107 protein-coding genes, 1 tRNA gene and 3 pseudogenes (2 of these 111 running past the window's edge) are annotated in these 113,831 nt (G+C 58.0%); 37 read left to right on the forward strand and 74 right to left on the reverse strand.

Annotated features, from left to right (window positions below; translation table 11 throughout):
• Window positions 1-935: the start of a PIN domain-containing protein gene (locus tag RYB09_RS11255; protein WP_316888413.1), read on the reverse strand. Its footprint begins 2,542 nt before the window's first position; only the first 935 of its 3,477 coding nucleotides appear in the window; it begins with the start codon at window positions 933-935; its stop codon lies off the left edge, out of view.
• Window positions 936-1,124 carry a hypothetical protein gene (locus tag RYB09_RS11260; protein WP_074556946.1) on the reverse strand — a complete coding sequence of 63 codons (189 nt, stop codon included), beginning with the start codon at window positions 1,122-1,124 and terminating at the stop codon, window positions 936-938.
• 313 nt (window positions 1,125-1,437) lie between these two features.
• On the opposite strand from RYB09_RS11260, the gene RYB09_RS11265 reads away from it, so the two are divergent.
• On the forward strand, window positions 1,438-1,923 hold the full coding sequence (locus tag RYB09_RS11265; protein ID WP_316888417.1) for a GNAT family N-acetyltransferase: 486 nt from the start codon (window positions 1,438-1,440) through the stop codon (window positions 1,921-1,923).
• Window positions 1,920-2,876, forward strand: a complete 957-nt coding sequence (locus tag RYB09_RS11270; RefSeq protein WP_316888419.1) for a tyrosine-type recombinase/integrase — start codon at window positions 1,920-1,922, stop codon at window positions 2,874-2,876. Before RYB09_RS11265 ends, RYB09_RS11270 begins: the two co-directional genes overlap by 4 nt.
• Window positions 2,877-3,432: 556 nt before the next feature.
• On the opposite strand, the gene pilM is transcribed toward RYB09_RS11270, so the two are convergent.
• From pilM to RYB09_RS11420, 30 genes are all read right to left on the reverse strand, one after another.
• Window positions 3,433-3,873, reverse strand: coding sequence for a type IV pilus biogenesis protein PilM (gene pilM / locus RYB09_RS11275; RefSeq protein ID WP_016981096.1), 441 nt, complete (start codon window positions 3,871-3,873; stop codon window positions 3,433-3,435).
• Between the two features lie 31 nt (window positions 3,874-3,904).
• Complete coding sequence (gene pilV, locus RYB09_RS11280; RefSeq protein WP_316888421.1) at window positions 3,905-5,311, reverse strand: shufflon system plasmid conjugative transfer pilus tip adhesin PilV; 1,407 nt, start codon at window positions 5,309-5,311, stop codon at window positions 3,905-3,907.
• Entirely contained in the window at window positions 5,308-6,240 is a 933-nt protein-coding gene (locus RYB09_RS11285; protein WP_316888423.1) for an ATPase, T2SS/T4P/T4SS family, read from the reverse strand. Before RYB09_RS11285 ends, pilV begins: the two co-directional genes overlap by 4 nt.
• 2 nt (window positions 6,241-6,242) lie before the next feature.
• Window positions 6,243-6,767, reverse strand: coding sequence for a type 4 pilus major pilin (locus tag RYB09_RS11290; protein ID WP_005734830.1), 525 nt, complete (start codon window positions 6,765-6,767; stop codon window positions 6,243-6,245).
• Between the two features lie 38 nt (window positions 6,768-6,805).
• Window positions 6,806-7,897, reverse strand: coding sequence for a type II secretion system F family protein (locus RYB09_RS11295; protein ID WP_005783238.1), 1,092 nt, complete (start codon window positions 7,895-7,897; stop codon window positions 6,806-6,808).
• Window positions 7,887-9,518 (reverse strand): GspE/PulE family protein, encoded by a 1,632-nt coding sequence (locus RYB09_RS11300; RefSeq protein WP_316888427.1) that lies wholly within the window; start codon window positions 9,516-9,518, stop codon window positions 7,887-7,889. Before RYB09_RS11300 ends, RYB09_RS11295 begins: the two co-directional genes overlap by 11 nt.
• A complete protein-coding gene (gene pilP / locus RYB09_RS11305; protein ID WP_316888429.1) occupies window positions 9,515-10,117 on the reverse strand; it encodes a type IV pilus biogenesis protein PilP in 603 nt (200 codons plus the stop codon). Before pilP ends, RYB09_RS11300 begins: the two co-directional genes overlap by 4 nt.
• Window positions 10,107-11,465, reverse strand: a complete 1,359-nt coding sequence (gene pilO2, locus RYB09_RS11310; RefSeq protein ID WP_316888431.1) for a type 4b pilus protein PilO2 — start codon at window positions 11,463-11,465, stop codon at window positions 10,107-10,109. Before pilO2 ends, pilP begins: the two co-directional genes overlap by 11 nt.
• Before the next feature lies 1 nt (window position 11,466).
• Complete coding sequence (locus RYB09_RS11315; protein WP_316888432.1) at window positions 11,467-13,203, reverse strand: PilN family type IVB pilus formation outer membrane protein; 1,737 nt, start codon at window positions 13,201-13,203, stop codon at window positions 11,467-11,469.
• Complete coding sequence (locus RYB09_RS11320) at window positions 13,200-14,333, reverse strand: TcpQ domain-containing protein (protein ID WP_316888433.1); 1,134 nt, start codon at window positions 14,331-14,333, stop codon at window positions 13,200-13,202. Before RYB09_RS11320 ends, RYB09_RS11315 begins: the two co-directional genes overlap by 4 nt.
• Window positions 14,334-14,535: 202 nt before the next feature.
• Entirely contained in the window at window positions 14,536-14,784 is a 249-nt protein-coding gene (locus tag RYB09_RS11325; RefSeq protein ID WP_016981103.1) for a hypothetical protein, read from the reverse strand.
• 199 nt (window positions 14,785-14,983) lie between these two features.
• Window positions 14,984-15,274 (reverse strand): hypothetical protein, encoded by a 291-nt coding sequence (locus tag RYB09_RS11330; RefSeq protein ID WP_316888437.1) that lies wholly within the window; start codon window positions 15,272-15,274, stop codon window positions 14,984-14,986.
• Between the two features lie 82 nt (window positions 15,275-15,356).
• Entirely contained in the window at window positions 15,357-17,309 is a 1,953-nt protein-coding gene (locus RYB09_RS11335; RefSeq protein WP_316888438.1) for a DEAD/DEAH box helicase, read from the reverse strand.
• Between the two features lie 2 nt (window positions 17,310-17,311).
• A complete protein-coding gene (locus RYB09_RS11340; protein WP_316888440.1) occupies window positions 17,312-19,201 on the reverse strand; it encodes a hypothetical protein in 1,890 nt (629 codons plus the stop codon).
• Window positions 19,202-19,304: 103 nt separating this feature from the next.
• Window positions 19,305-19,505, reverse strand: coding sequence for a CrpP family ICE-associated protein (locus tag RYB09_RS11345; RefSeq protein WP_074321440.1), 201 nt, complete (start codon window positions 19,503-19,505; stop codon window positions 19,305-19,307).
• A gap of 62 nt (window positions 19,506-19,567) precedes the next feature.
• Window positions 19,568-19,810, reverse strand: coding sequence for a hypothetical protein (locus RYB09_RS11350; RefSeq protein ID WP_316888446.1), 243 nt, complete (start codon window positions 19,808-19,810; stop codon window positions 19,568-19,570).
• A 203-nt stretch (window positions 19,811-20,013) separates the two neighbouring features.
• The gene (locus RYB09_RS11355; protein WP_316888447.1) at window positions 20,014-20,481 is read right to left on the reverse strand and encodes a single-stranded DNA-binding protein; all 468 of its coding nucleotides are present in this window, start codon (window positions 20,479-20,481) and stop codon (window positions 20,014-20,016) included.
• Between the two features lies 1 nt (window position 20,482).
• The gene (locus tag RYB09_RS11360) at window positions 20,483-21,067 is read right to left on the reverse strand and encodes a DUF3158 family protein (RefSeq protein ID WP_316888449.1); all 585 of its coding nucleotides are present in this window, start codon (window positions 21,065-21,067) and stop codon (window positions 20,483-20,485) included.
• Complete coding sequence (locus tag RYB09_RS11365; protein WP_004396423.1) at window positions 21,064-21,843, reverse strand: PFL_4669 family integrating conjugative element protein; 780 nt, start codon at window positions 21,841-21,843, stop codon at window positions 21,064-21,066. Before RYB09_RS11365 ends, RYB09_RS11360 begins: the two co-directional genes overlap by 4 nt.
• 471 nt (window positions 21,844-22,314) lie before the next feature.
• The gene (locus tag RYB09_RS11370; RefSeq protein ID WP_316888453.1) at window positions 22,315-23,679 is read right to left on the reverse strand and encodes an STY4528 family pathogenicity island replication protein; all 1,365 of its coding nucleotides are present in this window, start codon (window positions 23,677-23,679) and stop codon (window positions 22,315-22,317) included.
• 5 nt (window positions 23,680-23,684) lie between these two features.
• Complete coding sequence (locus RYB09_RS11375) at window positions 23,685-24,422, reverse strand: DUF2857 domain-containing protein (RefSeq protein WP_004396419.1); 738 nt, start codon at window positions 24,420-24,422, stop codon at window positions 23,685-23,687.
• A 36-nt stretch (window positions 24,423-24,458) separates the two neighbouring features.
• Complete coding sequence (locus tag RYB09_RS11380; RefSeq protein ID WP_316888456.1) at window positions 24,459-26,213, reverse strand: ParB family protein; 1,755 nt, start codon at window positions 26,211-26,213, stop codon at window positions 24,459-24,461.
• 2 nt (window positions 26,214-26,215) lie between these two features.
• On the reverse strand, window positions 26,216-26,533 hold the full coding sequence (locus RYB09_RS11385) for an Arc family DNA-binding protein (RefSeq protein ID WP_316888457.1): 318 nt from the start codon (window positions 26,531-26,533) through the stop codon (window positions 26,216-26,218).
• Window positions 26,469-26,714 (reverse strand): hypothetical protein, encoded by a 246-nt coding sequence (locus RYB09_RS11390; RefSeq protein WP_316888459.1) that lies wholly within the window; start codon window positions 26,712-26,714, stop codon window positions 26,469-26,471. Before RYB09_RS11390 ends, RYB09_RS11385 begins: the two co-directional genes overlap by 65 nt.
• The gene (locus RYB09_RS11395) at window positions 26,711-27,118 is read right to left on the reverse strand and encodes a hypothetical protein (RefSeq protein WP_316888461.1); all 408 of its coding nucleotides are present in this window, start codon (window positions 27,116-27,118) and stop codon (window positions 26,711-26,713) included. Before RYB09_RS11395 ends, RYB09_RS11390 begins: the two co-directional genes overlap by 4 nt.
• Before the next feature lies 1 nt (window position 27,119).
• Window positions 27,120-27,461, reverse strand: a complete 342-nt coding sequence (locus RYB09_RS11400) for a hypothetical protein (RefSeq protein WP_019335176.1) — start codon at window positions 27,459-27,461, stop codon at window positions 27,120-27,122.
• The gene (gene dnaB / locus RYB09_RS11405) at window positions 27,458-28,804 is read right to left on the reverse strand and encodes a replicative DNA helicase (RefSeq protein WP_316888464.1); all 1,347 of its coding nucleotides are present in this window, start codon (window positions 28,802-28,804) and stop codon (window positions 27,458-27,460) included. The genes RYB09_RS11400 and dnaB overlap by 4 nt, the downstream gene beginning before the upstream one ends.
• The gene (locus RYB09_RS11410; protein ID WP_316888466.1) at window positions 28,804-29,505 is read right to left on the reverse strand and encodes a DUF2786 domain-containing protein; all 702 of its coding nucleotides are present in this window, start codon (window positions 29,503-29,505) and stop codon (window positions 28,804-28,806) included. The genes dnaB and RYB09_RS11410 overlap by 1 nt, the downstream gene beginning before the upstream one ends.
• Window positions 29,502-30,257 (reverse strand): hypothetical protein, encoded by a 756-nt coding sequence (locus RYB09_RS11415; protein ID WP_316888467.1) that lies wholly within the window; start codon window positions 30,255-30,257, stop codon window positions 29,502-29,504. The genes RYB09_RS11410 and RYB09_RS11415 overlap by 4 nt, the downstream gene beginning before the upstream one ends.
• Window position 30,258: 1 nt before the next feature.
• Window positions 30,259-31,119: a ParA family protein gene (locus RYB09_RS11420; RefSeq protein ID WP_316888469.1), complete on the reverse strand. Its 861-nt coding sequence runs from the start codon at window positions 31,117-31,119 to the stop codon at window positions 30,259-30,261.
• A 239-nt stretch (window positions 31,120-31,358) separates the two neighbouring features.
• On the opposite strand from RYB09_RS11420, the gene RYB09_RS11425 reads away from it, so the two are divergent.
• Window positions 31,359-31,435: transfer RNA gene (locus RYB09_RS11425), tRNA-Pro, on the forward strand.
• 243 nt (window positions 31,436-31,678) lie between these two features.
• Here RYB09_RS11425 and RYB09_RS11430 read toward each other — a convergent pair.
• Window positions 31,679-33,763, reverse strand: a complete 2,085-nt coding sequence (locus RYB09_RS11430) for a calcium-binding protein (RefSeq protein WP_316888471.1) — start codon at window positions 33,761-33,763, stop codon at window positions 31,679-31,681.
• A 343-nt stretch (window positions 33,764-34,106) separates the two neighbouring features.
• On the opposite strand from RYB09_RS11430, the gene RYB09_RS11435 reads away from it, so the two are divergent.
• Complete coding sequence (locus RYB09_RS11435; protein ID WP_005732296.1) at window positions 34,107-34,265, forward strand: hypothetical protein; 159 nt, start codon at window positions 34,107-34,109, stop codon at window positions 34,263-34,265.
• A gap of 83 nt (window positions 34,266-34,348) precedes the next feature.
• On the opposite strand, the pseudogene RYB09_RS27195 reads toward RYB09_RS11435, so the two are convergent.
• Together RYB09_RS27195 and RYB09_RS11440 are read right to left on the reverse strand one after the other, a co-directional pair.
• Window positions 34,349-34,488 (reverse strand): annotated as a pseudogene (locus tag RYB09_RS27195) (conjugal transfer nickase/helicase domain-containing protein); the annotation flags it as partial.
• A gap of 24 nt (window positions 34,489-34,512) precedes the next feature.
• A complete protein-coding gene (locus RYB09_RS11440; RefSeq protein ID WP_058408729.1) occupies window positions 34,513-35,574 on the reverse strand; it encodes a LacI family DNA-binding transcriptional regulator in 1,062 nt (353 codons plus the stop codon).
• Window positions 35,575-35,882: 308 nt separating this feature from the next.
• On the opposite strand from RYB09_RS11440, the gene RYB09_RS11445 reads away from it, so the two are divergent.
• From RYB09_RS11445 to RYB09_RS11465, 5 genes are all read left to right on the forward strand, one after another.
• Window positions 35,883-36,974 (forward strand): sugar ABC transporter substrate-binding protein, encoded by a 1,092-nt coding sequence (locus RYB09_RS11445; RefSeq protein WP_058400324.1) that lies wholly within the window; start codon window positions 35,883-35,885, stop codon window positions 36,972-36,974.
• Window positions 36,975-37,086: 112 nt separating this feature from the next.
• The gene (locus RYB09_RS11450; RefSeq protein ID WP_230017467.1) at window positions 37,087-37,908 is read left to right on the forward strand and encodes an ATP-binding cassette domain-containing protein; all 822 of its coding nucleotides are present in this window, start codon (window positions 37,087-37,089) and stop codon (window positions 37,906-37,908) included.
• Entirely contained in the window at window positions 37,905-39,152 is a 1,248-nt protein-coding gene (locus tag RYB09_RS11455) for an ABC transporter permease subunit (protein ID WP_316888475.1), read from the forward strand. The genes RYB09_RS11450 and RYB09_RS11455 overlap by 4 nt, the downstream gene beginning before the upstream one ends.
• Before the next feature lie 44 nt (window positions 39,153-39,196).
• Complete coding sequence (locus tag RYB09_RS11460) at window positions 39,197-39,925, forward strand: SDR family oxidoreductase (protein WP_058400326.1); 729 nt, start codon at window positions 39,197-39,199, stop codon at window positions 39,923-39,925.
• Between the two features lie 4 nt (window positions 39,926-39,929).
• On the forward strand, window positions 39,930-41,552 hold the full coding sequence (locus RYB09_RS11465) for an FGGY-family carbohydrate kinase (RefSeq protein ID WP_316888477.1): 1,623 nt from the start codon (window positions 39,930-39,932) through the stop codon (window positions 41,550-41,552).
• Between the two features lie 160 nt (window positions 41,553-41,712).
• On the opposite strand, the gene RYB09_RS11470 is transcribed toward RYB09_RS11465, so the two are convergent.
• Window positions 41,713-44,706 (reverse strand): autotransporter domain-containing protein, encoded by a 2,994-nt coding sequence (locus RYB09_RS11470; protein WP_122259811.1) that lies wholly within the window; start codon window positions 44,704-44,706, stop codon window positions 41,713-41,715.
• A gap of 335 nt (window positions 44,707-45,041) precedes the next feature.
• Here RYB09_RS11470 and RYB09_RS11475 point away from each other — a divergent pair, with 335 nt between their 5' ends.
• On the forward strand, window positions 45,042-45,542 hold the full coding sequence (locus tag RYB09_RS11475; RefSeq protein ID WP_004663667.1) for a hypothetical protein: 501 nt from the start codon (window positions 45,042-45,044) through the stop codon (window positions 45,540-45,542).
• Between the two features lie 62 nt (window positions 45,543-45,604).
• Here the strand turns inward: RYB09_RS11475 and RYB09_RS11480 are convergent, their stop codons facing one another.
• The gene (locus RYB09_RS11480) at window positions 45,605-45,829 is read right to left on the reverse strand and encodes a hypothetical protein (protein ID WP_004658688.1); all 225 of its coding nucleotides are present in this window, start codon (window positions 45,827-45,829) and stop codon (window positions 45,605-45,607) included.
• 249 nt (window positions 45,830-46,078) lie between these two features.
• Between RYB09_RS11480 and RYB09_RS11485 the strand changes: the two genes are divergently transcribed.
• The 4 genes from RYB09_RS11485 to RYB09_RS11500 all read left to right on the forward strand — a co-directional run bounded on the left by RYB09_RS11485 (window position 46,079) and on the right by RYB09_RS11500 (window position 52,539).
• Complete coding sequence (locus RYB09_RS11485; protein WP_058400329.1) at window positions 46,079-47,335, forward strand: HlyD family secretion protein; 1,257 nt, start codon at window positions 46,079-46,081, stop codon at window positions 47,333-47,335.
• On the forward strand, window positions 47,332-49,470 hold the full coding sequence (locus RYB09_RS11490; protein WP_058400330.1) for a peptidase domain-containing ABC transporter: 2,139 nt from the start codon (window positions 47,332-47,334) through the stop codon (window positions 49,468-49,470). The genes RYB09_RS11485 and RYB09_RS11490 overlap by 4 nt, the downstream gene beginning before the upstream one ends.
• A gap of 11 nt (window positions 49,471-49,481) precedes the next feature.
• Entirely contained in the window at window positions 49,482-50,846 is a 1,365-nt protein-coding gene (locus tag RYB09_RS11495; protein WP_316888482.1) for a TolC family protein, read from the forward strand.
• A 76-nt stretch (window positions 50,847-50,922) separates the two neighbouring features.
• A complete protein-coding gene (locus tag RYB09_RS11500) occupies window positions 50,923-52,539 on the forward strand; it encodes a hybrid sensor histidine kinase/response regulator (protein ID WP_316888484.1) in 1,617 nt (538 codons plus the stop codon).
• A 34-nt stretch (window positions 52,540-52,573) separates the two neighbouring features.
• Here the strand turns inward: RYB09_RS11500 and RYB09_RS11505 are convergent, their stop codons facing one another.
• From RYB09_RS11505 to RYB09_RS11585, 17 genes and pseudogenes are all read right to left on the reverse strand, one after another.
• On the reverse strand, window positions 52,574-52,798 hold the full coding sequence (locus RYB09_RS11505) for a hypothetical protein (protein ID WP_057420527.1): 225 nt from the start codon (window positions 52,796-52,798) through the stop codon (window positions 52,574-52,576).
• A 174-nt stretch (window positions 52,799-52,972) separates the two neighbouring features.
• On the reverse strand, window positions 52,973-53,149 hold the full coding sequence (locus RYB09_RS11510; RefSeq protein ID WP_193601051.1) for a hypothetical protein: 177 nt from the start codon (window positions 53,147-53,149) through the stop codon (window positions 52,973-52,975).
• 64 nt (window positions 53,150-53,213) lie between these two features.
• On the reverse strand, window positions 53,214-53,411 hold the full coding sequence (locus tag RYB09_RS11515; protein ID WP_058400333.1) for a hypothetical protein: 198 nt from the start codon (window positions 53,409-53,411) through the stop codon (window positions 53,214-53,216).
• A gap of 195 nt (window positions 53,412-53,606) precedes the next feature.
• Window positions 53,607-53,759: pseudogene (locus RYB09_RS11520) on the reverse strand (M20 family peptidase); the annotation flags it as partial.
• Window positions 53,760-53,825: 66 nt separating this feature from the next.
• Window positions 53,826-54,902, reverse strand: a complete 1,077-nt coding sequence (locus RYB09_RS11525) for a chemotaxis response regulator protein-glutamate methylesterase (RefSeq protein ID WP_004663674.1) — start codon at window positions 54,900-54,902, stop codon at window positions 53,826-53,828.
• Window positions 54,865-55,398, reverse strand: coding sequence for a chemoreceptor glutamine deamidase CheD (gene cheD / locus RYB09_RS11530; RefSeq protein ID WP_003371235.1), 534 nt, complete (start codon window positions 55,396-55,398; stop codon window positions 54,865-54,867). The genes RYB09_RS11525 and cheD overlap by 38 nt, the downstream gene beginning before the upstream one ends.
• Window positions 55,395-56,204, reverse strand: coding sequence for a CheR family methyltransferase (locus RYB09_RS11535; protein WP_058400336.1), 810 nt, complete (start codon window positions 56,202-56,204; stop codon window positions 55,395-55,397). The genes cheD and RYB09_RS11535 overlap by 4 nt, the downstream gene beginning before the upstream one ends.
• Window positions 56,205-56,213: 9 nt before the next feature.
• Window positions 56,214-56,753 (reverse strand): chemotaxis protein CheW, encoded by a 540-nt coding sequence (locus RYB09_RS11540; protein ID WP_002553202.1) that lies wholly within the window; start codon window positions 56,751-56,753, stop codon window positions 56,214-56,216.
• 50 nt (window positions 56,754-56,803) lie between these two features.
• Complete coding sequence (locus tag RYB09_RS11545) at window positions 56,804-58,459, reverse strand: methyl-accepting chemotaxis protein (protein WP_316888488.1); 1,656 nt, start codon at window positions 58,457-58,459, stop codon at window positions 56,804-56,806.
• A gap of 30 nt (window positions 58,460-58,489) precedes the next feature.
• Window positions 58,490-60,592 (reverse strand): chemotaxis protein CheA, encoded by a 2,103-nt coding sequence (locus tag RYB09_RS11550; protein WP_316888491.1) that lies wholly within the window; start codon window positions 60,590-60,592, stop codon window positions 58,490-58,492.
• A gap of 46 nt (window positions 60,593-60,638) precedes the next feature.
• Window positions 60,639-60,929, reverse strand: a complete 291-nt coding sequence (locus RYB09_RS11555; protein ID WP_316888493.1) for an STAS domain-containing protein — start codon at window positions 60,927-60,929, stop codon at window positions 60,639-60,641.
• Window positions 60,930-60,952: 23 nt separating this feature from the next.
• Complete coding sequence (locus tag RYB09_RS11560; protein WP_002553206.1) at window positions 60,953-61,321, reverse strand: response regulator; 369 nt, start codon at window positions 61,319-61,321, stop codon at window positions 60,953-60,955.
• Window positions 61,322-61,330: 9 nt separating this feature from the next.
• Window positions 61,331-62,548 carry a methyl-accepting chemotaxis protein gene (locus RYB09_RS11565; protein ID WP_081004087.1) on the reverse strand — a complete coding sequence of 406 codons (1,218 nt, stop codon included), beginning with the start codon at window positions 62,546-62,548 and terminating at the stop codon, window positions 61,331-61,333.
• Window positions 62,549-63,309: 761 nt separating this feature from the next.
• Window positions 63,310-64,608, reverse strand: coding sequence for an NAD(P)/FAD-dependent oxidoreductase (locus RYB09_RS11570; protein WP_122259819.1), 1,299 nt, complete (start codon window positions 64,606-64,608; stop codon window positions 63,310-63,312).
• A gap of 96 nt (window positions 64,609-64,704) precedes the next feature.
• Window positions 64,705-64,941, reverse strand: a complete 237-nt coding sequence (locus tag RYB09_RS11575; RefSeq protein WP_316888495.1) for a DUF3094 family protein — start codon at window positions 64,939-64,941, stop codon at window positions 64,705-64,707.
• A complete protein-coding gene (locus RYB09_RS11580; protein ID WP_122259820.1) occupies window positions 64,826-65,359 on the reverse strand; it encodes an MOSC domain-containing protein in 534 nt (177 codons plus the stop codon). Before RYB09_RS11580 ends, RYB09_RS11575 begins: the two co-directional genes overlap by 116 nt.
• Entirely contained in the window at window positions 65,356-65,985 is a 630-nt protein-coding gene (locus RYB09_RS11585) for a DUF1780 domain-containing protein (protein WP_003430735.1), read from the reverse strand. Before RYB09_RS11585 ends, RYB09_RS11580 begins: the two co-directional genes overlap by 4 nt.
• Window positions 65,986-66,069: 84 nt before the next feature.
• Between RYB09_RS11585 and RYB09_RS11590 the strand changes: the two are divergent.
• Window positions 66,070-66,342: pseudogene (locus RYB09_RS11590) on the forward strand (hypothetical protein); the annotation flags it as partial.
• 197 nt (window positions 66,343-66,539) lie between these two features.
• Here the strand turns inward: RYB09_RS11590 and yacG are convergent.
• Genes yacG through pilB form a run of 5 tightly spaced genes read right to left on the reverse strand, consistent with a single transcriptional unit; the run spans window position 66,540 to window position 71,154 of the window.
• Window positions 66,540-66,749 (reverse strand): DNA gyrase inhibitor YacG, encoded by a 210-nt coding sequence (gene yacG / locus RYB09_RS11595; protein ID WP_058400342.1) that lies wholly within the window; start codon window positions 66,747-66,749, stop codon window positions 66,540-66,542.
• Window positions 66,746-67,369 (reverse strand): dephospho-CoA kinase, encoded by a 624-nt coding sequence (gene coaE, locus RYB09_RS11600; RefSeq protein WP_019742205.1) that lies wholly within the window; start codon window positions 67,367-67,369, stop codon window positions 66,746-66,748. The genes yacG and coaE overlap by 4 nt, the downstream gene beginning before the upstream one ends.
• Window positions 67,366-68,238, reverse strand: a complete 873-nt coding sequence (locus RYB09_RS11605; protein WP_316888502.1) for an A24 family peptidase — start codon at window positions 68,236-68,238, stop codon at window positions 67,366-67,368. Before RYB09_RS11605 ends, coaE begins: the two co-directional genes overlap by 4 nt.
• Window position 68,239: 1 nt before the next feature.
• Window positions 68,240-69,457: a type II secretion system F family protein gene (locus tag RYB09_RS11610; protein WP_016981137.1), complete on the reverse strand. Its 1,218-nt coding sequence runs from the start codon at window positions 69,455-69,457 to the stop codon at window positions 68,240-68,242.
• 2 nt (window positions 69,458-69,459) lie between these two features.
• A complete protein-coding gene (pilB, locus tag RYB09_RS11615) occupies window positions 69,460-71,154 on the reverse strand; it encodes a type IV-A pilus assembly ATPase PilB (RefSeq protein ID WP_316888505.1) in 1,695 nt (564 codons plus the stop codon).
• A gap of 225 nt (window positions 71,155-71,379) precedes the next feature.
• On the opposite strand from pilB, the gene RYB09_RS11620 reads away from it, so the two are divergent.
• The 3 genes from RYB09_RS11620 to RYB09_RS11630 all read left to right on the forward strand — a co-directional run bounded on the left by RYB09_RS11620 (window position 71,380) and on the right by RYB09_RS11630 (window position 74,690).
• The gene (locus tag RYB09_RS11620) at window positions 71,380-71,772 is read left to right on the forward strand and encodes a prepilin-type N-terminal cleavage/methylation domain-containing protein (RefSeq protein WP_003381200.1); all 393 of its coding nucleotides are present in this window, start codon (window positions 71,380-71,382) and stop codon (window positions 71,770-71,772) included.
• 54 nt (window positions 71,773-71,826) lie between these two features.
• A complete protein-coding gene (locus tag RYB09_RS11625; protein WP_316888571.1) occupies window positions 71,827-73,245 on the forward strand; it encodes an O-antigen ligase family protein in 1,419 nt (472 codons plus the stop codon).
• Between the two features lie 158 nt (window positions 73,246-73,403).
• A complete protein-coding gene (locus RYB09_RS11630; RefSeq protein ID WP_316888509.1) occupies window positions 73,404-74,690 on the forward strand; it encodes a polysaccharide biosynthesis C-terminal domain-containing protein in 1,287 nt (428 codons plus the stop codon).
• 49 nt (window positions 74,691-74,739) lie between these two features.
• On the opposite strand, the gene RYB09_RS11635 is transcribed toward RYB09_RS11630, so the two are convergent.
• Window positions 74,740-75,285, reverse strand: a complete 546-nt coding sequence (locus RYB09_RS11635) for a DUF1523 family protein (RefSeq protein WP_005782702.1) — start codon at window positions 75,283-75,285, stop codon at window positions 74,740-74,742.
• A 119-nt stretch (window positions 75,286-75,404) separates the two neighbouring features.
• On the opposite strand from RYB09_RS11635, the gene RYB09_RS11640 reads away from it, so the two are divergent.
• The 13 genes from RYB09_RS11640 (at window position 75,405) to RYB09_RS11700 (ending at window position 86,938) form a co-directional block, all read left to right on the forward strand.
• Complete coding sequence (locus RYB09_RS11640) at window positions 75,405-76,403, forward strand: ATP-grasp domain-containing protein (protein ID WP_058400345.1); 999 nt, start codon at window positions 75,405-75,407, stop codon at window positions 76,401-76,403.
• 54 nt (window positions 76,404-76,457) lie between these two features.
• A complete protein-coding gene (locus tag RYB09_RS11645) occupies window positions 76,458-77,597 on the forward strand; it encodes a trypsin-like peptidase domain-containing protein (protein ID WP_316888512.1) in 1,140 nt (379 codons plus the stop codon).
• A gap of 66 nt (window positions 77,598-77,663) precedes the next feature.
• Window positions 77,664-78,797 carry a phosphoribosyltransferase domain-containing protein gene (locus RYB09_RS11650; RefSeq protein WP_122259826.1) on the forward strand — a complete coding sequence of 378 codons (1,134 nt, stop codon included), beginning with the start codon at window positions 77,664-77,666 and terminating at the stop codon, window positions 78,795-78,797.
• Window positions 78,790-79,548, forward strand: coding sequence for a trehalose phosphatase (locus RYB09_RS11655; RefSeq protein ID WP_316888515.1), 759 nt, complete (start codon window positions 78,790-78,792; stop codon window positions 79,546-79,548). Before RYB09_RS11650 ends, RYB09_RS11655 begins: the two co-directional genes overlap by 8 nt.
• Window positions 79,541-80,635 carry a cysteine protease StiP family protein gene (locus RYB09_RS11660; RefSeq protein ID WP_316888518.1) on the forward strand — a complete coding sequence of 365 codons (1,095 nt, stop codon included), beginning with the start codon at window positions 79,541-79,543 and terminating at the stop codon, window positions 80,633-80,635. Before RYB09_RS11655 ends, RYB09_RS11660 begins: the two co-directional genes overlap by 8 nt.
• Window positions 80,635-81,585, forward strand: coding sequence for an HpcH/HpaI aldolase/citrate lyase family protein (locus RYB09_RS11665; protein WP_005782711.1), 951 nt, complete (start codon window positions 80,635-80,637; stop codon window positions 81,583-81,585). The genes RYB09_RS11660 and RYB09_RS11665 overlap by 1 nt, the downstream gene beginning before the upstream one ends.
• Window positions 81,586-82,332, forward strand: coding sequence for an HAD-IB family hydrolase (locus tag RYB09_RS11670; protein ID WP_122259829.1), 747 nt, complete (start codon window positions 81,586-81,588; stop codon window positions 82,330-82,332).
• 47 nt (window positions 82,333-82,379) lie between these two features.
• The gene (locus RYB09_RS11675; protein ID WP_002552034.1) at window positions 82,380-82,973 is read left to right on the forward strand and encodes a TerD family protein; all 594 of its coding nucleotides are present in this window, start codon (window positions 82,380-82,382) and stop codon (window positions 82,971-82,973) included.
• The gene (locus RYB09_RS11680) at window positions 82,970-84,157 is read left to right on the forward strand and encodes a TerD family protein (RefSeq protein WP_316888524.1); all 1,188 of its coding nucleotides are present in this window, start codon (window positions 82,970-82,972) and stop codon (window positions 84,155-84,157) included. Before RYB09_RS11675 ends, RYB09_RS11680 begins: the two co-directional genes overlap by 4 nt.
• A 51-nt stretch (window positions 84,158-84,208) precedes the next feature.
• Window positions 84,209-84,658 (forward strand): tellurite resistance TerB family protein, encoded by a 450-nt coding sequence (locus RYB09_RS11685; protein WP_002552036.1) that lies wholly within the window; start codon window positions 84,209-84,211, stop codon window positions 84,656-84,658.
• 26 nt (window positions 84,659-84,684) lie between these two features.
• Window positions 84,685-85,719 (forward strand): TerC/Alx family metal homeostasis membrane protein, encoded by a 1,035-nt coding sequence (locus RYB09_RS11690; protein WP_004663703.1) that lies wholly within the window; start codon window positions 84,685-84,687, stop codon window positions 85,717-85,719.
• Between the two features lie 27 nt (window positions 85,720-85,746).
• The gene (locus tag RYB09_RS11695) at window positions 85,747-86,322 is read left to right on the forward strand and encodes a TerD family protein (RefSeq protein WP_058400353.1); all 576 of its coding nucleotides are present in this window, start codon (window positions 85,747-85,749) and stop codon (window positions 86,320-86,322) included.
• A 37-nt stretch (window positions 86,323-86,359) separates the two neighbouring features.
• On the forward strand, window positions 86,360-86,938 hold the full coding sequence (locus tag RYB09_RS11700) for a TerD family protein (RefSeq protein WP_058400354.1): 579 nt from the start codon (window positions 86,360-86,362) through the stop codon (window positions 86,936-86,938).
• Between the two features lie 287 nt (window positions 86,939-87,225).
• Here the strand turns inward: RYB09_RS11700 and RYB09_RS11705 are convergent, their stop codons facing one another.
• The 3 genes from RYB09_RS11705 to nadC are packed head-to-tail and all read right to left on the reverse strand — an operon-like array spanning window position 87,226 to window position 90,510.
• Window positions 87,226-88,467 carry a VWA domain-containing protein gene (locus tag RYB09_RS11705; RefSeq protein ID WP_316888529.1) on the reverse strand — a complete coding sequence of 414 codons (1,242 nt, stop codon included), beginning with the start codon at window positions 88,465-88,467 and terminating at the stop codon, window positions 87,226-87,228.
• A 60-nt stretch (window positions 88,468-88,527) separates the two neighbouring features.
• Window positions 88,528-89,604: a TIGR00266 family protein gene (locus RYB09_RS11710; protein WP_058400356.1), complete on the reverse strand. Its 1,077-nt coding sequence runs from the start codon at window positions 89,602-89,604 to the stop codon at window positions 88,528-88,530.
• A gap of 57 nt (window positions 89,605-89,661) precedes the next feature.
• On the reverse strand, window positions 89,662-90,510 hold the full coding sequence (gene nadC / locus RYB09_RS11715) for a carboxylating nicotinate-nucleotide diphosphorylase (protein WP_058400357.1): 849 nt from the start codon (window positions 90,508-90,510) through the stop codon (window positions 89,662-89,664).
• A 351-nt stretch (window positions 90,511-90,861) separates the two neighbouring features.
• On the opposite strand from nadC, the gene RYB09_RS11720 reads away from it, so the two are divergent.
• From RYB09_RS11720 to ampE, 3 genes are all read left to right on the forward strand, one after another.
• A complete protein-coding gene (locus RYB09_RS11720) occupies window positions 90,862-93,114 on the forward strand; it encodes a DUF1631 domain-containing protein (RefSeq protein ID WP_316888533.1) in 2,253 nt (750 codons plus the stop codon).
• A gap of 181 nt (window positions 93,115-93,295) precedes the next feature.
• Window positions 93,296-93,844 carry a 1,6-anhydro-N-acetylmuramyl-L-alanine amidase AmpD gene (gene ampD, locus RYB09_RS11725; RefSeq protein WP_004658638.1) on the forward strand — a complete coding sequence of 183 codons (549 nt, stop codon included), beginning with the start codon at window positions 93,296-93,298 and terminating at the stop codon, window positions 93,842-93,844.
• Between the two features lie 15 nt (window positions 93,845-93,859).
• On the forward strand, window positions 93,860-94,696 hold the full coding sequence (gene ampE, locus RYB09_RS11730; RefSeq protein ID WP_010196296.1) for a regulatory signaling modulator protein AmpE: 837 nt from the start codon (window positions 93,860-93,862) through the stop codon (window positions 94,694-94,696).
• Between the two features lie 34 nt (window positions 94,697-94,730).
• Here ampE and RYB09_RS11735 read toward each other — a convergent pair whose 3' ends face one another.
• Window positions 94,731-95,531, reverse strand: coding sequence for a TatD family hydrolase (locus RYB09_RS11735; protein WP_316888536.1), 801 nt, complete (start codon window positions 95,529-95,531; stop codon window positions 94,731-94,733).
• Window positions 95,528-96,523, reverse strand: coding sequence for a catabolite repressor/activator (gene cra / locus RYB09_RS11740; RefSeq protein ID WP_005732355.1), 996 nt, complete (start codon window positions 96,521-96,523; stop codon window positions 95,528-95,530). Before cra ends, RYB09_RS11735 begins: the two co-directional genes overlap by 4 nt.
• A 354-nt stretch (window positions 96,524-96,877) precedes the next feature.
• Between cra and ptsP the strand changes: the two genes are divergently transcribed.
• From ptsP to RYB09_RS11755, 3 genes are read left to right on the forward strand one after another with little or no spacing between them, the layout of a single operon-like run.
• A complete protein-coding gene (ptsP, locus tag RYB09_RS11745) occupies window positions 96,878-99,745 on the forward strand; it encodes a phosphoenolpyruvate--protein phosphotransferase (RefSeq protein ID WP_316888539.1) in 2,868 nt (955 codons plus the stop codon).
• Entirely contained in the window at window positions 99,745-100,686 is a 942-nt protein-coding gene (pfkB, locus tag RYB09_RS11750) for a 1-phosphofructokinase (RefSeq protein ID WP_316888541.1), read from the forward strand. Before ptsP ends, pfkB begins: the two co-directional genes overlap by 1 nt.
• A 12-nt stretch (window positions 100,687-100,698) precedes the next feature.
• The gene (locus RYB09_RS11755; RefSeq protein ID WP_316888543.1) at window positions 100,699-102,441 is read left to right on the forward strand and encodes a PTS fructose-like transporter subunit IIB; all 1,743 of its coding nucleotides are present in this window, start codon (window positions 100,699-100,701) and stop codon (window positions 102,439-102,441) included.
• 18 nt (window positions 102,442-102,459) lie between these two features.
• Here the strand turns inward: RYB09_RS11755 and RYB09_RS11760 are convergent, their stop codons facing one another.
• The 9 genes from RYB09_RS11760 to RYB09_RS11800 all read right to left on the reverse strand — a co-directional run.
• Window positions 102,460-103,638 carry an acetyl-CoA C-acetyltransferase gene (locus RYB09_RS11760; protein WP_316888545.1) on the reverse strand — a complete coding sequence of 393 codons (1,179 nt, stop codon included), beginning with the start codon at window positions 103,636-103,638 and terminating at the stop codon, window positions 102,460-102,462.
• A 96-nt stretch (window positions 103,639-103,734) separates the two neighbouring features.
• Window positions 103,735-104,604 carry an oxygenase MpaB family protein gene (locus tag RYB09_RS11765; protein ID WP_230017493.1) on the reverse strand — a complete coding sequence of 290 codons (870 nt, stop codon included), beginning with the start codon at window positions 104,602-104,604 and terminating at the stop codon, window positions 103,735-103,737.
• A gap of 211 nt (window positions 104,605-104,815) precedes the next feature.
• Window positions 104,816-106,480, reverse strand: coding sequence for a glucose-6-phosphate isomerase (gene pgi, locus RYB09_RS11770; protein ID WP_316888546.1), 1,665 nt, complete (start codon window positions 106,478-106,480; stop codon window positions 104,816-104,818).
• A gap of 253 nt (window positions 106,481-106,733) precedes the next feature.
• A complete protein-coding gene (gene panC / locus RYB09_RS11775; RefSeq protein WP_058400365.1) occupies window positions 106,734-107,585 on the reverse strand; it encodes a pantoate--beta-alanine ligase in 852 nt (283 codons plus the stop codon).
• The gene (gene panB / locus RYB09_RS11780) at window positions 107,582-108,382 is read right to left on the reverse strand and encodes a 3-methyl-2-oxobutanoate hydroxymethyltransferase (protein WP_316888549.1); all 801 of its coding nucleotides are present in this window, start codon (window positions 108,380-108,382) and stop codon (window positions 107,582-107,584) included. Before panB ends, panC begins: the two co-directional genes overlap by 4 nt.
• Window positions 108,383-108,609: 227 nt before the next feature.
• Window positions 108,610-109,116, reverse strand: a complete 507-nt coding sequence (gene folK / locus RYB09_RS11785; RefSeq protein ID WP_058400367.1) for a 2-amino-4-hydroxy-6-hydroxymethyldihydropteridine diphosphokinase — start codon at window positions 109,114-109,116, stop codon at window positions 108,610-108,612.
• Complete coding sequence (locus tag RYB09_RS11790) at window positions 109,109-110,512, reverse strand: polynucleotide adenylyltransferase PcnB (RefSeq protein ID WP_002552057.1); 1,404 nt, start codon at window positions 110,510-110,512, stop codon at window positions 109,109-109,111. Before RYB09_RS11790 ends, folK begins: the two co-directional genes overlap by 8 nt.
• A 699-nt stretch (window positions 110,513-111,211) precedes the next feature.
• Window positions 111,212-112,645, reverse strand: a complete 1,434-nt coding sequence (locus RYB09_RS11795) for a sigma-54-dependent transcriptional regulator (protein ID WP_058400368.1) — start codon at window positions 112,643-112,645, stop codon at window positions 111,212-111,214.
• 22 nt (window positions 112,646-112,667) lie between these two features.
• Window positions 112,668-113,831, reverse strand: partial view of a sensor histidine kinase gene (locus RYB09_RS11800; RefSeq protein WP_122259841.1) — the final stretch only. 1,791 nt of this gene lie beyond the right edge of the window; only the last 1,164 of its 2,955 coding nucleotides appear in the window; its start codon lies off the right edge, out of view; the stop codon is at window positions 112,668-112,670.

Genomic DNA, 113,831 nt, shown 5'->3' on the forward strand with positions numbered 1-113,831 from the left:
CACTGTATGGACTGCAAGTCCCAGCTGTTTGCTAATCGGTCGCTACTCTGGAACTCGAGCCAATAATCTCGAAGATGGTCGGACGCGGTTTTTAATTGCGATATGTCAGCTGCTGAAAATTTGAAACCGTTTGGGCTCTGACGACTGCTAACAAAGTGCTGGATTATACCAAGCGCGACAAGGCTTTTAGCCGATAAGTCATCTGGATCTTCGCACAGGTACTCATTCGCTAGCTCTCGCCAACCTTCGGTTTCTCGTGATGCGAGGAGGTGTATGTGAGCTAGCTTTACTAGTTTGGAGTTCTTTAGGTGATCCGGAAATTGCGAAAAAGGGTTTTCAAATGTCTCCGAATGTTGGTAGTTAATTCTTACTGCCTGGATGATGTAGCTTGCAAGAGTTTCATTGTCTGGGTGATTCTTCAGTGCTGCTAAGCCATATTCAATAGCAGTATTCGGCCTATCATCAATGATGAGCGCGAAAGCTTTGAGTGCAACTGCACGTTCATCTTCTGGAGCATAAGTGCAAGCTTCAAGAAGTAGGCGTGCGGCTATATCATCTTTGCCTAGTAGGTGCTCGCAAATCGCAATGTTTGCCTTTATTCGGAATATGAATACTGGTTGCAAATTTTTCGCTTGGTGTGTCAAAAGCTCCGAGTATAGCCCAAGCGCTTCTTTAACGCGGCCACTGTTCATTATATCCCGATAATGGTCTATTTGCCGCCCAATTTCGGTTTGCAGTTCCCCTGAGAGGCCCTTGTTAAGAATACCTGTCTGTGCGATTAACGCTTCAGATACTGCAGATTTTATCGTGTGCGTATCGTTGATAACGATAGTCCCATTGTTGTCCCCGTTTAAGGCTACCGCTCCATTTTTCGCCTTTACCGCAGTGGCGTCATTTGCTTTATTGAATTTAAAATAACTCCAAAGGCTCCGCATTTATTTTCCTTTGCGATATGAAGCATTGATAGTTCCTTTGTTGGGGCCGTTGACTGCGACAGCACCGTTCTTAGCTTTAACACTTACCTTGCGCTTCCACACGAATCGCACTGTCACGCTTACGATGAGGACGAGTGCAACTACCAAAACGATTGCCAATTGAGGATTATCTATTAATGAGAAATTCATGCTGAGCCTCCAGAGCCTTAATCTGTTACGGGAATCGTGGTGTCCATGAGCCACTCTTGGCTCCAAGGATCAATAGTAGCCTTTTTTTCACAAAACCTGATTGCTTCGTGCTGACGGTTTCTAACTATGGGGAGCGGTCGGAGGTTCAACGCCCGCCGACGTTCAGTCCAGCCACGTATCTGAATGGCGGCACATGCTATGTAAAAATGGGTGATAAAATAGGTTATCGGCTCTTTCGATCTCAGGCGGGCATATGACGTTTTTCAGCAGGATTCGTGGTTTTTTCAGTAGACGGCACGTCGCGAGTGTGGTTGTGCGACCGATTACCCTGGTGAACGAGCGCACCGAATCGCAGCCTGGTCATTTCGTGTTTCCCGGTACTGACTTCATCGATCACATTGAGGTCGACGGCCAGCGTGTGGGTCAGATCGACTACAGCATCAACCCGCTGCGCGACCGGCTGTACATCAACATGATTGAGCTCAGGCCCGGTAGTCAGCGACAGGGCATCGGCTCTGCCGTCCTCTGGCACCTTTGGCAACTGCACGGGCTGCCCATCGTGCCGCTGTACGAATACACCACGTCGGAAGGTCTCTGGTGCCATGCACGAGCGCGCCTCGGCGCAGCGGGTGTGAAGATTGAGGCTCAGTTACGCGGTGTCAGGCAAATGGAGCTGGAGCAGGAGCGTTGGCAGCACCTGGTGCCAGAGCCGGAACATAAACGCCTGATCCGCGAGCTGATGGCTTCCCCTGAGTGGCCGGCCATCAAAGCGCGGCACGATGCGGAGCGAAATGCATGAGCGAGCTGGTGATGGCCAACACCGGGGAGCGGCGACTGACAGCACTGGAATTTCAGGAGCTGGCCTCAGTGCCGGCAGCCGTCGAGTGGTTCGCCAATATCCGCAACCCGCGCACGCGCCGTGCGTACCAGGCCGATCTGCGCGACTTCTGCAGCTTTGTCGGCCTGGCCGGTGCCGAAGAGTTTCGCGTCGTGAACCGGGCACACGTTTTAGCCTGGCGCGCCCAGCTCGAGCGACGCGCTCTTTCTGGAGCCACGATCCGGCGCAAACTAGCGGCGCTGGCCAGCCTCTTCGATTACCTCCTGGACAACAATGCACTGGCCGGGGGCAACCCGGTGCATGGAGTGGCCAGGCCCCCAGTTGAAAGCAATGAGGGCAAGACTCCCGCCCTGGGCGACGACCAGGCCAAGCGGCTGCTCGATGCGCCGGACGATGAATCGCTCCAGGGTGCGCGCGACCGGGCGATACTCGCGGTGCTGTTGTACCAAGGACTGCGCCGTGAAGAGTTGAGCCTGCTGCAGACCGGCGACCTGCAGGAGCGCCGTGGTGTGAAGCACCTGCGGATCCACGGCAAGGGCGGCAAGATCCGCTACCTGCCACTGCACCCGGTCGCGGCTGAACGGATCTACGTGTACCTGGTGCGTGATGGTGATCGAGCGCAGACGCCTGGTGCGCTTTTCCGCTCGCTGCGCGGCAAGACGTCCGGTACCGGGATTACCGGCAAGGGGGTTTATGGCGTTGTCAGTAAGTGGGCAAGCGCTGCGCAGATCCACGTGGACGGATTAGGCGTGCACGGCCTGCGGGCCACGGCGGCTACCAACGCGCTTGAACATGATGCCGACATTGCCAAGGTGCAGATCTGGCTGGGGCACGCAAACATCAGCACGACGCGTTTGTATGATCGGCGCGGTCAGCGACCGGAAGACTCTCCGACGTTTAAGGTCAAATACTGAGAGCCGCGGATTGTAGGCCCCTTCAATCACTACCACTCGTCGGAGAGTTAGGGTTGGTAGCTACTGCTTATTCCAAATCTCGAAATTTGACGGAAAGGCTCGTAGAGGTCTCCCGGATGCTTCCAGATACCTCAAAACACCATTTCTACGAAAATCGCGTAGTCATAAAAACCCCCGCGCGAGGCGGGGGCTGGGGGCGTCACTATCGATATCAGGTGGCAATGCAATTTTCTTGCGATTAACATCGATGCAACACATGACGCATACAACGGGACCTCGGAAATCTCAGAGTATTGCTGGTAACCCCCTTCGTCAACTCCTCTAGGGGGTTTACTCGCTGTCGTGTGGATATGTCAGGAGCCTAACCCTGATCCCATTCACTCTGAGAGGACATCGCCATGCTGCGATTCATACCTGAAGAGTTGATCAGAGCGCTGCAGACCGCGTACTGGTCTATTCGTCTGATTCGGCTAATCCAACAATTCTAAGTAACAGCGGCAGGGGCATGCGCCCCTGCTACCTTTCTGTTTGCATCTGTGACGATCCGTAAATCGACTCATTGGTAAGCCACGGCTGCGCCGTTGGGTACTGTTGCCGGTAATGCGACCCCTACGCTACCTGATGACGGTGTGACAAGATTGCCAGACGCCGCCGTGCCGATGGCCAGCGATCCATCAGTCAAATTGATCATCTCTGAAACAAGACCGGGAGGAGGGGATCCGAAGAACGCGTAACTTCGTCCAGCATCGATCACTCCATCCACTCCAGGGTAACGAGCGTACCAAGTGGGCAGAACCAACTGGTTATCTGCCACCCTGCCTGACGCAGCTTTGTGAGTGTATGCATACTCGGCCAAGGCATTTCTGTAGACGAGGACGTTATGAGCAATCAGGGAGATCTCCACGGTCTGGGAGCTCTGTTCTGCCTGGTGTGACTTCTCGTAAACCATTCCGAGCACTGCTGTAATCACCACCATTGCAAGCCAGTAAATGTTCACTCTACGTCCTCGATGACTGCTATGAGCCTGCTCAAAACTGGCAACAGAAAATGGTGGCGAAGTCGTTCTGGCCGATCACAATTCCCGGAGTGCTGCTGTTTCGTTGGCCGGAGCCAGTGGTGTCCCACCCGACTTTGGTGTATCCGACTGGGCAGGAATAGGTAGTCGCGTCATTTGCGTCGTAACCATTGATTGTCTGTGCCGTACAGGTAGGGGCACTTGAACCGTTCACTACCCAGACCTGGTTATCACAGGAAAGCGATCGACCCGTACTGGTGCGACCAACCATACCGTTTGCAGCACAGGCTGTGCCGGCAGTGGCTACGCCATTGAGTTGCAGGTATTCACCGACGGTCGCGCGACCTTCAGAAGTCACTGTCCCACCCCGGATGTTCCCGCCTGTGTAGAGGTTCTTGTCGCCGTAGACCCGTACCCAGTCCGAGTCACTCATGTACCAGCCACCGCCCCATTTTTCGCTGTACCAGCCGGTGTCGCCCTGAGTGCGAAACCAACCGCCTGTGACAGTCTCGCCTGATATGCGGGCAGCCGCGCCCGTGAGGTTGGCCGAGGCGTTCACCGACTGTGCGTATACATCACCTGCAGCGATGACGTTGCTCTGGGCTGTGACGGATCCTGATGCACTTACATTTCCCTGGGCTGTGACTGATCCCGACGCACTCACATTACCAGTGGCGTTGACTGATCCAGCAGTGTCGACATTCCCTCCAACCGTCACTGTTCCAGAGGCGTTCAATGCAGCTACATCGTTGACATTGTTTCCTCCCATACTGAGCGCCGTGTTCATGCGATTGAGTTCAGGCTTTCCTGGGATGGCGTTGCGGTACAGGTAGTCGTTGGAGAGCGTACCATCCTGGAGAAACAAGGCACTCGCAGTGTGGCCAACGCCTGGGTTGATCCCGTAGTTGCTCAGCGCAAGTTGCCAGCCGCCTCGTACTCCCTGAATAACGCCGGTGTTGTTGAACGGGATGAAGCCACCCGGCGCGCCCATATTTTCCGCAATCGTCCGTGTACCGATCTCATCGATAGCCTGTCCGCCGGTAGTGATCACGATGGATTCTAGCTGGTTGACGTTTACCCTTCGGGCAAGCACCACGAAGCGCTGACCGAATGCATTTGTGTCACTGAAGCTGGCTGGCAGATAGTTGGTGTTCCGTAGCATCTGTGGAGTAATCGTTGCGGGTGTGGTTGTACCCGCGGATCCATAGACCGTTGAGAAATTGTCCTTTAGGTATTTAGAAGCGGCCTCTGCGATCTGCTGCTGTTGCTGAGCTGCGATCTGATAGTTCTGCGCATCCATTCTGTCTGCGACCAGCGAAACGCCAATGGCCGACGCAATGGCAAAAATGATCAAGCCGAAGAGCAGCTCGACTATCACGAAACCGTTTGTTCTGGTCCGGCCGGGCTTGAAAAGATTCATCCCCAGATGCTCCTGTTCGATTGCTGATCCACATCCTGGCTAAGCATTGCGATTTGATTCGATCGGATCTTCTCGCGAATACCAGGGCCGTCAGGTCCAGTGAGTGAAAGGCTTTGGATCTTCAGATGCCTCATTGCACCTTCACCTTCAAGGGCAAGCGCGACTACCGCCACCAAACCCTGCGACAGGATTGATCGGACGTTGCTGATTGCCGGCTCCGCAAGAGTTGCTACTCGCTCAATCGCCTGCGGTACGGTTCCCGCGTGGACTGTGGTGATGATAAACAGGCCGTTGATCGCCGCTCGTACCGCCTGAACTGCTGTCGGGGTGTCTCTGATCTCCCCGATAAGCATCATGTCCGCGCCAGAGCGAAGGCCCCTCATCAGAGCCTCCTCATAACCCCCATTGCGTCTTGAAACTTGCATCTGGATGCAGCGACCAGGTCCGTGACGACCGTTCAAATCTGTCTCGGCAGGATCCTCTGCAGCCAACGCTATCCCACCACACGCAATTAGCCTGGCGATGATTAGCGAAGCCGCGCTTGAGGTCTTTCCAGTGCCCATCTCTCCACAGAAAATCACCAGCCCGCGCACATGCTTTGTAAGCAACGATTCGACCAGGTCTTCTGGAAAACCCAACTGGTCGAACTGCCGCACCTGCGCATTTGATTTGCGCAGTACGAAGACAGCCTGGCCGAAGGCATCGGGTATCTGAGTGACGCGAAGCACCGTCCCGTCTTTGATCAACGAGAACTCAGGATCCTGATGCACTTCGAAATGCTTGGAGCATTCCTCTCGTAAAAGCTGGGCGCTTTCTTTCCAGTTCTCCGGAGCCTCGACACGTCCGCTCTGGCCATCCAGGCCTTTTACGTCCGTGAAATCCGGCCCCAGATAGAGGTCTACAAAGGGCGTGTCGATGATCGGGCTCATGCTCAGTAGGCCGTCCAAGCGAGGGTGTTGCTGTCTGTAGTGCAGCCACTAGTAGCATTAGCAGAACTCACCTCGCCGCTCACAGCCGTGCCGCCATTGATAGCGGTGGTGACCTTATGCCCGCGTCCAATCGTCGTGGCCAGCGTTACGCAGGCATCTTGGGGCAAGCCCGATTCGGTGACTGTGAAGGTCATGCCATTGGCAACCACAGTGACCTGCCCACTCCAGGCGTTGTAAATCTTGCCGCCGGAGAAGGACATATTAGGAAGGCCCTTAATAGAGCTAAGCTGGGCGATCAGATCGGTCCCTGACGCTCCGTAACCGGCACTGCCTTTGAGCTTGCGAGTGTTGGCGATCAGTTGACCGACGTTACCTTGCTCGTTGTTGACGTCCGAACTGCCCATCGCGCTCCAACCGTTGTAAAGGGCGTAGCCCATCCCCATCAGGATAACGATGAGAACGAATAGCAATTCAACCGATATGTAGCCGATCTGGTTCGCCCGAGCGGATTGAGTGATGTTTTGCATGTGTGTGGTCCTGGGTATGTGGGTAACGGGTGTAGTGCTCAGTGCGTCATGCCCTGTGTGGCATTGCCGGTCATGCTGTAGGCTCCGACCATGACCAGCATCATCAACAGGCCGATCAGAACCATGGATACGAGGGACAGTGTCTTTGCGTAACGCTCGACCTGCTTCAGTGATATCTCCAACCAGCGAAGGCTGTAGCGGTGCACTGCAGCCGAGAAGCTCTGCGTGGTGGAGAGAACAATCAGAAATTGAATCGCTTCGTGGCCTGGAAATTCATGCCCGGAAAGATCCAAAGCCTCGCCGAAGTTTTTACCCATCCGAACCCCATAGTGAGCGGCTTCCAGGCGTTCACGCAGCCACGGATTTGCCCCGCGCTTTAACGTGTCCAACGCTCCGAGCGGATCGATATTTGCTCGCAGCATGACCGCGATATTGAGGAGGAAAGTTGAGCCGTGGAGCGCTTTGTAGATTGACCAGGGAGGCAATATCTCCAGCCGTGTCCGCCAAGGCCCACGGAAATAAGGCAGAGTGACGACGCTGGTGACAACCAGGACCACTACAAGGCACAAAGTCAGCAGCCCCCAGTTAGTCACAAAGGTGGCGATCATGTTCAGAACCATTGGTGCGCCGGACCAGGCTTCTGGGTTGGATGAGCGGCTCATGGCAGGGACCACCCGAGTGGCGACTACGTTCAGCAAGTAGGCCATCAAGCTCCAGACAAATATCGGGTACAAGGCCGTTGAGAGCACCAGGCTCATCACTTTTTGCCGAGCCTCGATGATGCGCACGCAGTCGCTGAATGCCTGGATCAAGTTCCCTGACTTCTCACCGGCGCTGATGACGGCGTGCTCCTGATAAGGCACCCAGTTAAGGCATGCCTGGGCCAGCGTCTTGCCGCCGTCCACAGCTTTGCCTATGCCATAGCTGGCAAGGGCGATCGGATGTCGAGCACGGCGGCCACCATCACTGTAGATTGATCCAATACGATCAAGGGCCAGGTCGAGTGGCACCCCATTCTCCAGCAAAGCGGTCATGCTGTCGTACAGCCGGATACGCTCATTGCCTCCGAACTGGTTTCTGTAAAAGCTATCTACAAGCCCAGTCCAAGCGTCCATCACCTTACTGAGCATAGGCTTCTGCCTCAGTTGACTCGGCATCCAGCATGTAGCTGTCAAAATCCAGTGGACCTACTACGGCCTCTGCCATACGCGGGTCAATCAGCCCCGCATTAATCTTGATGAGCGTGTGGGCAACCTTCGTGATACCACCCATGTGCTTGACCCAATACTGACGCGCAGCGCTTGGGCCATTCTTTCGGATCTCCTCCATGAACCGGTGGGTCGGGAGAATAATTTCTGCGACAGCGGCCCTGCCGTCCACCCCGTCACGGCATAGAGAGCAACCACGCCCGGTCAGATAGACCTGATCCAGCACGGTCATCTTTTCAAGCCGCTCGACCAGCTGCGGATCCAAGGTACTGATCTGGCTGTGCGCAGGCACGCGACACTTCCTGCACAGCGTTGGCAGCAAAGACTGGTTGATAAGGCCGACGATGAGTGTTGGGTCGGTGACCAGGCTTGTATCAGCCCCCATGTCGATCAGCCGAGGGATTGCTGCTACAGCGTTGTTGGTGTGTAAAGTTGTTAAAACGAGGTGGCCAGTCATACCACCGCGCAATGCTCCCTGAGCAGATTCTAGATCGCGAATCTCCCCGTACATAAGTATGTCGGGGTCGAGTCGCACGGAGTTTGTAATCGATTCTCCCCATGTCTCATTGCTGGCAAGAGGGGACTGATTTGCACGCATCGGATATTCGGGCGGGTCCTCAACGGTAAGGATATGTTTCGTGCCCTTGCATTCTTCAGCCAGAAGGTTGATCTGCACCTGGAGCGACTTCGATTTCCCCGATCCAGTCGGACCGGTCAATATGATCACGCCGTAAGGGAGGCTTCGAAGCCTCTTGAACAGCAAATTCTGTTGTGGCAGAAACCCCAGATCGTCTACGGACTGTTTCTCCTGATCGTCATAGATCAGACGCAGCACCATCAGGGGCCCGTCGACCAAAGGGCGTGTGGCTACACGGGCTCCGGACAGTCCCAATTGATCGAGGAAGGTGCGAGCTATGCGCGCGTCCTGTTTCAACTCCGGTTGATAGTAGCCCTCGGATTTGACGTCACACATTGAGTTGAAGAGTGAAGAACAGAGCTCATTTCCTACGGCGCTCTGGATCTGCCCGTACTCCCGCAAGAGACCGTCCTCACGGAACTTGATGTAGGTGATTTCGTGGCCAACGATGAAATGCACGTCGGAAGCGCGTCGTGCATGGGCCGCGCCAATGATACGAATCACCTCTTGCTGGCGCTGGGTACTGTCTACAGATCCGGCGAAAGCTTTGCCGACGTTTTGGTACAGCGACTTGATCTCGCTGAGCGTGCTGCTGATGATCTGAAACGGCACTCCGGCTCGGTCAAGGCGGTCCATAAATGCCATCACATAAGGGTCGTGCATGTGCTGAGACGACACGAGCAGTTCTGCTTCCTCGGCCATAGTGGCAGGTGCTAACAGGGCGACCAGCTGACGCAACTCGCTGGTGATATCCCCCAACCGCTGTCCCTCCGCAGTCAGGACCGTTCCGACCACGTCAGACTGCATGGCGATGGTTATCGGTTGCACAAGCGCGGTCGGTCGGGTGACCTGATGTGCCAACGGATCAGCCTCAATTTCTGGCTCAATTCGTACCGCGCCGCTCATCGCTGTAACTCCTGCGACATGCTGGACAGCGGACTCATAGCCGAGGGCTGGCCGGGAGTTATAGGCTTGAGTGTCTGCAGTGACATTTGGGGCGCGTCAACCGAACCAATGGGTGCCCTGGTCGAGAACCCTAGGGGATATCGGCGTCCGTCATGGCCCAGTACAACGCTGTCAAGGGACACGCTGATTACCTTGAATCCGCCTGGCAGCTCAGCATTGCCAACTGATGCATCGACCTCGAAACCACTTCCATACAGCAACGTGGCATACAGGGCGTTATTCGTCCTGAACACGGTCTTGACCACCGGCAACTGCGGTGCGGTATTGCTGACCGGGGCGGGCATCGTGTAAGCGGTCTGCGATACTTGAACCGGCGCAGACGTAGATGTCTTGCCCCCGTTTACGATGTCTTCCTTGGCACGAGCTCGCGCCGCCTGTGCTTTGAAGAGAAGGGTTTCACTCTGCACCTGGGACAGCTCGCCAATGTTGATCCGACTGATGTCGGTGGGAGATGGATCGGCCGCGACGGCCATGTTGCCGGCGGCTACGCAGGACAACAGAAAGGTCAGCAGAATTGAAGCGCGAGTGTTAATGCACATAGAGGTCACCTATGACGTTCCAGGTTAATTTGCCGTCTTGAAAGTCGGTTTTGATTTCACGCAGGCGCATTCCAGTGCTTTGCACGCCTTGGAGAACAATCGCTGGCGGCAACAGGCTCGTGTAGCGGATTTCGAAGTGTCGATAATCCGGGGGCGGTGGTGGTGGAGGCGCTGGTTGGCCAGGCAACGCTGGTGGCTGGACAACCGTCACAGGTACTTCCGTGATCTTGGGCTGCAGGTCTTGGGCTTGCAGCCATGAAGTGATGCTGTCCAAGGCCTGCGTGGCAGGATTCAGAACGTCATCACCCGCAAGCGGCAGCTCGAAGGTGAGCTTCACAGCGGCCTTGTTGCCCTCGTCGTAGAACGCGGGCGTATCAGCAAAGTAGCCCGCAGTAGCAGCGGTGAAAGCCATCGTGGTGCTGTTGCCAGTGCGGTTGTAGTTGGCCGACATCAGCGTCCCGTCGCATTTAGCGGAGACGAATAGCCACCCTTCGATTGCCGGTAGTAACTGGTCGATTGCGCCGTTACAACCTTCAAGAAAAACTGGGACAGAAGGCTGTTTTACCCACGGATGCACAAGCGCCTCGATCACAACTGGTGAGTTTGTTCGCTGGTTCAGGGCATCCAGTTCAGCTTGCCTTGCCGCCTCTGCCGCTTCCTGCGCCTGGCGAGCAAGTTGCAGCTTATGTTCGTTCCATTGCTGCCACCCAATCAGGCCGGCCACGACCAACGAACCAATCACCGCGGCTTTCAGCAGTTCCTGTCTGGACAGGCCGAATGCCAGCGGTGTCAGCTTGTATTCGCGCTTGAGATTTGAAGGCTGCAACAATGTATCTGGGTCGAATCGTTCGCCACCGCGAGCAAACTCCGGCGGGAGAAAGATCTTGTCGAAGCTCATCGAGCGGCTCAGCTGCTGAGCCACCTTCTTTTTTATTTCCTCACTGCTGCCTACCAGGTCTGCTCCCGGGATGACCGCGCCTCGGTACACTGCGACCAAGGCGTATCTGTCATCGGCGTCCTCGATCCTCCAGGCAGCCAGCCACGATGCGCCCAGTTGCCCAGCGAGTGATGCTGCAAGGGAATACATGCCTTTGACTGCGCCGTCATTCTGCGAAACGAACCCGGCCTGAATCACCGACTCGGTATGCCTGATGGCGACAATGTCCATTTCTTGGGCGCGACCGAACTGTCGTGCTTCTTTCATGTAGCCAGTAAGGCTACCCAACGGGTGCCACAGTAGGCCTGTCACGAAAGATCTACCGTGATAAGTCAGAATCTGAACTTTGCCGTCGCTGGGCAATTGAGCGTGCGGGGCGCGCTTTCGGAACAGAGAGAACGGGTTCGCCATGTCAGTTGGTCACAATCGGGGTGATCAGCACCACCAGAATGCTTTTTGACGAGGTGCGCTTACGACCACCGCCAAGACCGAAGAATCCAGGTGAACCTGTGCCGATCTTGTCCGTGTTGTCGCTGAGCTCCTCAAAGCCCGACAGGATCAATGTCTGACCGCTGCGGAGCTTCACTTTTGGCGACAGACTTTTCGCATCGTAGTTGGGGATCTGAACGCTGGAGCCGTTGCTGGTGAATGGCTCGAAGGTAGGTTTGGAGCTCATGTTGATCGAAACCATGAGCAGCATCTCATCGTCGTCCATCAAGCGTGGTTGCAGCGTCATGTTGAAGCCGGAGGTGATCGTGCCTGGAGTAATTGCCGTACTGGAGCCCACTGACGCAGTGGTGTTGGTTTGAACCGATGGGATGTAGCCTTGAACGTTGCCGATCTGCAGTGGAGCAGGCTGCAGGTTCAATGTGGTCACAGACGGCGAGCGAACATTCGAGATCCGGGCCTGTTCTGCGATTGCCTGGATGATCGCGTTGGAACCTGCCCAGGCGGAGTTGGCTGTATCGACAATGCCTACCGAGCCCGAGATAGCGCTGGAGCTGATGCCTGGCACAGTATTCGACAGAGACAGGCCCCACTTTGTGCTCAGCGAGTTGTAGACGGCCGCCCAGTTCAAAGCCAGCTGATCGGTGTCGGTCAGAGTCGCCTCAAACACCTTCACATTGAACAGCACCTGTTGGGTGATCGCGTGGTTGGTCTTGGCCAGATAGGTCTCAACGTTCGAAAGCACGTCTGGCCGGTCTGTCACGGTCAACGTCCCTGTCGAGGGCGACAGATACATGCGGCCAGGCGGCGACGTGCTAAGCATGGCCCTCACGTTGCTCTGGATGTCAGTCAGGATCGATGTGTTGAGTGTGACTGTCGTGCTCTGGTTGCTGCCCGAGTCACCTGAAACGCCCGAAGAACTGCTTCCTGAGGACGATCCGCTCGACGAACCACTGCCCGAACCTGAGGAGGTGGTCATACCGGATCTGACGGTGCTTTTGATTTCCTGCACGTCACCAAATGCGTAGACGTCGAACACCTTGGTATCGAAATAGCTGACCTGCACTGACCGTGAGTTGGGATTGAATCGATAGGTGAGTCCCAGCCGCGCGGTGACGTCATCCAGCAGACCCGAAGCTTTCCCTGAGTAGCGCAACCCACTGACGAGATTCGGTGTCAGCATCGATGCGAAGTCAGAGCTTCTGCCCTGAGAGGCCTGCGCCAAGTTGGAGCCGCCTGTAATGCCTGCAGGCAAAAGCCCGGCCAGGCTGTCAGGGTTGGGGGCTGTGCTGATCGGAGGAGCATTGTTGCCTTGGGCAGGTGCATTGGCGTTCAGCAGGCCAGGATTGAGCGCATCCGGCGAGACAAGTACGGGGATGCCGCACTGGCTGGAAATGTACTGGGCAATTTCAGCGATTCCGACACTGCCAGCAGGCCGGTAGGCGACCTCACAGTCATACTTGGAGGGGATGCCTCGTCTCGCAACAACTGGCTGCGTTGAAACCCAGGGTTTATCGCTGAATATCACTGTGTCGCGGCGTTCCTGCTGCTGCTTGTTACGCTGGATAGCTACGTAACGGCCGGCAGAATCGGCGGTAGCCTCTGCCCGTGCAGCAGCTTCATCCACCCGTTGGACTGAGCAGGCTGATGCCAACAAAACAGCGAGGCACAGAGCGGTCTGACGCATGAAGGGCATGCTCATTTTTTCCTCTCCGATACGTGCAGAACCTGCTGACCATTTCCTTCATTACCGTCCACCACAAAGGACCGTTTGGCGTTGTCGTAGAGTGGGAATATCTGCCTGACTGCCGAGGTGAAGGAGCCTGTAAAACTCAATGGTGCTTCGATGGGGTAGTCCAGATCCTCCGGCACCCAGATAACCTGCCAGCCGGCCCGCTTGGCCCAGTCTTCGACCGATTGACGCAAGGTACTGCCCACAGGCGCGTTCCACGTTTGCTGTGGCGCAACCGTTGCGACGGGTTTCGCTGCAGGTTCAGGTTTTGTCGGAGCCTGGCTTGTCGAAGCGATGCTCTTGGTGACGGTGGTCTGAGATGTGGCCTTCGCCGGAGCCGCGCTCACAGGAGTCGGCTTTTGCTGTGTAGGGGGGCCTTCCTTGGCTGGGGTGCTGATGGATGCAGCTGGTTGCGCTTTTGCCTGCGTGACGACCGTGGTTTGCGATTGCCCTGCAGGCGATGTGGCCTTGCTGAATGGGGTTCCGGTTGCCGGGGCAGTTACAACGGTAACGGCTGGGGAGGTGCTGGCTACCGAAGTTGATCCAGTGCTGGCCGGTTGGGCAGGTTGAGCCAGTGACACGGGCTTAGACGTCTCCGGCAGTTGGTAACCTGGCCGCAGTACAAAACAGACACCGCGCGTGACTTCGTTGACTTTGACCTGCCATGCCGGGCCGGCCAGTACCTGCAGCGTGTTGCGCAGGCTCATTGGCCCGAGCTTGTACTGGGCAGCAGGAAGGGGGCGTGTGAACAAGATGTTTACGTGCCCGGTGCCCGGTGAGCACAAGGTGTAGCCTGAGCGGCTGACCACATACTGCATCGCATCCTGGACGGACGGATGCATATTGGCCGGAATGCTGACATCGATGATCTGGGCCATCAGGTCACGCTGTTCGGCTTCTGGTGCGGTATTCACCAGAGCGTATCGACCATAGCGGACCATCGGCTCCTGGCCGGACTTTGCGCCACTTGAGTACAGGTCTGGCGAGAGCAGCTCAGGATTCTGGCTGCTGTCGAAAGCAGGTCCAACCGGTTTGTCCGCTACAGACGTGCATCCGGCGAACAGCGCGAGTATGGAAAGTGTGGAAAGCTGCCTGATCATGTGTGCCTTGACCCCATTTCTTGATGGTGGCCAAGGTGCCAGCGCTCAGGTTGCAAAGCACTGCTAAACCCTTAACGGATCGATTCTGGTTATTTGAGGAGGCGAGGGGATACGTGAGGGTGGGAGGGCGTTAGTAGGAGCCCTCCTGATCAGTCAGCCCGCCAGTTGACAGAGCATAGCGCTCTTCAGCGAGGTACAGACTTCAGCTTGAACGGGCGTTTGTTCTGATCATCATCTGCAGAACCATGCACACAGCACCGGCACCAAGTGCGGAAGCGATGAGCGGCGCGAAATCTTGAGCCAAGCGTAGTTGGTCGAAGTTTGGGATCTGCATCTGATACACCATGGAAAGCAGGACGTAAGACACGATGAACAAAAAGCCGCACCCGTTAAAAACTTTAGAGAATCTGAGCAGTACAGGGTCCAGATTTGAAACAATCGATTTGAGCATGAGGAGCTCCCTCGGCAGCTTGGCGTGTGTGCGGGATGGCTAAGATTGGACCAATCATAGCTGCTTTGGTAACACCCGTCATGATGTCGCCCAAACCACTCAGAGAATTTAAGCAAAGCCTTATTGTTCGATTCTATTGGGCAGCGGGGGGGGCAATACGGAAAGGAGGGCAGTAGCGGCCACCCTCCAGAAAAATTGATCAGTCAATCAGCTCTTTGAGCTTTGCATCGATATGGTCATAAAAGTCTTTGCGCTGGCGTGGATTTGCCACGAGCTTGCACGCAGAGTGAAGAATATCAATTGCATCCTGCTCAGATATCTCATCTGCATCAACTGACTTTTTCAGTTTGGTTTTATACACCGTTTCGAGCTCGTTGTAATCGCCATGCTGTCCGCAGGAAACCAGTTTACCGTCGTTCGTTCCGTTCGGAACTTCATCTTTGTAGGAGTACAGCGCGTTAATTTCGGCAATAGTTTTAGGCTTGGCCATCGTCGTTCCTTGAGAGTACATCCGCCTGGATATTCAGGCCTCAGCAACATAGCTCAAAAGCATGGCAACCTGCCACAGTGGATTAGAGGATCTCGGCAAGAGCCAACTTGCTCGATTCCTCCGCTTCAGGATCGATCAGATCGCTGGCCAGGGCGCGTTTGTCCATGAGCATCTGCCACAGCTGCTGGTCGATAGTGTCCTCAGCTAAAGGGATTTTGACTACAACCATGCGTAACTGCCCGTTGCGATAAGCCCGATCCTCAGCTTGGTCCTGCAGCCCCGGTGTGTATGGAAGCCCCAGAAAGAATACATAGTTCGCCGCTGTCAGGTTGTAACCTGTGCCGGCGGCCGACCTGGTCCCGATGAACACCCTGCAGTCCGGATCCTGCTGGAAAGCATCAATCGCCTTCTGTCGTTTCTTGGGCGAGTCACTGCCTACTAACGTCACACACCCGACGCCCATCTTGAGGCAGTGTTCACGCAACGTGGCCACGGATTCCTGATACTCGCAGAAGAGGATCACCTTGTCGTCGACGTCCAGCTCGGCCATCAGATCCGCCAAGATCCGTACCTTCACGCGCTCGAGCAGTTGACGCAGTGCGCCCAGCCGTGCGAATCGGTGCTGGTCGCTTCGCATGATCTGATTGTACTCGTCACGTTCTATCTGGCTGAGTATCACCGGCACAGTCTGGCGCTGCTTCCCCTTCAGGTTGGGCAGCACATCCTTGCGGCGACGAAGCATCCAGTCAGATATCTCATCCCTTAGCGTCTTGCGAAACTCAGGACTGCCGGCGAATCGCTCGCAGAACTCGTTGAGGGGCAGTTGACCTATTGGGTGGCCTGAAAGCCTGAGCAGTGTGTGCAGCTCCGCTTCGCGATTGAGCACTGGCGTGCCCGTTAGCAGGTAGCGGTTTTGTACTTGAGCCGCGATGTCGAAGCCGTGGCGTGTCCATGCAGCAGTGGGTTCCTTGAGTCGGTGAGCCTCGTCAATGACCATCACCGCGAAGTGGTTCGCGTGCATGACAAAATCGCCCAGTCGCTCGTAGTTCACGATGATCCATCCAGCGTTCGCATCAAAGGTTTGCATGGCGATCTGAGCTTGGGGAAATACCATCAGGATCTCGCGCTGCCAGTTGATGATCAGGCTGTTGAGCACTATCACCAGAACCGGTTTGCCTTGGGCACGTATACCAGCGGCAATCACCGCCTGGCGAGTTTTGCCCAGCCCCATATCGTCGGCCAGTAGCGCGCTCGTGCGCTGCAGCAGGTGCCTGATACCTGCTGGCTGATGATCCATCAGCGAGAATCCTTGCAGCGCCTCATCGATCTCGGCGCTGGTCAGCTCGGTGTTTTTGATGGAGGGGACAGATGCCAGGTAGATACCTGAGTCTGAAATTTCCTCTTCGCTTTTGGTCGACTCCGGAGAGTGCCCCCCCAGACGGATGCTCGTGACCTCACTCACCGCCTTGACCGACCCGTCAGCGAGCAACTCCTGCAGCGTGTCCAGAATTTCAAACTGCTCTTCGGCCAAGCCCAGTTCTAGAATCAGGTTGCTGCGGACCAACTCTGCTGTGCCCTGCACCCGCCAAGCTTTGCCCGCCGACAGGAACACCCCACGCATGCGCTTGGCGATTGCTACTGCACCAGGATGAAAATCTCCCGACAGGATCACACCGCCTTCCGCCAACGGCGCGAGCCGGAACTTCATCCCCCAGGTGAAAGCGTCACGGTGCACATCAGACTGGGCAGAGGTGATCCTGTCTCTGAACGCTTGCCAGCTCTCGATGTGTTGGCCATCCGCAAGCTCTGCCAGCTCCCGGTAAAGCACATCGAGGTCATCGAGCAGCTTGTCCTTGGGCACGCGCCAAAATTGATTTAACGGGTGATCAGACCTCCGTATGAAAAAACCCCTCCGGCGAAGCAATAGCTTGTTGGCACCTTGGAGGTAACTGAGTGACAGACCGAAGTCGTAACCATCGAAAACGGCTTTGCGAAGCAGGACCGGTCGCTTGTTTATCAATCGGGGCGAGGGCATGATCAGAGCCTCCTGCCCATGTACCGCTCTGCCCAACCGACAACTTCTTCCCCAAAGTGGATATTGTAAATTGAGGCTTTGTCGGCGTAGCGATCCAGCTTCTTTGCTAAGTTGGGCCAATCCAGGTTCGTTGCGATTCGTCCACTCCGGACGGAGGCCAAAAACCACTCGACAGCCTTCATCGATGCAGAGTTGGGCGCGGGTGTTTGGTTACTGCTATCTCTGATCTGCGCGAGGCGAAGATGTTTGAGCGTATATTCCGCTGTCGCCGCCTCGTTGCGAGAAAGCATCAGCGTGATCTCAATCGACGCTACTGGGTGATCATCAGATCGGATCGACAATAGCCTGCAGTCGCCCGAGTACGCGCGATAGTCGTAAGTGTCAATGCAGTGACCCATATAGGAATGCTCCCGATCCAAGTCATCCGGGCAGAGCAATTCAACTATTTTCAGCCCAGTCGCAGCACAAGTGATGGGACCGTGGTCATGAAGAAATCCCGGCCATCGAGTCAATGAATCTGATGGATTCGGCGGGATTTCCCGCTCCAGCCTCGTTCTAATATCAGCGAGAGCGGCGTGGAAGGCGTCAACGAAATTGGACAGCTGTCTGTATGTCAGCAAGCCGATGAACTTGCGCAGACGCTTTCGTGTGCCCACTGTTTGGCGGTTGCCCACTCTGTCCAGGTTATTGAAAAGCTCTCTGAGGTCCACCAGCTTCGCAGCGATTTCAGGCCATGCCGTGTCAGCCCAATCAGTTGGGCAGCCCTTCATGAAATTGTTCATGTCACCCAACGATACAAGCACCTGCCACGGTATTGACGATTGAAACGAGTAGAAGGCCCGCCATTCGGTCTTGTTCGTCGGGCGGCGGTTCCCCAACTGCGCACCGGCAATCAGAGCATTCCATCCAGAATCCAAACCCTCAGCGTTCAAACGTGATAACGCACTTCCCGTATCGTAGACTCGCTGTTGGCCAAGGAAGGTAATCGCAGACTTCGGTGCTGTGAACAGCCACGCGAAAACGCTATTTAGAGGTAAGCCGGTGTCCACTGCTCGCCCCAAGAACGTATCCGCGTCCAATGGATATTCACCTTCGCAGCAAAAGCAAAACTCTTGGAGGCTCACCCAAGGGCACGGTACCGGTACCCGATGCTCCGGATCGGTGGGCCAAGACACTCCATTACTAACGACTAACACAGGAACTAACACCGGCTGTGCTTTCAACGCCTGTAGACGTCGTGTGCGATCACCTTGAGCGAGCCAGTTGTAGAGTTTGGCGGAAGGACACTGTACAGAGCGCACTGCATGTAGCAATTCTTGGTCAAGACTCTGACAAAACCTCTTCAGTGTCGCGCCGATACAGGTGATGTAAAAACGATTACGTGGAGCGTAAAAACGGTTGTTTCTGCCTTCTGAATTAAGCACCCCTGAATTGTATTTCACCAGCGGTTTGATGCTAAGTACAGATTCGTTACGCGCCAAGTCCCGTGCATGTTTGCAGAACGACGTCAACAGTGCATCCGCACCATCATGAGTAATCATCTTATGAGCCAGCTTCAATGCACGGCTCGTCGTCGGTGCATGGACCGGGACTTTTATTTTCTCATCAAAGCGTACCGCGGAAATCAGATGGCCATCGAAGTATTGAAGCTGCCTGCCGACTCGCGCCACTGTCGGCCGTGTCACCGAGTCATCGTTATGGAGAGCAACGCACCAGCATCGAGTTGACGACGTGTGGGTGAGGTAGTGCAGCATGAACTGATCGCGTAGTTCCGACGGTACGTCAAAATGATCAGCCCAAGTCATAGCAACAGCACGATGACGCTCTGGAAATTTCGCAATATCGAGAAGAGTTTTGACGAATTTTTTTTCGCGAATAGACTCTGCGGTCATGAATCAATGAGCTCAAAGTGACTTGAGGCAGCACTGTCCTAGACCTGATCTGCGCTCGCCATGCGTAACCGTAAACGAGAGGGAGAGTATTAATCGCGCTGAGTCAGAAATTGAAGCTTTGTTGTTGCTCCTGGGCAAACCCCTTTAGCCACGATGCGCGCATAGCTGGGTGCCGGTAAGGGCATTCGTGGAGAGGGATGCCTTTAAGCGCCGCTTCAGCCCCCGCGAGCATCACAGCATGGTGAGGGTTGTTGAATCGACGCCGATCCGAAGTCTCGTGCGTCGCTGTAGGAGTTGTTCTCACAACTGAGGATTCCCGTGGAGTAGATCGGATACATCCAAGACTTCACGAACGAGGCGTTTTTTTCAATCTTCGAGGTATTCAGCTGTCGCCAGCTCCTGAGCTGCCCTCCGAGCTTCTTGGACATCTAGGTCGTTCATACGCGCTTCAAACAGCTCATTGAGCGTGATTTCATCCCCCATTGATCTTCCGCTCAACTCCCCTCCATTCCTGACAATCACCTCATTCAATTCAGTAGCCAGGGCTGTCCTTGACGCGGTGTCGTTTGGCATGCGGATGACATAGGTAACAAAGTTATTGAGACTCATGAGTTTCGACCAGTGAGAGGTTTATCGTAACTTGGGATTGCCGAGGTGAGCGATTCTTTCACCACAAGCTCCACGTACAGGGCGTTTTTTCTCCGGGGAGAAAACAGTTCAGAAGGAGCTGCCTGCTGGTGAGGAACGACGCTGATCAGTTTCGTTTCCACCAGCAGCATCACGCAGAGCGCGCGATTTTTCGCTCGGATGCTCTACACCGGAATATCGTCGTCGAAATCCAGCAATGCATCGTGGTCGTTCTGCGCTGGTCGGGCAGGTTGAGTCTGTTGAGCGCGCGCCGCCTGTTGAGTCTGGGACTGGATTAAATGCACGGCTTCAATTCTTGCTGGAAGGATCGCCACACGTGAAGCCTGCACCTTCAACGCAGTAACTTCCTCCCCATCTTTGGTCCAGGTATCCATGACCGCCCGACCATGGATCAGCACCCTCATGCCTTTCTGATAAATGTTGGCATAGTGCTCTGCGTCCTTATGCCAAAGCTCTACGTTGGCCCAGAATCCGCCCCGGTCCTCATAGCCTTTCCCATCGCTTTTAGGTATCGAGTTATCGAAGTAAACGTTCAGCCGTAGCAAACGGCGCGGATCCTTGTTGCCGTTGGGGAACTCCTTGAATTCTGCATCAGAGCCAATGTTACCTTCCCAATCTACTGATGTGCCCATGTTAGGACTCCTTCGGGGTATGCGGTGTAGTGCCGCTGGATTGTGAGATCTGTTGCAGCCGTCCTGTGTAAACGGCATCTGCCTGGGCCATCTTTACGGCGCACTCGGCGGCCTGACGGCCGATGGTATGGACCAGACTTATTTGCATATTCAAAGCGACGCGCTGCTGTTCCATGGAGTGCAGATCCTGGAGCAGTGATTCGGGTGTTCTGGGGTCGGCCAGCAAGTTGGACCAGACATTGACGCCCATCTGGCGCGTCCCCATTTCCTGCCAGCGGAGAAAAACTGTGCCAGCACTTGTTCGTTGCCGAACCATCCGGACAGGCAGAAGGGTGTAGGGATGTCTGTTCGCCTGGGCCAGCACTTGATCTTCGGCCAGCGCATTCAAATCACCTTCAAGGGACCGGCATAACTCCGCCAACTGGAGCATTCCCCCCTTACCTTTAAAAGGTTTTAAAAGGCCTTTTAGGAAGGGCGCGTGTTGCAGTCCGATGAAGGCATCCTGTTGCAGGGGTTGGAAGGCACCCTGTTGCAGACTGTGACCCTCTTGAGTCTGATACGCAGTGTTGGCCGTCACGCTGCTCACTTGTCGGACTCAGGATCAGGCATGTCTTGGTGGGGCAGGCCCAGCGTGATGGTCTCCTCGAAGCCATCCTCGTGATCGTCATCATTGATCGTGGTAGTTGATGTCGCGGCGGCGGACGGCGCGAAGCTTGATTTGCGTGTTCCTTCCAGGATGTCTTGGGGGATTTCACCAAACGATGCGTACATCTCACGAGCCTGTTCGGAACGTGCGTTCTTTGCCGCAAAATCATCCCGGCTTGCTCCCGAGAACTTCCAGCGCTGACTCAGGCCGAAAAGACGACGCAGTATTGCGGCCCCCTCATCGAGCCACTGGCCTTTGGCGTTGTTGTCTATAAGACCGACGTGGCTGGCCAGCAGAATGCGCCGCACCAGCTCGTCGTAGGCCGTGAGCAAGAAGACCGCTTTGAACGCCAGCGGCGTGGATAGGAACAGCGGCAGTGTCACCGGTTGCACGGACAGGTTTTGGCCAATCGACAGCATCGGGGGCAGTGAGGCCATAACCTCGTCCAGCCTGGCGTCGATATCTTTCATTTCCTGTTCAGAGGCTTCGATCTTTTCTTCTATAAGGATCAGAAACCAGTCCGAATAAGGATCGTCCTGTTCACAGCCACGCTTGATGCGATTGAGGATGTTGGCAAAGCCGCTCAGGCCGATCATGCCAGGCTTGCCTTCGGTGCGTTGACGACCAAACCAGAGGCGCGAGGCATGGTGGGTGTGCAGGGTCAGGTTGACGCTGCTTCGCAATGAACCGAGGTTGAGCTGAAAGTTGTCAGCCATGCTGAGCGCTTCCTTTATAAGAAATGATTGATAGGGCGAGGCAAGACTGCCTGCGCGTACAACTCAGGGTCAGTAACAAACCGTTTCTTGATCGGAATGGTTTTTTGTTGGAGACCCTGTTTTTCGGGGGCTGGCGAATGGAGTCACCCTGACCGGCGTTCGAAGTGATTCCAGTGGAATCACCTTGGTCGGTGCTCGAAGTGATTCCAGTGGAATCACCCTGACCGGCGTTCGAAGTGATTCCAGTGGAATCACCTTGGTCGGTGCTCAAAGTGATTGCCAGGGAATCACCGTGGTCGGTGCTCGAAGTGATTCCAGTGGAATCACCCTGACCGGTGTTCGAAGTGATTCCAGTGGAATCACCGTGGTCGGTGCTCGGAGTGATTCCCGGGGAATCACCCTGACCGGTGTTCAAAGTAATTCCAGTGGAGTCACAGTGATTGCCGTGATGGCAGCATTCAGTTGAGCTGTTCAACCCTGCGATCTCGGGCGGATTAACCGTTTGATGTCCATCATTGAGCTGCGCCCGGCAGCAAGTGAGGACTCGTCGCGATCTTGGGGCGAAACTTTATTCACGAGAGGCGGGGGAGTCGGCTTGGGTTGACCAGGTTCGTTGCCGCGAGGTTTCGGCTGAGGTGAGTGCACCTGTGGATTTTGAGATGACGCTTGAGGTGCCTGCCACTGGGCGTTGAATTCGCCACTCAGGGCTTTTTGCATGCAGCTCAACAGATAGCCGAATGGGTTCTTTACGGATCCGCTATTGCAACGATGACGCCATTGATCAAGCAACGGTTCCCGCAGTGACGGCTCAACGCTCTGCAATGCGGTTACTGCCCTGAAACGTTGATCCTCGGTAAACCTTTCAAACCCTGCTGGTAGATCGGCTGAAGCGCCCAGAGCCTCGCGCGGTACAGAGCTTTTACATACAGATGTATTTGTATTCGTATACGTACTATATGAGTTCGGAATCCGAACTGTGCCGTATGACGCTGATTTTAGACTGAGTTCGGATTCCGAACTCGGTCTGTCGAGATTCGCTTGCTCACTAATTTCACTGAGTTCGGATTCCGAACTCAGTGCCGGAGGCTTGCTTTCTTGCTTAGTTCGGATTCCGAACTCAGGCTGGTCTTCTCCGCGATCCTTGGCCTTCGGTGCATCATGCCAACCCTGACTCCGCCATCTACCCTCAATGACATCAAGCCGCGTGGGCAGTACGCCTGTCGATTGATTCGGGTCGGCTGCGAATTCCTTGAATGCCAAATCTGCCACGGTCCTGACAGCTTTATTCGCATGATCGAGGGAATGGCCTACAAGCAACAGGTAGTCGCGATCAAGCTCCATGGCCTCAACACAACCAACCGGTTCGTCATGCAGGATGTAGACGTTTCCCTGCACTCGACCACTCAGTGAGTCTCTCACTCTCCGCCCGAGACTAAGCCAGCGCGTCAAGCGAAGCACCGTCAGAGCCTTCGCTACAGTCTCTCTGGATGCAAACTTTCCTGGTACTGAGCCCAGGTATGGACGCAGTTGTTCATAAGTTGGAAAGGCAGTGATGCCATCTGCGTTGATAAGCAATCTGAAAACTTGCCAAGCGTTGCGCTCAAGCGGTGACAGCCGATCATCAAGCAGGAGACTTCGCGGCACTGTCTCATGTGGATTCCCACTGAAAACGATACCGTCTAATGTCTCATCAGCCTCTGAGCCAGCAACCGACTTCTTATTATCTGAGCCAGTGCTCTGCTGTTGAGCCAGCTTTAATTGCTGGAGCAGCAGATGATTTTGTAGAGCCCCGGCAGCGGCATTAATGGCTCCCCCCAGAGAAGGGCGCCGGTTCATCCTTATCACATCCGGTCGCCTTCTACCTTGCCAACGGACTTGTTCGCCTGGCTTTGACCTGGCCGGCTCCGATTAGCGTTTGCTTTCGACTGTTGACGAGACTCCCCCAGCATTACGAGGCTTGCCGATTTACGCTTCTTGCCAGTGGGGTATAGATCCTGAGCCAGCCATCCTTGAATCTTGTTCCAGACGAGGCCCAGAGTGATCTGGTCCGAAGGCAGGCTGTGGGGTTCTTCAGGAGGAACGTTTATTTCCTCTGTTAGCATCATCGCGATATCAAGTAATGCGACACCATCCGTATGATCCACGCTGTACTCTTCCATCAGCTGCACAAACCTATGCCAGAGAGGTGCGTCATCGGGAATGTCTCTGAACCGCCCTGGGCGTCCAGGAACACCTACCAGTACCCGTTGCAAAGACACTTCCTGGGGGGACATGCCGAAGAACTCCTGCAGCATTGGAGTAGTCGCCCCTAAGCGAAGCGCGCGCTGCACTATTCGGTTTTCCTGATCGGTGCGCTCCTTGTTCGCTAGCAGACGCTTCACCATGTCCGGATCAACTGCCACTCGGCACCAGATAACTGCAGAGTTAAGCAACACACTTTGTGATGAGGGATGCTGGAGCAGTGCCAGAATTTCTGGGTCCAGTCCCATATCAAGGCAGCGCCTCACCTCACCGTTGCGCAAGTGATGCAGAATTTGCGCGACCATGGCTTCGTTGAGGGGGTTATGTTTTTTCGACATGACCAAACTCCTGTCTCACAACGTCGGAAAAAAACCTCATGGGGTCTGAACCACGCTGACGCTCCCCATCTCCAGCTCCACCAGCCGTCGGCCAAGGCGAATCAGTCGGAAAAGCTTCACGAGACAGGTATCGTCCAAACGTCCTTGGAGAATTGCTTCACGGTCTTCGTATCTCGGGCTACCTAACAGCAACTGGGCCAGCGCGGCGGTGAACTGAAACTCGGACACATCCAGGGGTTGCTCGGGGGACTCTTTGATCAAGGCAATTGCATATACCCCACTAATCGACTGGAGAAGGGTCAGTACGTTATTGGCCAGATCGCTGAGGTCTACATCTTCAGGAGGGTCTTGGCAGAGGAAGCCCAAACCACCTGGGACATCAATCACGCTGTCTGGGTTGATGCCTGACAGGTGGGCGATTTCCCGGGCGAGCTGAGCGATTACCGGCCGCAATTCATCCGGCTGGTCGAGGATACGTTCGATGTACCAGACGTCAGAGATAGGATGTAACCCACCCGCTTGGACGGGTATCGAAATCAGCGCATTTGTCTTGAAGTCGGGCAGATTTTCCCCATCGAGGGCTGCCAACTGCCGCTTTACATCCTGCACACGTTCAGTGGTGGATATCGGGCTAACGATATGCCCGGCAAGCCTTGCTGCGCGCTCCTCCTCGGTAAGTTCGGGAGCCTGAGGCGGTGGCTTGTCAGCCTCGTTTTTTGAGGACTTTGGTGATACGTCCTGTTTGCCCTTGTTTTTGCCAGGCTCAGGTGGGGGAGCCTGAATGCCTGGTTCCTGTTGCTGATCGCTACCCGGATCGTCACCCTCGGGCGGAAGACCTTCAGGTCGAGGCTGCTGAGCTGGCGTCAAACTCACTGGTGTATCGATCACAGATGAACGCCGTGCTTGGTTCTGATTTTCACTCAGTGTGAGCAGGAGCTGCTCATAAGACAGCCCCGTTCCCGACTGCATGTGACTGATCAGCTCATCCTGAACCCGCTCGTATACGAACTCGCTCGCATCCCCATCGAACAGCGAAAGTACGTCCTGGAACAAACCTTCGAAGTCAGGGATGTGTTCTTTCCCCTCTGTATGCGTGAGCCAGGTCTGGCCAGCAGCCTTGCGTAGCGAAAGGAGACGCTCGATCTGAGGTTTTCCTAATCCGGAATAAAGCGCACTGGGTATGACAGGGAGAAGGCAGCGAACCGTATCCTGCATCTTGCTGATATGTGACTGGGAAACCGGATAGCCATCGGCACTAAGCTTCCGGACCAGCTCTCTTTGAGAAATGGGCTCACCAGCTTCTTTCTCGTAAATGGCACGAGCATTTTCTATACCCACAGCTCTTTCGATGAACATCAGAGAACCGCGAAGATCGTTCTCCGAAAGGTGACCTGTGAGCGCGATAATCTCCCCACGTGCTGAATCCCAAGGCCGGAACAGGACATTGTGCCGATAGAAGCGGTCTTCGCCGGTTTCGCTGTATAGCTCCCGCAGAATCTGCAGGCGTGTGTTGCCACCGTTGTTGATTGTGAATTTAATTTCGCCAGGTCGACGCGTGACTGTAGGGCGATGATCCAGGCCGCGCTGCCTGATGGAATCTTTGATCTCTTTGTACTTCGCATTGGTCACGGTGCGCGGGTTTTGCTCGAAAGCTTTCATCTCGTCCAGGGTGAGAACCATGGGCGTATCTACAATCGGGTCTGGCAGCTGATCAACTGTGGGGCCAGAACGACTGAATGAGCCTTGTAACAACTTGCCCGAGATTTGATCTGCAGTGAGTTTGCTAGCCATGATTATTGGCCCACCTCAGGAAGTTGGATGACGTTGCCGGTCGAGGTTTCGGCTTTCAGCAGCACATCGATCACAGCTTTGAGCCTTGCGATCTCCTGGTCTTGACGAAGAGTCGCGTCAAGCCGGCTGATGATTTCTGAGTTCATGGAGCGATGGTTCGCTTTTGCAGCCCCTCGAACACGACCGCGCATTCCTATAGGTAGGCGGATGACGAATTTCTCGTCTTTGTCGTCCTCACGAATATTCACGGCTTCGTTACTCAACATGGCGATCTCCAATCTGGCTTTGGTTTTGTGCGCGGCGCAATTGAGCGCGAGCATTGAGGCCGGCCCTGTGGTCGCTGGGTGTGAAAGAAGTGAAGATGGGTGAACACCCACCTTTGGTGAACTTGATATGTCCACCATGAGTGCGATGCACTGCCCATCCCTGTGAGATGGCGAAGTCAGCCAAGTCCTGCAGGGACTTTTTCCTGCCTCGAAGAGAGGTAGATGTATTGCTCATGACCGCGCCCTCGCTTTTGTAAAAGCAGCAGAGCGGAAAGGGATCTGATAGCGACGAGCTATGGCTTCACAACGCTTCCGCGTTTGATTGATCGTTGCAGCGGCGGACGCCAGTGATGCCCCTGCTGTGCAGTGGGCTTTCAGCAGTCGCGCCAGCTCTGTGTCGGTCAGATCGTTTGTTTTTTTCCGCCCACGAGTGGTGGTATCCGCCTTCAACTGTGCGGTTTTTTCAGAATTGATAACGAACGAGCTGTCATTCGAGCGCTGGCTTGCTTCAACCTGGTTGATAGCGCCCCCACGACTTAAGTAATCAGCCATCGCCTTCTCGATATCGCTCCGGAGGCGCTCTTTTTCCCGGTCCGACTGGACAGGCAAATCTTCTTCAGTGGTGTGATATAGCTGCATGTCACTGGCCTCCCGATCCGCCGAGCTTGTCACCCGACTGGATCTCTAGGATTTCAACCTCGTGGTCGACAAAGGTGTCAGTGAGTTTTGTCATGAAGGCTTTTCTGGAAGTACCTGGGCTCATGCGGAACACGACGGTGTATTCCTTGCTGTCTGGTGCCTTACTGGAGGCCACAACGCTCCACTGTGGGTGCACCAGCTCCAGTTCGACGACTTCACCGCTGTGGCACGAAGGGCACTCGGGCGCACGATTTCCTGCTGGCATGACCGCAGTGAAAGGGTGGTGGTGGCCGCAAGTGCGGCACTCATGAGTTATGCAAAGAGGTTTATTGCGCGCGCTCATGATCGAGCTCCTTGCCATGCGGCGGCTGAGAGGTTTTCGAAACGAGTGTGTTGGGCGATGAAGGCCGTTCGGACTGTGCCGAGTGAGCCATTCCGATGCTTACCAAGAATCAGCTCGGCGATGCCTTTGTGGTCGGTGTCAGCGTTATAAACCTCGTCCCGATACACGAAGAGAATCAGATCCGCGTCCTGCTCAAGCGCGCCCGAGTCACGAAGGTCAGCATTGATGGGGCGCTTATTAGGGCGTCTCTCAAGCTCTCGATTTAGTTGGGAAAGCGCGACAACTGGGCAGTCGAACTCCTTGGCGAGCGCTTTAAGCGAGCGTGATATTTCGCTGATTTCGTTGGCCCGATTTTCTTTACCTGGACATTTCATCAATTGCAGATAATCGATCAATATCAGAGATGGCTTTCCGAAGCGCCGTGCACCCCTGCGTGCTCGTGCACGGATTGATGAAGGAGTCAGGTCAGCTTGGTCATCGATTACAAGGCGATTCCCATATGAGTTGATCTTTGCCACTGCCATAGAGAGCTTTGGCCAGTCCTCATCGTCGAGCTGGCCACGTATCAATTTCTCCAGGTTCAGATGCCCCAGGATTGAGATGAGCCTGAACATGATCGCCTCGGCGGGCATCTCGATGCTGTAGATCTGAACGGTGGACTCCGGTTTTTTTTGAAGCGCCGGGTCAACGAAGTTGAGCGCTAAGCTGGTTTTGCCCATGGCTGGCCTAGCAGCGAGGATTATCAGATCCGCTGCCTGCAGCCCACCGGTCAGCTCATCAAGATCGTCAATTCCTGTAGGGACACCTACAACCGACTCTCCGGCGTTGAAGCGATGATCGATCTTGTCGACCACTTGCATCAGCATCTGGTTGACATCCACAAAGTCGGAAGTCTGCCGACCTTGTCCCAATGCAAACAGCTGCTGCTCGATGATGTCCTGCACCTCAGACGCATTCGCTTGAGGATCTGAAGCCTCCCGGGTGCATGCATAGCCGTGTGAAATAATCCGGCGTAAATGAGCTCGGTTACTCACTGTTTCTGCATAAGCCTTAATGTTGGCCACAGAAGGAGTGTTTTTGGCGAGCTCACTGAGATAAGCCAAGCCCCCAGCAGCATCTATAGCCGCAATGGAGTCGGAAACCGTGACCACGTCAAATGGCCTGTTCGATTCAGCCAGCCCAGCAATGCTCTGGAATATCAGACGGTGCTCGGCCCGGTAGAAGTCATCGGCTTTGATACGGTCTGCGATCATGTCCCAGGACTCGTTATCAAGCATGAGTCCGCCAAGCACAGCTTGTTCGGCTTCCACGGAGTGGGGAGGTGACATATGAGAAATGTCCATCAAGCCCTCCCGATTCTTGCCGGGGACTGGGAGTGCTGATCGACGCCTCTGTGCAACGCGGCTCTAGCACCTTGCGTCCAGCCCTGATGTTGAGATTTCAGGTCGTGGCCCTTAACAGATGTAGGCTCAAGCTCTTTTTCGACTACGGTGGGGTGGTGCAGGCTGAGGTAAGCGCTTATCGCTTGCTGAGCTTCAGCGTTTTGTCGACCGGCGAATTTGTAAACGTTGCTGGCCACCGCATTGATCCATGCTTCCGCAAAAATCCGTCCACGTCGTCTTTTGGTGGTTGGATTGCAGCGTTTGAGCTGCGATACGTGCTGACGACGCGCCGAAACAAGCTGCAGATGAAGCGCGGAATAGGCATAGCTGGCAAGATCTGGCGATACTCCCAAACCGATGAACTTGAAATGCCAGTCTCCAGGCCGCGCTTGGTAAGCAATGCAATCGCAGTCGAAAGCGCTCGCGCATGTTCTTGCCAGACTGTGCAGCCAACTTGCAGGCGCTCGCTTCGTACCCGCAGTTGCTGAGGCCTCGCAGGCGAGGTGGGCGTCCACCTCAAGCTCTTCGAGGTTGTACTGCTCCATTAGCTTGCGGCCTTGCCGAAGGGCTGTCTCAGCCTCATTTGGGGATGCACCCGCAGAGCGAGCCAAAGCGAAGCACTTGATGACTTTGTCGATTATCCGTTGGCGGTCAATGCTCATGGCCGTACCTCCGGTACTGTCTCAAGTGCCAGAGCCTCTTTCCAGAGTCTGAGGGTCTCACTTTCATCAGCAGTGAGCTCGGCTTTAGCCCGCTCTTCCCGGGCTTTTGACTTCAGAATGGCAAGCCGGTCCTCGACATCAGATCCATCGTTGTAAGAGATGTTATTAGTCAGTGCCTCAACGAACTGGTGACGAAGTGAGTCCAGGCAACTGACTCGATAAGCTGTCAGGCTGGTCCAACCTATCAGTTGGCTAAACGGCGTCAGTAGATCGCGTCTGACTCTGCTATTGAGCTCGACTGCGGTGTAGAAACCGTCGTATACGCCAATACGGTTGAATAACAGCACTGTTTTGAGGAGCTCAAGTTTCTGGTCCAGGCTCTCAGTGGGCAGGGGATATGTAGCAGCAATCAGTAGTTTCGCTCTTGCGTTGCGCGCGTCCTGCCGACGTTTGGCCGCTTTCTCGTCGCGGACACGTTTTTCCTTGGCATGCTCGACATGAGAGTTGACTGATTCAAGGAGCTGCGCGGCCTGAGTGAGCAGTTCACGCTGTTCTACGCTCAAGTAATCACCGAGTCGGCTAATCAAGCCGCGGCCCATCTGATGGCCGGAGCTTAAATTGCGGAGCTCACGTGACGTGTTCGTAAGCTTGGTCTGAGCGGCGCGCAGCTGTGATGAGTTGTATTGCTCGTTGAGCTTGCGCATCAATTCCGGAGTAATCCCGGATGCGTCGGTGAAATGTGGCGTCCCCATTTCAGCGATCCTCTTTGACGATTTTCGCTACAGCCGACTCGGTCATGGCTTCAAAGAGGTCATTCCATTGTGGGAAAACCTCTATCACCAGTTCACGGATGATCTGAAGCGCACTCGGGGCTCGACGGTTGGACGGTTGTTTGTATTCGATCCGGTGCGCAGACATACCCGACGTCGATGCCTGCCGGAAAACTACTGAAGCAGGGACGGTGCTTTGAAGTACCTCGATCTCTTTGCTATCAGCGAAGGTCACTCTGATTGCGTCATGGATCTGGCGAGCGTCAACGGTCTGGTCGAGGCAGTTGACTACAACCTTGATTTGAGGGACGTGCAGGCCAAGCCTCGAGTAAGGACGCAGTCCGTCAAGCATTTGCAACGTCCCACGGTTAAACTCGCGGGCGCTGAGCATGTTCGGTGGCAACGGGGATACAGCAAGATCTGACGCTAAAACCACCATCTCCAACATGACGCTTCGTGCGCCCTGGGTGTCAATGAGAATCAGGTCGAAATGACCCTCGAAAGCTTTCAGCAGAGAAGCCAATCGCAGACGACCATCCGCAGCCTGAAGCAGGAGGCTAATCAACTGGTTGTTGGGGTCGTTTGACAAGATCAAGGACAGATTCGGGATGCTTGTCCTCGATATGATTCGCTCTGGATCAGTCAGGTTATGTGCGATGAGGTCGAATATGCCGCCGCTGACTTCCTGTGCCATTGGGTAATAGGAGGAAAGTGAAGGCTGCACAGGGTCCATGTCGATGAGGAGGACCCTCAAGCCGGCGTCGGCGCAGAAGCCGCCGATGTTGGCAGCCAAAGTGGTTTTACCGACACCACCTTTGGTGGACAAAAGCGAGGTTATGTACATGATTTAAAGCCTCTAATGGGGACATTAGAGACTGCGGATTGGATCCAGAGCCTTCATCAGGAGGTTCTGCCTAAACTGAGGGAGTGAAACCAATTGGCTTTTAACCAATTGGTCGTAGGTTCGAATCCCACACGACCCACCATTTTTGGTCAGTTTGTATCTGGCTGGATCTTAGGGAGTGATGCCACAAGCGTCACCCAAATAGAAAACGCCTCCTCGGAGGTGTTTTTTAGCATCATCGGGGTATAGCGCAGTCCGGTAGCGCGCCTGCTTTGGGAGCAGGATGTCAGGAGTTCGAATCCCCTTACCCCGACCATTTTCGCCCAGCTGTATCAGGGTTGAAGATCAGAGCTCAAAAACAGTTGTTTTGAGTTCAACAGAAAAGGCGTCCTTCGGGACGCCTTTTTTGTTTGGGGTTTATAGCTACAACACCCATGAAGCGATCAGTACTTCGTACGGCTGACCCCGCCTGTAAGACTGCGTATACGCTGTCTGGCTACGCACAACCGTCTCAAGGCGAACCCCGGCTTCCCACGATCCCACAGTAGTTATCCCTGGTTTACACCATGTCTGTTGATTGGGTGGCCGCGCTAGCCACACCCACCAGCGACACTTCCGCGGTTGGCGCAAAAATCATATCGTTGTTGCCCAGATCCTGGGTCCAGTCGCCGGTGAGGGCAATCTCAAACCGATGGCCCTGAGCGTCAGGTTCCACATCCTTGAGGTAGGTGCGGTCCAGATCCGTGTTATAGGCCATCTTCAGCGTAGTGCCGGTACCGTCACCGAATCCTGTGTAACCCAGCGCCGACACATCGATCTTGTCGTTGTTGTCTGCGAACCGGACAATCAGGTCCACGAAGCTCTGGCTGTCCGTGCGGTAGCTGTCAGTGGCTGCCGTGTAGCGGAATACGTCAGCGTCATTGATGCCATTACGGCCATAGACCGAAAGGTTCGGGTCGTCGCCGCCGATCAGCAGGTCGGCGCCTGCGCCTCCGATGATCACATCCGAGCCTCTGCCGCCGTCGATACGGTCATTGCCGGCAAGGCCATAAATGACTTCCGACATTGCGCTCCCCGTGATTACGTCCTTGCCAGCCGTTCCTTCGACGACGGGGGCTGTGAACACCAGGTTGGTGCTGTTCAACTGCCCCGTCAGGTTGCCTTCAAACGCCAGTTCGAAGCGCTGTCCGTTGGCGTCGGCATCGAAGCTTTTCAGGTATGTGCGAGTGCCCTCGGCGTTGGCCTGGATGGCCAGCGTGCCATTGTGGCCATCGCCAATGCCGGTAAAGCCCAACGCAATCAGATCGACACGGTCCTGAGCGGCATCAAAGTCCAGAATCCGGTCGCTGCCTGTTTCGGTAGCGGTACGGTAGCTGTCGCTGATCTGGGTGAAGCGGAAAATATCTGAGCCCGTCCCGCCTGCCAGCACGTCACGGCCACCCCCGCCTTGCAGCACATCGTCTCCGCCCAGGCCGCGGATAATCTCGGCCGTGTCGTTGCCAATCAGGTGGTTGGCCTGGCTGGATCCGTCCACGTGGTATTGGCCGTCCTGGCTGCCGAAGGTGGTATCCAGGCTGCCATCGGCGTTCAGACGGGTGATCACGTCGCCGGCGATAAGGATTTTGCCATCGGGCTGAACGATTGCCGAGTGGGCATAGTTCGACGCGCCTTGGGGTACCTGGATTGTCAGCTTGCCATCGTCACTAAAGGAGGTGTCGAACGAGCCATCCGCATTCAGCCGCAGTACGTTGAAGGCGTTATTGTCGTTACTCTCGCCGGCCACGATGATCTTGCCATCGGCTTGCACGGTTATCGCAGCGCGGTAGTCCAGCCCCAGCGCGGTATCGAAGTACACCACGCCGTCCACGCCAAACGCGGTATCCAGGCTGCCGTCGGCTGCAAGTCGCTGAACGGCATAAACCGGATCGCCCGGGTCGTGAGGGCCGTCGGCGCCCACGTACAGCCAACTGCCGAGCAATACGCTGCCGTCGGGCTGCACAACGGTGGCGATATTACCGGTGCCGTAATACCCGGTCGGGTTGAGGACAAGTGCGCCGTTGACACCGAAATCCTCGACCGGAGCCCCGGTGCTGTCCAGCTTGAACACGATCGCCTGGGACGTGCCGCGAAGGCTGACGTACACCGAGCCATCTGCTGTGGCGTAAATAGCCATTCCATCGGTGCCGAACGGGACATCAAGGCCCGCGGCACCGCCATTGCCGAATGTGGTATCCAGGGTGCCATCCACGTTAAAGCGCTCTACCTTCAAACCGCCAAGCCCTGGCTGTGCTGATAGCACTTTACCGTCGGCCTGTACCGCCATTACGTAGTAAGCATAATCTTCCGGGTCCAGGTTGCCGGGCACGAGGGCAATTCCCTCTTGGCCGAAGCTGTTGTCCAGGCTGCCGTCACTGTTGAGGCGCACCGCCGTGTAGCTGCCGCGCGTGCCATAGCTTTCATCGCCCGGCGAGCCAGGGTAGCCAATGGCAGTCTGGAAGCTTTCACCGCCGACAAGGATCTTGCCGTCAGGCTGAAGGATGATGCTCCAGTTTGAATCGCCACCCGTGGAGGGGTCGACCTGCACTGTCCCCGGGCCTGTTCGCACGGTGTAGTTGATGGTGGCCTTGCTATCGATTGACGCCATGACATTGTCCTTTAGGCATGGAACCCGAACGGATTGGGAAGGGGCTTGCACGGATCCTCTGGATCTGACCTTGGCAGGATGGATAAATGCGAACGTTTTGTGTTCTGCGGGCAGCACACCGTGTCAACTGCACACTTGCGGCAGGGCTCCAATATTGAGCAAGCGGCTAGAAGCGTTAGTTGATCGGGGTCGATCATCAGAGATGAGCGCGAGTGGTTGCGTGCTGCCGGCGAAATGCACTGAACGCCTCCGCCCAGTCTGACTCCAAATCTTGCCCCGGCGCTCAAAGCCAACGCATCACGTCGATGGGTGCTTGAATCCTCTGCCCAATCAAGGAATTCCCATGACCGACCCACGTAACGTCGCCCACGACAAAAAAGTTCAGCAAGAGAAAAAGAACCACGGCGAAGAAATTGCGCCCAACGCTGAACACGCGCCTCAGCCAGGCATGAAGCCAGCACTCAAGCATGACGACGATGACAAGCAAGACGAGCAAGCTTGAGCCAGGTATAAGCCTGACTTGAAGATTGAGCTCAACAGAAAAGGCGTCCCCAGGGACGCTTTTTTTTGTTCAAGGATAAATTTTCAGCCGAGACCGCTTTGAACATAGGGCACCTCGCTGAAGACGTCGGTAGGCTCTATGAGCAGATAGCCCCGCAGTTGTTTGCTTTTTCGCAGTCCTTTGACAGGCATGTCCAGGTATTCAAGCCTGCTTTAGCCAGTCGCGCCTGCAGCTTAAATAGCCCAGCTCAATAGTCTTGGGCGGATGCATCAAGCAAGCTGGGCAGTGCCGTGCGTGGTGATACAAGTATCGGTGCGACCTTGTACAGCCGAACCTCTGGCTCGGGTTGGTCGATGAGTTCAAAGGCCAGCTCAAGGATGCGTTCGACGTTCTGTCGCATCATGTAGACCGGGAAGGGCAGGAAAGAGGCGAAGGGGTCGTAGTCGAAGCAGCCCACCACCAAGTCCGCGACAGGGTCCGTCGACTGCTGCGGCAGCACGCCGAGCAGGCCCTCCAGGTTGATGGTGGAGTTGATGAACACCCCTCTCGGCAACCGCCCATGGCATTGGACGTGAGCGGTCAGGGCCTGGCGGGTCATGGCTGGCGAATAGCCGGGGGCGCTGAAGACGTCGTCGCTGGTGGCTTCGCCGAAATGCGCTCGCTTGGCGGCCAGAAATCCGCCGATCCGTTCCCGGCTGGCATAGTCGGAGTAGCCGCCGAACAGGCAGAGATCCGTCGATGACAGGTCGCTGATGGGCGCCAGTTCGCTGAGGATTGCCTGCGTCAGCTCGAAGGCGCCGGCGTAGTTGTCACTGGTGATCGATGGGGCGAGGGTACCCGGCAGGTCGAGATTGAGATGCCGCACGCCGGCACGCGCGCAGGCGCCGTGGATGCTGTCCGGATCGGTAGCGCCGACGATGAATAGCTCGTCGATGGAGTAGGCCAGCAGCGACTCCACGGTACTAAGCTCCAATTGCGGATCGCGGCAGCCGCTGACGACCAGCGGGCAGAGGCCACGCGCCCGGACGCGTGCCTCGAAGCCTTGCGCCAGTGCGGAAAAGAAACGGTTGTCGTAGAGCGGCAGCATCAGCCCGACCAGGCCGGAACGAGACTGCCGCAGGCCACGGGCCTGCAGGTTGGTGCTGTAACCATGTTCGTCAGCGAGAGACTGGATGAGCTGCGCCGTCGCCTCCTTGATCCGTCGTTTTCGCCAGGAGCCGTTGAGCACCGCGCTGACGGTGGAAGCGGAAGAGCCCGAAAGCTGAGACAGATCGTAGATGGTCGCTTTCTTCTTGCTGCTAGGGGGCATCACAGAGCTTTTCCATTGGTCGCAAAGTCACTTGACAGTGGTAGAAGTCGAGGAGTAAATCTTATTGCACCATCGATTGTGCAATTTACGCAGCATCGTCGATGGGATTGCAATCTGGTCTGCAATGCTGTGCCGCTGGCCATATCCATCTTTCGTCGGATCTCGTGATCGGCGTCGGTCGGGTGTGTGTCGTCAGGTAGGGGAGTATAGCGATCCTGAGCCTCCCGCCGCAGCACACCCCACCCACCGGGCGGGGCCGCAGTCTACGAATAGCCCGGTTCAAAGCCCTATCCAAGGATAACAAGAAAATGGCGCGAATCTTCAAGCTCTCCCGGCTCTCCCGCACCGTGCTGGCATTTGCCGTCGGCACCAGTCTGGCCGCCTCCGGTCTGCAGGCGGCCCCGCCCGCGGCATCGCCGGTGGCTTTCCTCATGCCCGACCAGAGTTCCACCCGTTACGAAGAGCACGACTTGCCAGGCTTCCAGCGACAGATGAAGACGGTCTGTGCCGACTGCCGAGTGATTTACCAGAACGCCAACGGCGACGCCTCCCGTCAGCAGCAGCAGTTCAACGCCGCGCTGTCGCAGGGGGCCAAGGTCATCGTTCTCGATCCGGTGGATTCCAAGGCGGCGGGCTCCCTGGTCCGTCAGGCGCAGGCCCGTGGCGTCAAGGTCATCGCCTACGATCGACCGGTGACCTCGGTGCCGGTCGATTACTACGTGTCCTTTGACAACGAGGCGATTGGCAAGACAATCGCCACCTCGCTGGTACAGCACCTGCAGGCGCAGAAGGTCGATCCGCAGAGCGGTGGCCTGCTTGTGATCGGCGGCTCGCCCACCGATGCCGCTGCGGGGCTGATCAAGAAGGGCATCATGGCCGGGCTTGCCGAAGGCGGCTATCAGATCCTCGCCGATTACGACACGCCCGAGTGGGCACCCGCCAAGGCGCAGCAATGGGCCAGCGGCCAGATCACCCGCTTCGGCAAGCGCATCCTGGGCGTGGTGGCTGCCAACGACGGTACCGCTGGCGGTGCGGTGGCTGCTTTCAAGGCGGCCGGGGTGAGTCCGGTGCCGCCGATCACCGGCAATGATGCCACCGTGGCCGGCCTACAGCTGATCATTGCTGGCGACCAGTACAACACCATCTCCAAGCCCAGCGAGATCGTCGCCAGCGCGGCGGCTGATGTTGCGGGCGAGTTTATCGCTGGCAAGACGCCCAAGCCTGAGACCACGCTGTATGACGCGCCGTCGCGGTTGTTCGTGCCGACTCTGGTCACGGCCGAGAATTTGAAGGCGCAGATTATAGATCAACGTGTGGCCGGCCAACCGATCCAGACCGCTGCCCAGCTGTGCACGGATCGTTATGCCGCGGGTTGTCAGAAACTGGGCATCAAGCCCTGATGACATTGCGCGGGCGGGGCAAGCGCGGTAATTGACGGACAGCCGCCTTGCTCAGCTCGCGCTGACTTCTTACGTCCTGCTGGACATCAACAACAATACAAGGGAGTCAAACATGGCTGATCATCCCGGCCAGACGGTCCCGCGCGAGCCCGTATTGAGCTTGCGTGGTATCTGCAAGAGCTTCGGTGCGATCTCGGTGCTATCCGATATCGACCTGGACCTGTATCCCGGCGAAGTGGTGGCCCTGGTCGGTGACAATGGCGCCGGCAAGTCCACCCTGGTCAAGATCATCTCTGGCGTTCACCAGCCCACCTCCGGTTCGCTTAAGGTGGGCGGGCAGGCGGTGAGCCTTGCCAGTCCCGCCCAGGCCCAGGCGCTGGGTATCGCTACAGTGTTCCAGGACCTGGCGCTGTGCGAGAACCTCGACGTCGTGGCCAACATGTTTCTTGGCCGCGAACTGCACCCGTGGGCCCTGGACGAGACCACCATGGAGGTCCGTACCTGGAAGCTACTGGGCGAACTATCGGCGCGCATTCCCAGCGTGCGGCTACCCATCGCCGCGCTCTCCGGCGGGCAGCGGCAGACGGTGGCCATCGCAAGGTCGTTGCTGCTTGAACCCAAGGTCATCCTGCTCGACGAGCCCACCGCTGCTCTGGGCGTGGCCCAGACCGCCGAGGTACTCAACCTCATCGAACGGGTGCGCGACCGGGGGCTGGCGGTGGTGGTCATCAGCCACAACATGGAAGACGTGCGGGCCGTGGCCGATCGCATCGCCGTGCTGCGTCTTGGGCGCAACAACGGTATTTTCGCCCCGGACGTGAGCAGCCAGGAGCTGATCGGCGCGATCACCGGGGCTGACGACAATTCGGTCTCGCGGCGCGCTCTGCGCCGTCAGGCCGCCACCCTCGAAACCAGTCAGGAGCAGCCGTCATGAGCCAGACCAACGAAACGGCGGCGTTACTCGACCGGAGCGACAGCCGCGTCAACCAGACCGTGGGCCTGGCCGCCAGCCTCAAGGCCACGGCCGAGCGGATTCGCGCCGGAGACCTCGGACCGCTGCCAGTAGTGATCGGCCTGGTGGTGATCTGGACCGCCTTCGGCGTTTTGAATCCGGTGTTTCTCTCCAGCGCCAACCTGTCCAACCTGCTGTTCGACGCCGCTACCGTGGGCATCATTTCTCTTGGTGTTGTGTGCGTGCTGATGGTGGGGGAGATCGATCTGTCCGTGGGTTCCATCAGCGGCTTCGCGTCAGCGCTGGTGGGCGTTCTCTGGGTCAATCAGGGTTGGCCGGTGGGCTTGGCGATCCTTGCTGCCCTGGTCGCGGGTGCCCTGATCGGCAGCCTCTATTCGCTGCTGTTCACCCGCCTGGGCATGCCCAGCTTCGTAGCGTCTCTGGCGGGACTGCTGACGGTGCTGGGATTGCAGCTTCAGGTGCTTGGTAACGCCGGCTCCATCAACCTGCCGTACGACTCCTTCCTGGTGAGCTTCGGCCAACTCGACACCCTGCCGCCGCTTCTGGCCTACCTGCTGGCGGGGCTGACCGGCACGTTGCGGTTCGCCAATGGCTACCGGGAACGGGCGCGGCGGCGCCAGGCGCAGCTGTCATCGCCCTCGCTGGTCGGGCTGGCGCTGCAATCACTGGCCCTGACGGTCCTGCTCGGTTCTGTCGCCTACTACCTCAACCAGGATCGTGGGGTGCCGTGGATCTTCGCCTTCTTCGTCGCGCTGGTGGTGGCGATGAATTATGCCTTCACCCGGACCCGCTGGGGTCGCAGCCTGATGGCGGTGGGTGGCAATCGCGAAGCTGCGCGCCGCGCCGGTATCAATGTGCGGCGCATCTACACCTCGGCCTTTGTGCTGTGCGCCAGCCTGGCTGCGCTGGGCGGCATCCTCGCCGCGGCGCGGCTGGCCTCGGCCAGTCAGCAGGCGGGGACCGGTGACGTCAACCTCAATGCCATCGCCGCGGCGGTGATTGGCGGCACCAGCCTGTTCGGCGGTCGCGGCAGTGCCTACTCCGCCTTGCTCGGGGTGATCGTTATCCAGTCTATCGCCAGCGGCCTGACCATGCTCGATCTGTCCTCGGCGCTGCGCTACATGATCACCGGTGCCGTTCTGGCGCTCGCGGTCATCATCGACGCCCTGGCGCGCCGTTCGCGGGCTGTCCACGGGCGGGCGTGACGCTGACACCCCACTTTCGAATGCAGAAATGCAGAGGTGAACACATGAACCAGAAACTATCCATGAAAGTCGCCGCCATCACCGGCGGTGCCTCCGGTATCGGCCTGGCGTGCGCCAAGGAAATGCTCGCCGCCGGTGCCCAGGTGGCGTTGATAGACCGCTCTCGCGAAGGCCTGGAAAAGGTCTGCGTCGAGCTGGGCCCGAACGCCTTTCCCGTGGTGGTGGACCTGCTTGATCCGGACAGCGTCAAGACCATGCTGCCGCAGATCCTCGAGCGCTTCGGCCGACTCGACATCTTCCACGCCAACGCCGGCGCCTACATCGGCGGCGAAGTTGCGGATGGCGATCCAGATCAGTGGGATCGCATGCTTAACCTGAACATCAACGCCGCCTTCCGGTCGGTGCAGGCGGTGCTGCCACACATGATCGAAAGGGGCAGTGGCGACATCATGCTGACCAGCTCCATCGCCGGACTGATCCCGGTGGTATGGGAGCCGATCTACACGGCGTCCAAGCATGCCATCCAGGCCTTCACTCATAGCCTGCGTCGGCAATTGATTAAACATGGTATTCGCGTCGGCGCGGTGGCGCCCGGGCCGGTGGTCACCGCGTTGATCAGCGACTGGCCGCAATCCAAGCTCGACGAGGCCAAGGCGTCGGGTGCCCTGATGGAGGCCAACGAGGTCGCCGAAGCGGTGCTGTTCATGCTGACCCGGCCGCACAACGTGGTGGTCCGCGATCTGGTCATCATGCCCTTCAGCGTGGACCTTTAATGCCATGAGCCGACATTTCATAGGTGTCGATGTGGGAACTGGCAGCGCGCGGGCAGGCGTGTTCGACGCCAGCGGGCGGCTGCTTGCCGCGGCCAAGGCTCCGCTTGAGATCTGGCATGGCGGTGGACAGCGGGTCGAGCAGTCGGCTGAGCAGATCTGGCAGGCCATTGTCAGCAGCGTCCGCGGCGCGCTGGACAAGGCTGGCGTCGGGGCCGAGGCTATCGCTGGCATCGGCTTCGATGCCACCTGCTCGCTGGTGGTGGTAACGGCCGCGGGCGATCCGGTCGGCGTCGGCGACTCAGGCGACGACCAGCGCAATGTCATGGTCTGGATGGATCATCGCGCCACGGCGGAGGCGATCGAGATCACCGCGACTGGCCATCCGGTACTGCGCTACGTAGGGGGGCGCATGTCGCCGGAGATGGAAACGCCCAAGCTGCTCTGGCTCAAACGTCATCGGCCACAGGCTTTCGACCGCGCCGGGCATTTCTTCGACCTGGCAGACTATCTCACCTGGCGTGCCACCGGCGACCTGGCGAGGTCGGCCTGCACCGTCACCTGCAAGTGGACCTATCTGGCCCACGAGCAACGCTGGGACGCCTCCTATTTCGAGACCATAGGGCTTGGCGAACTGGCAGAAGAAGGTTTCGTACGGCTTGGCACGCGCATCGTCGAACCCGGTACGCCCTTGGGCCAAGGGCTCTGCCCGAGCGCGGCAGCCGAGTTCGGCCTGCTGCCGGGCACGGCGGTGGGCGCGGCGCTGATCGACGCCCATGCTGGCGGGGTCGGCTCCCTCGGCGGTGCCTCCCCCGATGGGCAGACGGCGGTCACGCAGCGTCTGGCCTATATCTTCGGCACCTCGGCCTGCTCCATGGCATCCAGTCCGGTGCCGGCCTACGTCGATGGCGTCTGGGGCCCGTATTACTCGGCTATGCTGCCGGGGCTCTGGCTCACCGAGGGCGGGCAGTCGGCGGCGGGGTCGGCCATCGATCACCTGGTCTCTCTGCATCCGGCAGTAGGAGAAGCACGCGAGACGGCCGAGCGACAGGGCCAGACGCTGCTTGCCTGGCTCGAAGCTCAGGTGGCGCCCCTCGGCAGCGCGGCGCTGAACCTGGCCGACGGTCTGCACGTGGTGCCCGAATTCCTCGGTAACCGTTCGCCGTTCGCTGATCCCGATGCCCGTGCGGTGCTCGCTGGGCTGACCCTGGATCGGGAGCTGGAGGGACTTCCCGGCTTATACGTCGCTGGCCTCTGCGGCATCGCCTACGGTCTGCGGCAACTGCTCGAAGCCTTGGCGCGTGACGGTATCCCTATCGAGCTGATCGTTGCCAGTGGCGGTGCAGCCCAGAGCGATTTCGTCCGGCAGTTGCTTGCCGATGCCACCGGTGTACCGGTGGCGGTTAGTGATACCGAGGAACCGGTATTGCGAGGGGCGGCCATGCTGGGTGCCGTTGCTGCTGAAGCGGGTCTACGTCTGCTTGATGTCATGGAACGCATGGCGAGCCTGGACCGCGTGTTTACACCGGTACAGGGAGCGCTCGCAGACCAGCATCGCAGGCGCTACGCTGCGTTCGAGGTTCTTCAGGCAGCTGAACGAGAAGTACGATCTATCTTCATTCGAGAGTGAGTTCGACCCTGAAGTCCGTGATGAGCCTGCTCAACAAAAAAGGGTCCAGACGCCCCGTTTTCGGTGCTGTACTGGACCCTTGGCGATCAAGCTTGCTCCCACGGCCTCCGGCCAGAATCGAGAGCAGACTTGTGTATAACGCCGAGCGCTACAACTACGGTCAGAAGCGAACGGTCACGCCTGCATTGACCGAATGGAAGCGCGTGTCGGTACCGAACTGCCCCTGGTAGGACAGGTCCAGATCGGTCTGCCTGTTCAAGCGCAGTTTCGCGCCCACTTCAGTCAAGGCGGTGTTGCGCGTTTGAGCGACGCCCTGCACTTCGAAGACTGGACCGCCGGCGAAAGACTGGACGTTGCGCGGGTCCAGGTCACCGTAGGCGCGTCGCCATCCTACTGAGCCGTAAACCTGCGTATTGACGTTCGCCACATTGATGCTCGACGACGCGCGCAGACCCAGTGTCGAGAAGAAGGTGTCCTGTTTATCGCTGGACACGTCCAGTGCGGCTGGCCCGCCTTTTTCGTGCAGGTCTTTGGCGTCGTAGCGCACGTAGGAAAGACCGGCGAAAGGCTCCAGAGCCATGCTGCCGACCGGTATGCGGTAGGCCGCCTCACCACTTGCCTGCAGCGACTGGGCGTTGCGCTTGCCGGTCAAGTGATCACTGAATCCGGCAAACGCCACATTCCGCTCACTCTCCAGCTTGTGCCAGGTGTAACCGACGTCAGCACTGAGGCGCAGGGTATCGATCTGGCCACCGGTGTAGAGGCCCAGATGATAGTTGTCGCTGTGACCGTCTGCATCGCTGTCATCGGCGTCGAACTTCGAACGGCTGTAGCCAGCGTAGACGCCACCGCGCCAATCCGGTGTGAAGCTACCATCGGCCCCGAACAGCAGGCCGCCAGTGCTTTGGTGCAGACCACCGGCACCGTTATTGCCGCTTGTCTTGGTCCAGTTGCCGAATGGCTGCACCCAGGCACCGTTTTGCGTGGTCGGTGTGCTTGGCATCAGATTGAGTGCCATGGCAGGCATGCGCAATGTTCCCGTATCCAGCAGATTACGCATGCGGGTGCCCAACACTCCGGACACCACTTGGCTATTGGCGATCAGGGCTGTTGAAGTACTGCCAAGGTAGTCGCCAGACAGTTGATCGGCTGCGTTGCGAGCGCTTTCGGCATCCAGAACCAGCAGGTTGTTGTAGAGGCGCAGGGGCTCACCGCTTTGCTCGAGTACGCTCAGCGCGCCAGCGGTATTGAACTGGTTTTGAGTCAGCATGACCGTCTGAAAGATGCCTGGTGTTGGTGCGGGTTCTGGAGTGGGCGTAGGTGTAGGCTCTGGTGTTGGTGTCGGCTCAGGAGTTGGAGTTGGCTCCGGTGTTGGAGTTGGAGTCGGGGTTGGCGTAGGTGTCGGCTCTACGCTTTTTTGCTCGATGGTGAGGTTCAGATCATTGGCGGTACGCTGCAGTCCGACATTCAGGAACGCCGAGTTGGTCAGCGCCTGGGCATAGGCGGTCCCTGCGGCGGCACCGTCGACCACACCGCCCTGAGCAGAGAGCAAGGTGTAAGTTCTGCCGCTCTGATAGCTTTGCGCAGGATCCAGCGCAGTCACGTTGACCTGCGTACCGCGCAGGGTGGCTGTGCCGCTGACGTTGATCTTGTCTGCTCTACCGTCGCCTGCGATGTCCGCGGCGTAACGTGAGCCAGCGGCCATGTCGAGGTCGCCTTGTATGGTCAGCGCACCTATGGCGCTTTCGCCGGGCGACAGGGTACCGCCGGAAGCTACCTGCGTAGTACCCACCTGACCGACGCCGGCCAGAACACCTCCGTCCAGTACCTGGGCGCTGTTGGTATACGTCCCGAACTCGGTGCGCCCGGCAATACCGTTGACCACCAGGGTGCCGTTGCCTACGTTAAACCGCGAAAGGCTTTGGGTCGTGGCTGTATTGCCGCGCTGATTGACCTGGTCGACGTTCCCCGACAGCACCAGTCGCCCGCCGCGCACAACGACGCTGCCGGCCAGCCCGGTAAGGTCGCCGCTCAAGGTGGTATTGCCGTTGAACGCATACACTCGGCCCGTTCCGTTCAGCGTGTTGGCAACCTGCAGATCAGTATCGGTATGGTTGAACGCCAAATGCCCCCCGTTGCCGGTGCCGAAATTAATGGCGGTTTGCGGGTCCAGTCGGCCGGCCGCCTGAGCTGTTCCGGCAGTCGTCGAATCGATATCGGTACGGTTGGGGTCGGTCACGACCGGACCGCCCACAGCAAGCGTGCCGCGTGTCGGATTGTTGATGCTGCTGATGGTGCTGATGAGAATACCGTTGGTAGAACTCAGCTCGGCACCGTCGGACAGCGTCAGGTAAGTGCGAGAGTCACTGGTGCCGAGCGTCATGCTTTGCGCTGCCAGGCGGGTGCCTTGTCCGGAAATACTCACCTGATTGCTGCGGCCGATGATGGCCGAACCCAGTAAGAGCGAGTCGGTGGTCAGTACTGCGCCGTTATCGAGAGTAAGGTTGTTTCTGTTTCTGAACGCGCCACTGTTGTCCCAGCGGGTTCCGGCGCCGGAAAGATTGACGACGGAGTCGATGTCTACCTGCTGGCTGTTGATCTTGCCACCATCATTGGCCGTTATGCTCGACCTGTAGACAAACACCCCACCGGCTTCGATATTGACCGCGTCGACCAGGGAGTTCTGGCCACTCACCAGCAACTGCGCGTTTGAAAATGCGTTGGAGCGAGCGCCGTTGACATCACCCAGATCCAGATCCCGCACCGACACCTGACCCCCGTTGCGCACGTTCAGGTCGCCTTGACCGACCCCACCGACAACGATCGTGTTACCCAGTACAAATGAGGTACGCGGTACTACCCAGCGCGAACCGGCCCCTTCGACTATGACGCTGGCCTGGGCCGGGTTGACGCCGGTACTGCTGGCTTGGCCAACAATGTTGCCGCCTTCGCTGGTCACGGTTGCGCCACTGTTGATGGTGAGGCTGGAAGAGTTGCCGTCAGTTGACCGCACCTCGATCGAGCCATCAATGACGCGGTCGCTGTTAAAGGTTTCCTGACCATTGGTAAGAACGTAATCCGCTGCCTGAGCATCTGGAAGCAGTGCAAGAGTAACCGCAAAAGCAAGCGGGGATAGTTTGAATAAGGGGTTCATAGCGACTCCAGATACTCCATAAAGACCACAAGGGGTGGCTGCCAGCCCTGAGGGCTTAGGCGTTTCCGTTCGGCGGGGTGCCAACAACGGGAGTATTGAGAGGCGAAGGTTGAATGGAAATAGCACGCATGTACTAGTGGCACGTACGCGTATGCACTAGTGGCACACAGTAATGTCCGGTTTAATCAGTTGGCCAGTGATGACTTAGTGCATCTGTACTATTGATGTTCTGTTGCGCCGTGACTACGGTTGCGTGCGAAGTTATTCGACGTTAATTATTTAAATAATGAGTGGCAGCGTTAGGTGCCTGGTGTGCCAGTCAGTGGAGTGTGTGAATGAAAAGTGTAGCCTTGTTTCCGTTGATTCTGGCATTGTCTGGGTGTGCGGGGCTTGATCAGGCCATGTCAATGACCAATGGCGTTCTTGATCAAACGGGTGATGTACTGAGCGGGGATTTCAGAGGGCTGGCCGAAGCCAGAGAAACAACCTTGACAGAAATATGGCGCGATTGGCAGACCAATGAGGTCACCGCGAAAGAGAAATGGGACGCTCAAACACTGATCATTCCTGGCGTCGTACAGCGCATTACTAAAACCGGGACGGCGGTCGGTCAGAATCAGATTGCGGTCATCTTCAGCGATCCGTCCAATCCCAAATGCACGGGCCAGGGCTTGACCCGTGATGACCTGTTGGTCAACAAGAAAAAAATAAGCAGCTTCAAGAAGGGCGACAGGGTTCTTGTGAAAGGTGTGTTGGGCACCAGTGAATCAAAGTGGACCGACAATGATGCTTGCTGGCTGTCTTTTGACAAAGCCGAATTCACACTTCAGAAATAGAAGCCGTCAGCATAAAACCCGGACAATGTCCGGGTTCTGTAAGCCGCGCATTGATAACGCTGTCAGTTCTGCCAGGTTGTGTAATAAACCGGAATACCCCGCGAGTTGGTGATGGATGCATAATTGAAACCTGGCGCAAACGACTCTCCGCCTGCGAAGGTGTAACCAAATGCGCTGAATTCAATACCACCGCCGACCTGGCTCAACTCGGTCTCGTTCAGCACTCGAAGTGCTGGTCCGGCAGGAAGCGCATTATGTGCCTGTTGTGGGTTCACTGCTTGAGTCATGGCGTTGTTTCCTCTGAAAGTGTCATTGATAAATCAGGGCTTCCGTACCGTTGAACGACGGAAGACAACACCATTAAAGTCACCGCTTACACACACCTCAATAGCACAAATGAGCTATTCGTTAGTGTGTCTTTTGGCCATTAGTTCATGTGTGCTATTGAGGTTAGTTGTCGTCAGGACTGTAATGCGTGGTCCGTTTGTGGTGCCTGTTTTATGGAGCATTCCTGATGATTGAAGCGATGGTCATTCATGCTCTTTCGACCTGAAGCGCTTGATGCGCAAAAGCGCAGTACGTTGGGGACGGTTTTGCTGGTCAGTCCATTATCGATGAGGCTGGCCGCTGCGGTGGCGTTGCTGTTTTGCATCAGCATGGGCCTGTTCCTGACCTTCGCCACCTACACCAAACGTACAGCCGCAAGCGGCGTACTGCTGCCTGAAACCGGCCTGATCAGGATCTACTCACCACAAGCTGGCGTGATCACCCGGCTCGACATCGTCGAGGGGCAACAGGTTGCAGACGGCGCTGTGCTGATGGCCTTGTCCAGCGACACACAAAGCGGTGAGGCGGGTGGCGCGCAACGGGCGATCAGCCTGTCGATCAAACGTCGTCAGGAAAGCCTCGCTCAGGAAATCGACGAGACGCTCGCTCTGCATCTTCAGGAGCTGGAGGGCAAGAAACGTCAGGTCGCGGCGCTTGAAACCGAGCAGCAGAAAATACTCGCGCAGATCGACCTGACGCGTCAGCGGCTGGCTTTGACCAAGGGCCTTGCCGAGCGCTACGCCAACCTGCAACGCCAGGACTACGTGTCCCGTGATCAGCTTCAGGAAAAGCAGGATGCAGTTCTGGACATGCGCCTGCGGGGCGAAGAGCTGAATCGCTCGCTGCTGACGGTTCGTGCCGAAAGCACCAGGCTGCGGGCGGAACTGGTCGAGCTGCCGTTCAACCAGAGCAAGCAGCTTGCCGATCTGCGACGCAGGCTGGCCGAGAATCAGGACCGCTTGATCGAAAGTGAAACCAAACGAGAGATTTTCATCACCGCACCGACGCTGGGTGAGGCCACGGCGATCGCGGTCTCCAATGGATCACGAGTCGACAGTACGCGACCGTTACTGAGCATTGTGCCTGCCGACGCAAAACTGCACGCCGAACTGTATCTGCCCAGCCGCTCCGTGGGGTTCGTGCGCACTGGTGACACGGTGATGTTGCGTTACCAGGCCTATCCCTATCAACGCTTTGGACTGCAACCGGGCAGGGTGTCATCGATCTCGCGTACCGCGTTGCCGGCCGATGAAGTCATGACCCTGGGCAACGTTTCCGAGCCGATGCGTGAACAGGGGCCTTTCTACCGGGTCACGGTTGCCCTGGCGTCTCAAACCATCGACGGCCAGGGCATGCACGAGCGCTTGCGTTCCGGCATGCAACTGGACGCCGACATCATGCAGGAAAGGCTGCCGCTCTATGAATGGATGCTGGAGCCTTTGCGCGGAATAGGAAAGCGGCTTTGAACCTGAGAAATACCTTCGCTTTTGGTGTGGGGAGAAAGCTGCCGGTTGTGCTCCAGGCCGAAGCCACTGAATGTGGCCTGGCGTGCATGGCCATGATCGCCAGTTATCACGGCCAGCACAGTGACCTCTTGTCGTTGCGGCAACGTCTCTCGCCCTCAATGAAAGGGGTCAACCTCAAGCAACTGACCCACATGGCGGCGCGGCTCGGGTTGGGCAGCCGTGCGTTGCGGGTCGAGCTGAATGCGCTCGGTCAGTTGCAGTTGCCCTGCGTGCTGCACTGGAACTTCAACCATTTCGTAGTGCTCAAGGAGGTCAACGCACGCGGTGTGGTGGTGCATGATCCGGGGCGTGGCGTGTGCAAGCTGACGCTTGACGAGGTGTCGGCAGCATTTACCGGCGTGGCACTGGAGTTGTGGCCGGAAAGTGATTTTCAGCCCGCCGCTGCACAGCCGCCGATCCCGCTGCGCAAACTGCTGGGACGAGTACAGGGCTTTGGCCGGGTGCTGACGCAGGTGTTGCTTCTGGCCCTGGCATTGGAGCTGTGCACAATCCTCAGCCCGTTTTTCATGCAGACCGTTATCGACAAGGTGCTGGTCAGCGCAGACCTGGACCTGCTGACGGTGCTGGCGATCGGCTTTGGCCTATTGCTGATCATTCAGCACACTGTTGCGCTGGCCCGTGCTTGGGCGCTGATGTACTTGGGCACGATGCTCGGGTCACAGTGGCAGATCAATGTCTTTACCCATCTGCTGCGCTTGCCGGTGGCATTTTTCGAGCGTCGCCATCTGGGCGATATCGTCTCGCGCTTCGGTTCTCTGAAGGCCATCCAGCAGACCGTGACCACATCGTTCATTGAGGCCCTGCTGGACGGGCTGATGACAGTCGTCACGCTGGGGCTGATGATTGCCTATAGCCCGAAACTGGCGCTTGTTGCTGTGGTGGCGATGATTATCTACGGGCTGGCGCGCTGGATCTGGTTCGGGCCGTTGCGGCGTGCCAGCGAGAACCAGCTGGTCCATGCTGCTCGCCAGCAGTCGCACTTTCTGGAAAGCGCGCGCGGTGTGCGCACCATCAAGCTGTTCAATCGGCATGAACAGCGTTGCAGTGCCTGGAGCGCTTTACTGGTCGAGGAAATCAATGCCGGTCTGCACCCGCAAAAACTGCAACTCGCCTATCGGGCCTTCAACGGCGTGCTGTTCGGGCTGGTCACGATCATTGTTATCTGGATGGGTGCCAGACTGGTTCTGGAAGGGCAATTCAGCGCCGGTATGCTGATTGCGTTCAACTCGTACAAGGAGCAGTTCAACGGTCGGGTGGCCGGTCTGATCGACAAGATTGTCGACGTGATCATGTTGCGCCTGCACGGTGAGCGGCTCGCCGACATCGTGCTGCACGATGCCGAGCCGATTGCCGGTCCGGATGCGTTTGATGACGCGTGCAACGACAGGGTGCCCAGCCTTGAAGTGCGTCAATTGCGCTTTCGCTATTCCGAGCACGAGCCGTATGTGCTGGACGACGTGTCAATTCATGTCCGCGCAGGCGAATCGGTAGCCATCGTCGGTCCCTCGGGGGGCGGTAAAAGTACCTTGCTCAATGTCATGCTGGGCATTCTGGCGCCCTGCGCAGGCAGTGTTCTGCTGGATGGCTTGCCTGTCGGGCCGGAAAACATCGGCAGGCTGCGCCGTATCACCGGTACGGTGCTTCAGGACGATGTGTTGTTCGCCGGTTCCATCGGCGACAACATCAGCTTTTTCGAGACCGGTGCTGATCAGAAATGGATCGAGCAATGCGCGCATCTGGCTGCAGTCCACGATGATATTGCGCAGATGCCGATGGGCTATAACACGCTGGTGGGCGACATGGGCACGGTACTGTCCGGTGGGCAGAAGCAAAGGGTGCTACTGGCCCGCGCCCTCTACAAGCGCCCGCAACTCCTGTTTCTCGATGAAGCGACCAGCCACCTGGACATCAACAGGGAAGCCGCGGTCAATCAGGCGCTGCAGACGCTGAACATCACCCGCATCATCGTTGCCCACCGCCCGGAAACCATCCGCACGGCGGATCGGGTCGTGGCGCTTGCGCAAGGCCGGGTTGCCTACGATGGCCCGGTGCTGAATGAGGCTCCTTCAGCGTGAGGCGGCGGGGCATGATTCGTTGCGCTGGCTGGCAGTGTCTGTTGAGCGCGTTTTGCCTGTTAATGGCGTCGTTGTGCATGGCCGATGCCCGTGTGGACGCATGCCCCGGCTCCAGTCGTCTGCCAGACGCATTGAGTCTGGCAACGGCCGTGTCTGTCGCGCTGTGTGCCGATCCGAAATTGCGTGAGGTGTGGCTGACCGAGCTGGCACGGCAGGCTGACCTGGATGCCGAGCATTCGGCTTACTATCCGACCGTGCAGGGGCAGTTTCAAAAGGGGCGGGCTGGCAAGACCACGCGCTACCCGGGTTTTCCAGAAGCCGACTCCAGGTTGAACTCCAACACCAGCGTCTACGGCCTCAACCTGAGCTGGGTATTGTTCGACTTTGGTCTGCGCGCCGCCAAAGTCGAAAGCGCCCGGCAGTTGTTGAATGTCGCCAGTAGCAGCCGGATCGAAGAGGTGCAGAAGTCGATGCTTGCCACCGCCCGGGTGTTCTATCAAGTGCAGGCGAACATGGCGCTGTTGCACGCCAGAATCAGCGCCGAGCGTCTGGCGGCCAACAGTCTGAAAGCCGCTGACGCAAAGTATCGCGAGGGTGCCGGCGAGCAGACGGATCGTCTCCAGGCTCAATCCAGTTATGCCGAAGCACAATTGAACAGGGTCATGGCGGAGGGCGATCTGGCAGCGGTGCAAGGCGAGTTGGCCAGTCAGCTGGGGTTGTCGCCGTCGGCACCGCTCAAGCTGGTTGAGCTGGATGAGCCAGGGGCCGATGAAGGAGTGTTTCTGGGCAACGTCAATAGCCTGATGGAGCAGGCCAGGGCGTCCCACCCGGCTATCGAAAAGGCCCGCGCCGACTGGGCGGCGAGCCAGGCCAAGGCCGATGCGGCAAAAGCCCAGGGGCTGCCGACGGTGTCGCTGTTCAGCAATTACAGCCGCCAGGACACGCCTATCGAGCAGGTTTCAACCCGTCAGGAGGTGAACACCTGGACCATCGGTGTGCAAATTACGGTGCCGATTTTCGATGGCTTTCTCAATCGGCGCAGAGCGCGGGCCGCCCGTTACGAAAGCGCCGCCCGCGAACAGGCCCTGCACGAGGTTGAAAACAGTATTGCGCTCAGTGTCTGGAAGAGTCGACAGACCCTGGAGTCCAGAACGAGGGCGCTGGCAATCAGTCGTCTTTTTGTCGAGAGTGCCAGCAAGTCTTACGAAATTGCCCAGGGTCGTTACAAAGCAGGCGTTGGCAGTATTCTTGAGCTTCTGCGCTCGCAAAACGATCTGAGCGCGGCGACTCAGAAACGCGTGGAGTCTCTGGTCAACTGGCATAACGCCAAGCTGCAATTGGCATCTGACCTTGGCAGCCTGAACATCGGCGACTGATGCCGTTCCAGGCCCCGCGTGATCGACTGCATGGACGCAAGAATGTACTGCGCTCGCTGCACAACGAGGTGCGTCCATGAAAGACCGAAAGAAAAACGCTGAACTGGATCAGGCTACCTTGCGGTTGATCGTGGCGACGTTTGCGATCAGCTATGTATCGTTGATTGGTCTTCTGCCGGGGCTCAAGGTTGCCACCTATCAGCCCATCATTTTCTACTATGCGGGCTTTCTGGTGGTTTCTCTGGTCTTGCGCCAGCACATCATCAGCTATCCAGGTGTGTTTGCGTTGCGCCGTGTATTCGGGATGGTGCATGACTACACTGCCATTTCCGTCGGACTGATCGTTGGCGGGGAGGCAACACTGCCGGTTTTCAGCGTGATGGTCTGGGTCACTCTAGGCAACGGCATGCGCTTTGGTTCGCGATATCTTGCAATTGCGGCGTCCCTGGCCTTGTTGGCGATACTGGTCATCTATCAGTTGACGCCGTACTGGCAGGCGCAGCCATTTATGGTTTTGATGCTCGTCGCCGTCACTATTCTGGTGCCTGGCTATGCGCACATTCTGTTGGTGAGGGCTCGCGAGGCGTCAGAGCAGGCGACCGTGGCCAATCGCGAGAAGGAGCGGTTTCTGGCTCAGGCCAGCCATGACCTGCGCCAGCCCATCCACTCCATCGGCATGTTTACCGCTTGCCTGCGATCAAGCCCGCTGGGCGATTATGAGCGTCAACTGGTCGATAACATCGATCGCTCCCTGCACAACGTGTCGCAGCTGTTTCGCTCGATTCTGGACATTTACACGCTGGACAGCGGCAAGGTTTCAGCCAAGTCGGATGTGGTCAATCTGGGTGACATGCTCAATGAAGTCGCTCATCAGAACACTGCGGCTGCCCGCTGGGCCGGTGTAGAGCTTCGGGTGCGACCTTGTCGACGCTGGGTCAGGGTCGATGCCACGTTGCTCGCCACGATGGTGCAGAACATCATTTCCAATGCGCTCAAATATGCCCCTGATCACCCGGTGCTGATCGGTGTGCGCAGCCATGCTGGGCGTCTGTCGATCAGTGTGTATGACCAGGGCCGGGGTATCGCTGCCGAACATCTGCCCAGGGTCTGTGACGAGTTCTACCGCATCCGCCATGTGCGCGACAAAGACGTGGAGGGCGTCGGGTTGGGGTTGTCCATCGTCAAAAGGCTCAGCCAGATTCTCAATGTGCAAATCGCGATTGTCTCGCGAATAGACCGCGGGACTACGGTCACCATTCATGGGCTTGAAGAAGTGAGCGCGCCTGTTCGGGTGGTACCCAAGAAGGCATTGGGCGAGAGCCTGCTCAAAGGGGTCAGGGTGTGTCTGGTGGAGGACGACCAGAACGTTCTGATGGCCACCGCAGCGCTGCTTGAACGATGGGGATGCGAAGTGCAGACCGCCCGATCGGCGGAGGGGCTGACCACTCATTGCGATATTATCGTCGCCGATTACGATCTGGGCACAGTGGCCAACGGCCTGGACTGCATTGAGGGCATACGAGCTGCCCGTGGCTGGGACGTGCCTGCGCTGATTGTTACCGGGCGGGAAGTGGAAGTCGTGCTTGAGTCAATGCAGGGCGCGGAAGTTTCAGTGTTGTCCAAGCCGTTGCGGCCTTCGGAACTGCGCCTGAACCTGCTCTCGATTCGCGAGCGGCGGATGAGTATTCCCTGACCTGCGTGCACACGGGCCAGGGAATAACGGGGCATCAGGCAGTAATGAATGGCCCGCGAATATCCGACGGCGGGGGCACGTCAGGGAATGGATACACGCAGATCGGGTCCGGTTTGATCACACCAATGCCAGGCACCGGCATGATGGTGAAATCGGCACCACCGGAGACGCTGTACATCTCGGCGTCTGTCAGTTCATGAGCATGAACCGAATAATTGTCGACGGTGGTTCCAGTGGTTTTCTGATTGCGGATAATCATGTCAAACCTCGTGGTCATTATTGAAAAATACGGTAAACCGAGTTGGCGGTCGGGTGGCTTGATCCTCGTGTGCAATAAGTTGTATCCAGAGGCTGGCGGTCTGTGAGTTTTGCAGCCGGACCAACCTTTGCAAGACGTTAGATGATCAAGTCATTCATCATGAGTCTGGGCTGATCAGGTTTCCTGCCGACGCCGAGCGATGGCGGCCACCGCTGTAAACATGCCGGCAAGGCCAATGTAATGCCATTGAAAATCAAGACTGGCGGCAATAAGAAACGCAAGCGCTGCCAGCCAGAACAGTCCCGACGAATTGACGGTTTTCCCAAAGAGCTTATGACGATCGGTCATCATAATGTTCTCCTGTTTTCCCGGCAGGTGCCTGCACTGCGCTGCCCGCCCGGAATGGCAAGGCGTGTTACTGCGCCATCTGGTAGGTCTGAAAGGCGTCAATCGCGCTGGCCCCTGCCACGCCGACCAATATGACACCCGCACCGACGGCAGTCACCGGAGCCAGCGCCGCAGCAGCGGCTACTACGCCTATGGCTGTCACGCCTTCTCCTACCGTCATACCGCCACCGATCTGTGCCAGTTCTTCATTATTGAGTTCGCGCATCATTAATTCCTTATTCATTTGAAATCACCTTTTGTCGTGTTATTTCAAAGTTTCTGGTCAGTAAGCCATTAGCGCTTTACAGGCATTTCAGTCATTGCCTGATACGTGTTAATGGTCGTTACAATACTTAACCAGTGTGCACGCTAAAGAAATAGTACAAGTGTGCTAAGACAGTGGCTTGATATTAAAAGGCTATTATTGTGAGGCGTTAGTGTGTTGCGCTGCAGCAGTGGATTGAGTGTTTGCCCAGTCTTCGATCAAACCGGCATACAGCTCGACGCACTGTTGAAGTTTGCTGACCTCACGATACTCATCCACCTTGTGGGCCATGCTCGGCTCTCCTGAGCCTGTCTTCACGATGATGCGGGCGAACCTGACCTTGATATGTTCCCAAGCCAGGGCGCTCCTCCAATCTCATCGGTGCAATATCGCCTGATGAATTTCCTGTAGTGGCATGATCCTCTGCGCAGCATTCAGTTTGATGGCTTCCTTGGGCATGCCGAATACGACGCAACTGGCTTCATCCTGAGCCACTGTCGAGCTTCCGGCATCAAGCATCTCCTTTAAACCGCGTGCGCCGTCGTCGCCCATGCCGGTCATGATGATGCCCGTAGCATTCTTGCCGGCGAATTTGGCCACCGAACGAAACAGCACGTCCACTGAAGGGCGGTGGCGGTTGACCAGTGGGCCGTCGATGACCTGAACGTGGTAATAGGCACCGCTGCGAGTGACCATCATGTGTTTGCCGCCGGGCGCAATCAGGGCCAGGCCGGGCAGGATGCGGTCGTTGTTTCTGGCTTCGCGTACCTCGATCTGCGACAAGCCGTTGAGACGTTCGGCGAACGAGGCCGTGAATTTTTCCGGCATGTGCTGAACGATGACCATGCCCGGACAGACTCTGGGCAGGGCAGTCAGCACCGCTTCCAGTGCCTGAGTGCCGCCGGTCGAGGTGCCGATGGCCACAATGCGCTCGGTGGTCTGCGCCATGGCGTGACCGCTGGCTGCGGGCAAAATGGCGTCTGCGGTGAGTTTGCTTGCCGGGGCCAGAACGGGCGGAGCCGTGCGCTTACCGAGGTTTTTGACGTTGGAGTTCGCCGCTGCGCGGACTGCCGCGACCAGCTCGGCGGCTGAATCAATGAGGAAGTTCTTCAGGCCGGTGGTAGGTTTGGTGATGATTTCCACCGCCCCGGCAGACAGCGCCTGCAACGAAGTTTCTGCGCCTTTCTGGGTCAGCGACGAGCAGATCACCACTGGCGTTGGCCGTTCGCTCATGATCTTCTTGAGAAAGGTGATGCCGTCCATGCGGGGCATTTCCACGTCCAGCACGATGACGTCCGGCCATTCCTGAGCCAGCTTGGCCATGGCGAATATCGGGTCCGACGCCGCGCCCATGACGTGAATATCGGGGGTGTCGTTGAGAATGGCCACGAGTACCTGGCGAACGACGGCCGAATCATCGACCAGCAGTACGCTGATTTTTTTGTTTGGCATCTTTTTCCATTGCTTCCATTGGTTGGTGCCTGACCCATACGTTTCCGTCCCACAGGTCGAAGATGATGCTGCGATGGCCGGTGCTGCCCAGATCCTGAGCCATCAGCTTCAAGCGGTGCTGTTCGGCCAGCGCAAGCGCCGCATGAACGTTGCTGTCAGCGACGTTCTGCATGTGCGGGTCATGGCGATGAGCTGGAAACATTTCGCCGCCGCCAAACAGTTTGACCTGATATTCCTCCGGCAGGGTGCCATTGGCCAGCGCATGGCGAATGAGTATTTCCATCGCTTCGTCAGCGTACCTGCCGTCCAGTGGCTGATGCCTGCGTATGCGCCCGGGCAACATGAAGTGGCACATGCCGCCAATACGCCGCCACGGGTGCCAGAAGGTAATCGCCACGCATGAACCCAGCAACGTGCGCAGGCGAGTCGGCCGGGTCTGAAAGACCACTTCGCCAGGCCCCAGCACTATTTCGGCTACACCGACAGGCGTGTTCATGGTTTGCGGTAAATCGAAGGGGAGACCATTTTCAACATGTCATTTACACCGTTCAGGCTTTCTGAGTGGCTGATGATGAAATAGCCTCCTGGCTTGAGACGCGGGATCAACCGCGCCACCACTTTGCTTTTGGTTTCCTGATCGAAATAAATCATCACATTGCGCAGGAAGATTACGTCGAACTCGCCCAGATCCGGCAGGGTGTCATTGAGATTGACCTGCACGAAACTGACCCGGCTGCGCAACGACTTGTCGATCAGGAAGGTTCCTTCCTGGCGACCTATGCCTTTCAGACAGTATTTGAACAGCAAAGGTTGCGGTAACGTCTCGGTGCGTTCCATGGGGTAGTGACCGCTGCGCGCCTTGCTCAGCACGCGGGTGCTGATGTCCGAGCCGATCACTTCCCAAGGGGTTGTGCCCAGTTGTTCGGCCAGGGTCATGGCCAGGCTGTAGGGCTCTTCGCCAGACGAACTGGCAGCGCTCCAGATGCGGAACATTTTGCCGTGCGTGACCTTGGGCAGCACCTGCTGACGCAGAAAATCGAAGTGCTTGGGTTCGCGAAAGAAATACGTTTCGTTGGTGGTCAGCAGGTCCAGCGCCACTTGCAGCTCGCCGTTGCGCTGATCGTTCATGATCAGCTTGAAATACTCGCCATAGTTGTCCAGCTCGTAATGCTTGAGACGCTTGAACAGACGGCCGGCGACCAGCGCTTTCTTGGCCAGCGTCAGTTTGATGCCCGCAGCGCTGTACAACCAGGCCTGGAACTGGCCGAATTCGCGATCAGTGAGCGATGCTGTGTCAGGCATGTGCAGGTCTCACGTCGCGTCGGCGTCGGAAGGCAGCGACTGGCTTGCCTCGGCGAGGCTGGACATCTCATCGATAGACAACACGCGATCGACCTCAAGGACAATGACGAACTTGCCGTCGACCTTGGCCATGCCGCTGATGAAGTCGGCACGAATGCGCGCACCGAAGTTCGGTGGCGGTTCGATCTGCGAGGCCGGTATTTCCAGCACCGCCGAGACGTTATCGACCAGCAGGCCGATGTCCTGCGGCTGGCCGTCCTCGCTGCTGGCCTCGATGATGATGACGCACGAGCGCCGGGTGATGTCCGAGTTCTGTCGCCCGAAGCGCGCCGACAGATCAACCACGGGCACTACAGCGCCGCGCAGGTTGATCACCCCGCGCACGAAGGCGGGCATCATCGGCACCACCGTCAGGCTGCCGTATTCGATGATTTCCTTGATGCCCAGAATGCCGATGGCAAACATCTCGCCACCGAGCATGAAAGTCAGGTACTGCGCCTCTTCCTCGACCGCCGTGGCGGTCTGTCGAGTCGTGACCAATGAGCCCATGTCGTTCTCCCTGTGAATCGCTATCGAGGCCGGCAATCAGCAGCCAGTCATCAGAAACGAGTGAATTCCGATTCGTCCGGGGCGCCCGCCATGCTTTGCGCAAACGCCTTGCGCGGAGCCTGTTGCGGTGGGCGCGGGGGCTGGCGGTTCGGGCTGCTGCGACCGTCGACAGGGCTGCCTTGTGCGACGGCCCTTGGCGATGCATCGAGGGTGAAGAAGCTCATGGCCTGTTGCAGCTGTTCGGCCTGACTGCTCATCTCTTCAGCGGTGGCGGCCAGTTCTTCGCTGCTTGATGCGTTTTGCTGAGTGACCTGATTGAGCTGGGTCATGGCGGTGTTGATCTGCGCAACACCGGCAGCCTGTTCCTCTGAAGCCGCGCTGATTTCCTGCACAAGGTCTGACGTCTTGTTGATCGACGGCACCATTTCGTCCAGCAGCTTGCCAGCCTTTTCGGCCATTTCCACACTGCTTGACGACAGCTCGCCAATCTCCTGAGCCGCGACCTGGCTGCGTTCAGCCAGCTTGCGCACCTCGGCGGCCACTACCGCGAAGCCCTTGCCATGTTCGCCCGCACGGGCTGCTTCGATGGCCGCGTTGAGGGCAAGCAGATTGGTCTGGTAAGCGATGTCGTCGATGATGCTGATGCGTTGGGCGATTTTCTTCATCGCCACGACGGTCTGCTGCACCGATTCGCCGCCGTCAGTCGCTTCCTTGGCAGCCTTGCTGGCCATGCCATCGGTGACTTTGGCGTTCTCGGTGTTCTGGTTGATGCTGGCGCTCATCTGCTCGACCGACGCGCTGGTCTCTTCGACGCTGGCCGCCTGTTCGCTGGTGGCCTGGCTCATGGATTGCGCGGTGGCGCTGACTTCTTCCGAAGCGCTGGCCAGGTTGTCGGCGGCGTTACGCACTTCGCCGATAATGTGTGACAGCTTGCCGACCATGTTGCGCATGGCGTTCAGCACCATGCCGGTTTCATCCTTGGAACCGTGCCCGATATGGGCGTTCAGGTTGCCCTCGGCCAGTTGCTCGGCGGCAGTCGCTGCCTCTTTCAGTGGCCGGGAAATGATCCGTGCAATGAACAGCGCCAGACCCAGGCCGACCAGCAAGGCTGCAACCAGAACGGCAATGATCGAGATGCGCGCGCTTTCGTACAGGCTCGTGCCTTTGTCGCCAGCGGCAGTCGCGCCGGCGTCGTTGAGCTCGACCATCTTTTGCAACTGGTTGGTCACTTCGTCGAAGTGCAGTTTGGACTCACCGCGCAGCAAGGCACGCGCTTCGGCCTCCTGGCCCTGCCGGGAGAGAGCGAACAGATTGTCGCTGACTTTCAGGTAGTTGGACCAGGAGGCACTCACGGCACTGAACATCTGACGGTCCTGATCGCTGACGATCAGCTTGTCGTAAGTGGCCAGCCGCGTTTCAAACTGTTTGCGCGATTCTGCTGCCTCAAGCTCCATCTGCGCCTTTTCCTGGGCAGAGTCGGCGGCAATGTGGCGGTTTTCCTTCAGCCGGAAGTTGGCGGCATAAAAGCGCATGCCCGACGCCGCGCGTACGGACGGCATCCAGTTTTCCTTGATGTCCTGGGCGGCCTGGTTGACCTGGCCCAGCTGGATAATGGCAAAGACTCCCATGGCCGCGGTCAACGCCAGAACCACCAGGAACGAGGTAATCAGCTTGGTGGAAATCTTCAGATCGTAAAACCATTTCATTGAAGTAACTCCTTGGGAATTGCAAATCCATCAGCGAGAAGTGGGCAATAGAGCTTGAGGCGCCTGGGTCGAGCGGGCTTCCATTTGGACGATCTGGTTGAGCAAGGCCGGTATGTCGAGAATCAACGCCACCGCACCGCTGCCCAGAATCGTCGAGCCGCTGATGCCGCGCAGTGCGCCGAACAGCTTGCCCAGCGGTTTGATAACGGTCTGGAACTCGCCGAGCAGGTCATCTACCACCAACCCGGCCTTGTGTTCGGCGTAGCGCACCACCACCACGTTCTGGCGTCGAGCAGCCGGGCCTTCATGGTTGAAGTGATCACGCAGGTAGACCAGCGGCAACACTTCTCCACGCAGGTCGAGGTAGCCGCTGTCGCGGGTCAGGTGACGATTCTGTTCGTCCAGCTCGATGCATTCCTGAACCATGTCCAGCGGGATCACGTAAGTCGACTGATCGATACCGACCAGAAAACCATTGATGATCGCCAGCGTCAGCGGCAGGCGAATGCGCACGATGGTGCCCTGACCGGGCTGGCTGTCCAGGTCGACAGTGCCGCGCAGCAAGGTAATATTGCGTTTCACCACATCCATGCCGACACCACGCCCTGACAGGTTGGTGACGGCCTCGGCGGTAGAAAAACCGGGCTCGAAGATCAGGTTGTAGATCTCCTGATCGGTGAGGCTTGCGCCAGCTGCCACCAGCCCGCGCTGCTGGGCCTTGTCGAGGATCCGCTCGCGGTTCAGGCCCGCACCGTCGTCGGCAATTTCAATGACGATGCTGCCGGAGTCGTGGTACGCATTAAGGCTCAAATGACCTTTTGCCGGCTTGCCTGCCGCGCGCCGTGCTTCGGCGCTTTCGATGCCGTGGTCCATGGAATTGCGCAGCAGGTGCATGAGCGGGTCGCCGATCTTCTCGACAACGGTTTTGTCCAGTTCGGTTTCCGCACCGTTGATAATCAGGTCGATGTCCTTGCCCAGCTCCTGGCTGACATCGCGTACTACGCGGCGGAAACGATTGAAGGTGTCGCCGATGGGGATCATGCGCAGGTGCAGCGCGCCATCCAGAATTTGCTCGACCAGCCCTGACACGGTCGAGCTGGCTTCCTGAAGCGGGTCGTTGTCGCACGAACGGGCCAGCAGGCTGGCTCCGGCGCTGGCAATGACCAGTTCGCCGACCAGGTTGATCAGCTCATCAAGCTTGTCGGCATTGACGCGCACATAACGGCCGTCCTTGTTTTTCTGCTCGCTGGCCGAAGAAGGGCGTTCTACAGCTGTTGCCGCAGCAGGAGCACGCGGCACGGCACGCTGGTCACCCAGCAGTTCGCCGCTGGCAACCGCTGGGCTGTGTTCGGTTTGCGAGACCAGTTCGGTGCCGGTAGGCTCGACGTGGTCTGGCGTCTCGTTCACCGGGGTGATTTCTACGGCGCAGTCTTCCCGCACGAAGTCGAACACTTCGTTGATCGCGGCATGCCCGGCAGACGAGCGAAAATCGATCTCGAAGCCCAGGTGGCAGGATTCCGGGTCCCACGCTTCCAGCGCCGGGATGCTGTCGGTGACGGTGGTGACCTGAACCATTTGCCCCAGAGTATTGAGGTAACGCAGGAACGACAGCGGGTCCATGCCGTTGCGAAACACATCCACGCCAAAACGCAGCGAGATATGCCATAGCACTTCGGCAGGCTGTTCATCGATCACACTCGGCGCTCGCGCCTCGTCAGCAGGCTGGGCATTGCCCGGTGCCTGATAGACCTGTAACGCCTGACGCAGCGCCGCTTCGCGTTCCAGAGCGGGCGGCTGCAATGGCTCGCCACGGCTGGCCACTACGTCGATCAACTCAAGCATGTGATCGCCGGACTTGAGCAACACCGCGATCAGCCCGGCGTCCACCGACACGCTGCCTTCACGCAGGCGGTCGAGCACGTCTTCAACGATGTGGGTAAAGCTGACGATAGGCGTCAGCCCGAATAGCCCGGCAGAACCCTTGATGGTGTGCGCTGCGCGGAACACTGCGCCAATCGCGTCCTGATCGCCGGGTTCGCTTTCGAGTTGCAGGAGGGATTCCTCCATGGCCTGCAACAGCTCACGCGCTTCAACAATAAATGTTTGCTGTGCCTGATCGAGGTTAATACTCACGATGGCTTCCTTGGTCGATCACTCGGCAATAATGCAAATGGACGCGCTACAGCACGACACCGGGATTACATAACTCGAAGGTTTCGGTGACTGCCTTGCTTTGCCCGGTCATGTGCAGCGAGGTCCCGGTCTTGCCGGCTTCGCGCTGGATGACTGCCAGCAATTGCAGGCCGGCACCGTCCATCTCGGTAACTTGCAACAAGTCGACTTCCACTCGCGCCGCACCAGTGATCTGCGGCAGCAAACGTGCGGCGAGTTCGGTCACGGTGTAGATCGTCAGCTCGCCGTCGATCTGCACGCGGGTGGCGTCAGCCTGATTGTCGTCTGGGGTTGGCATGCTGGCCTCCATGGCCCTTGATCTCAGGGCAGGATCAGCTTGGAAACCGCTGCGAGCATTTGCGCTGGCTGGAACGGTTTGACGACCCACGCCTTGGCGCCTGCCGCCTGACCTTCTGCCTTTTTCGATTCCTGAGATTCGGTGGTCAGCATGATGATCGGCGTGAACTTGTAACTGGCCAGCTTCTTCACTTCCTTGACGAACGTGATGCCATCCATGTTCGGCATGTTCACGTCGCTGATGATCAGGTGCACTTTCTGCCCGGTCAGCTTGCCCAGTGCATCTTTGCCATCGCAGGCCTCGATAACGTCGTATCCGGCACTTTTCAGCGCGATGCCGACAACCTGCCGGACACTGCTTGAATCGTCGACCACCAATACACTCTTAGCCATGATCTACTCCTAGAAAAACGTGATTTCCTGCGAATCCTGCTGTGCTGCCGATTCGCCGCGGTGAGTACGGCGTTGCTCGTCGGTCGCATAGGTGGACTCCATGCGCGCCAGCCATTGCCGGGCGTCGATGGCGACGGCCTCATCGGGGGACTGGCTGGCTTGCAACAGATGCGCGTGCAAAGAGTCGATGTTGTCGCGTACGTGAGCGAGAATCTGGCTGACCCGGTCCTGAAACTGCAGGTTTACAAGGACTTCGGTCATTTCGTCGCGAATACCGAAGCTCTCCTGCTTGAGCAGGTCGGCGGATTCGGCCAGGCGACCGGTAATGCTCTGGAAACGCTCCAGGACGTTCTGGATGCTTTGCTCGGAAGCGGCCACCGAATGGCTGTCCTGATCAGCACCGCTGGAGGCGGCCTGCACCAGTTGCGTGATGGCGTTATTGATGATGTCGACCTTGGCCGACATCTGCTGACCGGTTTCGCTGGACTTGCTCGACAGGCTGCGCACCGCGTCGGCGACCACGGCAAAACCACGGCCAGCTTCGCCTGCGCGGGCCGCTTCAATCGCGGCGTTAAGGGCCAGCAGGTTGGTCTGTGCGGCAATGGCTGCGACGTCCGCGGCCATGGTGCGCAACTCGCCTGTGTAGGCGGTCAGGCTGCGAACCTGGGAGAGCGTCTGGTCGCGGCTGGCCTGAGTGGCTTTAAGGGAGTCAATCACCTGGCTCAGCTCGCTGTCGCTCTGGGACAGGACTTTCAGAGCGCCATCGGCATTCTGACCGTCCAGCTCACCGGCAGCGTGCTGCGAGGCCTGCACGGTTTCCTGCAAGCGTTCGGAAATTCCCATAAAGCGGCTGCTCAGCTCGACAATGGCGGTTTCGGTCTGCTGGCGCGAACTTTCGACCTGTTTGGCCCAGATCGGCATGGCACCGAGAAAGACTTCATTGAGCTGTGCATGGGAGGCCATGGCGCTGGTTTGAGCGTTATGTGCCTGGTGATGGTCCAGCGCTTGGGCAACAGCGCGACGCACGTCGTTCTGCTGGGTGCGGGCAGCCAGTGCACAGGCACCGAGACCGATAGCGAGCAGTGCCGCACAAGCAAGCAGATTGGTCGTACTCGTACCGGATTGCGTGAGGATCCAGGCAACGGCAGGTATGACGGGAATCAGAGAAAACCAGATGAAATGCGGACGACTTTGCGCAGGAGTACTGCTGGAATGATTCGACATCATAGGTTCGATCCCTGAACAGTGCAGCGTTGTACACGACTCAATGGTTATCTGCGCGGTGCAGACGAACTTGATACCTGTACGAGCGCCTTCCGTCCGATCGCATCGCGCAGAGCCCGGTCAGATTAAAAATAGCGGGTATTCAGGGCACTGCAAGTCAGTGCAGAGCGAGATTCACTCAAGAGAGGACGCAGAGCGTCCAGAACGGCATGACGATAGTGTTCTCCCCGCACGCCTCTCGTTCCTCACGCTCCAGCGTGGGAATGCATTTCACGACGCTCTGCGTCGCAAGTTCTGCGCTGCACAGGTCAATTCAATAGAGGACGCAGAGCGTCCAGAACAGCATACCCACGCGGAGCATGGGCACGATGGTGTTCTTGTGGCCTGCGCTGCACAGGTCAATTCAAGAGAGGACGCAGAGCGTCCAGAACAGCATGCCCACGCGGAGCATGGGCACGATGGTGTTCTTGCGGACTGCGCTGCACAGGTCAATTCAAGGAGGACGCAGAGCGTCCAGAAGGGCATGCCCACGCGGAGCATGGGCACGATGGTGTTCTTGCGGACTGCGCTGCACAGGTCAATTCAAGAGAGAACGCAGAGCGTCCAGAGCGGCATGCCCACGCTGGAGCATGGGCACGATGGTGTTCTTGCGGACTGCGCTGCACAGGTCAATTCAAGAGATGACGCAGAGCGTCCAGAAGGGCATGCCCACGCGGAGCATGGGCACGATGGTGTTCTTGCGCATGTCTCTCGACTGGCAGGCCTTAGTGCAGCTTCATCCGTGGTTCGGTGCCTTTGCCGATCTTGCTGCCCAGCATCAGCATCAGGGTGCGGAAGGTGCCGTACAGCGCCATCTGGTGCATGCGATACAGCGACACATAGAACATCCGCGCCAGCCAGCCTTCAAGCATCACGCTGCCCATCAGGTTACCCATCAGATTGCCGACTGCCGAGAAGCTCGACAGCGAGATCAGCGAGCCGTAGTCCTTGTAGGTGTACTCTGGCAAGGTCTTGCCTTCGATCCGCAGGCGCAGCGATTTGGCCAGCAACGACGCCTGCTGATGAGCTGCCTGAGCCCTTGGCGGGACATTGCGGTCGGTGCCTTTTTGCGGGCAGGCGGCGCAGTCCCCGAAGGCGAAAATATTCTCGTCACGGGTGGTTTGCAGCGTCGGCAGCACTTGCAACTGATTGATCCGGTTACTCTCCAGCCCATCCAGTTCATGCAGAAACGCCGGAGCTCGAATACCCGCCGCCCAGACTTTCAAACTGGCTGGGATGACCTGTCCGCTGGCCGTGATCAAGCCGTCGGCGGTCACTTCACTCACCGCGGCATTGGTCAGTACCGTCACGCCAAGTTTTTCCAGTGTCTTGTGTACCGGCGCGCCGATACGCTCTGGCAATGCAGGCAGCACCCGAGGCCCGGCTTCGATCACGGTAATGCGCAGGTTTTCCGGCTTGATCTGGCCCAGCCCGTAAGCCGCCAACTCGTGCGCCGCGTTGTGCAGTTCTGCCGCCAGTTCAACACCAGTCGCACCTGCGCCAACGATGGCCACGGTGATTTCCTGAGCAATGTCAGCCTGACCTGCGTGAGCACGCAGATAGTGGTTGAGCAGTTGCTGGTGGAAACGCTCGGCCTGCTTGCGGCTGTCGAGAAACAGGCAATGTTCCGCCGCGCCCGTGGTGCCGAAATCATTGGTGGTGCTGCCCACCGCGATCACCAGCGAGTCATAACCCAGGCTGCGTGCCGGAACCAGTTCGGCACCGTTTTCATCCAGCGTCTCGGCCAGATGAATCTGGCGGCTGGCGCGGTCCAGACCGGTCATGCGCCCGAGTTGAAACTGAAAGTGGTTCCACTTGGCCTGAGCCACGTAGTTCAGCTCGTCCTCATACGAGTTGAGCGAACCGGCAGCCACTTCGTGCAACAGCGGTTTCCAGATATGCGTCAGGTTGGCATCAACCAGCGTGACACTGGCCGTGCCTTTCTTGCCCAGGGTTTTACCCAGGCTGGTCGCCAGCTCCAGACCGCCAGCGCCGCCACCAACGATAACAATACGATGCGTCATAAGGATTACTCGGAAGGTTTAAGGAATTCGCGGGGAGCCTGATCTTCGCGAGCGCAAGGCAGCTCATAGCGTCAGAAGGCTCGATAAATGGGTTCATCACGGCAACACCGGGATCAGGAGCGGCCTGCGCTCGACTGGATGCCGGTTTGCCTGAAGGTACTCTTCGACACACCTTTGCGGTTCCGGGTTCAGGTGACTGCTCAATTTATGCGTTGTCTCAAGCGTGCTGACGGGCAGGGGGCCAGGGATCAGTGATTTCCAGCGGCTCGACCTGCAACACATCGTCCAGGCGGATGATGCCGCTTTGTAACACTCGCGCTGTGATTCCGCCATGCCCACGCACCGCCTGAAAGGTCCCGTGACCAAGGCGCTGCTCCAGACGCGCACAAGGCTGGCACCAGCCCGTGGTTTCAAAAATCGCCTGGCCGATACGGAAACGTCGGTTTTTCAGGCTGAACAGGTTGATGCCGCTGATCACCAGGTTGCGCCGCAAATCCTGTGGCACGATGGGGTTATCCGCAGAGCGGTTCAGCAACGAACCGACCACCGCCAGATGCTCCCACTGGATCAGCGTCACCTGCCGCGCATTGCGCGGGCCAGGTCGCGAATGATCGCCGGTCAGCCCCGCTTCGCGCCGCGCTTCCACCGCGTCCAGTTCGATCATCTCGACCCGCGACTCCGGACGCACACCAATCCAGCGCACACGGCCTTGTTGAGGCACATCGGCCAGCAGTTCCTGCAAGGGACTCATAAACTGATTCCAACATCGAAAACGACACTGCGGCCCAGGTTGGTACGCAGAAAATCCGGAGCGCCGGGATGTGCGAACAATACCCGAGCAAAGGTCGGCCCCACCAGCGACAACGAACGCCAGCCCTGACGCAAGTACTCGGTCGGTGGTGGAAAGTGACTGTTGAGGTCCAGCACCTCGCGCTTGAGGCTGGCGAAGGCGATGATATCCAGCCCGCCCAGGTCAATGCCGCGTTCGCGATAATTGGTGGATTTCTTGCGCAGGGTAGGGGCGAGTCGGTGCAGCAGTTCAGAGGCGGGAATCCGTTTGGGCTTGGCTTCCCGACGTACCAGCTGGCTCAACGAAAAAGCGCTACGTCGTCGCGCCAACTCCTCGCGCCACTCGTCATTGAGACGACGGCCCTCATCGAGCACAAAAAACACCTCGAAACGCCCGTCACGAAACAGCACATCCGGAGGCTCCTGAGTGGCCGGCGTGAAGTCCTCATTGCGATGCGCAATGTTCAGCCCCTGCAACAGGCGCTGACAAACCCAGCGCTCACGCTCCCACTTCCGCGCATTGGAAAGAAAGGCGTTGGCTTGTTCGGCCTGGATCGTCAACAGGCGTAGGTAGTCTGAGTCATCCATAGGGCCAAGCTTAGCGTTCAAGTTGCCATGACTGGAAGAGTGAATGCAGGTGTGTAGACTGGCAATTCATTTTTTGATCGCTTGCGAAAAATGCCCGCAGGCGCTGCTTTTATCGAGGATCTTCAGGACAAGCCAAAAGGCGTTCTGAGATCACGCCACACGGTGTTCGCCATTCCCCAAATGCGCGATTACCGCTATCGCGTCATCCTTGATCGAGATGCGCGCATCGTGCCGCAGTACGCAGGCGATGACGATAAAGTGCTGTGGTTACAGTTGCGCGACGGGCAGTTGGTCAGTCAGCAGCAGTTTGGCAGTGCTGATGCGCTTAGGGCTGCGTTGAAGAAGCCTCAGCCGTAAATACGATCATTATCGTTCCCGCGCTCCACGTGGGAATGCATTTCTGGACGCTCTGCGTCCAACCTCGAATGTGCGGAACGGCGAAGATTTGTGACGCGGAGCGTCACGAACTGCATGCCAACGCGGAGCATTGGCACGATAGTCATTCGTTGACTCGAACGATGAGTGCAGAGCCCGGGGATGCATCGCGGAACGTATCAATGCCCCCGGTGCGGAGACTCCAGATCACCCGAGAACAACTCATCCTCTGCATCCGGGCTCACCGGAATCGCATGCTCTTCAGAAGCCCAGGCCCCCAGGTCGATCAGTTTGCAGCGCTCTGAGCAAAACGGGCGGCTCGGGCTGGCGGCGCTCCATTCCACCGGGGCATCGCAGGTTGGGCATTGGACGGTCATTGGTTGGCTCATGATTGGCCTCCACGCAAAGTAAGGTAAAAATGGTGCAGCCGCTCGACTTCGCTGTTCAGCCAGGCGTGATCGCGGTCATTGACCAGCACATCGTCGGCATGACGCAAACGGTCTTCGCGCTGGATCTGCACCTTTAGAATGGCTTCGACCTGCTCCTGGCTGGAACTGTCGCGCAGCATGGTGCGTTCTATTTGCACCTGCTGTGGCACATCGATGACCAGCAGGCGCTGCACCATGCGGTATTGTCCGGATTCGATCAGCAGCGGCGAAACCAGAATGGCATACGGCGATTTGGCCCTGGCCAGATGGCTGACGATTTCCTGATTGATCAGCGGGTGCAGCAGCGCTTCCAGCCAGCGTCGCTGCTCCGGGTTTTCAAAAATCAGCTTGCGTAGCGCGCCACGGTCCAGCTCGCCGCTGGCCTGCAACACGCCTTTACCGAAGTGCGCGGCTATCTGCTCCAGCGCTGGACGCCCTGGCTCGACCACCCAGCGGGCGGCATGGTCGGCATCCACGGTGTCGATGCCAAGGTTGGTAAAGCACTGTGCCGCTGCACTTTTACCGCTACCAATGCCGCCAGTCAGGCCAAGAATCCAGGGTTTTTGATCGGGGTGAGTCATCTGAAACCGGCAAACTGCATGTAAGAGTCGGTTATTTGACCACCCCAGAGCAAAGCGATCCACCCCGCAATGGCCAGATAAGGACCAAAGGGGATCGGCGTACCGCTTTCAACCCTGCGCACGCGCATCATGATCACCCCGAGCACCGCGCCCACCAGCGACGACAGCAGGATGGTCAACGGCAAAATCTGCCAGCCGCCCCACGCGCCAAGCATGGCCAGCAATTTGAAGTCGCCATAACCCATGCCTTCCTTGCCGGTCACCAGCTTGAACAGCCAGAACACCGACCACAGCGCCAGATAACCGGCCACCGCGCCCCAAAGCGCATCGTTCAGCGAGGTGAACAGCCCGAAAGCGTTGACGATGAGGCCCAGCCACAGCAGTGGCAGCACCAGAGAGTCAGGTAACAGCTGGTGGTCGGCGTCGATCAGACTCATCGCCAGCAGGCCCCAGCTCAACACCAGCATCGCCGCCGTTTGCCAGCCGAAACCGAAATGCCAAGCCACGTAGGCCGACAACACTGCGCAGATCAGCTCTACCAATGGGTAGCGTTTGCTGATGGGGGCTTTGCATTGTGAGCATTTACCGCGCAGCAGCAGATAGCTGATGACCGGCAGGTTTTCCCACGGGCGGATTTTGTGCGCGCAGTGCGGGCAGCTGGAGCGAGGGCGGTTCAGGTTGAAGGCGGGCTGATCGGGTTCCGCGGGCAGGCCGAGCATTTCGCGGGATTGGGCTTTCCAGTCGCGCTCCATCATTTTGGGGAGGCGGTAGACGACTACGTTGAGGAAGCTTCCGATGATCAGGCCGAGGATGCAGCAGGTGGTGACGAAGGCCAGCGGTGAGCTGGCCAGGAAATCGAGGAGGGGCATTTCAGACAACGCTTCCGAGTTTGAATATGGGGAGGTACATGGCAATCACAAGGCCGCCGACGATCACTCCCAGCACCGCCATGATCATAGGCTCCATCAGACTGGTCATGTTGTCGACCATATTGTCGACTTCCTCTTCATAGTAGGTAGCGACTTTATCGAGCATAGCGTCAAGCGCACCGGACTCTTCCCCGATGGCTGTCATTTGTATCGCCAGACTTGGAAATACGCCTGTGGATCGCATCGAGAAATTCAGTTGCATGCCAGTGGAAACATCCTGTTTGACCTGATTGACCGCGTTCCTGAACACGACGTTACCGGTGGCTCCGGCGACCGAGTCCAGTGCCTCGACCAGTGGGACGCCTGCTGCGAAGGTCGTCGCAAGGGTGCGTGCATAGCGCGCGACGGACGACTTGAAAATCAGCGGTCCGATAATGGGGACTTTCAGAAGAAAGCGGTCGAGACTGTCACGAAACTTTTGAGACTGTTTGTATGCCCGCTTGAACATGAAAAAGCTGATAAAAAACAGTGCCACTATTGCCAGCCACCACTGCTGAACGACTTCCGAAAGCGCGATGACCATCAATGTGAATGCTGGCAGTTCCGCGTTAAACCCTGCGAAAACAGACTGGAACTGCGGCACGACCTTAATCAGCAAAATGCCTGACACGATAAAGGCGACAATTAATACGGCGGTAGGATAAGTCATCGCCTTCTTGATTTTGGCTTTTAGCCTTTCCGTCTTTTCCTTGTAGCTCGCCACTCGGTCCAGCAGACTTTCGAGCGCTCCTGCTTGCTCTCCGGCATCGACCAGATTGCAAAACAGGTCATCGAAGTATTCCGGTTTCTGTCGCAGAGCCGTCGCAAAGCTGTTCCCTGCCGACACCTCCTGCTTCAGTGAGCCAACCAGTGCACGCATGTTCGGGTTTTCTGCACCCTCGGCAATGATGTCAAATGACTGCAGAAGCGGCACACCTGCCTTCATCATGGTCGCCATCTGCCGAGAAAAGAATGCGATGTCCAGCGGCTTGATTTTCTTGCCTTTGCCAAAGATCGAAACGGGCTTTTTACGTACCTTGGTGAAGTTGATACCTTGCTTGCGCAGCTGAGCCTTTACGAGCGCAAGATTGTGCCCGCTCACTTCGCCACTGAGTTTGCCGCCTTTCTTGTCCACACCTTCCCATGTGTAAACACTGACTTTAACTGCCTTGCTGGCCATGCTTAATCCTTGGTCACGCGGTTGACTTCTTCAAGGCTGGTAATACCTTGCATGGCCTTCGACAGCCCGGAGGTCCTCAAATCATTGAAGCCGTCCTTGCGCATCTGCCTGGAAATCTCCAGCGAATTGCCTTCTTCCATGATGATGCGTTCCAGTTCTGGCGTTTTCTTGACTACTTCGTAAATGCCGACCCGGCCCCTGTAGCCGCCGTTGCAATGCTCACAACCTACTGGGCCATAGATTTTAAACGTACCGATCTGCTCTTCTGGAAAACCCTCCTGGATGAGCGTTTCCCGGGGTATGTCGAGCTCTTTCTTGCAATGGCTGCATAGCTTGCGCGCCAGCCGTTGGGCTATGATGAGGTTAATCGCCGTAGCGATGTTGAACGCTGCGACACCCATATGATGCAAGCGAGTCAGAGTTTCTGCAGCGCTGTTAGTATGCAGAGTAGATAACACCATGTGGCCGGTCTGCGAGGCTTTAATGGCGATTTCGGCTGTTTCCAGGTCTCGTATCTCGCCGACCATGATTACGTCGGGATCTTGACGCAGGAATGCGCGCAATGCCTGAGAAAAGTCCAGTCCCTGACGCGGGTTGACGTTGACCTGATTGATGCCTTCCAGGTTGATCTCTACCGGGTCTTCAGCTGTGGAAATGTTGATGTCCACAGTGTTGAGAATGTTCAGGCCAGTGTATAGGGAAACGGTTTTACCCGAGCCAGTGGGACCGGTTACAAGAATCATGCCTTGTGGCTGTTTCAAGGCCTCCATATACAAAGCTTTTTGGTCCGGCTCATAGCCCAGCGCGTCAATGCCCATCTGTGCGCTGGTCGGATCGAGAATCCGCATCACGATCTTCTCGCCCCACAGTGTCGGCAGCGTGTTCATACGGAAGTCGATAGCTTTGTTTTTTGACACTCGCAGCTTGACCCGGCCGTCCTGCGGTTTACGCCGCTCAGAGATATCGAGGCTGGCCATGACCTTCAGGCGCGCAGCAATCCGGTTGGCCAGATGGATCGGTGGCCTGGCCACTTCATGCAAGATGCCGTCGGTACGCAACCGCACGCGGAAGATCTTTTCGTAAGGTTCAAAATGAAGGTCGGACGAGCCGAGCCTTATCGCATCCATCAGCATCTTGTTGACGAAGCGCACGACAGGGGCATCATCGGCATCACTCTGAGTGGCCAGTGAGGTTTCCTTGTCACTCGCAGGCTCGATGTCCAGGCCCAAATCAATGTCTGCCAACTCGCCAAGACCGCTTTCAGTGTCAAAAAAACGGTCTATGGCAATGGTCAGCTTGTCATCTTCAACCAGAATCGCTTCAGTGTTCAGGCCGGTACTGAACTGTATGTCAGTGACTGCCTGGTGGTTGGTAGGGTCTGAGATGCCTATAAACAGCTTATTACCACGTCGCCACAGCGGCAGTGCATGGTGCTGACGAATCAGCTTTTCACTGACCAGCCCCTTGGGCTGGCTTTCCTTGTCCAGGCTGGCAAGGTCCATGAAAGGTACGCCGAACTGATCAGAGGCCATTTCTGCCAGCGTCAGGCTTTTGACCAGTTTGTTCTGGACCAGATAACTTACCAGTGAAACCTTGTCGCGGCGCGCCTGCTGATAAGCTTGCTGCGCAGCAGTTTCGGTAAGCAGCTCGGCCAGGACCAATTGTTTGGCCAGACCGGTGAGGACAGCATCAGACATATAACCACCAGACACAGACAGTGTGAGGGTTATAGCTTAGTCGGGCGATGCTGCCAATTGGCAGCGAGGCATATGACAAAAATTGTCAGTTTCTGCTCGTTTCTGATAACGCCCAGTCGTAAAAGACCCGAGTTGAGACGGTGGGTAGCGCCTTGCTCGATATTGGCACGGGCTATGCTTGCCCAGAGTCAAGGCACTACCTTATTGACGCCTGGAGAAGTACGCATGCAAACACAAAAAGGTTTCACATTGATCGAACTGATGATCGTTGTTGCGATCATCGGTATTCTGGCTGCTGTGGCCATTCCTTCCTATCAAAACTACACGTTGCGCGCGCAGGCTTCTGCTGCGCTAGCGACGCTGGATTCCGCCAAGCTGGCAGTTGCAGAAAACTGGAGCAATGGTCTTACTGGCGCCGCTCTCTGTGGCACAGGAGATACGGCTGTTACCGGCTGTTCAGGTAGCGGTAGGCTAACTGCAGTCAAAAGCGGTGCCACAGTAATTCTTGACCCCACGCTACCTGCTGTTACTGGTGCAGGTAGTGTTGGTGCAAGCATCGCATGGAAGTGTACAGTAAGTCCTGCAAACGCGGCGCCTTCGACCTGTACCGGTTCTTAATAGGTCAAAAAGAAAGGCGCTTCGGTGCCTTTCTGATTTATCAGAGTGCTTGATTTGTTTTATAAAATAAAAAAACACGGTTTCTTTTTTTTATGTTTTGCCATTCTGCTTGTTTGCGTTTGTGTACAGAGTCTCTCCGGACACGATATTCAACGCATGGCGCAGTTTGTTATTGGCCTATTGTCATTGGTTGTGCTAATTCATTTCTCCGTCGGCAATAATGCGATTTCGATATTTGCTAAATGGACCAAAATTGTATTTTTAGGTGTTTTCTTTGCAGGCATAATTTCCAGTCTCAGTGCTCATCAACCTCAATGGGCGTTAACCGAGCTGTCTGTGTTGTTGCTGTCATGCTGTATTGCGACAGCATTTGCTAGGCAGCGACAATTTCAAGGTGAGCGTCTTGATCGGTTGTTTATCTATTTTGTTATTTCTATTTGCACAGTCAAAACAATGCAGTTTTTGACTGCAACTCTCGCGGCGTTTCTGAGCACTCCCCCAACCCTCGACACCGACCTCCTACTCGACGGCTTTTCCAACAAGCGCTTTTACGGCCAATTTCAGACCTTCACTCTGCCCTTACTGGTGCTGCCACTACTACTGCCCTCCACGCGACGCTCAATCAAGATCGGTTTGTTCTGCCTGACCAGCCTCTGGTGGATGATCGCGATCAGTGGGGGGACTCGCGGTACATGGCTGGGCATGGCCGCGGCAGTTGCAGTTGTGTTCTGCCTCGGCCATGCCGGACGCCGTTGGGCTGGTTGGCAGCTGGGTGCGGCTTCGACGGGGCTCCTGCTGTTCACTCTGCTGTTCAGCGTGTTGCCAGGTTTGCTGGGTATCGAAGTCAGCAATTTCGCAGGCGACCGCCTGACGACCTCACTGTCCGCACGTGAAATCCTCTGGCAGCAAGCATGGGAAATGATCAAAGAGCGCCCCCTCCTTGGGTTTGGTCCCATGCATTTCGCTGACATATGGAATGCTGTGGCTGCGCATCCACATCAGGCCATTTTGCAATGGGCCTGCGAGTGGGGGGTTCCATCGACGTTATGCGTGGCGGGTCTTGCGTTATATGGGCTGAACACCACCGCGGTGCTATTGCACAAGCGTGCGCTGTCTCTTGAGCCTGTTGACCTGATGCGCTTGTGCCTATTCGCCAGTCTTGTTGGTGCCCTGACCCAGTCGATGGTCGACGGCGTGATCGTCATGCCCTATTCACAACTCTGGTTGGCGATCATTGTGGGCTGGCTGCTGGCGTTGCATGAGTGGCAAACGCCCCCTCGTCCTGCCAGTGTTGCGCTCAGTCGTGCATGGCTGGTTTGTCTGACGCTTGCCACGGGCATGATCCTCTATACCCTTGTTCGAGATTTCCCGGACATGGATGCACGTAAACAGCAATTTGGTGAAGATTTCGGTGGTCGGTACCTTCCACGTTTCTGGATGCAGGGTGTCATCGCACATCCACCTGGGAGCTGATCCCGACGCTGTGCTAGCATTTTTTCATATGACCAATAGCTTGATCCGGTGATGAATGAGCCTTTGAATTGGTACAGTGTCGCATTCAGGCGCATGTCATTCGTGGCAGCCAGGTCTCTTGTGCCGAGTAAATAAAGCCTTTTTTTCGGAAGTATTCAATGTCTTCAAAGATGCCTCTTCAAGGTACGGAAATTCCGTCGGGCTTCTCGTTATTTTCTTTATTGAGGAAAGGCAGCCCTCTGATCGTTCAGTGGATGTCGACGATTTACGGCGCTGCGGTGTCACTTGGGCTTTCAATTTTCCTGGCACGTAGCATGGGGCCAGATGCGTTTGGCGCTTACACCTACATTTATGTTCTGGCGATGTTTTTGGCATTGATCCAGGACGCAGGCATCAAGACCCTGCTGCTGCGCGAGAGAACATCCCCTACAGCTGCGCTGAAGACCTTGAATCAAACCCTGCCAAGCCAGGCTTTGCTGCACCTTGTAATCAGTAGCATTGTACTGATGCTCGGCTCTTATCTGGCGTCTCGCTGGCTGGATGGCCTGTCATTGGCGGCCGCAGTATTTTGTTTTGGCGCAATGACGCTGGTGACCTGGTTATCATCATGGTTCAAAGGCGTCGGCGATTTTGGCAAGGACGCATTTTTTCTGATTTGCGCGCGCAGTCTGAGCGTGCTGATGATCCTGTCCAGCATCGCTATCTTCGGCCTGACCCCCGTCGCGATCTTCTCTTCCTGGGGGCTCGGCCTGCTGCTGACGTTCGTTTGGTTTCGACGAGATTTGCCGCCGCTGATCAAAGCACCTCTGATGTTGCCCGTATGGGCTTACCGCAGTGCGTTCGTCTTTCTGTTGCTAGACCTGCTTACAACGATCTACCACCGCGTAGACATTGTCATTTTGCATAGCGTGCTGGGCTATGTCCCGCAAGTGGGTTCCTATGCCGTTGCTTGTCGGTTGATCGACGGTGTCATGCTCCTTGCTACTCCTATCGCGTTAGTGATGTTCCGACGCATGCGACATCTAGCGGAAACGCCCGATGGTAGCGTTGATTTCAGCCGTAAGGCGATTCTGATTGCTTTTGCGATTGGTGCATTGCTGGCAGGTATTGGCTGGATGTCAGGCGGGTGGGGAGTTGGCTTGCTTTTTGGTAGTGTTTATGTTGACGAAACGCAGCCGATCATGGGCTGGTTGTCGATTTCATTGTTGTTCGCTCTGCCAAACTTTGTTCTTACGCAATGCGCAGTTGCAACTCATCAAGAGCGTTTTTTCCTGGTCAGCGCTGCATTTTCGTTACTCGTGAATGTATGCCTTAATGCGTGGCTTGTCCCATTGCACGGGGCGCTGGGGGCTGCATGGGCGACTGTCTCTTCAGAGGCCATACTCACTCTCTGCCTGTTGCTGGGCGGTATGCTCGCAGTAAAGCACGACACGTCTGCTCAATAAGGCCCTCGCCTTAAACTATCCGCCGAGGGCCGTAAGTCAGAGCTAAGTGCTACCTCACAACCCCATCAACCCGAGCCCGCCCTTTAAACCTCTTCCTCACCCCAACCACAACCATCACCACCAGCAACCCCACCACCACAAAAAACACCGTATTAAACACCGGAAACGGCTGATCACGGCTCGTCACCGCTTCAACCTCTGTCACGTTGGGGAACATCGACAGGATCGTTATCCTCCAGCCGTAATAACGAATCAGCGCCAGTTGCTGGGCATCACGCGAGTAGCCCTGGGCTTTGGCCTGGATGTCGGCGGAGTCGAATTTGAAGTACCACGGGAAGCTCCAGCCGGTGTCTTCGTTGCGGTAGACCACGACTTTCTTGGTGTCCGGGTCTTCGGTGTTGATGAAGTACACGTCGCGGGTCGGGCCGTCTGCCGGGTTTTCGGCGTTGATGACGCCGTCGGCGTCCATTCTTTTGACTTCCACGCCGGTGATCATCACGACATCATGGCGCGGCAGGACGTAATAAAGGCTTAATGCGCCGATACCGAGTGCCACGAATACCACAAGCCAAATCGACCTTCTCAGCCACTTCATACCAGCGTCCTCTGTTTAAAATTGCGTGACTTTGCCCTAATCCGAACATTTCGAAGCAAAACAGTTATTACAAAATTCGACAAGGCCGTTGCAGATGGCGTTGTCTTCCGGAGATTTACATGATTTGGTTCCTTGAAGGGCAGTCCAGCCAGCGTGAAGTGATCATGGGCGCGCGCGATGCGCTGCCTGCGTCGGTGCAGATTATCGCCTCGCATCGCCAGCAGCGCTCCGAAATTACCGGGCAGGCCCATGTGGCACTGCAAGAGCCGGTCGATAATGAAGAGCGTATCGACTGGGTGCTGGAGACCGCTCGCTCGCTGGGCGTCCGGACTATTGTCGCCGGGCGTATAGGCAGCTTTTACGAAGCTCAGCGTGCACGTTTTGTTGCCGAAGGTTTGGACCTCGTCACGGGCGGAACGTCCCCGCAGACATTCATGGATGTCGATGACAAGAGTCGCTTTACGGCGGCGGCCGAGGCGGCGGGTCTGGCGTGCATTCCGGGAATCGCCGCGAGCAGCGCCGAGGAGTTGCAGGCGGCTTACGATTCGTTGTCGGTATCTGGCGAGGTGTGTATCAAGCCGGTGGTCGGGATTTACGGGCGGGGCTTCTGGCGCTTCAAGGCCGATGTCGATGATTTTCGCTGTTTCGCCAATCCGGATGCGCGTGAAACGACTTTTCAGGCGTACCTTAATGCTTATCGTCAGGCCGAAGACGTACCGGCGATGCTGCTGATGCCGTATATGCCCGGCAGTGAATGCTCGGTGGACATGGTCTGTGAACACGGCAAGGCGATTGCCTTTGTCGGGCGGCGCAAGGTAGGACTGAATCAGACCTTCGAGCGTGACAGCGAGGCGGTGCAACTGGCGGTACGCGCAGCGGAGCATTTTGCCTGCGACGGGCTGATCAATGTGCAGACCCGTGACGACGCTGACGGCAAGCCGCGTTTGCTGGAAATCAACCCACGGTACTCCGGCGGGATTGGTTATACGCGTGAAACCGGCGTCAACCTGCCGGGTATTTTTGCGACACGCCGTCTCGGCTTGAAAGAACCGGAAACACATTGGCTTGAGGATATCCGCGTGAAGGCCATCACGGTCGCTGTACGGGCCACGGTTTGATCAGGATAATAGATTTTTGCTATCACTAATCGCTCTTATCAGGGAGGATCGGGCATGAAGCTTCTTGCGCCAGGTGCAAACACTGCTTTAGCAAACGCCCACTGCACCTGGAACCTGGAGAGCGGTAAGTCTTCGGTTTTTGGTGAGTATGCTGCCGTCGCCTTGCTGGCGGTCAACGACAAGCGCCAGCCCATGGGCGACCCGGCGTTGCTGCATCATGAACAGAGCTGGATGGAGTGGAGCGGCGGGCCTCAGGATGTTGGCTGTACGCTTCGGCTGGACAGGCTCCCGGCTGGCAGTGATCGCGTCTTGTTGATGGTCTATGTATATGCAGCCATGGGGCCGGTCCGTGACGTTGCCAGTCTGCATCTCAAAGTGGATGCCGACATCGAGCATCGGCTGGATCTGCGCGATAACGGCGAAGCGGCGATCATCATCGGCGAGTTCTACAAGCGCAATGAACAGTGGAAATTCCGCGCGCTGAGCGAAGGCTCGGCGTATGGGCTGTCGGCGTTCGGGCGCAAGATCGGCCTGGACCTTGATGACCGTCACCCGCGCCACCCGTCTGGTGGCTCCGGTGGCGGGCCTCGGCATGAGTCGGCGACCGGCACGGCGTTTGTGGTCGGTCCGGCGCATGTCATGACCTGTGCCCACGTCATCGAAGACATGGGCGTGTTCTACATCACTTCACTGGAGGGCCGTTACAAGGCCGAACCAGTGGTGATCGACCGTCGCAACGACATCGCGCTGCTGCGGGTGCAGGGCGCGCCGCCGTTGTCTCCGGTTACATTCCGGGACGGGCAGGGCTGTGAGCCGGGTGATACCGTAGCGGTCCTGGGTTACCCGTTGGCGTCTATTTCCGGTGGCGGGCTGCAGGTGACGCAGGGCGGGATCTCCGGTCTGTTCGGTCTGCACAATGACGCCAGCCTGTTCCAGTTCACGGCACCGATTCAGCCGGGGTCCAGTGGCAGCCCGCTGTTCGACAACGGTGGCGCGGTGATCGGCATGGTGACGTCCACCGTGCCGGACGGGCAGAACATGAACTTCGCAGTGAAGTCCGCGCTGCTGCTGTCCTTTTTGCAGGCATGCCGTATCAATGCGCCGCATGCCCGTCCGGAAAGGTCGTACACCACCACAGAAATCTCACGCGCCGCACAGTCATCGTTATGGCTCGTTGAAGCCTCTCGCCAATGAAGTCGGTGTTGCCTGCTCAAGTGGCAGGCGTCAGGGGCTGCGGCCCCGTTACTCAGGAATTTATCGATGGACAGCAGCGCAGCTTTTTCCAACCCTACAAAGCTTCGTGCTGACCTGCTTCGTGGTCGTCTCGACGTCAGCGTCGATTCGTCCACCATTGCCCCGGACTCTCTGTTCGGCTTCGCTGAACGACGCAACCCCAAGCGCGCATTTCTGTTCGTGTCCCGGGTGCTGGGACGCCACATTCCCGCGCGTCCGGGCCTGATGCTGAAAAGCTTTCAGGACCTGGCGCACAAGATTCCGGCAGACCTGCCCGGCCCGGTGCTGGTCATCGGCATGGCCGAAACCGCAGTCGGCCTCGGGGCCGGCGTGCACCGTGCCTACAGCGAAACGCGCCCTGATGCCATGTACCTGGTCAGTACGCGCCATCCTACCGGCAGCGAGCTGTTCGCTCGCTTTGAAGAAGAGCACAGCCACGCCAGCGCTCACCTTATCCATCTGCCTGTCGATCCGACGCTACGCGAGATGATGCTTGGCGCACGCTCCCTGGTGCTGGTTGATGACGAGGCGTCGACGGGCAAGACCTTCATCAACCTCCATCAGGCGCTGGTCGAGGCCGGGCTGAGCAACATCGAGCGGGTGGTGACCTGCGTTCTTACCGACTGGTCGGCAGGTGCAGTCAGCACGTCGATGGGCGCAGTGGCCGAGCAGGTCTCGTTGTTGCAGGGCTCGTACTCTTTCGATGAAGACGTGAGTGCGCCATTGCCGGATATGCCTGAGGTTGGCACCGTCGCAATGGGCGACTGGCCGCTGGTAACCGCCAATGACTGGGGGCGGATGGGCGTGTTGTCGGTTGCCGATACGCTGGCGCCAGGGCTTACCGTGCAAAAGGGTGAACGCGTTCTGGTGGTGGGCACCAGCGAGTTCGTCTGGCGTCCGTTTCTGCTGGCCGAGCGTCTGGAAAAAGCCGGTGCCGATGTGCATTTCAGCTCTACCAGCCGTTCACCGATTGCACTGGGGCATGCCATCGACCATGCGCTGTCGTTCTCCGACAACTATGGCTTGGGCATTCCCAACTTCCTGTACAACGTGCGGCCGGGTCAGTTTGACCGGGTGCTGATTTGTACCGAAACCCCAAGGCAGGCCGTACCCGCCGAGCTTATCGAAGCGCTGAACGCCGAGGTTATCTGCGATGAGTAACGACCGCCCGCTGATCTTCGTCGATCTGGACGACACACTCTTTCAGACCGCCCGCAAAACGCCCGCGAACATTGAAAAACATGTCGCAACGCTGGATATCAGCGGTAACGCCAATGGCTATATGACCAACGTGCAGAAGTCCTTCGCGCACTGGCTGCTGGCGCATTCCGATGTGGTGCCGGTGACGGCGCGCAGTGTCGAGGCCTACAGCCGGGTCAAACTGCCGTTCACTGCAGGCGCAATCTGTTCGCACGGCGGTGTGATGCTCGATGTCATGGGGCGGCTGGACCAGGACTGGAACGAGCAGATGAAAAATACCCTGGCCAGCTATCAATCGCGGTTGCATGAATTGTCTGCCGCCACACTGGCGATTGGTGAGGAGCTGGGCTTTTCACTGCGCGGCTGGGTGGTTGAAGAGGCGCAGCTGTTTCATTACGTGGTGACAAAGCATAACGAGAGCGATGACAGCGTGCTCAGCAAGGTGCTGGCCGAAGTGCAGGCCCGCGGCCTGCTTGACGGCATGCACATCCACGGCAATGGCAACAACCTGGCCTTTCTGCCCGAGGGGCTGGCCAAGCGTTACGCGGTTCAGGATTGGCTGCGGCGCGACAAAGCCATCAATGGCGAACGCCCGGTACTCGGTTTTGGCGACAGTATTACCGACCTGGGTTTCATGGATGAGTGCCACTGGTGGGCGACGCCTGCCCGCAGTCAGTTGGCGAAAATGTTTGTCGGAGCAGCGCATGAGTGATCCCGTTCACGGGCTCGATACGGTCGGCAGTGGCAGTTATCTGTACGACGACGTGCATTTTCTGCTGCGCAGCGTTGCGATGCAGGCCACTAGCGTGGCGGAGAAGGAGCGCCTGATCCAGACACACCAGAAGCACTACTCGGAAATGATCAGCGAGGAGTCGCCTCCCAGCGCCGCTCACAAGGCGTTGTATGAGCGTGCACTCAGCCAGAACGGTTTGCGCATGGCCGATGACGTGCAAGCCCTGGCGCAGGCGCTTGACCGCGAATGCACCAGCGCTGAAATCGTTCTGGTGTCGTTCGTGCGTGCCGGTCTGCCGCTGGGTGTGTTGTTGCGTCGGGCGCTGATCGATCTGCACCGCGAAGCGCATCACTACGGCATCAGTATCGTGCGTGATCGCGGCATCGATAAAGTCGCGCTGGAGGCCATCATTCTGGCCCACGGCGCGCAGAACATCGTGTTTGTCGACGGCTGGACCGGCAAGGGCGCAATTTCGGGTGAAATCCGTCGCAGTCTGGCAGGTGACACGCGCTTCCCGAAAGAACCACGACTGGTAGTGCTCGCCGATCCCTGCGGCTGTGCCTGGCTGGCGGCGTCGGCAGAAGACTGGGTAATTCCGTCCGGTATTCTTGGTGCGACCGTGTCCGGGCTGGTGTCGCGTTCTATCTGGCCGACGGACGGCGGGCTGCATGGTTGTGTGGTTTACGAGCAGTTGCAGGACCACGACGTCACGCAGTCTTTTATTGAACAGATCGACAGCCTGCGTCGTCAAAACAGTTCTACGCTCACGCTGACTCCCTGGACGCTGACGCAGCGAACCGGGCTCAAGGGCGCTGCATCGCAGGTGGTCGACCGCCTTGCCGAGCGCTTTGATATCACTAACTTCAATCGCATCAAGCCGGGCATTGCCGAAGCCACTCGCGCGGTCATGCGCCGTGTACCAGACCATGTGCTGGTACGCAATCGGGCGGACAGCGATGTGCAATTGCTGCTGCACCTGACCGAAAAAGCGGGGATTCCCGTTGAAGAAGTCGGCGATGTGCTGGGGCCTTATCGGGCAGTGACCATCATTCGGAGTCTGAGCTAATGGCCTTATTTTCGCCTTATGCGTTGGGGGCAACGCTGTACATGCCCGCCACCCGCGATGACATCGTCGATGTGGTGTTCGGTGAAAAGATTCCCGAACTGCGTTCGCTGGTCGTGTGCCTGGAAGATGCGGTGGCGCTGATTGATGTCGATACAGCGCTGGTCAACCTTCGCCAGGTGCTGACCCGCATTCAGGACCGTGGCGGCCGCCCGGCCAACGGTCCGCTGTTGTTCGTTCGTCCGAGAGATGCCGCAATGGCGCGGATTCTCAATGACTGGCCGCTGATGGCGCACGTTGACGGGTTCGTTGTCCCCAAGCTTTCGCTGAAAAGTCTGACGAGTTGGGAGCAGTCTGTTACCAACCCGGCGCTGGCGTTGATGCCTACACTGGAAACCCCGGAAGTGTTCGATCCGACGGCAATGGTCGAACTTGGGCAAGCGCTGAAAGCCAGTCTGTACGAGCGGATCATCGCGTTGCGCATCGGTGGCAATGACCTGATGGGCTGTCTGGGGCTGCGCCGCAATCCGGCCATGACCCTGTATTCGACGCCCATGGGCTATGTGATCCCGATGCTGGCGGGAGTGATGGGCTCGCAGGGTTTTGCACTCACCGCGCCAGTGTTCGAGCAACTGGCCACACCTGACATTCTGGAACATGAACTGGCGCTGGATATTACCAATGGGTTGGTCGGTAAAACGGCAATTCACCCCTCGCAGGTCAATATCATTCAGAATGCACTACGCGTCAGTCTGGAGGACATGAACTCCGCCCGGATGATTTTGAACTCTGTGGCCCCCGCAGTGTTCAAGTACAACGATGCGATGTGTGAACCGGCTACCCATTACAAATGGGCAACCCACATCATGGAGCGCGCCAAATGGCATGGAGTGTTATCCGCACCCGCTTCGATCATGGATGCCAGCATTCGACTCGCTGAGGCAGTTAGCTAGATGATAGAACCTGACCTTGAAACCGTAGAACCTGATCTTGAACCTGCAGGACCTGATCTTGAAATCGAAGTGGAACAACGCCTGCTGGCTGTTTTCGATTTCGACGGAACCATCACCCGGCACGACAGCTTTGTGCCTTTTCTCAAATTCGCTTTTGGGCAACGTGCGTTTTCCGTGCGCATGGCCCGCCTGGTGCTGCCGAGCATCGGCTATCTCGCCAAGCGTGTGACCCGCGACGAACTGAAGGGCCGCCTGATCAAGGCGTTTCTCAGCGGCGTTGAAGTGCAATGGCTGCAGCAAAAGGCCGAGGCGTTCTGTCAGTCGCACTGGAACCGCCTGATGCGCCCGGCTGCGCTGGAGTCCATCGCCGCCGAAATCGAGAAGGGCGCCATTGTCACGCTATGTTCAGCATCGCCTGCTATGGTTCTGCAACCCTTCGCTAATCGCTTGAAAGTAGAGCTGATCGGCACCAATCTGGAAGTCATCGACGGCAAACTGACTGGATTGATCGAAGGCAGCAACTGCCGTTGCGATTCGAAAGTCGCACGCCTTGAAAGTGTTTATGGGCCGCTCACGCAGTTCCGAGTTCGTGCCTGGGGCGACACGCGGGGTGATCACGAATTGCTCGCCGCTGCTCAGGATGCGCACTGGCGTTTGTTCCATCCGACGTGGCGTCGAGGCCGTTATAAAGGCCCCGTTAACGCCAAGTTACACAATCCTGATGGCAAAGATGGGCCAACACGGTAAGGCTGTAACACTTTTATCCGAATTCCGACGTTCACATGGAGCGAAAAATGGCACTCACTTTGGCAAAGAACCAGACGATCTCACTGGAGAAAACCGCTGGTACCGGCCTCAAGAAAGTCAGTATGGGCCTTGGATGGGACCCTGAAAAAGCCAGCGGTTTCTTCGGCAAGTTGCTCGGCGGTGGCGGCGGCGATATCGACCTGGATGCCTCCTGCATCATGCTCGACGCCGACAAGAAGCCCCTCGATCTGGTCTGGTTCCGCCAGTTGCAGTCGCGCGACGGTGCCATTCAGCACTCGGGTGACAACCGCACCGGCGAAGGCGCGGGCGACGATGAAACCATCAGCGTCGATCTGGAAAAACTGCCAGCCACGGTCAAATACCTGGTGTTCACCGTCAACTCGTTCACCGGTCAGAATTTCGAAAAAGTCGCCAACGCCTACTGCCGTATTGTCGATCTGGGCAGCCGCAACGAACTGGGCCGCTTTGATCTGTCCGAGAAAGGCCAGCACACCGGCGTTGTGATGTCCTATCTGGCGCGCACCCCCGCAGGCTGGGATTTCACCGCAGTTGGTCAGGTTACCAACGGCCGTACTGCAGATGATCTGGTCGAACTGGCCATCGGAGCTGTACGCGCATGACCCAACTTGTCCCAGGCGCCAACGCGCCAGTCGCTGCCGGTCCGTTGACGGTCGAGGTCAGCTACTCCCCGCTGGCGGATGCGGATATCGACGTGTCTGCATTCCTGCTGACCGGCTCCGGCAAGGTGCGTGGCGATCAGGACATGTGTTTCTACGGCCAGAAAAGCGTCAACGGCGGTGCGGTCCAGCAGACGGAAGCGTCGGCCGGGCGCGCTGTGTTCAGCCTTGACCCGAGCCGCCTGGATTCTGTCATCGAGAAGGTTGCCCTGACGGCAACCATCTACGAGAACAAGGCCAGTTTTGGCAGCGTGTCACGGTTGGCGCTGAGCATCACTGGCGGTATCGAAGCCGATATTCCTACCAGCGGCATGAAAGAAACCGCATTGATTCTGGGCGAGTTCTATCTGCGTCAGGGCGCGTGGAAATTCCGCTGCGTCGCCCAGGGGTTTGCCGGCGGGCTTGAACCGCTGGCAAAAAACTTTGGCGTAGAGGTCGCAGCGCCCCAGGATCAACCTGCACCTGCACCTGCACCTGCACCTGCACCTGTTCCCGCGCCTGCGCCCAAGTCGACCGTCAGTCTGAGCAAGATCACGCTCGACAAGACCCGTGCTTCGATCAGCCTGGAGAAATCCAGCGCCGGTTTCGGTGAGATTCGGGTCAACCTGAACTGGAACCGTCGTAACGATAGCAAGGGCGGCGGCTTCTTCTCGATGAAGAAGAGCAATGCCATCGACCTTGATGTAGGCTGCCTCTTCGAACTGCAGGATGGCCTGAAAGGCGCGGTTCAGGCGCTGGGCAACTCGTTCGGTTCGCTCAACACCGAGCCTTTCATCAAACTGATGGGCGATGACCGTACTGGCTCGATCAGTGACGGTGAGTGGCTGCATATCAATGGCGCGCACTGGAGCAAGATCCGTCGCATTCTGGTTTATGCGTTCATCTATGAAGGTGCGCCGAACTGGAAAGAAACCGACGGTGTTGTCACCATTCATGCGCCGGGCCAGCCGCCCATTGAGGTTCGCCTCAACGAAGAAGGTGGTCGTCAGGGCATGTGTGCAATTGCCTTGCTGGAAAATGACAACGGCGCAGTCAAGGTGACCCGCCGGGTGGATTTCCACAATGGCCACAGCAACATGGACAAGGCCTATGGCTGGGGCATGCGCTGGGCTGCCGGTTCCAAGTAAACAATACCGTGGTATTTCTGGGCTGGCTGTGCCGCCTCATGGGAGATAGACATGCTGGACTGGTTGAAAACAAACGCAACGGCTGCTCGCGACAAGCTGGCTTCGGAAGTTTCGAAGTTCAAGAACCGCGAATTCATGGAAGCTGTGGTTTCCGGCTGTGCGCTGGTATCGGCCGCTGACGGCGATATCAGCTCCAGTGAAAAGCAGAAAATGGCTGGCTTCATCCAGAACTCTCAGGAACTGAAAGTTTTTGACATGAAGGAAGTCATCCAGGGTTTTCAGGAAGCGTGCTCCAAGTTCGAGTTCGACTTTGAAATTGGTCGTGCCGAAGCGTTGAAAACCATCGGCAAGATCAAAAAGAAAGAAGATGCCGCCCGTTTGCTGGTGCGCGTCTGCTGTGCTATCGGTGGCGCTGATGGCAGCTTCGACGAGAAAGAGCGGGAAGTCTGCCGCACGATCTGCCGAGAGCTTGGCCTGAACCCGTCCGATTTCGACCTGTAATTTTTTACCCTAAGGAACGCAGTTAAATGGAAAGCACCTCTCTAGGCTTCCCTCCACTCACGATGGCGGTTTTCGTCGGTCTGGCCATTACGGCCATGGCTATCGACATGTTCTCCCACCGGGGAAACAAGCCGATCACCCTCGCGCAAGCCTCGGCGTGGTCGATTTTCTGGGTCGCCATTTCGCTGGCTTTTGCCGGTTTCCTGTATGTGCAGCACGGCTCCGAAGTCGCCACGCTGTTCGTTACCGGTTACGCGCTGGAAAAAGTGCTGAGCGTCGACAACCTGTTCGTGTTCATGGCGTTGTTCTCCTGGTTCAAGATCCCGGATGGCCTGCGCCACCGCGTTCTGTACTGGGGCATCATCGGTGCCATCGTCTTCCGCGGCATCTTCGTCGCCATTGGTACAGGCCTGCTGGCTTTGGGGCCGTGGGTCGAAGTGGTGTTTGCGGTCATCGTTGCCTGGACCGCCATCATGATGCTCAGAGCGGGTGATGACGACGACGAAGAAGTCGACTACTCGCAGCACATGGCGTATCGCTTCGCCAAGAAGCTGTTCCCGGTATGGCCGAAGCTGCACGGCAGCAACTTCTTCGTCCGTCGCTCGGTTCTGGAAGAAGAAGTCAAAAAACCGGAAAACGCCGGTATCACCCTGGCCGCCAAGGGCGCTCTGTTCGCGACCCCGTTGTTCCTGTGTCTGGTTGTGGCTGAAATCTCCGACGTGCTGTTCGCGTTCGACTCCGTGCCGGCAATCATTGCAGTGAGCCGCGAGCCGCTGATCGTGTTCTCGGCCATGCTGTTCGCGATTCTTGGTCTGCGTACCCTGTACTTCGTTCTTGAAGCCCTCAAGCGCTACCTGGTGCATCTGGAGAAAGCGGTTATCGCCTTGCTGTTCTTCATCGCCATCAAACTGGGCCTGAACGCAACCAACCACCTGTTCCACCACGGTTACGAGATCAGCGCCAATACCAGCCTGCTGGTTGTGGTCGTCGTGTTGATCATCGGTATCGTTGCAAGCCTGCTCTTCCCGGGTAAAGAAGAACCCGCCGAAGAAAAAGCGTAAACACTGGATAAAGGAGATAACCGAATCATGGCTTTGACTCTGCAAAAAGGTGGCAACCTTTCGCTGTCGAAAACCGACCCTACCCTGACCAATGTACTGATTGGTCTGGGCTGGGATCCGCGTGCCACTGACGGCCAGGAATTTGACCTGGACGCCAGCGCATTTCTGCTGGGCGCCAATGGCAAGGTCCGCAGTGAAGCTGACTTCATTTTCTACAACCAGCTCAAGAGCGCCGATGGTTCCGTCGAACACACCGGTGACAACCGTACCGGTGCTGGTGATGGCGATGACGAAGTGCTCAAGGTCGATCTGGCCCGTGTCCCTGCCGATGTGGAGAAAGTTGTTTTCGTTGTGACCATTCACGACGCTGACAGCCGCAAGCAGAACTTCGGTCAGGTGGGCGGCTCGTTCATCCGTGTGCTGAATGAAAAATCCAGCTCGGAAATCGTTCGCTACGACCTGGCTGAAGACGCCTCGACTGAAACCGCGATGATCTTCGCCGAGCTGTACCGCAACAATGGCGAGTGGAAGTTTCGCGCAGTGGGTAGCGGCTTCGCCGGTGGCCTGAAAGCTGTGGCCAACTCTTTCGGCATGAATTTCTGATTCGCGCCTAACCATTTTTCCAGAAAGGATTACGAACATGGCAGTAAGTCTGAGTAAAGGCGGCAACGTTTCTCTGTCGAAAGAGGCTCCGGGCCTGACAGAAATCACCGTGGGCCTGGGCTGGGATCCACGCGTTACCGATGGCACCGAGTTCGATCTGGACGCGTCGGTCTTCATCGTTGGTGAAAGTGGCAAGGTGTTGGATGACAACAGCTTCATTTTCTACAACAACAAGAAATCGGCTGATGGCTCGGTCGAGCACTTGGGCGATAATCGTTCCGGCGCTGGCGATGGTGATGACGAGTCGGTAAACGTCAAGCTCGCCGGTCTGGCCGCTGCGGTCAAGAAGCTGGTTTTTGCGGTCACTATCCACTCGGCTGAAGAGCGCAAGCAGAGCTTTGGTCAGGTATCCAACGCTTACATCCGCGTTGTGAACAAGGCTGATGGCAAGGAAATCGCTCGTTACGACCTGTCGGAAGACGCGTCGACTGAAACCGCGATGATCTTCGGCGAGCTGTACCGTAATGGCGACGAGTTCAAGTTCAAGGCCATCGGCCAAGGCTTTGCAGGCGGTCTGAAACCGTTGGCAGAAGCGCACGGCGTTGCAATCGGCTAAACCCCGAGCAGCGCACGATAAAAACCCCCGCCAGCAATGGCGGGGGTTTTTTATTGGGGCTGGTTACGAGGCTATCGTTGCGCACGCTCCAGCGTATGACGCATCTTGCGACGCTCTGCATCGCAAAGAGGACGCAGAGCGTCCGGAACGGCATGCGACGCGGAGCGTCGCACGATGGTTGAGATGGTTGAGATGGTTGAGATAGTTGAGATAGTTGTTCCGCAGGCTCCGGCTGGGAAAGCAGTTCTCGACGCTCTGCGTTGTACGATAGTTGAGAGCTCGGTGCGTTACAAAATCCCTGCACCCTTTGCCGCTTTCAGCCAGTCGGGAAACTCTTCCATCAGCAGGTCATAAAGCTTTTCTTCCGGGATCTCGTCCAGCCGGTCGAGGGCGAAGAAGTTGCAGTTGTCGACAACGCGACCACCCATGTCATCAAGCTTTTCCAGAATGCCGTAACCGCGTCCGCCGAGGCCGACGAACTGCCAGAAGATCGGCAGTTTCGCCGCTTCGGTCATCAACCTGATAATTTCGCGGTCCTGATGCACGCCGCCGTCGCTGATGAACAGGATGTAGACCGGCGTCTTGTCACCGGACTTCTTGTAGTAGTCGATGACCATGCGCATCGCCTTGGGCTCATCGTTGATGCGTGCGCCCAGTTCCCAGTCTTTCCAGCCGCCATGATCGGTTTTGATGAAGTTCTGGAAGTTGCTCAGCGTCACCGCATTTAACTGCTGGGGCTTTGCCCCGAAGGCCCAGCAGTCCAGTGCGCCGTCGTCGTCGAAATGCACAGCAAGCGGAATCAGGCGATCTACCACTTCCTGAACATGACCACGGGTGTACTGCGGGTTCATCGAACCGGACGCATCCAGTACCAGACCAACCCTGGCCTTGGTATCGGTCAGTCTGGCTTTTTCCAGGCTGACCTGAGCCTTCTTGGCCAGGCTTATCAATTGCGGCGCGGCGTCAGCGATTTTCTTTTCCAGCGAAATACGCGGGGGTGCTGCTGGCGCGGGTGCTGGAGCATCAGCCACCTCGCCGCCGAAATGCACCACCAGCGCGTCCAGCCCGGCGTTATAGCCCTGCAGATTTGAGGCGATGCGCCACTCGCCGTTCTTGCGATAGATGTCGGCAACCATGATGGCTTTTTCGGCGGTGAAGGTTGCGCCGGAGAACTCGCCGCGAGCCACTTCGCGGCCCTGACTGTGGATACTGAAATGGCTCGCCTGAATCTCGCTCATGGTGCCCGCACCATCGATGGACGCAGTAAATACCAAGCGCTCTATCGAGGCAGGCAAGCCCGCGAGCGATAGCTGAAAATCTCCGCCATTGACTTGTTTGACGCTGTTACAGGGGCTGCTCGGCTGATTGAAGAAAACCATGTAGCGGTCGTCCGACAGCTTGCCGTTGGCATCGACGCCGAAGCAGACGTAATCAATGACCTGTGCAGACTTGATGGCAATCGACAGGGTGAGATCAGAGCCCTGAATCAGGCCGGACAGGGGAACGCGTTGACCTTGAGTAATCTGCATGTCTCTTCCTTGGCAGTGAGGGCGCAGCATGGCCCTCGGTCGAATGACGAAGTGCTGACGTTAACGTTCGCTTCTGCCCACTCCGGCAGGCCCTGCTGCCAGCATGCGGCCGGCCAGTCGTGAGAAAGGCAGGCTTTGCAGCCACACAGTGCCAGGCCCGGTCAGCCTGGCGAAAAATACGCCTTCGCCGCCGAACAGCATCGACTTGATGCCGCCACCAACCATGCGGATATCGTAATCGACTGTCTGCGTCATGGCCGCCAGACATCCGGTATCGACATCCAGCGATTCACCTGCCGCCAGCTCGATCTTGCGCACTGTGCCGCCCATGTGCACGAATACCCAGCCGTCGCCTTCCAGCTTTTGCAGAATGAAACCTTCGCCACCGAACAGGCCAGTGAGGATTTTTTTCTGAAACTGGATACCAATGGATACACCTTTGGCACCGGCCAGAAAGCTGTCCTTCTGGCAGATCAGTTTGCCGCCGAAATCCCGCAGGTTCAGTGGCAGGATGGTGCCGGGGTAGGGCGCTGCAAACGCTACGCGCCCCTTGCCCGAACCCTGTTGCGAAAATACCGTGGTGAACAGGCTTTCGCCGGTCAGCATGCGCTTGCCTGCACCGAACAGCGAACCCAGCAGCCCTGAAGACTGGTTGCTGCCGTCGCCGAAGATGGTTTCCATTTGCACGTCGCAGGTCTTGTACATCATCGCCCCGGCTTCGGCGACGGCGCTTTCGCCGGGATCAAGCTCCAGCTCGACGAATTGCGTTTCCGCACCGTACAGCTTGAAGTCCACGCCATCGGTGGTTTGCGCCAGACCATAGCCGCCCGAGGCGTTCGGGTCTGGCGTGAATGAAGGACGCTTGGCAGGAGGTGCAGGTGCAGCAGGTGCAGGTGCCGCCTGTGCGGGCAGCCCGGACGGTTTCGGCTGGATCATGTCCGGCGTCGGGTCCGGGAAGGGCGTCACGCCGTCCTTCTTCATGGCGCGCACCTGTGCCACCTGATAGATCGGCTGCCAGTCCGGCATGCCCTGTTTCCAGCACCATGCGCCGGGCGACTCGCGGGCAATCAGCCGTGCAGCGTCCGCATCCATCGGGCCAAGCTGTCGGCCCGCATTCATCACAAACCATAGTTCCAAAGCGTCTACTCCCGAGCGAATCGTGACAGTCGTTTGTGCGCGCGTTTGTGCGCGATATCAGAGGCTCAGGCGCATGGACAGGTCCACGGCCTTCACATCCTTGGTCATCGCACCAATGGAAATGTAATCCACACCGGTCTCGGCAATTACCCGCAGGGTGTCGTCATTGATGCCGCCGCTGGCTTCTAGGCGGGCGCGGCCAGCGGTCAGCCGCACGGCTTCGCGCATGTCATCGAGGCTGAGCTCATCGAGCATGATGATATCGGCACCTGCGTCCAGCGCCTGCTTGAGTTCACTCAGGCTTTCCACCTCGACTTCCACAGGCTTGCCCGGTGCAATCCGGTGGGCTGCCTCTACCGCCTGGGCAATGCCGCCACAGGCTGCGATATGGTTTTCCTTGATCAGAAAAGCGTCGTACAGACCGATGCGATGGTTATGACAGCCACCGCAGGTGACGGCGTATTTCTGCGCCAGGCGCAGGCCCGGCAGCGTCTTGCGGGTGTCCAGCAATTTGACCTGGGTGCCCGAGACCATGTCGGCGAAGTACTGCGCACGCGTGGCCACACCCGAGAGCATCTGCAGAAAGTTGAGCGCGCTGCGTTCGCCGGTTAGCAGCGAGCGAGCCGGACCTTCCAGGTGAAACAGCGCCTGATTAGGGCTGACCCGGTCGCCATCGGTCACCTGCCAGTGCACCGCCACGCGAGGGTCCAGTTGGCGGAAGACCGTATCGACCCATGCGGTGCCGGCGATTACCGCTGCATCGCGGGAAATGATGGTGGCCTTGGCCAGCCGTTCCGCCGGAATCAATTGGGCGGTGATATCGCCGCTGCCGACATCCTCAAGCAATGCGCGGCGCACATTGGCTTCGATCTCGGCGCTCAGGTCGGCAATTCGTAAATTCGGCATAGCGGGCTCCAGTAGCAAAGTCGTCCGAGTATAAGGCACCGCACACCGCTAACCCACCTGCGGCGATGCCCCGGTGCAGCCTTGAGAACATGCAGTTGGTCGGTTTGGCAAATTCGTTTGCGATGGAAAGCGAATATCGCGGTCTATCGCAGCATATGAGTGCCTTGTCACAGTTCCAACGACAACCATAGAAGTGTCACTGGCGTTGATGACAAGTTTTGAAAGATAATCCGACTTGTAATTGACGTCATGACTTTGACGTTTTGCAAGGCCAAGCGGGTCGCTTCACAGTGCGAGGGTAGCAAGCCACGTTTGTGATGGGGTTCAGGTTGTTTCCTGTCAGGGGGTGTAATGCCGAACGACGAAAAAGTAGTGCCGTTGAGCAAACTGCTCCCCGCGCAGGGGGCCGGTACTCCTTTGGCCCGATTACCTGTTGTGTTGTTGCAGGTCCGCGACAAGGCGGCCCAGCAGCTCAAGGATGCGTTGCAGGCGCTGTTCGACAATGCCGACGATACGCTGTTCGAAATGGCTGACCGCGCCCGCAGCAATACTGATCAGAACATTTTCTTTGAAGCCATGCGCGACCTGCGCCTCAAGCGTAAAAGTATCGAGCGTGGCTTCCTCGACAAGTTTTATGAGTCTTTTCTGGCTTTGGGCCAGTATCAAATTCACGAGCCCGTGCTGCCCACTGCCGTGTCGTTCGACAAACTGGCTCTGGTGCATAACGATGACCTCGAGAAGACCGTGGCGGTGGATGCCATGGTCAGCAAGGTCATGAGCCGTGACAGCCTCGCGCTGGGCCAGCTCACTGCACGCCTGAATGTTCTGATTCCGCAAGCTATCGCCGAGGATGCCAACCCGTTGGGTCCGGCAATGCTGTGCCGGTTTTTCCTGGATGCAGGACGTAGCCTTGGCGTCGAGATCAAGGTCAAGCTGATCATTCTCAAGCTGTTCGAGAAATACGTCCTGGCCAATACTGACCACCTTTACAGTGAAGCCAATCAACTGTTGATTGCCACGGGTGTGTTGCCGGACATGAAAGCACTGCCGGCCCGTCGATCGTCTGATCGGGCGGCTCCCAGGAATCGTGTCTCCGAGATGTCCGATCCTGCGCTGAATGAAGCCGCCGACAAGCTCGACAAGGGGGTGCAGGAAGTTTTCTCTGCCCTGCAGGAATTGTTGCTGCAGGTTCGCGGCAACCTTGCTCCGCGTCATGAGCCCAATGCCGAGGTTCGGCCGATTTCCAGCCGGGACCTGCTGCGCCTGCTTTCTCACCTGCAGCAGTACGTCCCGTCTCAAGACACCGCAGACGATTTTGACCTGCGCAATCAGCTGGAACAGTTGCTGACCCGAGTCAACGTCAAAACCGGCAAATCCAGGATTGTCGGCGGCGGCGACGAGGATGTGATCAACCTGATTGCCATGCTCTTCGAGTTCATCCTCGATGATCGCAACCTGACGCCTTCATTGCGTGCGCTGATCGGGCGCTTGCAGATCCCGATGCTCAAAGTGGCGGTGCTCGATAAAAGCTTTTTCAGTCGCGGCAGCCATCCGGCCCGTCGCCTGCTCAACGAAATTGCCACTGCCGCGCTGGGTTGGGGCAGTCGTGATGACTATCAGCGCGACTCGCTTTATCAGCGCGTCGAGCAGATCGTGCAGCGCCTGCTCAATGACTTTGTCGATGATCCGGCAATCTTCTCTGAATTGCTGGCGGATTTTCTGGCGTTCACCAGTGACGAACGTCGTCGCAGCGAGCTGCTTGAACAGCGCACCCGCGATGCCGAAGAGGGCCGCGCGCGTGCCGAACTGGCACGCCAGCAGGTGCAGCATGAGTTGAATCAGCGCCTTCTGGGCCGCACCTTGCCGGAAGTGGTTGTGCGTCTGTTGCAGGAGGCCTGGAGCAAGGTGCTTCTGCTGACCTGCCTCAAGCATGGCGAAGAGTCCAGCGAATGGCAGGCCGGACTGGCAACCATGGATGAGCTGATCTGGAGCGTCGAACAACATGACGACCCCCAGGCGCTGCAGCGCTTGCTTGATCTGGTGCCCGGGCTGCTCAAGTCCCTGCGCGATGGCCTGACCAGCGCTGCGTTCGACCCGTTTGCCACCAGTGAATTCTTCAGCCAGCTGGAATCGCTGCATGTTCAGGCGTTCCAGCACTTCTCGCGCTTGCAGGAAGGCGGTGATGCCCAAGGTGGTGAAACGTCGTTGACAGGCGCACAGCTCGTTGAAAGCCCGCCGATGATGGCCGTTGTTGAAGAAATCGTTCTGGTCACACCCGAAGAGCGGATGCTCAATGAGCCAACTGTGCAGCTGCCTGCCGACGATGCCGGCCTGCAGATGGTCGACAAGTTGCGCGTCGGTTGCTGGGTCGAGATTCAGGAAGATGAAGAGCACAAGCTGCGCTGCAAACTGACCGCGATTGTCGAGCCGACCGGGCGCTATGTGTTCGTCAACCGAACCGGCATGAAGGTCCTGGAAAAGACCCGTACCGGTCTTGCCATCGAGTTTCGTCGCGGTGCCGTGCGGATTCTCGATGATGCGCTGCTGTTTGACCGGGCACTGGAATCGGTCATCAGCAACCTGCGCAAGCTCAAGGGTGCCTGATCTTATCTGATTGATTGTATTGCCGACGTTCTGCGTCGGCATGCAGTTCGTGAAGCCCGCGCCACCTATCTCAGCTGTGTAGCGTGTGTTTCCTACACCGCGGGTCTACGGCTAAACCTCCACATCCATTCCTGTCGCGGGCATAATCAGCGCCACTTATCCGCCCGTTCAAGGAGCGCTCATGCAACTGGACTCCGCAAGCGGCTGGTGCGATGGCGTACAGCATTGCCCTTCACCCAACTTCAATGCGCGGCCCGAAGGCGAAATCTCGCTGCTGGTCATCCACAACATCAGTCTGCCGCCTGCGCAATTCAAGACCGGCAAAGTGCAGGCTTTCTTTCAGAACCAGCTTGACAGCACCGAGCATCCCTACTTTGTGGGGATTGCCGATCTGCGCGTTTCAGCGCATTTTCTGATTGAACGTGATGGCGAGGTCATTCAGTTCGTCTCCTGTCTTGATCGCGCGTGGCACGCAGGGGTTTCCAGTTTTCAAGGGCGTGAGGGCTGTAATGACTTCTCTGTCGGCATTGAGCTGGAAGGAACTGACGAGCAGCCGTTCACCGAGGCGCAGTACGACGCTCTGATCGAGCTGACGCGTCAATTGCGTCGGGCTTTCGTGGCAATCACCCCCGAGCGCATCTGCGGTCACAGTGACATAGCGCCGGGACGCAAGACTGACCCTGGCCCATTTTTTGACTGGGCCAGGTTTCAAGCGGCTTTGCTGGATTGATGTGAGGGACGAACAATGAGTTTTCTGGTGCTACTGCTGGCCGTTCTTGTCGAGAAGTTTTCGGCGCTGCGTCAGCGCGTTCAGCGTGACGGGCCCTGGCTGAAGGAACTGGCCAGGCTCGAAGCCAGCCCGCGGACGGCGACACGTCCCTGGGTCATGCTGGCGCTGCTGGTTCTAGTGCCTGTCCTGCTGCTGCAACTGGCGCTGACCATCATTGGCTCGGTGGCTTATGGCTGGCTGGTCCTGCCTATCCACTTGCTGGTGCTGATCTACAGCCTGGGCCGGGTTGATCTGATCGCGGTACTCGGGCCGTTTCGTGATGCCTGCAGACGTGGGGATACGCAGGCTGCGGTGCACGTGGCCGGGCGCGACATGGGTGTGCAGGCAGACAACGGCGAGCAATTGCTGCACGGCGTGCAGGGCTACATGCTCTGGCAGGCGTTTCAGAGTTTCTTCGCCGTTATTTTCTGGTATTTCGTGCTCGGCCCGGTAGCGGCATTGGCCTACAGGCTGTTGGCGCTTGCCGCTGAACAGGGTACGACACCTGCACTGGTAGAGCGGGCAGGGCAACTGCGCCACGCCTTTGAGTGGGTGCCGGTCAGGCTGCTCGCCGCAAGCTTTGCGCTGGTCGGCAACTTTGTAGCCGTGAGTCGCGTGATGTTGCACGAACTGCTCAACTGGAACATCAGCGCCGCACAGCTGATTACGCGCGTGGGTTGCGCCGCCAGCGAGGTGCCGCCGCCGGTGATCGGTCCGCAAGGCGTTACCGGTCTCGACATGCTCTGGGAGTTGCTGGTTCGTGCAGCGATTGTCTGGTACGCAGGATTTGCGTTGTGGACCCTGTTGCGCTGATTCGGCTCAGCAGTGTTGACCCAACGATTTTGACTTAGGCGCTGGCTGTACGAGGCCAGCCGAACAGCTCGCAGGCATTCTCGGTGCTCGCCTGGGCCAGGCGCTCCGAGGGGATCTTCATCAGGTCGGCGAGCGCTCGGCAAATCTCAGGCAAGTGCTGCGGGCTGTTGCGTATGTAGGGGTGCATGGCAGGTGCCATGTCCGGTGAGTCGGTTTCCAGCACGACGCTGTCCAGCGGCAGCTCGGCGATGACACGATGCATGCGCAGCGCCTGCGGCCATGTCGCTGCGCCGCCAAGGCCCAGTTTGAAGCCCAGCTTTATGTATTCACGCGCCTCTTCACGACTGCCTGCAAAGGCGTGAACGATGCCGCTGCGTTTGAGTTTGTGGCGTTTGAGGGCGGCAATTACGTCAGCGTGACTGCGGCGCACATGCAGCAGGGCGGGCAGGTTGAAGTCTGATGCCAATTGCAGTTGTGCTTCAAAGAGCTCCTGCTGACGTGGCTTGTCCGGATGCTCGACGTAATAATCCAGACCGATCTCGCCCACTGCACACAACTGCGGATGGCCTTGCAGACGCGTCAGCCAGCCCGCCAGCTCGTTCAGGTGTTCGGCCCGGTGCTCATCGATGTACACCGGATGCAGCCCGAAAGCTGCATGCAGGGCAGGGTTGGCTTCGGTCAGCGCCCACAGCCGCTGCCAGTTGCGCTGATACACACCGAGCACCACGATGCGCTGCACGCCGAGTGACAGGCAGCTATCCAGGACCTGAGTGCGGTCGGCATCGAAGTCCGCAAAGTCCAGGTGGGTGTGGGTATCGATCAGCGTCACATTCACACCTCGTGAATACGTTGCTTGAAGGCGCGTGCAATGGCATGCACGCCAGGCTGATAAGTATCCTTCTCGATAGCGGCCAGGGCTAGTTGCAGCGCCGTGTCGGCGATCAACTGGTGCTGCTGGGCCATGGCATTGACGGGCAACGGCAGGAAGTCCAGCAGTTGTGTATCGCCGAAGGTGCCCAGGTGCAATTGAGTCGATTGCAGTGCCTGACTTTGCAGCACATCGAAGACGCCTTGCAGCAGCACATAGGAGGTGGTGATCAGCGCATCGGGAAAATGCCCCTGACGCTGTAGCATCTCCGTCATCAAACGCTGGCCACACTGACGGCTGAACGCTTCGCCGTGCTCGATGATGGTGGCTCCGGTAAAACCGTCGAGTGCGTGTTCGAAGCCTGCGGCACGCGCGCGACTGATGCTCAGCTCTGGGCGTGCTCCGATCAGGGCGATGTGTCGCGGTCGGGTTTGCAGCAGGCTGCGGGTCAGTTGCAGGCTCGCGTCATGGTCGTCGCTGACCACCGAGCAGAAAAACTCGGGATTCATTTCCCGGTCGATGGCGATGATCGGCATGCCCTTGAGCTGCAAGTCGCGGTAGCTGTCGTCATCAGGTGGCAAGCAACTGGCGACCAGTAGCGCATCGCAACGGCGTGCACGGAAAAGCTGCAAGAGCTGCAGTTCGCTGACAGGGTCGTCATCGGAGCTGGCAATCAGCAGTTGATAGCCGAGACTGCGTGCGCCCTGTTCAAGCAATTTGGCGATGCGCGCATAACTGGGGTTTTCCAGGTCCGGCAGGATGAAGCCCAGCGTTTTGCTGTGACGGCTGCGCAGGCCCGCCGCTTGCGGGTTGGGTCGGAAGTCATGTTGCTCGACCACTGCCTTGACGCGCTCGACCGTTGCCGGGCTGATTCGTTGTTGTTCGGCCTTGCCATTGATCACGTAACTGGCCGTAGTGACAGAAACACCTGCCAGACGTGCAATATCGCTCAGTTTCACCCCGAAATTTCCTTTAGTCAGGTAAGTGGCTCTGGACAGTCGAATTATTTTTGCTATGACGATGATCTTTACACCAGACCGTAGGAAATTCCCATGTGCTTCAAGTATTTTGGGAAGTGTCCCACAGTGATCAGACCGACTGGGCTTCAATGAATCCTCAGAATCGAGTAACGTGCCGGGCAATTGTAGATTAAACGATTCAGCACGCCTGTTGTCTGCTGCAATCTAGATGAAAGTGATGTCCGATACGATGTCCGGACAAGCATCACTTGCATCCCCCCAAGCTGTCGATCACGTGATCGTCATTAAAACAAGAATCAGGTGGCGCCTTGGCGCTGCACAGGAGTCAAGGCAATGCTCGAACTCACTCTGGAGCAAATATCCATGGCCCGGTCGGCTGTGGATAAAACTGCCGCACTTAAGCTGATTGCCGACCACCTGGTCGCTGATGGCCTGGTTGCCGAGGGCTACCTCACCGGGCTGATGAGCCGTGAGCAGCAGGGCTCGACCTTTCTCGGTCAGGGCATCGCCATCCCGCACGGTACCCCCGAAACCCGCGATCTGGTGGTTACCACCGGCGTGCGTCTGATGCAGTTCCCCGAAGGGGTGGACTGGGGCGACGGGCAAATGGTCTATCTGGCGATTGGTATTGCGGCCAAGTCCGATGAGCACTTGCGTCTGCTGCAACTGCTGACCCGCGCGTTGGGTGAAGAGGATCTGGGCCAGGCGCTGCGTGAAGCCAAGACGCCGGAAGACCTGCTCAAACTGCTGCAGGGCGCACCTCAGGAACTGGCGCTCGACGCACAGATGATCAGCCTCGGCGTATCGGCCGACGATTTTGAAGAACTGGTCTGGCGCGGCGCACGCCTGCTGCGCAAAGCCGACTGCGTGAGCAACGGTTTCGCTGCCGTGCTGCAGCAGGTTGAAGCGTTGTCGCTGGGTGATGGCCTGTGGTGGCTGCACAGCGAGCAAACGGTCAAACGTCCTGGTCTGGCGTTCGTCACGCCGGACAAACCTATCCGTTATCTGGGCCAGCCGCTGACCGGTCTGTTCTGTCTCGCCAGTCTGGGTGAGGCGCATCAGGCGCTGCTGGAGCGCCTGTGCCTGTTGCTGATCGAAGGCCGTGGCCATGAGTTGGGCCACGCCACCAACAGTCGCGTTGTGCTGGAAGCTCTGGGCGGCGAAGTGCCTGCCGAGTGGCCGACCCAACGCGTCCAGCTGGCCAATGCCCACGGCTTGCATGCCCGTCCGGCGAAGATACTGGCACAACTGGCCAAGGAGTTTGACGGCGAGATCCGCATGCGCGTGCTGGAAAGCGGCGAATCTGCGGTGTCGGCCAAGAGCCTGAGCAAGCTGCTCAGCCTCGGCGCCCGCCGTGGTCAGACGCTGGAGTTCATTGCCGAACCGACGATTGCCAACGACGCGTTGCCTGCCCTGATCGCCGCAGTGGAGCAGGGCCTGGGTGAAGAAGTCGAACCTTTGCCCGTTGCTTCAGAGGCTCAGGTTGCACCAGCGCCTGCTGCTGTAGCCAAGCCGCTCAACGCCCCGGCTGCCGGTAGCGTGTTGCAGGCCGTGCCTGCTTCGCCGGGCATTGCTATCGGCCCGGCCCACGTTCAGGTGCTGCAAAGCTTTGATTATCCGCAGCAGGGTGAGTCTGTGGCTGCCGAACGCGAGCGTCTGCACAAGGCGATCGGTGAAGTTCGCAGCGACATCGAGAACCTCATTCAGCGCAGCAAGTCCAAGGCCATCCGGGAAATCTTCATCACCCACCAGGAAATGCTCGAAGACCCGGAACTGACCAACGAAGTCGAGGCGCGCCTCAACAACGACGAAAGCGCGGCTGCGGCCTGGGCCACGGTCATCGAGACCGCTGCCGTTCAGCAGGAACAACTGCAGGACGCGCTGCTGGCCGAGCGTGCCGCCGACCTGCGTGATGTGGGGCGTCGCGTGCTGGCGCAGATCTGTGGCGTTGAAACCGTTGCGGCCCCGGACGAACCTTACATTCTGGTGATGGACGAAGTCGGCCCATCCGACGTAGCCCGTCTGGACCCGGCGCAGGTCGCTGGCATCCTCACCGCCCGTGGCGGCGCGACCGCGCACAGTGCCATCGTGGCGCGTGCGCTGGGCATTCCCGCACTGGTCGGTGCCGGTGACGAAGTGCTGCTGCTCAAGCCCGGCACCGTACTGCTGCTCGACAGCCAGCGCGGGCGGCTGACCGTCGCACCCGATGAAGCAACCCTGCAGCGCGCCGCCCAGGACCGTGATGCCCGCGAAGAGCGTCTCAAGGCCGCAGCGGCAGCGCGTATGGAGCCTGCTGTGACGCGTGACGGGCATGCCGTCGAAGTCTTCGCCAATATCGGTGACAGCACCGGGACGCCAGCGGCTGTGGAGCAGGGCGCGGAAGGCGTTGGCCTGCTGCGCACCGAGCTGCTGTTCATGGCGCACTCCCAGGCCCCCGATGAAGCCACGCAGGAAGCTGAATACCGTCGCGTGCTGACTGATCTGGGCGGCCGTCCGCTGGTGGTGCGTACGCTGGACGTGGGTGGCGACAAACCTTTGCCTTACTGGCCGATCGCCAAAGAGGAAAACCCGTTTCTTGGTGTACGCGGTATCCGCCTGACCCTGCAACGCCCGGATGTGATGGAAAGCCAGCTGCGCGCCCTGTTACGCGCGGCAGACAGCGGCCCGTTGCGCATCATGTTCCCGATGATCGGCACGCTTGAAGAGTGGCGTCAGGCGCGGGAAATGACCGAGCGGTTGCGCGAGGAGATTCCGGTCAGCGACCTGCAACTGGGGATCATGATCGAAGTGCCATCGGCTGCGCTGATCGCCCCGGTGCTGGCGAAGGAAGTGGACTTCTTCAGCATCGGCACCAACGACCTGACGCAGTACACAATGGCCATCGACCGTGGTCACCCGACGCTGTCGGCCCAGGCTGACGGCCTGCACCCGTCGGTGCTGCAACTGATCGACATGACCGTGCGCGCTGCGCATGCCAACGGCAAATGGGTGGGTGTGTGCGGCGAACTGGCCGCCGATCCGCTGGCGGTGCCGATTCTGGTCGGGCTGGGCGTGGATGAATTGAGTGTATCGGCGCGCAGCATTGGCGAGGTCAAGGCGTGCGTGCGTGAGCTGACCCTGAGCAGCGCGCAACAACTGGCGCAAAATGCGCTGACGGCGGGCAGCGCTGCCGAAGTCCGCGCGCTTGTGGAGGCTGTGTAATGGCTAAGATTCTTACCCTGACCATGAACCCGGCGCTGGACCTGACTGTGCAGTTGGGCCAGTTGGAGCTGGGCCAGGTCAACCGCAGCAATGCAATGCTCACTCACGCAGCGGGCAAAGGCCTGAATGTGGCGCAGGTGCTGGCTGACCTGGGTCATGACCTGACCGTTGCCGGTTTTCTCGGTGTCGACAACCAGCAAGCGTTCGAGGCGTTGTTCGAACGTCGCAACTTTGTTGACGAGTTCGTCCGCGTGCCGGGAGAAACCCGCAGCAATATCAAGCTGGCCGAAGGCAGTGGCCGCATCACCGACCTGAACGGCCCTGGCCCGCAGGTCAGTGAAGAGGCACAGCAAGCGCTGTTCGCCCGTGTGCAACAGATTGCATCAGGTTTCGAAGTTGTGGTCGTTGCTGGCAGCCTGCCGCGTGGTGTCACGCCGGAGTGGCTGCACAAACTATTGGTGATGCTCAAGGACCTCGGTCTGAAAGTAGCGCTGGACAGCAGCGGCCTGGCCCTGCGCGCCGGTCTTACCGCCGGGCCGTGGCTGATCAAGCCCAACACCGAAGAGCTGGCCGATGCGCTCGACGCACCGATCATTTCCATCGCCGCGCAAGCCGAAGTGGCTGCTCGCCTGCACACGCAGGGCATCGAGCATGTGGTGATCTCTCAAGGCTCTGAAGGCGTGCACTGGTTCAGTCCGAGTGTGGCGCTGCACTCGCTGCCGCCCAAGGTCACGGTGGCCAGCACGGTAGGTGCTGGTGATTCGCTTCTGGCCGGCATGGTGCACGGGCTGATCAGCGCTCACGAGCCACAGAAGACCTTGCGCACCGCTACGGCGATTGCCGCCATGGCAGTGACCCAGATCGGTTTCGGTATCACCGATGCCGCGCAACTCAAACGGCTTGAAGGCGGCGTCACTGTACGCAGCCTTTCAGAACAATAAGAGAGGATCGTCATGAAGTTAGCCATAGTTACGGCCTGCCCGAACGGCAAGGTCAGCAGCGTACTCAGCGCACGATTGCTCGAAGCGGCGGCATTGCGCCAAGGCTGGGAAACCAGCGTCGAAATCATCGATCCCAACAAATCGGACCAGCAGTTGTCCGCTCAGGACATCGAAGCCGCCGACCTTGTTCTGGTGGTCAATACCGGTCCGGTGGATTTGAGCCGCTTTGTCGGCAAACGTCTGTTTCAGGATTCGCCTGCCCATGCGTTGCAGGACGTCGACGTTTTTCTGCAACGCGCCGAGCGAGAAGCGCAGGTGCATGCGGCGTCTGAGGCGGTCACGCCTCAAGCAACCGAGGGTGCCGGTGCGCAGCCGCGCATTGTTGCGATCACAGCCTGCCCGACCGGGGTTGCGCACACGTTCATGGCTGCCGAAGCGATCCAGCAAGCGGCCAAGCGTCTGAATTACGACCTGCAAGTCGAAACCCAGGGCTCGGTCGGCGCGCGCAATCCGCTCGGCGCCAAGGCTATTGCCGAGGCCGACGTGGTGTTGCTGGCCGCGGATATCGAGGTCAATACTGATCGTTTTGCCGGCAAGAAAATCTACCGTTGTGGCACCGGGATCGCGCTCAAGCAGTCCGAAGCAACGTTGAAAAAAGCCTTGGCAGAAGGCCAGGTCGAGTCCGACGAGGCTGCTGCCAAATCACCTGCCAGGCAAGAAAAGGCAGGTGTGTACAAGCACCTGCTGACCGGTGTTTCGTTCATGCTGCCGATGGTGGTGGCAGGTGGTCTGTTGATCGCCCTGTCGTTTGTGTTCGGCATTACCGCGTTCAAAGAGCAAGGCACGCTGGCGGCGGCCTTGATGCAGATCGGCGGGGAAGCTGCGTTCAAACTCATGGTTCCATTGCTGGCCGGTTACATCGCGTATTCGATTGCTGATCGCCCGGGCCTTGCGCCTGGCATGATCGGCGGTCTGCTGGCGAGTACGCTGGGTGCCGGCTTCATTGGCGGTATCATTGCCGGTTTTCTGGCCGGTTACAGTGCTGCAGCGATCAACCGCTATGCACGCCTGCCAGCCAGCGTCGAAGCGCTCAAGCCGATTCTGATCATCCCGTTGCTGTCTAGCCTGTTCACCGGTCTGGTGATGATCTACGTGGTCGGCAAGCCGGTTGCGGGCATGCTGGAAGCCTTGACTCACTTCCTCGACAGCATGGGCACCACCAACGCCATCCTGCTGGGCGTGGTGCTCGGTGCAATGATGTGCGTCGACCTTGGTGGGCCGATCAACAAGGCGTCCTATGCGTTCTCGGTCGGTCTGCTGGCGTCCCAGAGCTACGCGCCGATGGCCACTGCCATGGCTGCCGGTATGGTGCCGCCCATCGGTATGGGCATCGCCACGATTCTGGCCCGTCGCAAGTTTGCCCAGAGCGAGCGAGAGGCAGGCAAGGCGGCGTTCGTGCTGGGGCTGTGCTTTATTTCCGAAGGCGCCATTCCGTTTGCCGCCAAGGACCCGTTGCGGGTGATTCCGGCCAGTGTCGTGGGTGGCGCGCTGACCGGTGCATTGTCGATGTACTTCGGCTGCAAACTGATGGCGCCACACGGCGGCCTGTTTGTGATGCTGATCCCCAACGCCATCAACCATGCGCTGTTGTATCTGCTGGCGATTATCGCCGGTAGCGTGCTGACCGGCGTGATCTACGCGCTGATCAAGCGTCCGGAGCCGGTGGACATGGAAGTGGCGCCCGCAGGCGCCTGATTACGATCGTAAGCGCCCTCAGCGTGCCAGCGCGAGGGCAACCCCCTGGCCGCCGCCGATGCAAAGCGTGGCCAGGCCCTTCTTCGCATCGCGCCTGATCATCTCGTGCAGCAGCGTCACCAGCACGCGGCAGCCTGACGCGCCAATCGGGTGGCCAAGGGCGATGGCACCACCATTGACGTTGAGCTTTTGCGGGTCCAGCCCCAGTTCCTTGCCGACCGACAACGACTGTGCGGCAAAGGCTTCGTTGGCTTCGATCAGATCCAGTTCGTCCAGCGACCAGCCAGCCTTGTCCAGGCAGCGCCGGGTTGCACTGACCGGGCCGATGCCCATGATGGCCGGGTCGACACCTGCGTTGGCGTACGCGGCGACGCGCGCCAGCACTGGCAGGCCCAACTGCTCGGCTTTGGCCGCGCTCATCAGCATCACAGCGGCGGCACCGTCGTTGAGCGAAGACGCATTACCGGCGGTGACGGTGCCGTCCTTCTTGAACGCAGGTTTGAGTTTGCCGAGTGTTTCAGCCGTGGTGCCAGCGCGGGGCTGTTCGTCAGTGGCGAAGGACAACGGCTCGCCCTTGCGCTGAGGGATCAGGATCGGAGTGATTTCATCGACAAAGCGTCCGCCTTCAATGGCCGCAATCGCTTTTTGCTGAGACAGGGCAGCGAACTGATCCTGGGCTTCACGGCTGATGTCGTACTGCTGTGCGAGGTTCTCGGCGGTGATGCCCATGTGGTAATCATTGAATGCATCCCACAGACCATCAGTGATCATGGTGTCGACCATGCTGGTGTGGCCCATGCGCAAGCCAGTGCGTGCGCCCGGCAGTACGTAGTTGGACAGGCTCATGTTTTCCTGGCCGCCAGCAATGATGATTTCGGCATCACCGCAGCGAATCGCCTGGGTCGCCAGGTGCAGTGCCTTGAGGCCCGAGCCGCAGACCTTGTTCAGGGTCATGGCCGGTACGGAGAAGGGCAGGCCCGCCTTGATGGCAGCCTGTCGCGCCGGGTTCTGGCCTGCGCCGGCGGTCAGCACCTGGCCCATGATGACTTCATCGACTTGCGCGCCGTCCACGCCGGTTTGCGCCAGCAGTTGGCGAATGACTGCAGCGCCAAGATCTACAGCAGCAACGGCAGCCAGAGAACCCTGGAAACTGCCGACGGCGGTACGGGTGGCGGCGACGATAACGACGTCCTGCATGGTGCTGATCCTCATTGTTATTGAGGGCTCATGGTGGCACAGATAGGCAGGCAGGTTCCAACCGTGAACCGCTCGGTCACGTTTTGCCGAAAACCTTTACGTAACGTCCATGCGGCGTCTGGCACGTTGCGCTGATCCGTCCTGCACGGCCCAACGCAAAATGGGCGCGGTGTTGTTTACGCCCAGGCGGATTATCCGGCGCTGCACGGGGCCTTGGGTAATGTCGAGCATTTCGCTCGCCCAGTCCGGCAGCAAGTCGATACCGGCACGCATCATCAATACACCGAAAGGCTTGGCCAGCCAGTTGGGCGCAGGGGCATCAAGCAGCAGGCGCAGCACTTCGTGACTACGCTCGTCACAAACCAGTTGCCCGCGAATGTCTGCCAGATAATCAGCGATGGCCTGACGTGAGCGCGGAACATTACCTGCCCCGAGCCGTTCGGCAACCAGCGCTGTTTCAGCGTAGTAGGCGTCCTGATCGGCGAGCGACATATCCGGGTTGAGGTAGCGCAGATGGGCTGCGAGAAAGCTGCTGACTTCGGCCACATGCACCCAGGTCAGCAAGTCCGGATCGCTGGCGGCATACGGCCGGCCATCGGGCGCGGTGCCGACGATATTGAGGTGGATGTTGCGCACCTTGTCGATCAGCCAGTTGGCATCTCGCGTGGAGCCGTAGGTGGTGCCGGACAGAAACTGCCCGGTACGCCGCAGGCGGCCGAGCATGTCCTGACGAAAGTTGGAGTGGTCCCAGATACCCGCCAGTGCCAGCGGGTGCAAAGCCTGCAACATCAACGCGCTGATGCCGCCGACCAGCATGCTGGTGAAGTCGCCGTGTACCTTCCAGCACACTGCCTGAGGACCAAACAGACCGGGGTCGCCCTTGGGGTTCTCCAGATCCAGCTGGCCCAGGGCCAGGCCGGTAAGGCTGATGACCTGGGTTTCGATGCGGGTGCGGATGAATTCCATGTCGTGCTCGTGCATCGGGGAGGGCGTGGATAAAACTGACTGAAGCTCGTTCGAAGCGCGGAGCGCTCATCGCCTGGCTGACTATCGTGCCGACGCTCCGCCTCGGCATGCAGTTCTGGACGCTTTGCGTCCTCTTTGTGACGCAGAGCATCACGAACGGCATTCCCACGCGGAGCGTGGGAACGATGGTCATCACCATGAGAGGGACAAATCAGCCGCGGTGACGGCCGCGGAAGTAGTTGATCAGACCTTGGGTCGATGCATCGTCAGCCGGCTCTTCGGTGCCGCCGGTCAGACGCTGGTACACGGCCTTGCCCATCTCCTTGCCCAGTTCCACGCCCCATTGGTCAAAGGCATTGGTGCCCCAGATCACGCTCTGCACGAACACCTTGTGCTCATACATCGCCACCAGTGCGCCAAGACGACGCGGGCTGATGCGTTCGACCACCAGGGTGTTGCTCGGGCGGTTACCGGGGATGACCTTGTGCGGTGCCAGTTTCTGCACCTCTTCCTCGCTCATGCCCTTCTCGCGCAGCTCGGCTTCGGCTTCGGCGCGGGTCTTGCCCATCATCAGAGCCTGGCTTTGTGACAGGCAGTTCGCGTACAGCCACTGGTGATGGTCGGCAACCGGGTTGAAGCTGACGATCGGCACAATGAAGTCGGCCGGAATCATCTGTGTGCCTTGATGCAGCAACTGGTGATAAGCATGCTGACCGTTGGCACCTACGCCGCCCCAGATGACCGGGCCGGTGTCGGTGGAGGTCGGCGTACCGTCCTGACGGACGCTTTTGCCGTTGGATTCCATGTCCAGTTGTTGCAAGTGTTTGGTGATGTTACGCAGGTAGTGGTCGTACGGCAGGATCGCGTGGCTTTGTGCGTTCCAGAAGTTGCCGTACCAGACGCCCAGCAACGCCAGTAGAACCGGCATGTTCTGTTCGAAAGGGGCGCTCTGGAAATGCTGGTCCATGGTGTAGGCGCCGGACAGCAGTTCCTTGAAGTTGGACATGCCGATAGCCAGCGCGATAGGCAGGCCGATAGCCGACCACAGCGAATAGCGACCGCCAACCCAGTCCCACATCGGGAAGATGTTTTCTTCACGGATGCCGAAGGCTACGGCCGCGGCGTTGTTGCTGGAAACCGCGATGAAGTGGCGATGCAGTTCAACTTCGGAGCCGCCCTGCGCCAGATACCAGGCGCGTGCAGCCTGAGCATTTTTCAGGGTTTCCAGCGTGTTGAAGGACTTCGACGAGACGATGAACAGCGTGGTCTCGGCGCGAATTTTCATCGATAGTTCGTGAAACTCGCTGCCATCAATGTTCGCCAGGTAATGGCAACGGACACCTTTGTGCGCGTAGGCCACCAGCGCTTCGGAGACCAGCTCCGGGCCGAGGAACGAGCCGCCGATGCCGATGTTCACCACGTCGGTGATCGGCTTTTCGGTGTAACCGCGCCACAGACCGTCATGGATGCGGCCGACCAGTTCGGTCATCTGATTGAGTACGCGGTGTACGTCCGGCATCACATCGACACCGTTGACTTTCAACTTGTCGCCGACCGGCCGGCGCAGAGCGGTGTGCAGCGCCGGGCGACCTTCGGATGAGTTGACCAGCTCGCCTTCGTATTGAGCCTTGATCGCGTCCTTGAGGTTCACTTCGCCTGCCAGGCTGACCAGCAGATCACGGGTCTCGGTGGTGATCAGGTTTTTGGAGTAGTCGAGAAACAGGCCGGCGCTGCTGAGGGTGAATTGGCTGAAGCGCTGCGGATCAGAATTGAACGCTTCGCGCATGCTGAAATTCTGCATGGACTGGCGGTGTTTGCTCAACGCTTGCCAGGCGGGCAGAGCGGTCACATCGGAAGGATTGCGGTAGTACGCCATCGCTGCGGGTTTCCTTTAACTGGTTCTGTCTTTGGATATTCTTGGGGCGAGGTCGCAAGCTTTCTCACGGGCTATACATAGCAGACTACCCTTCGCGTACCCGTTTGTCTGCGCCTCGCCTTACATGACCCCGGTACTTTTTCGCACACAAGAAACCGGGGCTTGCGCTCAAATGCTGTCGGTTGTGGTTCAGGCAACCTGTACCGGTATGGCATTGCCGGTGTGGCTTAGTTCATTGCCCCGGCGCATCCCGTCAGCTTCTGGTCAGGTGCAGATTGTCGATCAGGCGGGTTTTACCCAGGAATGCGGCGGCGAGGATGACCACGTCGCGATTTTCGGCAGTGGTCGGGCGCAGGCTGGTGGCGTCACGTATTTCCAGATAATCGATACGAAAACCGGCTGCCTCCAGTTGCTGCTTCTTGCTCGTCAGCAGTGCGTCGAAATCCTGCTCGCCTGCGCTGATCGCGTCGGCGGTCTGGCGGATGGCCTGATACAGCGCGGGCGCCGCAGCGCGCTGAGCGTCATTCAGATAACCGTTACGCGAGGACAGCGCCAGACCGTCGTCGGCACGCACGGTAGGTTCGCCGATGATCTGGATCGGCATGTTCAGGTCACGGACCATGGCCCGAATCACCGCCAGTTGCTGGAAGTCTTTTTCGCCGAAAATCGCCAGGTCTGGCTGCACCATGTTGAAAAGCTTGCTGACGACCGTAGCAACGCCCTCGAAATGGCCGGGACGGCTCGCACCGCACAGGCCTTGCGACAGGTGTGGCACGCTGACCAGTGTCTGGTCGGCCATGCCGTGCGGGTATATTTCCTCGACGCTTGGGGTGAACAGCAGGTTGCACCCGGCCTGCAGAAGTTTTTCCTGATCGGCCGCCAGGGTGCGAGGGTAAGTGGCCAAGTCTTCGTTGGGGCCGAACTGCAGCGGATTGACGAAAATGCTGGCGACCACGAAGTCGGCACGTTGGGCCGCCTTGGCGACCAGTGCGGCGTGGCCGCTGTGCAGGTTGCCCATGGTCGGGGTCAACGCGATCCGTTTGCCTTCGCTGCGTGCCCGCGCAACGGCGGCACGCAGTTCCTGTACGGTCTTTACTGTGTTCATGCCGAGAATCCGTGTTCAGTTGCCGGAAAGCTGACGTCTTTGACCGCGGCCACGTAGGCCCTGATAGCCGACTGGATATCGGGCTGACCGGTCATGAAGTTTTTCACGAATTTGGGTACGCGCCCGCTGATGGACAGGCCCAGCATGTCGTGCAGCACCAGTACCTGGCCGTCGGTAGCGCTGCCCGCGCCAATACCGATGACCGGAATTTTCACCGCCTGGGTGATTTCTTCGGCGAGTTCGCTCGGCACACACTCCAGCAGGATCATCGCTGCGCCCGCCTGTTCCAGCGCGATCGCGTCGGCACGCATCTGCCGTGCCTGTGCTTCCAGTCGACCCTGAACCTTGTAGCCGCCCAGCACGTTGACTGCCTGAGGGGTCAGGCCCATGTGCGCGCACACCGGGATCCCGCGTTCTGCCAGCAGTCGGATCGACTCGGCCAGCCATGCTGCGCCTTCAACCTTGATCATGTGCGCACCTGCCTGCATTAGCGCCGCGCTGTTGATGAGGGTCTGCTCCAGCGTGGCGTTGGCCATGAACGGCAGGTCGGCGAGAATCATCGCGCCCTGATTACCGCGTTTCACACACGCAACGTGGTACGCGGTTTCGGCGGTCGTGACGGGCAGGGTGCTGTCGTGACCTTGCAGGACCATGCCCAGCGAGTCGCCTATCAGCAGCACTTCGACACCGGCCTGGCAGGCGGTGTGGGCGAAGGTTGCGTCGTAGCAGGTCAGCATGGTGATTTTCTCACCTTTCTGTTTCATGGCCAGCAGCGACGTAACGGTTATGTTCGGCATGTAAGTCCTCCATCAGGCGCTGTGAAGACGGGTGTTCAGCGCGTGAGAGTCATCCTGGAAAAGCAGGCACACCGTCGTGTCGCGGTGTTTTGCAAAGGCCTGTTTCGCGCCCGTTCGCCTGTGGTGCGGCGGCGGGAGGCCTATCTTCGTGAGGAGGGGGCGTGAAGTCAATTGAAGGTGTTACCTGTGCGTCAGACCGGTTACACATGTGCGGTGACAGACAGGCTTTACGCCTCGGCGGGCAGGCGCTCAAGGCCTGTAAACGGGCAGTCGTCGAGTAGACGGTCGAGTTCGCGTCCGTCGGCCAGCGTAAGGCCTGGGGCCAGCTCTGCCAGCGGGTACAGCACGAATGCCCGCGCCTGCATATGGTAATGCGGCACTTTAAGGCGCGGTTCGTCGATCAGGCGATTGCCGAACAGCAGAATGTCGAGGTCCAGCGTGCGAGGCCCCCAGCGTTCGTGGCGTTCGCGGCCCTGATCCAGCTCGATGGCCTGTAGGGCGTCAAGCAGGGTCAGTGGCGTCAGGGTGGTGTCGAGTGCTGCGACGGCGTTGGTAAAGCGCGGCTGGCCGGGCAGCAGCGAGTCGCTGACATAGAACGATGACACGCCAGTCAGTTCACAACCGGGTAGTTGCGCCATTGCCTTGAGGGCGCTGCGCAATTGCTCGGCCGGGTCAGCAAGATTACTGCCCAGGCCGATGTAAACGCGTTCAGTGGTCAACAGCGGTTCATTCACCGCTTTGCGCCTCGCCGGTGGTGCGCTTGCGTTTGGCACCGCTGTTACGACGACGCTTGCGTGGCGCTGCGCCCGCAGCTTCGGGCTTGTTGCTCAGGTCACGAATCATGTCGCGGCGTTCGCTGTCGTTGCAGTCCTGATAATCGGTCCACCACTGGCCCAGACCATCGGTCTGCTCGCCCGCAGTTTCACGCAACAGCAGGAAATCGTAACCCGCACGGAACCTTGAGTTGTCCAGCAACAGGTCTGCACGTTTGCCCGAACGGCGCGGCAGGCGCTCCTGCATGTCCCAGATCTCGCGGATCGGCAGGGTGAAGCGCTTGGGAATCGCGATGCGCTGGCATTGCTCGATAATCAGTTCGTGAGCGGCTTCCTGCATGGCTGCAATCGGCGGCATGCCACGTTCCTGGGCGCGCAGCACCTTGGCCGGCAAGGCAGGCCAGAGCAGCGCGGCAAACAGGAATGCCGGCGTGACCGGTTTGTTCTGCTTGATGCGCAGGTCAGTGTTGATCAGGGCATTGCTGATCAGTGTATGGGTGTAGGTCGGGTTGTATTCCAGCGCCTTGGAACTGGCCGGGAACAGCGGTTCGAACAGCTCCAGGTCCACCAGCATTTCAAAGGTGGGAGCGGCATGCCCGGAGAGGAACAGTTTGAGCACTTCTTCGAACAGGCGTGCCGACGGAATATCGCGCAGCATCGGTGCCAGCGAGCGAATCGGTTGCGCGCTGTGCTTTTCGATGCCGAAGTCCAGCTTGGCAGCGAAGCGCACCGCACGCAGCATGCGCACCGGGTCTTCTTTATAACGCTGCTCCGGATCGCCGATCAGGCGGATCAGACGGTTGCGAATGTCGTGTACGCCATTGGCGTAATCCAGAACACGCTCGCTGACCGGATCGTAATACAGCGCGTTGATCGTGAAGTCGCGACGCTGGGCGTCTTCTTCAAGCGTGCCGTACACGTTGTCACGCAGAATGCGCCCGCTTTCGTTGCGCGAGGACTGGTTGCTGTCCTCTTCTTCGTCATCCTGGGGATGATTGGCGCGGAACGTCGCCACTTCGATGATTTCGCGACCGAAATGGATATGCACCAGCTTGAACCGGCGGCCAATTATCCGCGCATTGCGGAATTCGGCACGCACTTGTTCCGGCGTGGCGCTGGTGGCGACGTCGAAATCCTTGGGCGTGATGTTGAGCATCATGTCGCGTACACAGCCACCGACCAGATAGGCCTGGTAGCCAGCGTTCTGCAGGCGCTCGACGATATTGACGGCATAACGGCTGAACTGGCTGCGTTGCAGCGAATGCTGGCTGCTATTGAGCACTTCAGGCGTGGTACGCGTATGTTGCTGCGGTTTGCGCAGTGGGGAACGAAATGACTGGAACAACTTCTTCAGCATGGGATGCACTGTTTGAAGGAATATTCGGCCAAAAACGTGGAATGACCGCATGATGGGCGGGGATTCTAGCATTTAGTCGAGGGATGGTGTAGGAAGCTGTCGCGGAAGGGCAAACGATGGCGTGTATTAACGCTGGGGAAGCTAATGGGGGAGCCGAAGCTCCCCCAAAGTGTGTGCTCTTTATTATTGTTTTCTGTATGGGCTTCTTGTTTTTGTTGAGTGCCCATTCACGAGACCTTCGTCTGTGAAACCTCCCAATCGGGAGTCAAGAGCAAACGGATTGCTTTGGTCGCTGCGTTGCAATGATCATTCGATCCAACCAGTTCAGGCTCTACCTAAGGGTAGTTTTTGTTGTTCTCGGCCTGGTTGCGGGGCAAGCCCCAAATACAACTCCTCTCCAAAAGAATCAGTTAGCTGCGCCTCCGCCGTGTTGTTCTTGTTATGCGTGAGTCGATTCGTGTTGTTTTTATTATGGGTGTCGTACTGCTTGTTGTTTTTCTTGTACTAAGCATATAGCAGAAGCTGTGCCAACTTTTGCGAAGCCCCGTAAACCGGGCGTTTGCGGGCGAACGACGGTTGTTGCAGGCATAAAAAAGCCGGGTCTGCGTTACCGTAAGACCCGGCTTTTGTTACGTGAAGTGTTTGCGGTAACAGTTTCTGCCCGCTCTGCGCACCGTGTGCCAGAGCCTTTACCGCTTTTTACGTCTCGTTGGCGACGCCCTTGCGACGCGGAATGCCCAGACGCTGACGACGTTCCCACAGACACTTGCGACTGACGCCCAGTTTGCGCGCCAGCTCGGTTTCAGTCATGTGGTCCTGATGCTCCAGAACGAAGTGCTGGAAATAGTCCTCAAGCGACAGGTCTTCGGCCGGCTCATTGCCCGTCGAGCCGGAAGACCCTGGCAGCGGAGCCATGCCCATGTACTCGTCGTCATCCAGACCGTCGAGCTCGATATCGATGCCCAGCAGATCTGCGGTGATTTCCGGGTTTTCGCACAGGATCACCGAGCGTTCCACCGCATTTTCCAGTTCGCGTACGTTGCCTGGCCAGCTGTAATGACGAATGGCTTGTTCGGCGTCGGGGGCAAACTTCAGGTCGTCGCGACCGACCTTGGCGCTCTGGCGTACCAGAAACGCACGGGCGATTTCCAGAATGTCGCTGCCACGCTCGCGCAGCGCGGGGAGTTTCAGGGCGATGACGTGCAGGCGATAGAACAGGTCTTCACGAAACTCGCCATTTTTGGCCAGCGTCTTGAGGTCACGGTGGGTTGCGGCAATCAGGCGTACGTCGACCTTTTGCGATTGCACCGAGCCGACACGACGAATCTCGCCTTCCTGCAAAACGCGCAGCAGGCGTGCCTGGGCTTCCAGAGGCAGCTCGCCGATTTCATCGAGAAACAGCGTGCCTCCGTCAGCAGCTTCGACCAGACCAGCACGACCTGCACTGGCTCCGGTGAATGCGCCTTTCTCGTGACCGAACAATTCAGACTCGATCAGCGATTCAGGGATGGCCGCACAGTTGACCGAGATCATCGGCGCCTTGGCACGGCGTGACAGGTTGTGCAGGGCGCGGGCGACCAGTTCTTTACCGGTGCCCGACTCGCCCTGGACCAGAACATTGGAATCGGTCGGTGCCACTTTGCGGATCTTGCTGTAGAGATCCAGCATGGGCGGGCAAGAACCGATGATGCCGATCTCGCCATTATTATTCTGTGCCGGGCCTTTTTCAGCGCCGTTAGCCTTGGCAAGGGCGTTACGCTCGTCCTGAAGACCCTTTACCGTCTGGCGATCACGCAGGATTCGTGAGACCGCCTGCAGCATTTCATCGTGATCGAAGGGTTTGGCGATGTAATCCACTGCCCCCATCTTCATCGAATCGACCGCTGAGCGCAGGCTGGCGTAACTGGTCATGATCAGCACCGGTTTGCCTTCGCCGAGCTTGATCAGTTCGGTACCGGGCGCGCCTGGCAGGCGCAGGTCGCTGACGATCAGATCAAAAGACGGAATGCTGAAGCGCTCCTGAGCTTCCTGAACGGAGCCGGCTTCACTGACTTCATACTGATTGCGTTCAAGCAGGCGACGCAGGGCTGAGCGGATAATCGTTTCGTCTTCGACGATCAAAATATGCGGCATTGATTCAGTTCTCTCGACGGTCTCAGTTCACGGTGGACGTCGCGTCGACATGACGTGGCAAGGTCACCCGAATACGGGTTCCACGCTGCTGCTCGGGATCGGCCGGGCTGTCGATAGTGATTTGTCCATAATGCTCTTCAACGATGGAATAGACCAGCGCGAGGCCAAGTCCGGTTCCTTCGCCAGGCTCCTTGGTAGTGAAGAACGGCTCGAACAATCGGTCCATGATTGCCTTTGAAATCCCACTGCCTTCGTCTTCGACGATCAGGTCCACCGTGTGCTCGGATACTTCGCTTCTGACCCTGACCGCACTGCCTGCCGGGGACGCATCGCGGGCATTGGAGAGCAGGTTGATCAGCACTTGTGCCAAGCGCTGCGGGTCGCCGACAGCCCAATGTTCGGGGTTGCACAGGTTATAGAAGTGTACTTCGAAATTGCGCCGGTTCAGTGCCAGCAGACCAATAGCATCCTGAGCCACAACAGCCAGACAAACAGCCTCGTCGCTATGCTGATGAGCCCCCGCGTGGGCAAAGCTCATCAATGACTGGACAATGCGCGATACACGTTTGGTCTGTTCAAGTATCTGACTGCTGATTTCTTTCAGTTCGCCGTCTTCTTCGCGCTCTTCACGCAGGTTTTGCGCAAGACAGGCAATGCCGGTGATCGGGTTGCCGATCTCATGCGCCACGCCAGCTGCCAGTCGACCAATGCTGGCCAGCCGCTCCGAGTGCACCAGCTTGTCTTCAAGCATCTGCGTGTCGGTCAGGTCCTCGACCAGCACCACCAGGCCACTGTTGCCTGGGGCGAGAGGCTCGTTGATGGCTGCCTTGTGCAGGTTGAGCCAGCGGGTCTGGCCGTCCAGACCGAGTTTCTGCTTGTGCAGATGCTCATCGGGCAGGCTGGTGAAGCCGGTCAGCAGGCTTTTCCAGGGTTCGGCGATGGTTTCCAGCCGCGAACCCACCACGCGCTGGGCGACGATACCGGTCAGCTCTTCCATCGCCCTGTTCCACATCAGGATCTCCTGATCTTCGGCCAGCGAGCACACCCCCATCGGCAGTTCCTGCAGGGTCTGGCGATGGTAGCGGCGCAGGGCGTCGAGTTCGGCAGCAAGGCCGGTCAGGCGCGAGTGGTAGTCCTCAAGACGGCTTTCAATGAAATGTATGTCTTCGGTGACGTATTTTTCGCT

This window comes from Pseudomonas syringae group sp. J254-4 (assembly GCF_032586855.1).
GTDB lineage: Bacteria > Pseudomonadota > Gammaproteobacteria > Pseudomonadales > Pseudomonadaceae > Aquipseudomonas > Aquipseudomonas amygdali.

Excerpts from the sequence above, each read along its gene's own strand:
- dnaB (WP_316888464.1), bottom strand. The coding sequence starts at position 28,804 with ATGGACATTTCTCATATGTCACCTCCCCACTCCGTGGAAGCCGAACAA.
- RYB09_RS11670 (WP_122259829.1), top strand. The coding sequence starts at position 81,586 with ATGATAGAACCTGACCTTGAAACCGTAGAACCTGATCTTGAACCTGCA.
- RYB09_RS11680 (WP_316888524.1), top strand. The coding sequence starts at position 82,970 with ATGACCCAACTTGTCCCAGGCGCCAACGCGCCAGTCGCTGCCGGTCCG.
- RYB09_RS11395 (WP_316888461.1), bottom strand. The coding sequence starts at position 27,118 with ATGCAGCTATATCACACCACTGAAGAAGATTTGCCTGTCCAGTCGGAC.
- RYB09_RS11700 (WP_058400354.1), top strand. The coding sequence starts at position 86,360 with ATGGCAGTAAGTCTGAGTAAAGGCGGCAACGTTTCTCTGTCGAAAGAG.
- RYB09_RS11385 (WP_316888457.1), bottom strand. The coding sequence starts at position 26,533 with ATGCTCGCGCTCAATTGCGCCGCGCACAAAACCAAAGCCAGATTGGAG.
- RYB09_RS11510 (WP_193601051.1), bottom strand. The coding sequence starts at position 53,149 with ATGATGACCGATCGTCATAAGCTCTTTGGGAAAACCGTCAATTCGTCG.
- RYB09_RS11435 (WP_005732296.1), top strand. The coding sequence starts at position 34,107 with ATGACCGACCCACGTAACGTCGCCCACGACAAAAAAGTTCAGCAAGAG.
- RYB09_RS11645 (WP_316888512.1), top strand. The coding sequence starts at position 76,458 with ATGAAGCTTCTTGCGCCAGGTGCAAACACTGCTTTAGCAAACGCCCAC.
- ampE (WP_010196296.1), top strand. The coding sequence starts at position 93,860 with ATGAGTTTTCTGGTGCTACTGCTGGCCGTTCTTGTCGAGAAGTTTTCG.
- RYB09_RS11295 (WP_005783238.1), bottom strand. The coding sequence starts at position 7,897 with ATGCTCAGTAAGGTGATGGACGCTTGGACTGGGCTTGTAGATAGCTTT.
- RYB09_RS11555 (WP_316888493.1), bottom strand. The coding sequence starts at position 60,929 with ATGCCAACCCCAGACGACAATCAGGCTGACGCCACCCGCGTGCAGATC.
- RYB09_RS11575 (WP_316888495.1), bottom strand. The coding sequence starts at position 64,941 with ATGGCGGAATCACAGCGCGAGTGTTACAAAGCGGCATCATCCGCCTGG.
- RYB09_RS11565 (WP_081004087.1), bottom strand. The coding sequence starts at position 62,548 with ATGATGTCGAATCATTCCAGCAGTACTCCTGCGCAAAGTCGTCCGCAT.
- RYB09_RS11485 (WP_058400329.1), top strand. The coding sequence starts at position 46,079 with ATGCTCTTTCGACCTGAAGCGCTTGATGCGCAAAAGCGCAGTACGTTG.
- pilB (WP_316888505.1), bottom strand. The coding sequence starts at position 71,154 with ATGTCTGATGCTGTCCTCACCGGTCTGGCCAAACAATTGGTCCTGGCC.
- RYB09_RS11330 (WP_316888437.1), bottom strand. The coding sequence starts at position 15,274 with ATGGCCAAGCCTAAAACTATTGCCGAAATTAACGCGCTGTACTCCTAC.
- RYB09_RS11630 (WP_316888509.1), top strand. The coding sequence starts at position 73,404 with ATGTCTTCAAAGATGCCTCTTCAAGGTACGGAAATTCCGTCGGGCTTC.
- RYB09_RS11505 (WP_057420527.1), bottom strand. The coding sequence starts at position 52,798 with ATGATTATCCGCAATCAGAAAACCACTGGAACCACCGTCGACAATTAT.
- RYB09_RS11430 (WP_316888471.1), bottom strand. The coding sequence starts at position 33,763 with ATGGCGTCAATCGATAGCAAGGCCACCATCAACTACACCGTGCGAACA.
- RYB09_RS11695 (WP_058400353.1), top strand. The coding sequence starts at position 85,747 with ATGGCTTTGACTCTGCAAAAAGGTGGCAACCTTTCGCTGTCGAAAACC.
- RYB09_RS11525 (WP_004663674.1), bottom strand. The coding sequence starts at position 54,902 with ATGCCAAACAAAAAAATCAGCGTACTGCTGGTCGATGATTCGGCCGTC.
- RYB09_RS11390 (WP_316888459.1), bottom strand. The coding sequence starts at position 26,714 with ATGAGCAATACATCTACCTCTCTTCGAGGCAGGAAAAAGTCCCTGCAG.
- panC (WP_058400365.1), bottom strand. The coding sequence starts at position 107,585 with ATGAACACAGTAAAGACCGTACAGGAACTGCGTGCCGCCGTTGCGCGG.
- RYB09_RS11560 (WP_002553206.1), bottom strand. The coding sequence starts at position 61,321 with ATGGCTAAGAGTGTATTGGTGGTCGACGATTCAAGCAGTGTCCGGCAG.
- RYB09_RS11795 (WP_058400368.1), bottom strand. The coding sequence starts at position 112,645 with ATGCCGCATATTTTGATCGTCGAAGACGAAACGATTATCCGCTCAGCC.
- pgi (WP_316888546.1), bottom strand. The coding sequence starts at position 106,480 with ATGGCGTACTACCGCAATCCTTCCGATGTGACCGCTCTGCCCGCCTGG.
- RYB09_RS11450 (WP_230017467.1), top strand. The coding sequence starts at position 37,087 with ATGGCTGATCATCCCGGCCAGACGGTCCCGCGCGAGCCCGTATTGAGC.
- RYB09_RS11660 (WP_316888518.1), top strand. The coding sequence starts at position 79,541 with ATGAGTGATCCCGTTCACGGGCTCGATACGGTCGGCAGTGGCAGTTAT.
- RYB09_RS11765 (WP_230017493.1), bottom strand. The coding sequence starts at position 104,604 with ATGGAATTCATCCGCACCCGCATCGAAACCCAGGTCATCAGCCTTACC.
- RYB09_RS11545 (WP_316888488.1), bottom strand. The coding sequence starts at position 58,459 with ATGAAATGGTTTTACGATCTGAAGATTTCCACCAAGCTGATTACCTCG.
- RYB09_RS11635 (WP_005782702.1), bottom strand. The coding sequence starts at position 75,285 with ATGAAGTGGCTGAGAAGGTCGATTTGGCTTGTGGTATTCGTGGCACTC.
- RYB09_RS11375 (WP_004396419.1), bottom strand. The coding sequence starts at position 24,422 with ATGTCGAAAAAACATAACCCCCTCAACGAAGCCATGGTCGCGCAAATT.
- RYB09_RS11755 (WP_316888543.1), top strand. The coding sequence starts at position 100,699 with ATGAAGTTAGCCATAGTTACGGCCTGCCCGAACGGCAAGGTCAGCAGC.
- RYB09_RS11445 (WP_058400324.1), top strand. The coding sequence starts at position 35,883 with ATGGCGCGAATCTTCAAGCTCTCCCGGCTCTCCCGCACCGTGCTGGCA.
- RYB09_RS11465 (WP_316888477.1), top strand. The coding sequence starts at position 39,930 with ATGAGCCGACATTTCATAGGTGTCGATGTGGGAACTGGCAGCGCGCGG.
- pilP (WP_316888429.1), bottom strand. The coding sequence starts at position 10,117 with ATGTGCATTAACACTCGCGCTTCAATTCTGCTGACCTTTCTGTTGTCC.
- RYB09_RS11540 (WP_002553202.1), bottom strand. The coding sequence starts at position 56,753 with ATGGGCTCATTGGTCACGACTCGACAGACCGCCACGGCGGTCGAGGAA.
- RYB09_RS11415 (WP_316888467.1), bottom strand. The coding sequence starts at position 30,257 with ATGGGGACGCCACATTTCACCGACGCATCCGGGATTACTCCGGAATTG.
- RYB09_RS11580 (WP_122259820.1), bottom strand. The coding sequence starts at position 65,359 with ATGAGTCCCTTGCAGGAACTGCTGGCCGATGTGCCTCAACAAGGCCGT.
- pilV (WP_316888421.1), bottom strand. The coding sequence starts at position 5,311 with ATGAATCTTTTCAAGCCCGGCCGGACCAGAACAAACGGTTTCGTGATA.
- RYB09_RS11685 (WP_002552036.1), top strand. The coding sequence starts at position 84,209 with ATGCTGGACTGGTTGAAAACAAACGCAACGGCTGCTCGCGACAAGCTG.
- RYB09_RS11410 (WP_316888466.1), bottom strand. The coding sequence starts at position 29,505 with ATGAGCATTGACCGCCAACGGATAATCGACAAAGTCATCAAGTGCTTC.
- RYB09_RS11640 (WP_058400345.1), top strand. The coding sequence starts at position 75,405 with ATGATTTGGTTCCTTGAAGGGCAGTCCAGCCAGCGTGAAGTGATCATG.
- RYB09_RS11370 (WP_316888453.1), bottom strand. The coding sequence starts at position 23,679 with ATGAACCGGCGCCCTTCTCTGGGGGGAGCCATTAATGCCGCTGCCGGG.
- RYB09_RS11340 (WP_316888440.1), bottom strand. The coding sequence starts at position 19,201 with ATGACCGCAGAGTCTATTCGCGAAAAAAAATTCGTCAAAACTCTTCTC.
- ampD (WP_004658638.1), top strand. The coding sequence starts at position 93,296 with ATGCAACTGGACTCCGCAAGCGGCTGGTGCGATGGCGTACAGCATTGC.
- RYB09_RS11315 (WP_316888432.1), bottom strand. The coding sequence starts at position 13,203 with ATGAGCATGCCCTTCATGCGTCAGACCGCTCTGTGCCTCGCTGTTTTG.
- RYB09_RS11260 (WP_074556946.1), bottom strand. The coding sequence starts at position 1,124 with ATGAATTTCTCATTAATAGATAATCCTCAATTGGCAATCGTTTTGGTA.
- RYB09_RS11605 (WP_316888502.1), bottom strand. The coding sequence starts at position 68,238 with ATGCCCCTCCTCGATTTCCTGGCCAGCTCACCGCTGGCCTTCGTCACC.
- RYB09_RS11500 (WP_316888484.1), top strand. The coding sequence starts at position 50,923 with ATGAAAGACCGAAAGAAAAACGCTGAACTGGATCAGGCTACCTTGCGG.
- RYB09_RS11355 (WP_316888447.1), bottom strand. The coding sequence starts at position 20,481 with ATGGGCACATCAGTAGATTGGGAAGGTAACATTGGCTCTGATGCAGAA.
- pfkB (WP_316888541.1), top strand. The coding sequence starts at position 99,745 with ATGGCTAAGATTCTTACCCTGACCATGAACCCGGCGCTGGACCTGACT.
- RYB09_RS11535 (WP_058400336.1), bottom strand. The coding sequence starts at position 56,204 with ATGCCTGACACAGCATCGCTCACTGATCGCGAATTCGGCCAGTTCCAG.
- RYB09_RS11475 (WP_004663667.1), top strand. The coding sequence starts at position 45,042 with ATGAAAAGTGTAGCCTTGTTTCCGTTGATTCTGGCATTGTCTGGGTGT.
- RYB09_RS11440 (WP_058408729.1), bottom strand. The coding sequence starts at position 35,574 with ATGCCCCCTAGCAGCAAGAAGAAAGCGACCATCTACGATCTGTCTCAG.
- RYB09_RS11460 (WP_058400326.1), top strand. The coding sequence starts at position 39,197 with ATGAACCAGAAACTATCCATGAAAGTCGCCGCCATCACCGGCGGTGCC.
- RYB09_RS11570 (WP_122259819.1), bottom strand. The coding sequence starts at position 64,608 with ATGACGCATCGTATTGTTATCGTTGGTGGCGGCGCTGGCGGTCTGGAG.
- RYB09_RS11790 (WP_002552057.1), bottom strand. The coding sequence starts at position 110,512 with ATGCTGAAGAAGTTGTTCCAGTCATTTCGTTCCCCACTGCGCAAACCG.
- RYB09_RS11655 (WP_316888515.1), top strand. The coding sequence starts at position 78,790 with ATGAGTAACGACCGCCCGCTGATCTTCGTCGATCTGGACGACACACTC.
- panB (WP_316888549.1), bottom strand. The coding sequence starts at position 108,382 with ATGCCGAACATAACCGTTACGTCGCTGCTGGCCATGAAACAGAAAGGT.
- RYB09_RS11470 (WP_122259811.1), bottom strand. The coding sequence starts at position 44,706 with ATGAACCCCTTATTCAAACTATCCCCGCTTGCTTTTGCGGTTACTCTT.
- RYB09_RS11455 (WP_316888475.1), top strand. The coding sequence starts at position 37,905 with ATGAGCCAGACCAACGAAACGGCGGCGTTACTCGACCGGAGCGACAGC.
- RYB09_RS11350 (WP_316888446.1), bottom strand. The coding sequence starts at position 19,810 with ATGAGTCTCAATAACTTTGTTACCTATGTCATCCGCATGCCAAACGAC.
- RYB09_RS11480 (WP_004658688.1), bottom strand. The coding sequence starts at position 45,829 with ATGACTCAAGCAGTGAACCCACAACAGGCACATAATGCGCTTCCTGCC.
- RYB09_RS11380 (WP_316888456.1), bottom strand. The coding sequence starts at position 26,213 with ATGGCTAGCAAACTCACTGCAGATCAAATCTCGGGCAAGTTGTTACAA.
- RYB09_RS11300 (WP_316888427.1), bottom strand. The coding sequence starts at position 9,518 with ATGAGCGGCGCGGTACGAATTGAGCCAGAAATTGAGGCTGATCCGTTG.
- RYB09_RS11665 (WP_005782711.1), top strand. The coding sequence starts at position 80,635 with ATGGCCTTATTTTCGCCTTATGCGTTGGGGGCAACGCTGTACATGCCC.
- RYB09_RS11325 (WP_016981103.1), bottom strand. The coding sequence starts at position 14,784 with ATGCTCAAATCGATTGTTTCAAATCTGGACCCTGTACTGCTCAGATTC.
- RYB09_RS11650 (WP_122259826.1), top strand. The coding sequence starts at position 77,664 with ATGGACAGCAGCGCAGCTTTTTCCAACCCTACAAAGCTTCGTGCTGAC.
- RYB09_RS11285 (WP_316888423.1), bottom strand. The coding sequence starts at position 6,240 with ATGAGCCCGATCATCGACACGCCCTTTGTAGACCTCTATCTGGGGCCG.
- RYB09_RS11760 (WP_316888545.1), bottom strand. The coding sequence starts at position 103,638 with ATGCAGGACGTCGTTATCGTCGCCGCCACCCGTACCGCCGTCGGCAGT.
- RYB09_RS11400 (WP_019335176.1), bottom strand. The coding sequence starts at position 27,461 with ATGAGCGCGCGCAATAAACCTCTTTGCATAACTCATGAGTGCCGCACT.
- RYB09_RS11290 (WP_005734830.1), bottom strand. The coding sequence starts at position 6,767 with ATGCAAAACATCACTCAATCCGCTCGGGCGAACCAGATCGGCTACATA.
- RYB09_RS11690 (WP_004663703.1), top strand. The coding sequence starts at position 84,685 with ATGGAAAGCACCTCTCTAGGCTTCCCTCCACTCACGATGGCGGTTTTC.
- RYB09_RS11320 (WP_316888433.1), bottom strand. The coding sequence starts at position 14,333 with ATGATCAGGCAGCTTTCCACACTTTCCATACTCGCGCTGTTCGCCGGA.
- RYB09_RS11420 (WP_316888469.1), bottom strand. The coding sequence starts at position 31,119 with ATGTACATAACCTCGCTTTTGTCCACCAAAGGTGGTGTCGGTAAAACC.
- RYB09_RS11610 (WP_016981137.1), bottom strand. The coding sequence starts at position 69,457 with ATGGCCAGCAAGGCAGTTAAAGTCAGTGTTTACACATGGGAAGGTGTG.
- RYB09_RS11585 (WP_003430735.1), bottom strand. The coding sequence starts at position 65,985 with ATGGATGACTCAGACTACCTACGCCTGTTGACGATCCAGGCCGAACAA.
- cheD (WP_003371235.1), bottom strand. The coding sequence starts at position 55,398 with ATGAACACGCCTGTCGGTGTAGCCGAAATAGTGCTGGGGCCTGGCGAA.
- pilO2 (WP_316888431.1), bottom strand. The coding sequence starts at position 11,465 with ATGGCGAACCCGTTCTCTCTGTTCCGAAAGCGCGCCCCGCACGCTCAA.
- RYB09_RS11720 (WP_316888533.1), top strand. The coding sequence starts at position 90,862 with ATGCCGAACGACGAAAAAGTAGTGCCGTTGAGCAAACTGCTCCCCGCG.
- ptsP (WP_316888539.1), top strand. The coding sequence starts at position 96,878 with ATGCTCGAACTCACTCTGGAGCAAATATCCATGGCCCGGTCGGCTGTG.
- RYB09_RS11705 (WP_316888529.1), bottom strand. The coding sequence starts at position 88,467 with ATGCAGATTACTCAAGGTCAACGCGTTCCCCTGTCCGGCCTGATTCAG.
- nadC (WP_058400357.1), bottom strand. The coding sequence starts at position 90,510 with ATGCCGAATTTACGAATTGCCGACCTGAGCGCCGAGATCGAAGCCAAT.
- RYB09_RS11365 (WP_004396423.1), bottom strand. The coding sequence starts at position 21,843 with ATGGCTGACAACTTTCAGCTCAACCTCGGTTCATTGCGAAGCAGCGTC.
- RYB09_RS11335 (WP_316888438.1), bottom strand. The coding sequence starts at position 17,309 with ATGCCCTCGCCCCGATTGATAAACAAGCGACCGGTCCTGCTTCGCAAA.
- RYB09_RS11675 (WP_002552034.1), top strand. The coding sequence starts at position 82,380 with ATGGCACTCACTTTGGCAAAGAACCAGACGATCTCACTGGAGAAAACC.
- RYB09_RS11495 (WP_316888482.1), top strand. The coding sequence starts at position 49,482 with ATGATTCGTTGCGCTGGCTGGCAGTGTCTGTTGAGCGCGTTTTGCCTG.
- RYB09_RS11270 (WP_316888419.1), top strand. The coding sequence starts at position 1,920 with ATGAGCGAGCTGGTGATGGCCAACACCGGGGAGCGGCGACTGACAGCA.
- coaE (WP_019742205.1), bottom strand. The coding sequence starts at position 67,369 with ATGACTCACCCCGATCAAAAACCCTGGATTCTTGGCCTGACTGGCGGC.
- RYB09_RS11515 (WP_058400333.1), bottom strand. The coding sequence starts at position 53,411 with ATGCGCGAACTCAATAATGAAGAACTGGCACAGATCGGTGGCGGTATG.
- yacG (WP_058400342.1), bottom strand. The coding sequence starts at position 66,749 with ATGAGCCAACCAATGACCGTCCAATGCCCAACCTGCGATGCCCCGGTG.
- RYB09_RS11620 (WP_003381200.1), top strand. The coding sequence starts at position 71,380 with ATGCAAACACAAAAAGGTTTCACATTGATCGAACTGATGATCGTTGTT.